114 protein-coding genes and 1 tRNA gene (1 of these 115 only partly in view) are annotated in these 111,876 nt (G+C 58.9%); 61 read left to right on the forward strand and 54 right to left on the reverse strand.

Going from position 1 to position 111,876, the window contains the following annotated elements; all coding sequences use genetic code 11:
* A partial coding sequence (locus PMI35_RS33425) for a peptide-methionine (R)-S-oxide reductase (protein WP_008057647.1) occupies positions 1 to 138 on the forward strand: 138 nt, incomplete at its 5' end.
* A gap of 20 nt (positions 139 to 158) precedes the next feature.
* The gene (msrA, locus tag PMI35_RS21300; RefSeq protein ID WP_008057648.1) at positions 159 to 866 is read left to right on the forward strand and encodes a peptide-methionine (S)-S-oxide reductase MsrA; all 708 of its coding nucleotides are present in this window, start codon (positions 159 to 161) and stop codon (positions 864 to 866) included.
* A gap of 6 nt (positions 867 to 872) precedes the next feature.
* Here the strand turns inward: msrA and PMI35_RS21295 are convergent, their stop codons facing one another.
* Positions 873 to 1,886: a sensor domain-containing diguanylate cyclase gene (locus PMI35_RS21295; protein WP_008057649.1), complete on the reverse strand. Its 1,014-nt coding sequence runs from the start codon at positions 1,884 to 1,886 to the stop codon at positions 873 to 875.
* A 78-nt stretch (positions 1,887 to 1,964) separates the two neighbouring features.
* On the reverse strand, positions 1,965 to 2,870 hold the full coding sequence (locus PMI35_RS21290; protein ID WP_008057651.1) for a LysR family transcriptional regulator: 906 nt from the start codon (positions 2,868 to 2,870) through the stop codon (positions 1,965 to 1,967).
* A gap of 102 nt (positions 2,871 to 2,972) precedes the next feature.
* On the opposite strand from PMI35_RS21290, the gene PMI35_RS21285 reads away from it, so the two are divergent.
* Positions 2,973 to 4,160: an aspartate aminotransferase family protein gene (locus PMI35_RS21285; protein WP_008057653.1), complete on the forward strand. Its 1,188-nt coding sequence runs from the start codon at positions 2,973 to 2,975 to the stop codon at positions 4,158 to 4,160.
* Here the strand turns inward: PMI35_RS21285 and PMI35_RS21280 are convergent.
* From PMI35_RS21280 to PMI35_RS21265, 4 genes are all read right to left on the reverse strand, one after another.
* Positions 4,128 to 4,382 carry a Txe/YoeB family addiction module toxin gene (locus PMI35_RS21280; RefSeq protein ID WP_008057655.1) on the reverse strand — a complete coding sequence of 85 codons (255 nt, stop codon included), beginning with the start codon at positions 4,380 to 4,382 and terminating at the stop codon, positions 4,128 to 4,130. The two genes, PMI35_RS21285 and PMI35_RS21280, sit on opposite strands and share 33 nt — an antisense overlap.
* Complete coding sequence (locus tag PMI35_RS21275; protein WP_008057656.1) at positions 4,379 to 4,633, reverse strand: type II toxin-antitoxin system Phd/YefM family antitoxin; 255 nt, start codon at positions 4,631 to 4,633, stop codon at positions 4,379 to 4,381. The genes PMI35_RS21280 and PMI35_RS21275 overlap by 4 nt, the downstream gene beginning before the upstream one ends.
* A 181-nt stretch (positions 4,634 to 4,814) precedes the next feature.
* Positions 4,815 to 5,309 (reverse strand): AAA family ATPase, encoded by a 495-nt coding sequence (locus PMI35_RS21270; protein WP_008057658.1) that lies wholly within the window; start codon positions 5,307 to 5,309, stop codon positions 4,815 to 4,817.
* Positions 5,310 to 5,434: 125 nt separating this feature from the next.
* On the reverse strand, positions 5,435 to 7,354 hold the full coding sequence (locus tag PMI35_RS21265; RefSeq protein WP_008057660.1) for an alkaline phosphatase D family protein: 1,920 nt from the start codon (positions 7,352 to 7,354) through the stop codon (positions 5,435 to 5,437).
* Between the two features lie 116 nt (positions 7,355 to 7,470).
* On the opposite strand from PMI35_RS21265, the gene PMI35_RS21260 reads away from it, so the two are divergent.
* From PMI35_RS21260 to PMI35_RS21250, 3 genes are all read left to right on the forward strand, one after another.
* On the forward strand, positions 7,471 to 7,734 hold the full coding sequence (locus PMI35_RS21260) for a hypothetical protein (RefSeq protein ID WP_008057662.1): 264 nt from the start codon (positions 7,471 to 7,473) through the stop codon (positions 7,732 to 7,734).
* Between the two features lie 36 nt (positions 7,735 to 7,770).
* On the forward strand, positions 7,771 to 8,112 hold the full coding sequence (locus PMI35_RS21255) for a potassium channel family protein (protein WP_008057663.1): 342 nt from the start codon (positions 7,771 to 7,773) through the stop codon (positions 8,110 to 8,112).
* A gap of 61 nt (positions 8,113 to 8,173) precedes the next feature.
* Positions 8,174 to 8,542: a PH domain-containing protein gene (locus PMI35_RS21250; protein WP_008057664.1), complete on the forward strand. Its 369-nt coding sequence runs from the start codon at positions 8,174 to 8,176 to the stop codon at positions 8,540 to 8,542.
* Between the two features lie 133 nt (positions 8,543 to 8,675).
* Here the strand turns inward: PMI35_RS21250 and PMI35_RS21245 are convergent, their stop codons facing one another.
* From PMI35_RS21245 to PMI35_RS21225, 5 genes are all read right to left on the reverse strand, one after another.
* A complete protein-coding gene (locus tag PMI35_RS21245) occupies positions 8,676 to 8,897 on the reverse strand; it encodes a formate dehydrogenase subunit delta (RefSeq protein WP_008057665.1) in 222 nt (73 codons plus the stop codon).
* Positions 8,894 to 11,776: a formate dehydrogenase subunit alpha gene (fdhF, locus tag PMI35_RS21240; protein ID WP_008057667.1), complete on the reverse strand. Its 2,883-nt coding sequence runs from the start codon at positions 11,774 to 11,776 to the stop codon at positions 8,894 to 8,896. The genes PMI35_RS21245 and fdhF overlap by 4 nt, the downstream gene beginning before the upstream one ends.
* Positions 11,773 to 13,329, reverse strand: a complete 1,557-nt coding sequence (locus tag PMI35_RS21235; RefSeq protein ID WP_008057669.1) for a formate dehydrogenase beta subunit — start codon at positions 13,327 to 13,329, stop codon at positions 11,773 to 11,775. Before PMI35_RS21235 ends, fdhF begins: the two co-directional genes overlap by 4 nt.
* Complete coding sequence (locus tag PMI35_RS21230) at positions 13,329 to 13,805, reverse strand: formate dehydrogenase subunit gamma (protein ID WP_008057671.1); 477 nt, start codon at positions 13,803 to 13,805, stop codon at positions 13,329 to 13,331. Before PMI35_RS21230 ends, PMI35_RS21235 begins: the two co-directional genes overlap by 1 nt.
* 887 nt (positions 13,806 to 14,692) lie before the next feature.
* Complete coding sequence (locus PMI35_RS21225; RefSeq protein WP_008057673.1) at positions 14,693 to 15,001, reverse strand: DUF3077 domain-containing protein; 309 nt, start codon at positions 14,999 to 15,001, stop codon at positions 14,693 to 14,695.
* 594 nt (positions 15,002 to 15,595) lie between these two features.
* Between PMI35_RS21225 and PMI35_RS21220 the strand changes: the two genes are divergently transcribed.
* Together PMI35_RS21220 and PMI35_RS21215 are read left to right on the forward strand one after the other, a co-directional pair.
* Positions 15,596 to 16,660: a nucleoid-associated protein gene (locus tag PMI35_RS21220; protein WP_008057674.1), complete on the forward strand. Its 1,065-nt coding sequence runs from the start codon at positions 15,596 to 15,598 to the stop codon at positions 16,658 to 16,660.
* Positions 16,632 to 17,987 carry a hypothetical protein gene (locus PMI35_RS21215; RefSeq protein WP_032831491.1) on the forward strand — a complete coding sequence of 452 codons (1,356 nt, stop codon included), beginning with the start codon at positions 16,632 to 16,634 and terminating at the stop codon, positions 17,985 to 17,987. Before PMI35_RS21220 ends, PMI35_RS21215 begins: the two co-directional genes overlap by 29 nt.
* 207 nt (positions 17,988 to 18,194) lie before the next feature.
* On the opposite strand, the gene PMI35_RS0132465 is transcribed toward PMI35_RS21215, so the two are convergent.
* From PMI35_RS0132465 to PMI35_RS21140, 20 genes are all read right to left on the reverse strand, one after another.
* Positions 18,195 to 18,446, reverse strand: a complete 252-nt coding sequence (locus tag PMI35_RS0132465; RefSeq protein ID WP_238543159.1) for a hypothetical protein — start codon at positions 18,444 to 18,446, stop codon at positions 18,195 to 18,197.
* 522 nt (positions 18,447 to 18,968) lie between these two features.
* Positions 18,969 to 19,661: a nucleotidyltransferase domain-containing protein gene (locus PMI35_RS33790; protein WP_008057676.1), complete on the reverse strand. Its 693-nt coding sequence runs from the start codon at positions 19,659 to 19,661 to the stop codon at positions 18,969 to 18,971.
* 8 nt (positions 19,662 to 19,669) lie between these two features.
* On the reverse strand, positions 19,670 to 20,506 hold the full coding sequence (locus tag PMI35_RS33795) for a pentapeptide repeat-containing protein (protein WP_008057678.1): 837 nt from the start codon (positions 20,504 to 20,506) through the stop codon (positions 19,670 to 19,672).
* 212 nt (positions 20,507 to 20,718) lie between these two features.
* Positions 20,719 to 21,048: a hypothetical protein gene (locus PMI35_RS21210; RefSeq protein WP_008057680.1), complete on the reverse strand. Its 330-nt coding sequence runs from the start codon at positions 21,046 to 21,048 to the stop codon at positions 20,719 to 20,721.
* A 777-nt stretch (positions 21,049 to 21,825) separates the two neighbouring features.
* Positions 21,826 to 24,180 (reverse strand): AAA family ATPase, encoded by a 2,355-nt coding sequence (locus tag PMI35_RS21205; RefSeq protein WP_008057683.1) that lies wholly within the window; start codon positions 24,178 to 24,180, stop codon positions 21,826 to 21,828.
* Positions 24,181 to 25,284: 1,104 nt separating this feature from the next.
* Positions 25,285 to 25,488, reverse strand: a complete 204-nt coding sequence (locus tag PMI35_RS21200; protein ID WP_008057685.1) for a hypothetical protein — start codon at positions 25,486 to 25,488, stop codon at positions 25,285 to 25,287.
* Between the two features lie 51 nt (positions 25,489 to 25,539).
* Positions 25,540 to 26,787, reverse strand: a complete 1,248-nt coding sequence (locus tag PMI35_RS21195) for a phage major capsid protein (RefSeq protein WP_008057687.1) — start codon at positions 26,785 to 26,787, stop codon at positions 25,540 to 25,542.
* Positions 26,788 to 26,927: 140 nt separating this feature from the next.
* Positions 26,928 to 27,161, reverse strand: a complete 234-nt coding sequence (locus PMI35_RS21190; protein WP_238543160.1) for a helix-turn-helix domain-containing protein — start codon at positions 27,159 to 27,161, stop codon at positions 26,928 to 26,930.
* Positions 27,162 to 27,272: 111 nt separating this feature from the next.
* On the reverse strand, positions 27,273 to 27,473 hold the full coding sequence (locus PMI35_RS21185) for a hypothetical protein (protein ID WP_008057692.1): 201 nt from the start codon (positions 27,471 to 27,473) through the stop codon (positions 27,273 to 27,275).
* 5 nt (positions 27,474 to 27,478) lie between these two features.
* Entirely contained in the window at positions 27,479 to 28,768 is a 1,290-nt protein-coding gene (locus PMI35_RS21180; RefSeq protein ID WP_008057694.1) for a tyrosine-type recombinase/integrase, read from the reverse strand.
* Positions 28,769 to 29,101: 333 nt separating this feature from the next.
* Positions 29,102 to 29,392, reverse strand: coding sequence for a hypothetical protein (locus tag PMI35_RS21175; RefSeq protein ID WP_008057696.1), 291 nt, complete (start codon positions 29,390 to 29,392; stop codon positions 29,102 to 29,104).
* Positions 29,392 to 30,690, reverse strand: a complete 1,299-nt coding sequence (locus tag PMI35_RS21170; protein WP_008057699.1) for an AAA family ATPase — start codon at positions 30,688 to 30,690, stop codon at positions 29,392 to 29,394. Before PMI35_RS21170 ends, PMI35_RS21175 begins: the two co-directional genes overlap by 1 nt.
* Positions 30,687 to 31,097, reverse strand: a complete 411-nt coding sequence (locus PMI35_RS21165; protein WP_008057701.1) for a hypothetical protein — start codon at positions 31,095 to 31,097, stop codon at positions 30,687 to 30,689. The genes PMI35_RS21170 and PMI35_RS21165 overlap by 4 nt, the downstream gene beginning before the upstream one ends.
* Before the next feature lie 2 nt (positions 31,098 to 31,099).
* Positions 31,100 to 31,351, reverse strand: coding sequence for a hypothetical protein (locus PMI35_RS21160; protein ID WP_008057703.1), 252 nt, complete (start codon positions 31,349 to 31,351; stop codon positions 31,100 to 31,102).
* On the reverse strand, positions 31,348 to 31,659 hold the full coding sequence (locus PMI35_RS21155) for a hypothetical protein (protein ID WP_008057705.1): 312 nt from the start codon (positions 31,657 to 31,659) through the stop codon (positions 31,348 to 31,350). The genes PMI35_RS21160 and PMI35_RS21155 overlap by 4 nt, the downstream gene beginning before the upstream one ends.
* Entirely contained in the window at positions 31,656 to 31,814 is a 159-nt protein-coding gene (locus PMI35_RS34930) for a hypothetical protein (protein WP_162831843.1), read from the reverse strand. Before PMI35_RS34930 ends, PMI35_RS21155 begins: the two co-directional genes overlap by 4 nt.
* A gap of 428 nt (positions 31,815 to 32,242) precedes the next feature.
* The gene (locus PMI35_RS21150; protein ID WP_008057709.1) at positions 32,243 to 32,452 is read right to left on the reverse strand and encodes a helix-turn-helix transcriptional regulator; all 210 of its coding nucleotides are present in this window, start codon (positions 32,450 to 32,452) and stop codon (positions 32,243 to 32,245) included.
* 122 nt (positions 32,453 to 32,574) lie between these two features.
* Complete coding sequence (locus PMI35_RS33300) at positions 32,575 to 33,162, reverse strand: hypothetical protein (protein ID WP_008057710.1); 588 nt, start codon at positions 33,160 to 33,162, stop codon at positions 32,575 to 32,577.
* Positions 33,162 to 34,370 carry a tyrosine-type recombinase/integrase gene (locus tag PMI35_RS21145; protein ID WP_008057712.1) on the reverse strand — a complete coding sequence of 403 codons (1,209 nt, stop codon included), beginning with the start codon at positions 34,368 to 34,370 and terminating at the stop codon, positions 33,162 to 33,164. Before PMI35_RS21145 ends, PMI35_RS33300 begins: the two co-directional genes overlap by 1 nt.
* Positions 34,371 to 34,557: 187 nt before the next feature.
* Positions 34,558 to 34,642, reverse strand: a tRNA-Leu gene (locus PMI35_RS21140).
* Between the two features lie 105 nt (positions 34,643 to 34,747).
* Between PMI35_RS21140 and queA the strand changes: the two genes are divergently transcribed.
* The 6 genes from queA to PMI35_RS21110 all read left to right on the forward strand — a co-directional run bounded on the left by queA (position 34,748) and on the right by PMI35_RS21110 (position 40,832).
* Complete coding sequence (queA, locus tag PMI35_RS21135) at positions 34,748 to 35,797, forward strand: tRNA preQ1(34) S-adenosylmethionine ribosyltransferase-isomerase QueA (RefSeq protein WP_008020244.1); 1,050 nt, start codon at positions 34,748 to 34,750, stop codon at positions 35,795 to 35,797.
* 14 nt (positions 35,798 to 35,811) lie between these two features.
* On the forward strand, positions 35,812 to 36,927 hold the full coding sequence (gene tgt / locus PMI35_RS21130; protein WP_162135911.1) for a tRNA guanosine(34) transglycosylase Tgt: 1,116 nt from the start codon (positions 35,812 to 35,814) through the stop codon (positions 36,925 to 36,927).
* Between the two features lie 43 nt (positions 36,928 to 36,970).
* Complete coding sequence (yajC, locus tag PMI35_RS21125) at positions 36,971 to 37,306, forward strand: preprotein translocase subunit YajC (RefSeq protein ID WP_007982729.1); 336 nt, start codon at positions 36,971 to 36,973, stop codon at positions 37,304 to 37,306.
* A 63-nt stretch (positions 37,307 to 37,369) separates the two neighbouring features.
* On the forward strand, positions 37,370 to 39,238 hold the full coding sequence (gene secD / locus PMI35_RS21120) for a protein translocase subunit SecD (RefSeq protein ID WP_008057717.1): 1,869 nt from the start codon (positions 37,370 to 37,372) through the stop codon (positions 39,236 to 39,238).
* A gap of 9 nt (positions 39,239 to 39,247) precedes the next feature.
* On the forward strand, positions 39,248 to 40,162 hold the full coding sequence (gene secF, locus PMI35_RS21115; protein ID WP_008057719.1) for a protein translocase subunit SecF: 915 nt from the start codon (positions 39,248 to 39,250) through the stop codon (positions 40,160 to 40,162).
* A 118-nt stretch (positions 40,163 to 40,280) separates the two neighbouring features.
* On the forward strand, positions 40,281 to 40,832 hold the full coding sequence (locus tag PMI35_RS21110; RefSeq protein WP_008057721.1) for a glycine zipper 2TM domain-containing protein: 552 nt from the start codon (positions 40,281 to 40,283) through the stop codon (positions 40,830 to 40,832).
* A gap of 239 nt (positions 40,833 to 41,071) precedes the next feature.
* Here the strand turns inward: PMI35_RS21110 and suhB are convergent, their stop codons facing one another.
* Positions 41,072 to 41,890: a type III secretion system regulator SuhB gene (gene suhB, locus PMI35_RS21105; protein ID WP_008057724.1), complete on the reverse strand. Its 819-nt coding sequence runs from the start codon at positions 41,888 to 41,890 to the stop codon at positions 41,072 to 41,074.
* Between the two features lie 145 nt (positions 41,891 to 42,035).
* Here suhB and trmJ point away from each other — a divergent pair, with 145 nt between their 5' ends.
* The 21 genes from trmJ (at position 42,036) to PMI35_RS21000 (ending at position 60,964) form a co-directional block, all read left to right on the forward strand.
* Entirely contained in the window at positions 42,036 to 42,806 is a 771-nt protein-coding gene (trmJ, locus tag PMI35_RS21100; protein ID WP_008057726.1) for a tRNA (cytosine(32)/uridine(32)-2'-O)-methyltransferase TrmJ, read from the forward strand.
* A 2-nt stretch (positions 42,807 to 42,808) separates the two neighbouring features.
* Positions 42,809 to 43,585: a serine O-acetyltransferase gene (gene cysE / locus PMI35_RS21095; RefSeq protein WP_008057728.1), complete on the forward strand. Its 777-nt coding sequence runs from the start codon at positions 42,809 to 42,811 to the stop codon at positions 43,583 to 43,585.
* 264 nt (positions 43,586 to 43,849) lie between these two features.
* Entirely contained in the window at positions 43,850 to 44,341 is a 492-nt protein-coding gene (iscR, locus tag PMI35_RS21090; RefSeq protein ID WP_007903581.1) for a Fe-S cluster assembly transcriptional regulator IscR, read from the forward strand.
* Between the two features lie 50 nt (positions 44,342 to 44,391).
* Entirely contained in the window at positions 44,392 to 45,606 is a 1,215-nt protein-coding gene (locus tag PMI35_RS21085) for an IscS subfamily cysteine desulfurase (protein WP_008057730.1), read from the forward strand.
* 101 nt (positions 45,607 to 45,707) lie between these two features.
* Positions 45,708 to 46,094, forward strand: a complete 387-nt coding sequence (gene iscU, locus PMI35_RS21080) for a Fe-S cluster assembly scaffold IscU (protein WP_007974006.1) — start codon at positions 45,708 to 45,710, stop codon at positions 46,092 to 46,094.
* Positions 46,095 to 46,128: 34 nt separating this feature from the next.
* Positions 46,129 to 46,452 (forward strand): iron-sulfur cluster assembly protein IscA, encoded by a 324-nt coding sequence (iscA, locus tag PMI35_RS21075; protein WP_003227904.1) that lies wholly within the window; start codon positions 46,129 to 46,131, stop codon positions 46,450 to 46,452.
* 8 nt (positions 46,453 to 46,460) lie between these two features.
* On the forward strand, positions 46,461 to 46,982 hold the full coding sequence (gene hscB, locus PMI35_RS21070) for a co-chaperone HscB (RefSeq protein ID WP_008025499.1): 522 nt from the start codon (positions 46,461 to 46,463) through the stop codon (positions 46,980 to 46,982).
* A 51-nt stretch (positions 46,983 to 47,033) separates the two neighbouring features.
* On the forward strand, positions 47,034 to 48,896 hold the full coding sequence (gene hscA, locus PMI35_RS21065) for a Fe-S protein assembly chaperone HscA (protein ID WP_008057734.1): 1,863 nt from the start codon (positions 47,034 to 47,036) through the stop codon (positions 48,894 to 48,896).
* A gap of 2 nt (positions 48,897 to 48,898) precedes the next feature.
* Positions 48,899 to 49,240, forward strand: a complete 342-nt coding sequence (gene fdx, locus PMI35_RS21060; RefSeq protein WP_007998670.1) for an ISC system 2Fe-2S type ferredoxin — start codon at positions 48,899 to 48,901, stop codon at positions 49,238 to 49,240.
* A 14-nt stretch (positions 49,241 to 49,254) separates the two neighbouring features.
* The gene (gene iscX, locus PMI35_RS21055; RefSeq protein ID WP_008025505.1) at positions 49,255 to 49,455 is read left to right on the forward strand and encodes a Fe-S cluster assembly protein IscX; all 201 of its coding nucleotides are present in this window, start codon (positions 49,255 to 49,257) and stop codon (positions 49,453 to 49,455) included.
* Positions 49,456 to 49,543: 88 nt separating this feature from the next.
* On the forward strand, positions 49,544 to 49,969 hold the full coding sequence (ndk, locus tag PMI35_RS21050; RefSeq protein WP_007903599.1) for a nucleoside-diphosphate kinase: 426 nt from the start codon (positions 49,544 to 49,546) through the stop codon (positions 49,967 to 49,969).
* A gap of 28 nt (positions 49,970 to 49,997) precedes the next feature.
* A complete protein-coding gene (rlmN, locus tag PMI35_RS21045) occupies positions 49,998 to 51,140 on the forward strand; it encodes a 23S rRNA (adenine(2503)-C(2))-methyltransferase RlmN (RefSeq protein ID WP_008057736.1) in 1,143 nt (380 codons plus the stop codon).
* A gap of 16 nt (positions 51,141 to 51,156) precedes the next feature.
* On the forward strand, positions 51,157 to 51,915 hold the full coding sequence (gene pilW / locus PMI35_RS21040) for a type IV pilus biogenesis/stability protein PilW (protein WP_008057738.1): 759 nt from the start codon (positions 51,157 to 51,159) through the stop codon (positions 51,913 to 51,915).
* Complete coding sequence (locus PMI35_RS21035; RefSeq protein ID WP_008057741.1) at positions 51,915 to 52,934, forward strand: RodZ domain-containing protein; 1,020 nt, start codon at positions 51,915 to 51,917, stop codon at positions 52,932 to 52,934. Before pilW ends, PMI35_RS21035 begins: the two co-directional genes overlap by 1 nt.
* 3 nt (positions 52,935 to 52,937) lie before the next feature.
* Complete coding sequence (ispG, locus tag PMI35_RS21030; RefSeq protein ID WP_008057743.1) at positions 52,938 to 54,047, forward strand: flavodoxin-dependent (E)-4-hydroxy-3-methylbut-2-enyl-diphosphate synthase; 1,110 nt, start codon at positions 52,938 to 52,940, stop codon at positions 54,045 to 54,047.
* Positions 54,048 to 54,083: 36 nt separating this feature from the next.
* Entirely contained in the window at positions 54,084 to 55,373 is a 1,290-nt protein-coding gene (gene hisS, locus PMI35_RS21025) for a histidine--tRNA ligase (RefSeq protein WP_008057744.1), read from the forward strand.
* Positions 55,374 to 55,414: 41 nt separating this feature from the next.
* Positions 55,415 to 56,056, forward strand: coding sequence for a tetratricopeptide repeat protein (locus PMI35_RS21020; protein WP_008057745.1), 642 nt, complete (start codon positions 55,415 to 55,417; stop codon positions 56,054 to 56,056).
* Complete coding sequence (bamB, locus tag PMI35_RS21015; protein WP_032831492.1) at positions 56,049 to 57,200, forward strand: outer membrane protein assembly factor BamB; 1,152 nt, start codon at positions 56,049 to 56,051, stop codon at positions 57,198 to 57,200. The genes PMI35_RS21020 and bamB overlap by 8 nt, the downstream gene beginning before the upstream one ends.
* A 139-nt stretch (positions 57,201 to 57,339) precedes the next feature.
* Complete coding sequence (gene der / locus PMI35_RS21010; protein WP_008057747.1) at positions 57,340 to 58,812, forward strand: ribosome biogenesis GTPase Der; 1,473 nt, start codon at positions 57,340 to 57,342, stop codon at positions 58,810 to 58,812.
* Positions 58,813 to 59,036: 224 nt separating this feature from the next.
* The gene (locus PMI35_RS21005; protein WP_008057748.1) at positions 59,037 to 60,185 is read left to right on the forward strand and encodes a pyridoxal phosphate-dependent aminotransferase; all 1,149 of its coding nucleotides are present in this window, start codon (positions 59,037 to 59,039) and stop codon (positions 60,183 to 60,185) included.
* A complete protein-coding gene (locus tag PMI35_RS21000) occupies positions 60,173 to 60,964 on the forward strand; it encodes an amidohydrolase (RefSeq protein ID WP_008057749.1) in 792 nt (263 codons plus the stop codon). Before PMI35_RS21005 ends, PMI35_RS21000 begins: the two co-directional genes overlap by 13 nt.
* 203 nt (positions 60,965 to 61,167) lie before the next feature.
* On the opposite strand, the gene leuA is transcribed toward PMI35_RS21000, so the two are convergent.
* A complete protein-coding gene (leuA, locus tag PMI35_RS20995) occupies positions 61,168 to 62,847 on the reverse strand; it encodes a 2-isopropylmalate synthase (RefSeq protein ID WP_008057750.1) in 1,680 nt (559 codons plus the stop codon).
* Between the two features lie 394 nt (positions 62,848 to 63,241).
* Between leuA and PMI35_RS20990 the strand changes: the two genes are divergently transcribed.
* On the forward strand, positions 63,242 to 63,598 hold the full coding sequence (locus PMI35_RS20990) for a hypothetical protein (RefSeq protein WP_008057752.1): 357 nt from the start codon (positions 63,242 to 63,244) through the stop codon (positions 63,596 to 63,598).
* Between the two features lie 134 nt (positions 63,599 to 63,732).
* On the opposite strand, the gene PMI35_RS20985 is transcribed toward PMI35_RS20990, so the two are convergent.
* Together PMI35_RS20985 and xseA are read right to left on the reverse strand one after the other, a co-directional pair.
* The gene (locus tag PMI35_RS20985) at positions 63,733 to 64,554 is read right to left on the reverse strand and encodes a M23 family metallopeptidase (protein WP_008057754.1); all 822 of its coding nucleotides are present in this window, start codon (positions 64,552 to 64,554) and stop codon (positions 63,733 to 63,735) included.
* Between the two features lie 3 nt (positions 64,555 to 64,557).
* Positions 64,558 to 65,937, reverse strand: coding sequence for an exodeoxyribonuclease VII large subunit (gene xseA / locus PMI35_RS20980; RefSeq protein WP_032831500.1), 1,380 nt, complete (start codon positions 65,935 to 65,937; stop codon positions 64,558 to 64,560).
* 183 nt (positions 65,938 to 66,120) lie between these two features.
* On the opposite strand from xseA, the gene PMI35_RS20975 reads away from it, so the two are divergent.
* The 4 genes from PMI35_RS20975 to guaA all read left to right on the forward strand — a co-directional run bounded on the left by PMI35_RS20975 (position 66,121) and on the right by guaA (position 70,863).
* Positions 66,121 to 66,888 (forward strand): sulfite exporter TauE/SafE family protein, encoded by a 768-nt coding sequence (locus PMI35_RS20975; protein ID WP_032831501.1) that lies wholly within the window; start codon positions 66,121 to 66,123, stop codon positions 66,886 to 66,888.
* 61 nt (positions 66,889 to 66,949) lie between these two features.
* Positions 66,950 to 67,498, forward strand: a complete 549-nt coding sequence (locus PMI35_RS20970; RefSeq protein WP_008057761.1) for a hypothetical protein — start codon at positions 66,950 to 66,952, stop codon at positions 67,496 to 67,498.
* Between the two features lie 218 nt (positions 67,499 to 67,716).
* Positions 67,717 to 69,186, forward strand: a complete 1,470-nt coding sequence (guaB, locus tag PMI35_RS20965) for an IMP dehydrogenase (RefSeq protein WP_008057763.1) — start codon at positions 67,717 to 67,719, stop codon at positions 69,184 to 69,186.
* 99 nt (positions 69,187 to 69,285) lie between these two features.
* Positions 69,286 to 70,863, forward strand: coding sequence for a glutamine-hydrolyzing GMP synthase (guaA, locus tag PMI35_RS20960; protein ID WP_008057764.1), 1,578 nt, complete (start codon positions 69,286 to 69,288; stop codon positions 70,861 to 70,863).
* A 71-nt stretch (positions 70,864 to 70,934) separates the two neighbouring features.
* Here guaA and PMI35_RS20955 read toward each other — a convergent pair whose 3' ends face one another.
* Positions 70,935 to 73,997 carry a membrane-targeted effector domain-containing toxin gene (locus PMI35_RS20955; RefSeq protein WP_008057766.1) on the reverse strand — a complete coding sequence of 1,021 codons (3,063 nt, stop codon included), beginning with the start codon at positions 73,995 to 73,997 and terminating at the stop codon, positions 70,935 to 70,937.
* 206 nt (positions 73,998 to 74,203) lie between these two features.
* On the opposite strand from PMI35_RS20955, the gene PMI35_RS20950 reads away from it, so the two are divergent.
* Complete coding sequence (locus PMI35_RS20950; protein WP_008057768.1) at positions 74,204 to 75,580, forward strand: multicopper oxidase family protein; 1,377 nt, start codon at positions 74,204 to 74,206, stop codon at positions 75,578 to 75,580.
* Complete coding sequence (gene tadA / locus PMI35_RS20945) at positions 75,580 to 76,077, forward strand: tRNA adenosine(34) deaminase TadA (RefSeq protein ID WP_008057771.1); 498 nt, start codon at positions 75,580 to 75,582, stop codon at positions 76,075 to 76,077. The genes PMI35_RS20950 and tadA overlap by 1 nt, the downstream gene beginning before the upstream one ends.
* Before the next feature lie 124 nt (positions 76,078 to 76,201).
* Here the strand turns inward: tadA and cmoB are convergent, their stop codons facing one another.
* The 8 genes from cmoB to PMI35_RS20905 all read right to left on the reverse strand — a co-directional run bounded on the left by cmoB (position 76,202) and on the right by PMI35_RS20905 (position 83,659).
* Positions 76,202 to 77,158 carry a tRNA 5-methoxyuridine(34)/uridine 5-oxyacetic acid(34) synthase CmoB gene (cmoB, locus tag PMI35_RS20940; RefSeq protein WP_008057773.1) on the reverse strand — a complete coding sequence of 319 codons (957 nt, stop codon included), beginning with the start codon at positions 77,156 to 77,158 and terminating at the stop codon, positions 76,202 to 76,204.
* Complete coding sequence (gene cmoA, locus PMI35_RS20935; protein WP_008057775.1) at positions 77,155 to 77,934, reverse strand: carboxy-S-adenosyl-L-methionine synthase CmoA; 780 nt, start codon at positions 77,932 to 77,934, stop codon at positions 77,155 to 77,157. Before cmoA ends, cmoB begins: the two co-directional genes overlap by 4 nt.
* A gap of 126 nt (positions 77,935 to 78,060) precedes the next feature.
* Positions 78,061 to 78,705: a lysoplasmalogenase gene (locus PMI35_RS20930; protein ID WP_008057777.1), complete on the reverse strand. Its 645-nt coding sequence runs from the start codon at positions 78,703 to 78,705 to the stop codon at positions 78,061 to 78,063.
* A gap of 2 nt (positions 78,706 to 78,707) precedes the next feature.
* Positions 78,708 to 79,100: a protease inhibitor I42 family protein gene (locus PMI35_RS20925; RefSeq protein ID WP_008057779.1), complete on the reverse strand. Its 393-nt coding sequence runs from the start codon at positions 79,098 to 79,100 to the stop codon at positions 78,708 to 78,710.
* A gap of 157 nt (positions 79,101 to 79,257) precedes the next feature.
* A complete protein-coding gene (locus tag PMI35_RS20920; RefSeq protein WP_008057781.1) occupies positions 79,258 to 79,716 on the reverse strand; it encodes a hypothetical protein in 459 nt (152 codons plus the stop codon).
* 179 nt (positions 79,717 to 79,895) lie between these two features.
* Positions 79,896 to 82,313, reverse strand: coding sequence for an endopeptidase La (gene lon / locus PMI35_RS20915; RefSeq protein WP_008057783.1), 2,418 nt, complete (start codon positions 82,311 to 82,313; stop codon positions 79,896 to 79,898).
* 165 nt (positions 82,314 to 82,478) lie between these two features.
* The gene (locus PMI35_RS20910; RefSeq protein WP_008057785.1) at positions 82,479 to 82,982 is read right to left on the reverse strand and encodes a L,D-transpeptidase family protein; all 504 of its coding nucleotides are present in this window, start codon (positions 82,980 to 82,982) and stop codon (positions 82,479 to 82,481) included.
* Positions 82,983 to 83,107: 125 nt separating this feature from the next.
* Positions 83,108 to 83,659 (reverse strand): NUDIX hydrolase, encoded by a 552-nt coding sequence (locus tag PMI35_RS20905; protein ID WP_008057786.1) that lies wholly within the window; start codon positions 83,657 to 83,659, stop codon positions 83,108 to 83,110.
* 147 nt (positions 83,660 to 83,806) lie between these two features.
* On the opposite strand from PMI35_RS20905, the gene PMI35_RS20900 reads away from it, so the two are divergent.
* From PMI35_RS20900 to purT, 5 genes are all read left to right on the forward strand, one after another.
* Positions 83,807 to 84,406, forward strand: coding sequence for a CoA pyrophosphatase (locus tag PMI35_RS20900; protein ID WP_008057788.1), 600 nt, complete (start codon positions 83,807 to 83,809; stop codon positions 84,404 to 84,406).
* 55 nt (positions 84,407 to 84,461) lie between these two features.
* Complete coding sequence (locus PMI35_RS20895; RefSeq protein ID WP_008057790.1) at positions 84,462 to 84,986, forward strand: gamma carbonic anhydrase family protein; 525 nt, start codon at positions 84,462 to 84,464, stop codon at positions 84,984 to 84,986.
* Positions 84,983 to 85,198: a DUF1289 domain-containing protein gene (locus tag PMI35_RS20890; protein WP_008057792.1), complete on the forward strand. Its 216-nt coding sequence runs from the start codon at positions 84,983 to 84,985 to the stop codon at positions 85,196 to 85,198. The genes PMI35_RS20895 and PMI35_RS20890 overlap by 4 nt, the downstream gene beginning before the upstream one ends.
* 126 nt (positions 85,199 to 85,324) lie before the next feature.
* Positions 85,325 to 85,792, forward strand: a complete 468-nt coding sequence (locus PMI35_RS20885; RefSeq protein ID WP_008057794.1) for a VUT family protein — start codon at positions 85,325 to 85,327, stop codon at positions 85,790 to 85,792.
* 99 nt (positions 85,793 to 85,891) lie between these two features.
* Complete coding sequence (purT, locus tag PMI35_RS20880) at positions 85,892 to 87,073, forward strand: formate-dependent phosphoribosylglycinamide formyltransferase (protein ID WP_008057795.1); 1,182 nt, start codon at positions 85,892 to 85,894, stop codon at positions 87,071 to 87,073.
* A 114-nt stretch (positions 87,074 to 87,187) separates the two neighbouring features.
* On the opposite strand, the gene PMI35_RS20875 is transcribed toward purT, so the two are convergent.
* The 3 genes from PMI35_RS20875 to PMI35_RS20865 form a co-directional block, all read right to left on the reverse strand.
* Positions 87,188 to 88,504: an MFS transporter gene (locus PMI35_RS20875; protein ID WP_008057797.1), complete on the reverse strand. Its 1,317-nt coding sequence runs from the start codon at positions 88,502 to 88,504 to the stop codon at positions 87,188 to 87,190.
* 234 nt (positions 88,505 to 88,738) lie between these two features.
* Complete coding sequence (locus tag PMI35_RS20870; RefSeq protein ID WP_008057799.1) at positions 88,739 to 89,992, reverse strand: transporter associated domain-containing protein; 1,254 nt, start codon at positions 89,990 to 89,992, stop codon at positions 88,739 to 88,741.
* 12 nt (positions 89,993 to 90,004) lie between these two features.
* Positions 90,005 to 90,817, reverse strand: a complete 813-nt coding sequence (locus PMI35_RS20865) for a cytochrome C assembly family protein (RefSeq protein WP_032831493.1) — start codon at positions 90,815 to 90,817, stop codon at positions 90,005 to 90,007.
* Between the two features lie 195 nt (positions 90,818 to 91,012).
* Between PMI35_RS20865 and ffh the strand changes: the two genes are divergently transcribed.
* The 5 genes from ffh (at position 91,013) to rplS (ending at position 94,584) form a co-directional block, all read left to right on the forward strand.
* Positions 91,013 to 92,389, forward strand: a complete 1,377-nt coding sequence (gene ffh / locus PMI35_RS20860; protein WP_008057801.1) for a signal recognition particle protein — start codon at positions 91,013 to 91,015, stop codon at positions 92,387 to 92,389.
* Positions 92,390 to 92,639: 250 nt separating this feature from the next.
* Positions 92,640 to 92,891 (forward strand): 30S ribosomal protein S16, encoded by a 252-nt coding sequence (gene rpsP, locus PMI35_RS20855; protein ID WP_003198088.1) that lies wholly within the window; start codon positions 92,640 to 92,642, stop codon positions 92,889 to 92,891.
* Positions 92,892 to 92,896: 5 nt separating this feature from the next.
* Positions 92,897 to 93,433, forward strand: coding sequence for a ribosome maturation factor RimM (gene rimM, locus PMI35_RS20850; protein WP_008057803.1), 537 nt, complete (start codon positions 92,897 to 92,899; stop codon positions 93,431 to 93,433).
* A 2-nt stretch (positions 93,434 to 93,435) separates the two neighbouring features.
* Positions 93,436 to 94,188 (forward strand): tRNA (guanosine(37)-N1)-methyltransferase TrmD, encoded by a 753-nt coding sequence (gene trmD / locus PMI35_RS20845; RefSeq protein WP_008057805.1) that lies wholly within the window; start codon positions 93,436 to 93,438, stop codon positions 94,186 to 94,188.
* 45 nt (positions 94,189 to 94,233) lie between these two features.
* Positions 94,234 to 94,584 (forward strand): 50S ribosomal protein L19, encoded by a 351-nt coding sequence (gene rplS / locus PMI35_RS20840; protein WP_003175895.1) that lies wholly within the window; start codon positions 94,234 to 94,236, stop codon positions 94,582 to 94,584.
* Positions 94,585 to 94,646: 62 nt separating this feature from the next.
* On the opposite strand, the gene PMI35_RS20835 is transcribed toward rplS, so the two are convergent.
* Positions 94,647 to 96,458 (reverse strand): cation:proton antiporter, encoded by a 1,812-nt coding sequence (locus tag PMI35_RS20835; protein WP_008057808.1) that lies wholly within the window; start codon positions 96,456 to 96,458, stop codon positions 94,647 to 94,649.
* A 105-nt stretch (positions 96,459 to 96,563) separates the two neighbouring features.
* On the opposite strand from PMI35_RS20835, the gene xerD reads away from it, so the two are divergent.
* From xerD to PMI35_RS20810, 5 genes are all read left to right on the forward strand, one after another.
* Positions 96,564 to 97,460 carry a site-specific tyrosine recombinase XerD gene (xerD, locus tag PMI35_RS20830; RefSeq protein WP_008057809.1) on the forward strand — a complete coding sequence of 299 codons (897 nt, stop codon included), beginning with the start codon at positions 96,564 to 96,566 and terminating at the stop codon, positions 97,458 to 97,460.
* A 251-nt stretch (positions 97,461 to 97,711) separates the two neighbouring features.
* Positions 97,712 to 98,443, forward strand: a complete 732-nt coding sequence (dsbC, locus tag PMI35_RS20825; RefSeq protein ID WP_008057812.1) for a bifunctional protein-disulfide isomerase/oxidoreductase DsbC — start codon at positions 97,712 to 97,714, stop codon at positions 98,441 to 98,443.
* 123 nt (positions 98,444 to 98,566) lie between these two features.
* Positions 98,567 to 99,871 (forward strand): homoserine dehydrogenase, encoded by a 1,305-nt coding sequence (locus PMI35_RS20820; protein ID WP_032831503.1) that lies wholly within the window; start codon positions 98,567 to 98,569, stop codon positions 99,869 to 99,871.
* Between the two features lie 69 nt (positions 99,872 to 99,940).
* Complete coding sequence (gene thrC / locus PMI35_RS20815) at positions 99,941 to 101,350, forward strand: threonine synthase (protein ID WP_008057816.1); 1,410 nt, start codon at positions 99,941 to 99,943, stop codon at positions 101,348 to 101,350.
* 271 nt (positions 101,351 to 101,621) lie between these two features.
* Positions 101,622 to 101,909, forward strand: coding sequence for a DUF3509 domain-containing protein (locus PMI35_RS20810; protein WP_008057818.1), 288 nt, complete (start codon positions 101,622 to 101,624; stop codon positions 101,907 to 101,909).
* A gap of 169 nt (positions 101,910 to 102,078) precedes the next feature.
* On the opposite strand, the gene PMI35_RS20805 is transcribed toward PMI35_RS20810, so the two are convergent.
* Entirely contained in the window at positions 102,079 to 103,068 is a 990-nt protein-coding gene (locus PMI35_RS20805) for a TIGR02285 family protein (protein WP_008057819.1), read from the reverse strand.
* Positions 103,022 to 104,221: a CaiB/BaiF CoA transferase family protein gene (locus tag PMI35_RS20800; RefSeq protein WP_008057821.1), complete on the reverse strand. Its 1,200-nt coding sequence runs from the start codon at positions 104,219 to 104,221 to the stop codon at positions 103,022 to 103,024. The genes PMI35_RS20805 and PMI35_RS20800 overlap by 47 nt, the downstream gene beginning before the upstream one ends.
* Before the next feature lie 147 nt (positions 104,222 to 104,368).
* Between PMI35_RS20800 and PMI35_RS20795 the strand changes: the two genes are divergently transcribed.
* The 3 genes from PMI35_RS20795 (at position 104,369) to PMI35_RS20785 (ending at position 108,080) form a co-directional block, all read left to right on the forward strand.
* Positions 104,369 to 104,911, forward strand: coding sequence for a YaeQ family protein (locus PMI35_RS20795; RefSeq protein WP_008057823.1), 543 nt, complete (start codon positions 104,369 to 104,371; stop codon positions 104,909 to 104,911).
* Between the two features lie 56 nt (positions 104,912 to 104,967).
* Positions 104,968 to 106,677, forward strand: coding sequence for a single-stranded-DNA-specific exonuclease RecJ (gene recJ, locus PMI35_RS20790; protein WP_008057825.1), 1,710 nt, complete (start codon positions 104,968 to 104,970; stop codon positions 106,675 to 106,677).
* Between the two features lie 296 nt (positions 106,678 to 106,973).
* A complete protein-coding gene (locus PMI35_RS20785; protein ID WP_008057827.1) occupies positions 106,974 to 108,080 on the forward strand; it encodes an NADH:flavin oxidoreductase/NADH oxidase in 1,107 nt (368 codons plus the stop codon).
* A gap of 103 nt (positions 108,081 to 108,183) precedes the next feature.
* Here the strand turns inward: PMI35_RS20785 and PMI35_RS20780 are convergent, their stop codons facing one another.
* Positions 108,184 to 109,809: a glucan biosynthesis protein D gene (locus PMI35_RS20780; RefSeq protein WP_008057828.1), complete on the reverse strand. Its 1,626-nt coding sequence runs from the start codon at positions 109,807 to 109,809 to the stop codon at positions 108,184 to 108,186.
* A gap of 414 nt (positions 109,810 to 110,223) precedes the next feature.
* Between PMI35_RS20780 and PMI35_RS20775 the strand changes: the two genes are divergently transcribed.
* The gene (locus PMI35_RS20775) at positions 110,224 to 110,409 is read left to right on the forward strand and encodes a hypothetical protein (protein ID WP_008057830.1); all 186 of its coding nucleotides are present in this window, start codon (positions 110,224 to 110,226) and stop codon (positions 110,407 to 110,409) included.
* A gap of 52 nt (positions 110,410 to 110,461) precedes the next feature.
* Here the strand turns inward: PMI35_RS20775 and PMI35_RS33805 are convergent, their stop codons facing one another.
* The 3 genes from PMI35_RS33805 to PMI35_RS20765 form a co-directional block, all read right to left on the reverse strand.
* Positions 110,462 to 110,752, reverse strand: coding sequence for a type II toxin-antitoxin system RelE/ParE family toxin (locus PMI35_RS33805; RefSeq protein ID WP_081504803.1), 291 nt, complete (start codon positions 110,750 to 110,752; stop codon positions 110,462 to 110,464).
* On the reverse strand, positions 110,730 to 110,978 hold the full coding sequence (locus tag PMI35_RS20770; RefSeq protein WP_008057832.1) for a CopG family ribbon-helix-helix protein: 249 nt from the start codon (positions 110,976 to 110,978) through the stop codon (positions 110,730 to 110,732). Before PMI35_RS20770 ends, PMI35_RS33805 begins: the two co-directional genes overlap by 23 nt.
* A gap of 203 nt (positions 110,979 to 111,181) precedes the next feature.
* Positions 111,182 to 111,876, reverse strand: partial view of an APC family permease gene (locus tag PMI35_RS20765; RefSeq protein WP_008057834.1) — the end only. 790 nt of this gene lie beyond the right edge of the window; only the last 695 of its 1,485 coding nucleotides appear in the window; the start codon falls outside the window, past its right edge; the stop codon is at positions 111,182 to 111,184.

Genomic DNA, 111,876 nt, shown 5'->3' on the forward strand with positions numbered 1-111,876 from the left:
GGCATGGTGCGCGAAGAGGTTTACTGCCGCCGTTGTGGCGGGCATTTGGGCCATGTCTTCGACGACGGGCCGAAACCGACCGGTTTGCGTTATTGCATGAACGGTCTGGCGCTCAAGTTCGAGCCCAGGGCCATCTGAATTTCCCAGGAGTCTGTGACATGAAAAATCTTTTCACCTGGCGCCGCACGCTGTTGGGGCTGGCCGCTGCCGGCATCATCAGCCAATGCTCGGCGTTTTCCTTTGGCGGCGCTGAAGAAGGCGTGCTTCTTCCGCCACCGGCCCTCGACGAAACCACCCAGGCCCGCAGCGAAACCGCGGTGTTCGCTGGTGGTTGCTTCTGGGGTGTGCAAGGGGTGTTCCAGCATGTCAAAGGCGTGAAAAATGCCGTCTCCGGTTACGCCGGTGGCAAAGCCGATACGGCGCAGTACGAGCGCGTCAGCAGCGGCAATACCGGCCATGCGGAATCCGTGGAAGTGACTTTCGACCCGAGCCAGGTCAGCTACGGCACCTTGCTGCAGATCTACTTTTCCGTGGCGCACAACCCGACCGAACTCAATCGCCAGGGGCCGGACACCGGCACCCAGTACCGCTCGGCGATCTTCACCAAGAGCAGCGAGCAGCAACGGGTCGCCCAAGCCTACATTGCCCAGCTCGACTCCGCGCATGCGTTCGATAAGCCGATTGTGACCAAGCTGGAAAGCTTCAACGGTTTTTACCCGGCTGAAGAAGAACACCAGGACTTCCTGACCGAGCACCCGACCTATCCCTACATCGTGATCAACGACTTGCCGAAGGTGGCGCAGCTCAAGCAACTGTACCCGGATCGCTACCAGGAAAAACCGGTGCTGGTGAAGGCGGGGATGTGACGGCGGTTATCCGCTGATCACATTCTTGCCGGCGACTTTCGACCGGTACAGTGCCTGATCGGCCCTGGCCATCAAACCGGTCTGTTGTTCTTCCTCGAAGCGCTGGACCACGCCGAAACTCATGGTCACGTGAAAGTCGCCCACGCACGGCATCTGCGACAGACCCTGGCGGATGGTTGCGGCCAGAGCCCTGGCCTCGGCCAGCGAGGTATCGGGAAGCACCGCGATGAATTCATCGCCGCCCCAACGGGCCAGCAGGTCACCCTCACGCAGGTAGCGCTGCACCCGTTCTACCACCTGTATCAGGGCGGCATCGCCCAAGGCATGGCCGTAGTGATCGTTGATGCTCTTGAAGTCGTCGATGTCCATGGCGATCAATGACAGCGGCTGTCGGAAGCGCTGGGCCCGCTCGCATTCCTGGCGCAGGGCCTGATCCAGGCGATAGCGATTGGCGGTTGACGTCAAGGCATCGGTTTGCGCCAGTTTGCGGTTTTCTTCCAGTTGCTGCTGCAGTTGCTGATTGACCCTGGACAATTCGCGGGTGCGTTCTTCGACGATGGCTTCAAGGGACTGATTGCGCCGTTCAAGCGCTTCGAGCAGGCGCTTCTTGTCTTCGATGCTGCGGTGGGCGCCGACCATCCGCGCCACCGAACCGTCGGCGTTGCGCGCCAGCACGTGGCCGCGGTCTTCGATCCAGATATAACTGCCGTCGTGGGTGCGGCAACGGTACTCGGCCTGATACACCGGCGTGCGCTGGCTCAGATAGTCGTCGAACAGGGCCATCACCTGCGGGAAATCATCGGGGTGGATGATGTTTTCCCAGGTCAATACGTTGTTGTCCAGGGAGTGCGGCGTGTAGCCGAGCATTTCGTACCAGCGGGCGTTGCGGTAGACGAAACCGGTGTTGGCGTTCCAGTCCCAGATACCGTCGCTGACCAGCTCCATGATGGTGTGCAGCATGCCTTCGTTCATGTCCGAGACATTGAACTTCAAGGGTTCGATACTCGAAGTCTCTCCCATTGCTGCTCTCCCTGGCGCTAGCCTGATAGCCAATGACCTGCTCAGTCAGGGAGATTAGTCCAAGGCCCGGCGAGCCTGCTAGTGCTTGCCCCAGATCTGCAGGGCGAAGTCGACGAAACGTCGCAATTTCGGCAGCCGGTAGCGGTCCTGGGCATACATCAGGTTCATCGGCCGGCTCGGCGGGGTGAACCCGGGCATCAGCCCCAACAGCTTGCCGTCCTGGATGTCTTGCTCAACCAGGACATCGGGCATCATCACGATGCCCATGCCGGTTCGTGCCGCTTGATGCAGCCCCGCCGAGCTGTTGATCAGCATCGGTCCGCTGACCGCCACCGTGACTTCGCCTTCGGGGCCGGCCAGGCGCCATTCCTTCTCCACCGAGTGCCAGTCATCGCCGGCGGGATAGGCGAAGGACAGGCAATCGTGGTGGCGCAGGTCTTCCGGTGTTTGCGGCGCGCCGCGACGGGCCACGTACGCCGGGGAGGCGCACATGGTCAGGGTGTAGTCGACCAGTGGGCGGGCAATCAGGTTGGACTCCTCGATGGCACCCAGCCGAAAGGCCACGTCCAGACCGTTTTCCAGCAGGTCCGGGCGCCGGTTGGTGAGCATCACGTCGAGTTTTACCCGGGGGTAGAGCAGGGCGAATTCGCTCAGGGCGGGCGCCAGTTTTTCCGTGCCGAAGGTCAAGGGCGCCGAGATGCGCAACGTGCCGCTGGGTTCATCCACCGCCTGCTCGGCCAGGCGTTCGGAATCCGCCACCAGCCCCAGCACTTCGAGGCAGCGCTGGTAATACGCAGCGCCGAATTCGGTCAGCCGCTGGCGCCGGGTCGTGCGGTTGAGCAAGCGCACACCCAGGCGCTGCTCAAGGGCCTTGAGGTGGTTGCCGACCATGGTCGTGGACATTTTGCACTGCGATGCAGCGCCGGTCATGCTGCCGGCTTCCACCACTTTGACGTAGACGGTCATTGCCTGGAACAGGTCCATTATCAAGCTCGACTTTAAAATGATTGAAGTATTGCAGTATTTATCCAGCTCAGGTGGCTAACCATACTGCAAAAACACCGACCCTTGATGGAGCCTGATGCCATGACCGCCGCCTGCCTGATGAGCACTTACCAACCCTTGGCCTTGAGTTTCAACAAGGGCCTGGGCACGCGCCTGTGGGACCAGGCCGGTCGTGAATACCTGGACGCGGTGGCCGGGGTGGCGGTGACCAACGTCGGGCACTCGCACCCGAAAATCGTCGCGGCCATCAGCGAACAGGCGGGGCTGTTGCTGCACACCTCCAACCTCTACAGCATCGACTGGCAGCAACGCCTGGCCCGCCGGTTGACTGGGCTTGCGGGAATGGACCGGGCGTTCTTCAACAACTCCGGGGCCGAGGCCAATGAAACAGCGCTGAAAATCGCCCGGCTGCACGCTTGGCACAAAGGCATCGAGCAACCCTTGGTGGTGGTCATGGAAAACGCTTTCCATGGCCGCACCCTCGGCACCCTGTCCGCCAGCGATGGCCCGGCGGTGCGCCTGGCTTTCAACAAGTTGCCGGGGGATTTCGTCAAAGTGCCCTTCGGCGACCTCAAGGCGCTGGACAAGGTGCGCCAGGATCACGGCTCACGCATCGTGGCAATCCTGATGGAGCCGATCCAGGGCGAAAGCGGTGTGCAACTGGCACCCCCCGGCTACCTGAAAGCCGTGCGCGAACTCTGCAACCAGCGATCCTGGTTGCTGATGCTCGACGAAATCCAGACCGGCATCGGCCGGACCGGACAGTGGTTCGCGTTCCAGCACGAAGGCATCGTCCCGGACGTCATGACCCTGGCCAAAGGCCTGGGTAACGGCGTCCCGATCGGCGCCTGCCTGGCCCGTGGCAAAGCCGCCGAACTCTTTACCCCGGGCAGCCACGGCAGCACGTTCGGCGGCAACCCGCTGGCCTGCCGGGTCGGCTGCACGGTGCTGGACATCATCGAGGAGCAAGGCCTGCTGGAAAATGCCCGGCTCCAGGGCGAACGCCTGATGAGCAGGCTGCGCATGGAATTGGCGAACCAGGCGAACGTCCTGGCGATCCGCGGCCAGGGCTTGATGATCGGCATCGAACTCAAGCAACCGATCCGCGACCTGAGCCTGATCGCTGCCCGGGATCATGGGTTGCTGATCAACGTGACACGGGGGCAAACCATTCGTTTGTTGCCGCCGCTGACGATTGATGAGCGGGAGGTGGAGATGATTGTCAGGGGGGTGAGTTCAGTAGTGGTATCTGCACATGACAACGCGTAACTCACCGTCTTCGATGGTGTAGACCAGGCGATGTTCAGCCGTTATCCGGCGCGACCAGAAACCGCTCAAGTTGTGTTTGAGCGGTTCCGGTTTTCCGAGCCCCTCGAACGGTTCACGCAGGATGGCTTTGATCAGCAGGTTGATGCGTTTGAGTCCTGCCTTATCGTTTTGCTGAAACCAAAGGTAGTCGTCCCAGCCTTCAGGAGTGAACTCGATATTCATTCTTCAATGAGTTGCCGAGACTTGGTTTTCCCGGCGCGCAGGTTGCCAATCGATTTGATCAGGCGCTCAGCATTGGCGGGGGAGCGAAGCAGGTAGGCGGTCTCTTCGAGGGCGTTGTATTCCGCCAGCGACATCATCACCACCGGCTCGCCTTTCTGGCGGGTGACCAGCAGCGGGGTGCGGTCTTCATTGACGCGATCCATGGTTTCAGCCAGGTGCGCGCGTGCGGTGGTGTAATTGATGGTCTGCATGGTGAAATCCTCGCTTGATGCAAGGAACGTACAGAAATCAGTACAGGTTGACAAGGCGATAGCTCCGAATGGTCGTTATGCAGTTGGCGCATCAACGCTTCTCCTGAGTATCGTCGAAATCTCCTCGGGACGTTTCCGAGAACGCTGTAGTCCTTATCTGATGAGAAGCCGTGAAGATAAATCAATCGGCGTAGTGCATTGCGCTGGCGAAATCGCTGATTTCAGTCCGGCCCATCAATTGAATTCTGCAACCGGCAAACCCTTCGAACAGCTGCCGATGGGCCGTATATCCGCTGGACCCATCACGCTGGCGATAGCTCCCCGCCCACTCAACCAGGGCGATCAGGCGTTCGTCGTCGTTGGCTTCACGCTGGCGGATATTGGCGACGCAAACCTCGTCGGCAACACACAACCAGATCAGCGCCGTCGTGCGGTGCAGAAGTTCGCTGGCGATCCAGCCATAAACGCCTTCGATCACCCAGCGCTCTTGCTCCGCCGCGACCCGCGCCAAGGCCAGGGCTTCGGCGCGGGGGCGGGCGATGCTGTGTTCGTCGGACAGCCAGTGAACGCGGTCGAGATCGGTCCATGGCACCTGCAATCGCTCGGCCAGGCGTTGCGCCAGCCAGCTTTTGCCGGAACCGGAGTTACCGATGATCAGGGTTCGGGTGAGGTCCATGAGCGACACCGATCAACTGTAGGAGTGAGCCTGCTCGCGATGGCTGCGTAACATTCAACTAATAGGCTGGCTGATATACCGCTATCGCGAGCAGGCTCACTCCTACAGGTTTTTAGTCCAGCCCATTAAGCATCATCTTCAGGCGCCACCATTCGCGTCTTCGGCGAGCCATTGGCGTTGTGCTGAAAAATATCCCGTGGCTGCCCTTGTTCATTGAAGTACACCTGGCCGATCCCCGCCGAATTCCACAGCCGTTCGCCCGCTTCAGCATGTTCGGGCACGTGCGGCACGATGCGCATGCGCCGGCGCTTGGTCAGCCAGTTCAACGGCGAACGCGGTGAATACAGCCAGCGATTGAGGCGGTCGAACCACTCCAGCAGGGTTGGCGGAAATTCGTTCTTGATCCCGCTGCTGGTGATCTGCCAGATGCGCGGGCCGGCCTTGCGGTGGCGGATCAGCACTTCGTAGACGAAGGAGTAATGCACATCGCCCGACAGCACCACGTAGTTACCCGGCGTGCGCGAGTGGCGGAAAATGTTCAGGATCACCTGGGCCGCGCCGCGATGGGCCATCCAGTTCTCGGCGTCTACCAGCAGTGGATAACCCAGCCAGCTGAACACCCGTTGTACGGTTTCGATCAGCTTGACGCCGAAGATCGGCGCCGGCGACACGATGATCGCCGAGGGGTGATCCAGCAGTTCCTGCTGCAGTTCGCTGAGGGCTTCCCAGTCCAGCAGGCCCGACGGTTGCTTGAGGGTCATCTCGCTGCGCCAGCGCCGGGTGCGGGTGTCGAGCACCACCATGGCCGGCGTGGTGGGCAGCACGTAGTGCCAGTGCTGGAAGCGCAGCAGCTCATTGATCAGGTCGTCCTGGACATCGCTGTCGAGGTAGCAATCGTCGCCGGTGGCGCTGAGCGAACGGGTTTTTTCCAGTACGGCGCCGAAGGCATCCGGGTTGTTGCCCCAGCCCTGGCACAGCATGTAGGCAAGCAGCGCATTGCCGATGATGCGCCGGGAAAACGGATGGCCGTAGGCCGTTTCCTCCCATTGAGCGGAAAGGTTCCAGTCGTCGGTAATGTCGTGGTCATCGAAAATCATCAACGTCGGCACGTGCGCCAGGGCTCGGGCGACCTTGTCCAGGCCGGCCTTGAACGCGTCGATGCGCGTCTGCTCCAGGGCATAACGCTCGCGCCGTTCCTTGATCAGTTTCGGCGGTTTTGGCGCGATCAGGGTCCAGGGCGTCGGTGACCAGACCAGCAGGTACATGGCCATCACTTCGGCGAAGGTCACCAGGTGATTGTCGGCACTGCTGCTGGTGAAAATCGGCTTGCGCGCGCCACCGAAAAAACGCTCGCGCAGGGTTTCGTTGCTTTGCAGCGCCGGCAACAGGTCCGCGCGGTGGTAGTAACAGGCGGCGTGCCCGTAAAGCTCGGCGCTGTCGCTGACCACGGCGCCCTCCAGATGCTCACCGAACAACCCCAGCCGTTCGATCAAGGCATGGATCGCCCGCAGGGTCGGCCCGGCGACATCGTCGGCGTAGACCTGATCGCCGCTCATCATCAACAACGCCGGACGGTCAGTGGCCGGGTGGTCTTGCGCCAACAGCTCATCGACGCACAGCAGCCCGTCGGTCGCCGGGTGATGGGGCTTGCGGCACGAGCCGTGCAGCAACTGCTCGATGCGGCTGCGCAGGACAAAATTCGGTGCAGTTGCATCGCCGTACAACAGATGCGGCGCCCAGGTGGCGATGCCGGTGCCGTCATCAATCAGCAGGTCGTACTCGATCAATTCATCGCAGGGCAGGGCAGCGTCCAGCGCTACATCGATCAGGTGCACGAACGCGTGGGTACCCACGGCGATCACCGTGCATTGCCTGGCATCGAGACGAATATCGCCCATGCCCTGCAAGCGCAGCGTCAGCTCCAGCGCTCGCGAACCCACCAGCCACAGCACCAGCCGCGTGGGTTCCAGGCGCCGTAATATCGGGCCGGCCAGCACAGGGGGCAGGGATTGAGGGTCGTCGGGTAATGGCAGCGCTTGGGACATCCGGGATAAAAACTCTTGGGGGCACAGAGGCGGGGGATGATAACGCAGCTGACGGCGACACAGGCTAAAGTGAAGCTGCCATGCAGATCGCTGGCGCCCAGCAGAAGAGAGGACCCATGAACAGAATCATCCTGCCGACACTGGCCATTTTGCTGCTCGCCCAGGCCCCGGCCCATGCCATCAACGACAAATACCGCAAACAGCTGGAGAAGTCCGGGTGCACCCAGGTCAGCGAGGCGCAGGGCTGCGATATCCACAAGACCAAGGCCGAAAACGCCAAGGCCGGTTTTGCCAATCCCTCAGTACCTGACGCCGGTGAAAAAACCAAAGACCAGACGATTGACGGAAAGGAAGCCGCCACCCCGCCGGTCAAAAAGTGAACAGCCAGGCTCTTCCGCCCCCAGGACACCCACGTCATGAAGCCCGCCCATACTTCGCAGATCCGTCGAGAGTTCTACAAAGCCGTCGGCTACTACCTTCGAATTGTCTGGCCGATCTTTTCCACCATGCTGGTCGTCATCGTCACGTGCGGCCTGATCATCAGCTACCTGGAAGGCTGGGACGCTTTTGACGGCATCTACTTCGGCTTCGTGACCGGGTTGACCATCGGCTATGGCGAACTCGTGCCGAAACTGGCGCTGTCGCGGATCCTTGCGATATTGCTGGGGTTCAACGGCGTGCTGCTCACGGCGATCTTCGCGGCGATCAGCGTGCGTGCGATCGAGAGTGCGGTACGCACGACCGGCGGAGAAAAGTAAGACAGGCCCAAGGGCATGAAGTCGTGCTTAGATGCGTGTTTTGACAATCAGGGAGAGACCAATGATCGACTTCAACAACAAGGGATTCTTCAAGCTCAAGCAAAACGAGGAATACGCCGAACGGGTTGCCGACCTTTTGCTCGACGGCGAAAAGGTCATCGACTCGTACAAATCCATGCGCGACGGCGTGGTGTTCACCAACAAGCGCATCATCGCGGTGAACGTACAGGGCATCACCGGCAGCAAGAAAGACTTCACCTCGTTGCCGTATAAAAACATCGTGGCGTATTCGGTGGAGACTTCGGGGACGTTCGATCTGGATTCTGAGCTGGAGATTTATTTTTCGTCGTTGGGCAAAGTGAAATTCGAATTCACCGGTAAGACCTCGATGGTCGAGGTCTCCAAGCTGATCTCCCAGCACCTGCTCTGACACTACACACACACCCTGTAGGAGCGAGCCTGCTCGCGATGGTCGTTAACGATAACGCGGGAAGCCTGGCACCCCGCAGTGTTCTCGAGTCCATCGCGAGCAGGCTCGCTCCTACAGGTTTTCGGTCAGCGGGCTAAGCCTCCCAGCCCGCCCCACTGACCGCCTCTTGCGCCAGCGGGTGCAAGTCCGCGCCCTGATGCGCCGTCTGCCAGGCCAGCAACTCCTTGCGCATACCCGGCGTCCAGTACATCTGCAGATGATTACGCACACCGAGTACCCCCAGTTGCCGGTCCGGCTCGCTGGCGAAGTACTGGGCGATCTGGTTGGCCATCTTGATCAGGTTTTCAGTACTCATCGGCGCACCTCCGCTTTATCGCCACGGGCCTGACGGCGTTCCTTGAGCAAACGGTGCTGTTCGTCGGTGAATTCCTGGAAGCGTTTTTGCCACTCCGAAGGGTGGTACACGCGGCTGACCTCCACGGCGGTGACCTTGTACTCCGGACAGTTGGTGGCCCAGTCGGAGTTGTCGGTGGTAATCACGTTGGCCCCCGATTCCGGGAAGTGGAAGGTGGTGTACACCACGCCCGGCGCAACCCGCTCGGTGACCCGCGCACGCAGCACGGTCTGCCCGGCGCGGCTGCCGATGCCGACCCAATCGCCTTCGTTGATGCCACGGCTCTCGGCGTCGGTCGGGTGGATTTCCAGGCGGTCTTCATCGTGCCAGGCGACGTTCTCGGTACGCCGGGTCTGGGCGCCGACGTTGTATTGGCTGAGGATGCGCCCGGTGGTCAGCAGCAGCGGATAGCGACTGTTGACCTTCTCCTCGGTGGGCACATAGCCGGTGAGCATGAAACGCCCCTTGCCGCGCACGAACTGCTCGATGTGCATGGTCGGCGTGCCGTCCGGTGCCTCGGCGTTGCACGGCCATTGCAGGCTGCCGTGGCGCTCCAGTTCGGCGTAGCTGACGTTGGTGAAGGTCGGCGTGAGGCTGGCGATTTCATCCATGATTTCCGATGGGTGCTTGTAGTTCATCGGGTAGCCCAAGGCGTTGGCCAGGGCCACCGTGCCTTCCCAGTCGGCCTTGCCGCCCAGAGGGTCCATGACCTTGCGTACCCGCGAGATGCGCCGCTCGGCGTTGGTGAAGGTGCCGTCCTTCTCCAGGAACGAAGCGCCCGGCAGGAACACGTGGGCGAACTTGGCGGTTTCGTTGAGGAAAATGTCCTGCACCACCACGCATTCCATGGCCGACAGGGCCGCGGTGACGTGCTGGGTATTCGGGTCGCTTTGGGCGATGTCTTCGCCCTGGCAGTACAGGCCCTTGAAACTGCCGGCCAGCGCCGACTCGAACATGTTGGGAATACGCAGGCCCGGGTCGGGTTGCAGGGTGACGTTCCACGCCTGTTCAAACTGCGTGCGCACCACTTCGTTGGAGATGTGCCGGTAGCCGGGCAACTCGTGGGGGAAGGAGCCCATGTCGCAGGAGCCCTGCACGTTGTTCTGCCCCCGCAGCGGGTTCACGCCCACGCCTTCGCGGCCGATGTTGCCGGTGGCCATGGCCAGGTTGGCGATGCCCATCACCGCGGTGCTGCCCTGGCTGTGCTCGGTGACGCCCAGGCCGTAGTAGATCGCGGCGTTGCCGCCGGTGGCGTACAGGCGAGCGGCGGCGCGGATGTCGGCAGGGTCTACCCCGCAGACAGGGGCAAGGGCTTCCGGCGAGTTTTCCGCACGGCTGACGAACTCGCTCCAGCGGGCGAAATCGTTGCCCTCGCAACGGGCGTCGATGAATGGCTGGTCTTGCAGGCCTTCGGTGATGATCACATGGGCCAGGGCGTTGAGCATGGCGACGTTGGTGCCGGGGCGCAGGGCCAGGTGATATTCGGCGCGGGCGTGCACCGAGTCCACCAGATCGATGCGTCGTGGGTCGATGACGATCAGCCGCGCGCCTTCACGCAGGCGGCGTTTGAGCTGCGAGGCGAACACCGGGTGCGCGTCGCTGGGGTTGGCGCCCATCACCAGGATCACGTCGGCCTGCATCACCGAGTCGAAACTCTGGGTGCCGGCGGACTCGCCCAGGGTTTGTTTCAAGCCATAACCGGTCGGCGAGTGGCAGACCCGCGCACAGGTGTCGACGTTGTTGTTACCGAACGCGGCGCGCACCAGTTTCTGCACCAGATAAGTTTCTTCGTTGGTGCAGCGACTGGAGGTGATGCCACCGATGGAGTCGCGGCCGTACTTTTGCTGCAAACGACGGAATTCGCTGGCGGCGTAGGTCACCGCTTCATCCCAGCTGACCTCCTGCCACGGGTCGTTGATGTGCTTGCGGATCATCGGCTTGGTGATGCGATCCGGGTGGGTGGCGTAGCCCCAGGCAAAGCGCCCCTTGACGCAGGAGTGGCCGTGGTTGGCCTGGCCGTTCTTGTCCGGAACCATGCGCACCAGTTGGTCGCCTTTCATCTCGGCGCGGAACGAGCAGCCCACGCCGCAATAGGCGCAAGTGGTGATTACGCTGCGTTCCGGCTGGCCCAGCTCGACCACGCTTTTTTCCATCAGCGTCGCGGTAGGGCAGGCCTGCACACAGGCGCCGCAGGACACGCATTCCGAGTCGAGGAAGTTATCACCGCCAGCCGCCGCCACCCGGGATTCAAAACCACGCCCGGTGATGGTCAGGGCAAAGGTGCCCTGGGTTTCTTCGCAGGCGCGCACGCAACGGTTGCAGACGATGCACTTGCTCGGGTCGTAGTCGAAATAAGGGTTGGAGGTGTCTTTCACATCCTCCAGATGGTTCTCGCCTTCATAGCCGTAGCGCACCTCGCGCAGGCCGACCTGGCCGGCGACAGTTTGCAGCTCGCAGTTGCCGTTGGCCGAGCAGGTCAGGCAGTCCAGCGGGTGATCGGAGATGTACAGCTCCATGACATTGCGGCGCAGGGTCGCGAGCTTCGGCGTCTGGGTGTGCACGCTCATGCCTTCGGTGACCGGCGTGGTGCAGGACGCGGGATAACCGCGCATGCCGTCGATCTCCACCAGGCACATGCGGCAGGAGCCAAAGGCTTCCAGGCTGTCGGTGGCACAGAGTTTCGGAATGGTGGTGCCCAGCAGCGCCGCGGCGCGCATCACCGAGGTGCCTTCGGGCACGCTGATGCTGCGACCGTCGATGTTCAGGGTGACTTGTACCTGGCTCTCGCGGGCCGGCGTGCCCAGATCGATATCGGTTTTCGGATCGAATACAGTGATCATTGCTCGGCCTCCGAGGCTTGCAGACCGAAGTCAGCGGGGAAGTACTTGAGGGCACTGGCGACCGGATAGGAGGTCATGCCGCCCAACGCGCACAGCGAACCGTATTGCAGCGTGTCGCACAGGTCCTTGAGGATGATCACCTGCTGATCACGAGCGGCCTGATCTGGCGCGGCCAGCAGACGGTCGATCACCTCCACGCCCCGGGTCGAACCGATGCGGCAGGGCGTACATTTGCCGCAGGATTCCTCGGCGCAGAACTGCATGGCGAAGCGCGCCATGTGGGCCATGTCCAATGTGTCATCCGCCACCACCACACCACCGTGACCGAGCATCGCGCCGATGGCAGCGAAGGCCTCGTAATCCAGCGGTGTGTCGAATTGCGACGGTGGCACCCAGGCGCCAAGCGGGCCGCCCACCTGCGCGGCCTTCAGCGGTCGGCCACTGGCGGTACCGCCGCCGTAGTCTTCTACCAGCTCGCGCAGGGTCAGGCCAAAGGCCCGCTCCACCAGACCGCCGTGACGAATATTGCCTGCCAGTTGGAAGGGCATGGTGCCCAGGGAGCGGCCCATGCCGTAGTCGCGATAGAACTGCGCGCCCTTGGCCAGAATCAGCGGCACCGAGGCCAGGGTCAGCACGTTGTGCACCAGGGTCGGCTGTCCGAACAGGCCTTGCAACGCGGGAATCGGCGGCTTGGCGCGAACGATTCCGCGCTTGCCTTCCAGCGAGTCCAGCAGCGCGGTTTCTTCACCGCAGATATACGCGCCGGCACCGACTCGCACTTCCATGTCGAAGGCCTGGCCGCTGCCGCCGACATTGGCGCCTAGATACCCTGCTTCACGGGCGATGTTCAGCGCCTGGCGCAGTGTGGCCACGGAGTCGGGGTATTCCGATCGTACATAGATGTAGCCGAAGCTGGCGCCGACGGTTATGCCGGCAATGGCCATGCCTTCGATCAACAGGAAGGGGTCGCCCTCCATCAACATGCGGTCGGCGAAGGTGCCAGAGTCGCCTTCGTCGGCGTTACACACAATGTACTTCTGCGCAGCCTGAGTGCCACGCACCGTGCGCCATTTGATCCCGGCGGGGAAAGCCGCGCCGCCGCGGCCACGCAGGCCCGAATCGAACACCGCCGTCGCGGTCTGCTCGCCACCAATGGCGACGGCCCTTGTCAGGCCTTCGAAACCGCCGTGTGCGCGGTAGTCGTCCAGCGACAACGGCCGGGTAATACCGGCGCGGGCGAACAGCAGGCGTTGTTGGGATTTGAGATAAGGCAGCTCTTCCACCAGGCCCAGGGCCAGGGGATGGCTGGCGTCTTTTTGCAGCGCATCGAGCACTGACGGCACATCGTCTGCGGTCAGCGGGCCGAAGCCGATCCGACCTTGCGGACTGTCCACTTCCAGCAGCGGCTCCAGCCAATACAACCCGCGCGAGCTCGTGCGTTGTAGCTCAAGCGCCAGATTAAGTGCTTTGGCCTGAGTGATCAGCGCGGTGGATACCTCATCGGCCCCCACAGCACGGGCAATCGAATCACAAGGCAGATAAAGAGTCGGCATCACGCGTCCTCCCGGCAAGCATCAAGCAGGGCATCCAGCCGCTCGGCACTGAGCCGCGCATGCACCCGACCATCCAGCTCCAGGGCCGGCGAACAAGCACAGGCTCCCAGGCAATAAACGGGGCGCAAACTGATGCTGCCATCGGCGCTGCTGCCGTGATCATCCAGTTGCAGGCGATCACGCAACTGCGCAGCCAACTGCTCGGCCCCACGGCTCTGGCACGACTCCGCGCGGCACAACCGCAGAATATGGCGGGCCGGCGGCGAGGTACGGAAATCATGGTAAAAACTGATCACCCCACGAACCTCCGCCTGACTCAGATTGAGCGCATGAGCAATCTCGGGGACGGCCGCATCGGGGATGTAGCCGATGCGTTCCTGAACATCATGAAGAATCGGCAACAGGGCGCCGGGAGTGCCCTTATGGCGCTCCAACAGGGTGTTGACCACAGACAGGTGCAACTCAACATCAGGCATTCAGCAATCCTCACGGTCACGGACAAACCAGAAGGTCGTCGGTCGTCCGAAAGTGTCGGCTGCGGCACTCACACCACGTCACGGTATCGTGGCATTTTCAGGCCGTTGGCCAGGGCACCCTGAGCGGGCATCTTGTGCGCCCGGCACGGTCTTCGCCGCACCTCTACTGGGCATAAAGGGCAGCTTGCCACGCGGCTGGTGATTGATCCGCACCAAAGCGACGTGCTCGGTTCTGCCTACGACTATGCATTAAGTCTAGATGAGTGCCGCAGGGGGCGTTCACACGCTGGCCTAATGCCAGAAGGGCTTGTCGATGGGTGATGTATAGCAAGCATTGCGGGCAAGAAACAGCATCAGAATAGCGGGTAAATCCAGGGAGCAGAACTCGGACCAACAATGCCCACCAGCGAACTACACCCCCTGTAGGAGCAAAGCTTGCTCGCGATAGCGCCAGCCCAACCACCATCGATGCTGCAGGTACACCGCAAACCCACTCAACCACTGGGCCAAACAATGCATGTCAGCTCACTGCAATCCCTGTGGGAGCGGGCTCGCCCGCGATAGCGCCAGCCCAGCCAACATCACTGCTAAAAACTACCCACCACCTCTCAACCTCCGCCGCCGCCCGCTCGGGCGAAGTTGACATGCTCATCAGGCTCCGACAGCATCAACCCCAATCGCGCCCGATCCTCTGGTGCTGGCTCAGTCCGGCATTACGTTCGAGCCTTCTTGTTTATGAAACACGGAAGTTGCCCAAACCAACCCCCCTGTAGGAGCGAGCATGCTCGCGAAAAACTCAAGGCAACCACCACGCCCGCTGAATGCTCAAGCCCCCGCAACCAAACCCGTCCCTACAAGCGTCCTGCCTGACGTCTAAAACGCAAAAGCTACCCTTCAGCCTCGGCCGCCCGCTTGGGCATCGGCGCAACAGCCCGATCCCGCGTAAGCACCTTCACCGCATCATCCACCAACGCCTTACTCATCGAAGTCAGATAATGTGCAGCCCAGGCATGCCGGTCGGTATCTCTGGCATAGGCAGCATCTTCAGTCAGCGTCTTGGCCAGGAACAAAAAATCAGAAGCCATCGACAACGCATCACCGAGCGGAACACCGCGAGTGACGTGGAACAGTGGTTGATCGGAGCAGTAGATGGCGGGGGTTAAGCCGATGGTTTTGAGTTCGGGTTGTTCAGTCATTGGCCACCTCCGAGGATGGAGAGGCAATGGGGGAGGGGATTACGCGATTGGGAATCGCATAGAGGGAAAAGCCAAATTTCAAACGGATTGATACTGCGCATTATCCAACTCCTTGATATGAGGAGCTGTCACGTTCGTTTCCACACGAATGGGTGACAGCTGTGCGCAGGGTGGAAAACCGGGAATCAAGGAAACCGGCACGCCCGAAGACGTCCCACGCACAGCCGCCATAACTCACGCCGCAGGCATAAAAAAAAGCGCCGGCAGACGTGATGGGGGCGCTGTTGCGCCTTGAATTACACGGGTTTCCACACCCGGTCGCTGAATTGGCAGCGACGGGTGGGAGGGTAACGCGCAGATTTTCGTCCTGCAAGCGTCATTCTTTCGATTTGTAGGCGAGTGAATAAGCAAAATTCGGGTTTGATCTGGGATGCATGGTGCAGTCGGTGTACTTCTAAAAACTTAAATGTGGACGGATCGACGACTTAATAGTAGCTTCGAGCCATTATTGCCCAGGTACGATACTCTGTTCGGGGCGATAATAGTGTTTTGACTTAACAAGACAGCTACATTCACTGAATTGATGGAGCAGAAATGCAGATAGAAAAAGGACTTGAGGTAGTTAGGGATTTTGAGTTTGCTGCTGATGCCAATCTTGAAAGGATAATATTTCATATTGTTGGTCCCGACTTCGTATCACCGAAGATATTGCTTGAAGTCGAAGACCCTGGGAGTTTTTCCGATTTCTTTATCGCGCGTTTGAAGGAGACGTTGAAAGGTACTGCGTATCACTTTAATGCGGATGCCTGGGTAAAGCAGCAAGTGATTCAAGCATTAACTAGTGAGCATGCCTTTGTAGACGTTTCAGAGCGGTTGGCAATTAAATTTCAAGAGTTATATGCCTCGGATAAACGGTTGGCTCCGGGTGTCCTAATGCTGCTTAAAGTGAAGAGTGGTAGCGATGTTTATGGCGCCATAATCAAATACGATGATATGAGTGTTGTTTCATATAAAACGGAAGAGATGTCGGGTGGAAAGGCTAAGCCAATACTGAGCCAGTTTTTGAATAATTTTGTTCAAGATAAAAAGGCTGTGCAAAAATCAGTTCTCATTAATACTATTGACTCGGAATTTTCAAAGGTAATATGTATAGATCGTAGTGGGGCACACGGTGATTTAACTGATAAATTTAAAGACTATCTAGAGGTGCATAGATCTTTTTCCACAGAAATGTTGACTGAGCGCCTAGTGGAAGCGTTGATTGAGGTAGGTAAAGCTCATGCTGGAATCATTCCAGCAGAAATAAGAAAAAAACTAACGGCTAGTGTTAATCAAGCAGTGAAGGATGTCGTAGATTTTGATCCAGAGAATCCTGAAAAACTCCTCGCTGCCGCTTTTGGAGAGGCACATGCTAATACAGAATTGCAAAAGGCTTTTGAGGGTGCATTAAAGAAAAAGAAAATTTCAAATGAAAAATTTTTGATATCTGTGGAAAGCCTAAAAATAGCGAAATCAAAGGTAAAGCAAACTTTTGAAGGCATTAGGGTTGTTTATAACAAAAAGCACGAGGATGAAAATTTTATTTCTTTTAGTACTGAGGGGGGAAGAAAGGTTATAAAGATTATCACGGATGACTACGTGGTTGATGATGATGAATAGTCTATTTTCTAAACTGAAATATAGAAGCGAGTCTATAGATTCCGCTGTATTCGAACCAGTGGATGTGAACGATGAATCTCTCTACTCAGATTTAAATTCTTTAACTAATACAGCTGAGTTGAGTTTTAGCTTGGTGGCAACCGACGAATTTGGTGATGAAATTTCTTTTCCCGTACTCACTATCTTGGAGCTTCCTAAGTTAAGTCGAGTGATGTTTGTTAAGAAAAAAATAAACGGGGTTGCGTTTTTCTTTTCGCCCACTGGTTTTTTGAGTTGTGCCCTGATTGCTGAGATTTCCCAGTTTGGTGAGGTTTATATTTTTGAACAGGATGTTTCATTTAGCTCTTTGCTTTGTGATTTTAAGAGTTGGAATTTTCCGGAGCCGCTGCATGCTTCTACCAAGAAACTGGTTGAAGAGGTTGATGCCCGAAAAATAGTTAGGGATACGACTGGTGAAGTGATACATGCCAGACATGGATTCTGGATTGCACCAGTTATTCCTGATGTTAAAAATAAGCTATATGAAGAGTGGTTGAGGCTTGCTACGTTCAAAGCGTCAGCATTATTGGCATCGGAAATATGGAGAAAAGATGGTCAATTATTTTTAACGCTTAAAGGGGGGCGAAGTCTAGAGATTGGCTATGTGAATCCGGGTACTTCGCATAGCAGCGTAGACTTGCATCGGGTGCATATGGCGCTAGATTGGATTTATAGCCAATCTCGGGATGCGGAGGTGCGGCATACTCTGATATGTCAGCGGATTTCAACGCAGCGCCATAGAAGTCGTGAAAGTTGGTTGGAGTTTTTGTTAAGGTCAGTGGCATGCGCTCACCAGTCGGCTAGAGAGGATTACCGAAGTCATATCCATGTTAAGACAGTTGATTTGCTAAAGGCTGTAACGGATATAAGAAAAACGGTTTCAGAAGAGGTAAATAAAATTGTCGATAGGACTCAGTCGTTAACTACTGGGCTTCTCCGGGATCTCAGTATTTCTTTCACTCTTGTTGCACTTCGACAGGTTTTGATGGCGAAAAATTTTCTATCGGCTGGAGAGACTAAGTTTTTGCTGTTGGCTAATATTTTTTGGTTGATTGTTAGTGTCTGTCTGTCTGGTTATCAAAATAAGTTGTACTTTAGATCGCAGATAAAGTTTCGCTACAATTGGAGTAAAAGGGTTATTGGGCTTATTTCTGCGGATGAGTTTTCAGCATTGTCTCGAAAGCCGTTCAAGGACTCTATAAAGGCGTATAAGAATATAAAAAATTTAGTTAATTTTATTTATGCTTGTTTGGTGATGATTTTGCTCTTCATGGTTTTTTTTAAGTGAGGGTGTTATTGCGTGGTTGTTGATGGTTGAGGTTTCTTCTTTTTATATATTGGTCGCTGCGTGCTATTGCTTTTAAGTTCGTTTGAGATGTTTCGGTGGGGAGTGATTCTTTTGAATGCCATTTTTCGATAATCATGTTTTTAGGGAAGGGTTAAGTTTGCGCTCGGTCGAGCTTATCTAGCGTTCCTGTTTTTAGGTTGTCTGCTTTTATTTATTGAATATTTTTAAAGTAATTTTTTGCGCAATTAGTGGAGTATCAAGCTGCTCCATATATTGAGTCCTAGAAAATTCACCCACCAACCTCCCCAGCTCCCGCCCCAAAGACTTATCCATACCCCCGACAACGCCCAACCCCACACGCTCACCAACCCTCACCTGAATCCCCTCAGCATCCCTCCAGCGCACCAGCAATTCAAACACATCCCGCTGGTAATCCTCTATGATCAAATCATCACGCAAATTTTCGGACTCAGACCTTCGGAGAAAAGGTGACCAGTTTATTTTTCAATACAGCCAGTTAAGTCGCAGGAGGTTTGTAGCGGGGTTCAGTCTAGGAGCTGTTTGTCGCGGCTATTTGCAGCCCAAGGTAAAGTGAAAGAATGTGTAGATTTACTATTGGATTACTATAAAAATATTTTCTCGTCGTTTTGCGCCTTTTTTTACCAGGTGCGATATTATAAGCAAGCATCACGAAGTTGAATTAGTAACCCAGATATAGGAAGGCGTTGCGTTGGCTCATCGTCAAAGATTATTCGGCTCTGATCAGCTTCAGACTTGCACCTTGCGGAAATTCGATGAAGAAGAAAACAAATAGAGTCGAGGTTGTCCACCGATCTTTCTAACTCAGTGAGCCGTTTTTGCCATTGCTGGATCGCTTCAGTGGTCAAACCATGCAGTTCTGACACACTTGAAAATCTATCGTTGACTATAGCGAGCACGTTGCGTTCAGTTTGGACTCGCGAAAAGAAAGAGCCAAAACGGTTAGCTACAGGAGTTTTCACGTGTCACCTCAATAATGTTTTGTGCCCATTTGCATGCTGATTGAAGACCATCCCTTAGCCTCTCTGTAGCAATAGGAGGTGCAGGTAATCCACGTTGTGATGCATGTCGAGCGGCGATAAGTGTTTGGTAGAGTTCCTTGCTGCAGGGAGGTGCGAGTTGAAGATGCGCCGACACGTAAAACGGTGCATATCGGTTAAAACAGGGGCGCCCAAGGATCGAGGAGCTCAACGCCATTCCAATATTGCGAAGAGCAACATAGGCAATTCCCGCTTCATACACCGGAGATTTACTGCCCAGCATGACGGATTGCATTACAGATTTGAGCAAGGTATTGAAGTTTGCCGAGTCAACTAAACCTCCAGTATAGGGAGCAGGAAATGGAAAGGTGTGCAGGTCGTCTTCACAAATTTCCAATCTAGGTAACGGAAGTGCCTCTAGATGTAAATGCCATGCGAATAAATGACCTTCTTTGAACATGCGCTTTAAGTGATCACTAGAATACTCAGCGAATGCGCAATTCACTAACATTGCGGACAAGACTTGCGCTTTTGCATAAGCCTGTATCTGGATGTCTGGTACTTTGTCGTAAACCAGAAGCACATCAGTGTCGCTCATAGGGTCGTGGTCACCTCGCGCAACTGAGCCGAAAAGATATGCTTTAAAATTACTCATCTCTCAAGCTACCTTCTGGATATAAATTTATACAATACAGGTACAGCTAAACCTATAGATGCGTAGCGCAATATAACCGCGAGTACAGAGGTGAATGGACTGGCTGAAACCTCGGCAGCACTTACATTGGGTAGGTCAACATACAATGATGCAAGATAAGATAAGCTCTTAAAATACTGGTGAAGTAATCCGCCAATCGATGCGGTTTCCAGGTTTGTAACCTGTCCAATAGTGTGGAAAAATCCCAATACCATAAGAAAGAAAATAGTCGATAATGCTAGCCTGCATAGCGACTCACCGTGCCCCCATATATACCGCTCCGCTAATAGACGAACATGATGGAGGCGCGCAGCTAGCCGTTGCTGTAGGGAGTACTTCTGATAATATCCAGCGCCTGCATTCGCTATGCCACGCCAATGCTCTATCTCCGTACGAGCCTCATGGTATACGATATCTGCATCCCACGTTGTATCGCCGATGCTGTGCGTATTTGCTCTTAAGTTATGTAGTAGTTCCCAGCGAACGTTCGGATATGTTGGGAGGTTGGCCAGAATTTGAGGAACAGGTAATACGCATCGATGGAAATCAACATAGCTGAAGTCGCAGTTCTCGAATGTCGCGGAGCGAAAAATCGATTCGCGAATTCGTGCTCCAATGAACTTGCAGTTGGTAAAAACTGCTTTATGGAAATAGCCGCGCTCAATGATGCTATACGAGAAATTGCAGTCACTATAGATGACTTTCTTACCCTCTATGTCAGGTAAGTAGCGTCCAGAAAAGTCCAGATGCGAGAGTGTGCGTGCCGTACCGGCACCGAGATCGTCTCGAGTTATAAGGCTTTCCATGGCTTCGCCGTAGGTAAATGGTCGAGGATAACACAGTAGGTTCAATATAGCAGTGCATCAAGCGGTAATGATCGAAAAATTGGCTGTACCTGACTTTTGTCAATGAAAAAAAGATGAGTGAAAAAGGGGGCGGATTAATTATTGGATAAGGCGTGGCGGCCAACGTCTGTCCGGCTAATGGACTTTCCCGCCTTTTAGGTCGCACGCCTTTTTCACTGAATGTCTTTTAGATAATCTTTAAGCGCGATGAGCGGAGCATCAAGCTCTTCCATCGCCTGAATCCCGGCAAATTCCCCCCCCAACCTCCCCAACTCCCGCCCCAACGGCTTATCCACACTCCCAACAGCCTCCAGCGCCAACCCCACACACTCACCCACCTTCACCTGAATCCCCTCAACATCCCCCCGCCGCACCAGCAACTCAAACACATCCCGCTGGTAATCACCCATCACCAGGTCATCCCGCAAAATCGGGCTTGAATCTTCCGATTCGTAAGCCAGCTTGAGGGAGAAGAGGGCGACGGTTTCCAGGTGCAATTCCATGGGGGGAGTCCTTGTGAAATGTTCCGGCGGTGCGGGTGGTGTGGAGGAGGAGGGTCAAAAGCTTCGCCGGCAAGCCGGCTCCTACAGGTCGGCGGCGTACCGGTCACTTTTTGACAGGCGAAAAAAAAGGCCTTGCTAAGCAAGACCTTTCTTAATTTTGGTGCCCGAGGGAGACTCGAACTGTGCCTTGCAGAGCTTATGGATAGAGGCTATCAAGTTTTTGTTACGGCTGACTACTCACATTTCTACTCACATTTGAATTTGTGACCGTTTTCGATCAGTTCGTAAAGGCCCAGCAGTGTAATTCCCGACACACTGTGTAGATATCAACATAGTGGCGTTTCCACCACACCATGTAGTTTTCCACAGTGGCGTTTTCCCCACGCTGTGGCAAAAAACATTTCCTGCGGCGGTGTGCGTGAAAGGCGGGGGCCAACCCTTTTTTTCCGTTGCCAGGGATCTTTTACGTTCAGAAAAAAGGTTCAATTTTCGGTTTTTGTGAGAAGGGTTTTGACACCATCTGAAATCAATCAGTGGGGCCAGGGGCGGAATGGAACCTTAGCCTTTAGGCCTACTCCTGTATGGGTCTGGCCGGTGTTATTCGCTCGCGTGCCCCAAATACACCCCAAAGCTGGAAAGCGCTATCAGCCATCGGCTGGCATTTGGTTTCCCAAGAGGATCCGGTTTTTGCGTCTAAGCCCTTCCGGTCAGGTGTCTGATTTGAGGCCGCTTTCGTCTATAAACGTTAGTAGGGATGACTAAGACTGATCCTCCTTGCTACTGGTTTGGTAAAAACTCAGCGTAGATAAAGGATATTAGCTTGCGCGCTATGTTTCGTTGATCTTCAATGTTGTTACTTTGCCAAATATGATGAGTGGGATTCAAAACTATTCTGAATTGATGTGCTGTGTTCGCTACCGTATCTGAAATTATCTTGCATGATCGTAATTTATCAATGCGGTCTGAGAGGTTGAATTCGGTAATTTTGTTCTTGGCTATTTGTTCCGCAAATCTGAGTGATAACTCTATTTCAAAAAATACACGTAAATCCGCAGCGCTATGGTTGTCGGTTCCGCCCGCGATGAACTCGAAAATCTTGGTCCTACGCTTTTCATGTTCTGTTGAAATGAAAGTGTCAACGTCCGGCAATTCAAGGTCTGACGATCGCTCGGTCTTAGTTATAGCGATGAGTTTTATTGGAAGTTGATTTCTGTAGACATTAAGGAACGCAGCAATGCCATATTCGAAATGACTTAATATTAATATTTGGCGGACACTTTTTGACAGCTCTACTATTTCCATGTGTGCTGAAGTCATCCGATTACAGTCGAAGGATGTAATGGGGTCATCTAGTATCACGATAGAGTTCTCCATTTTCCCTGGCTCGCTCTCGATTACTCCGGCCCAAAATACCGATAGAGCTAGTGCCCTTCTATCTGATTCGCTAAATACCTGTTCAAGGTTTCTTTCTGAAATATCATGGCCCCGATATTTAACCTTTAGATAAAATATCGGCGTATGTCCTTTGTTGTCTTCGCCCTTGGCTAACTCAAAATCCTCGCTGCCGAATTTTTCAAAATACTCATTTATTTTTCGAAAGTAACGAGTTAGAAAATCACTTTGCTCTGCCACCAATTCTAAATTAAGAGTTGGTATTTCTTTCGAAAGAAACTTGAGTCTAGTTAAAATTGAGCTGTACTCTTTGCATTGTGGCTCGAGTTTGATTCTAGAGATTTTCGTGTTTATTGTTTTGCCCAAATCGACAATTTCGTTCATTCCGCGTTCAAGGTCGTCAATGTTGACTGTCGCTTTAAACTGCGCGATGGCGGTATTAGCATGTTCGACAAAGCTGTCGTAGTTGTGGCACAGCGTAGAAAGCCGTTGCTCAATCTGAATCAACCCAAGGTCATCTGCGGCAGGTAGCTCTAGGTTGGGGGTCTCTCTCTTTCTAGCCACTGTAGCGGATAATGAATCAAAGAAAATTGGCCACTGAGAGTCCCACTCCTTTATGGCGGCTGTGATTTCATCCTCCACGCCCTCGATAAACTTTATCACGTTTGAAAAATAATCTGAGTTTTCTAATTCAGGGTAGCTCGCGAGTGGCTCTTTGTTGCGGGTTATTAATGATGCTAATTGGGCAGTGTTTGGCTTTTTGATTGCGGAAATGCTGGTATTTAAGGAGTCATTTATTCTTCTGGAATTTGTCTCAAAGGAAGTATCAAAGCTGTGCTCGTAGATGTCTATAAGTTCAAGTGCGTCTAGGGATAGGTGCTGTCCACAAAACAGGCAATCATCACCTTTACGGAAATATAAACCTTGCCGTATCCAGGCCTCGGCGCCTCGATCACCTTTAAAAGTATGGGCTATATGATCTGCTACAGCTTTCCGGGCGGTTTCTTGATGCGACTTCATTGATTCATTTAGCGTCGCGTTTATCGCCTTTAGACCCTGGCTAAAATCTTTTTGCCAGTTTGTCGTCTCTAGCTCTTTTCGAGTGCTGATTTTCTGAATGCTTCCTCGCTGTTTCTTCAGTGCATCGTAATCCGAGCGCAAAATTGCTACTTTTTCTTCCAGCGTCTCGATGGGCTCTAAAATTTCAAGTTCTAAAAAAGAGGGAAGGTCAGTTATCTCTCTGAAAGCATGAGCTGTAATCTTCCCAAGGTCACGTGTGAGCTCGTTTTTTAATTTGTTTTTCTCGGTAATGATTTTGGTTTTGGCTACGCCTTGTTCGCCTAGGATGAAGGCGCTAAATGCTTCTTTTGTCGCTCGCGTAAATTGGCGAGAGGAGAATAAATTCTTGTGGTAAAAGCCATCATCAAAAACATGAAGACTGAGTTCGCTAGGAAAATTTCTGCTCCACTCGCCATTCGCATATCTGACAATTGTTTCGGGTTGCGACTCTCCTGCGAAACTCAGCTCGATTTTCTGAGGTGTAGAATCCGAGGGTATGGTTGTCCTGGCTTTGATAATCGATGTGTCAGAGGTGCGTAGGCTCGAGAATATGTCGCCCAGAGTGGATTTGCCGTAGGTATTCAGGCCGTAGATAAAAGTAATGGGGCCAAACTCGATCTTTGGAGGCGCGCACTCTCGGAATCGTCCTACATTTTGAATTAATCGAATTCGTTTTAACATAACGAGCGTCCGTTCTCTGGTGGGGGCTTGAAGCGCTTACTATGCGCATCTCCTCGCCCTCACGGCAATCCTTAGCCCAGAAATTTCGACTCGGTTGAGCCTGACGGAATGTTGTTACGCAAGCAGCGTTCAGATGGGAGGTGCAGAACCAACCCGCTCCCACCTCCCCACTCGCAGCTCCAAGCTGAAATAATTGCCGCAAATACTAAGGCGAGACCAATGGCCGTCCGCAGGCTGTCAGCGCATTTGCTGCCTAAAATCACCGGCGCTATTCACATCCAAGTAGGGCAAGGTGGATCACCCAATTAATCCGTGATTATGTTGCGCTCGCTGTGGATTATGGCGAAAACAATGGTCCGGTCTTTGGAGTCATGCATGCACTGCTCGAAGCCGGGAAATAGCACCGAGAGCCCGCGGCCTGCTCAACGGCCTATCTACTTCCATCAAAAGCTTACGTCCGAACCTGGTGACCAGGTCGACCTTGAGGTCGGACCGTGCGCAGCCGCTCATTGGGTGCGTAATTCATACGCTGTCCTGCGCAGATAGAGGCACTGATGATCGAACGCCCACATTCCCGCTGATCGATACAGATGGGAACTGGGTTGCCACTTACATTGGTCTTACGGGCGGTGGATTCCAGGCTGCGAATTGTGATGAATTTGTGGCGCGGGTAAATGGGTAGATCGCTTTCATAAGATCGGCAGCGATGCGAGCCTCCTCTGTGAATTGAGGTCCGTCAATTCCTTCTCTCCCACCCTTGACGATGGTGGTGACGTACCAGACGTGATTTCCGATGACATGAGGTTTAGCGATTAAGTCCGTCACTTGGCAAGCTGCCTGGAAGCGTTCTTGCTGACCGAGAATGGAGGGGGCTCCGTTAACATCGCCTTTAACAAAATCTGAAATTTTTAACAGCCAAAATACTGTTGAAAAGCAGGCACAGCCCTTGTTCTTGGTGCGTCTGGCAATGGTTGAGGTTTGCAGAGCTTTAACAGACTGTTAACAAAAATCCTGAGAGGGGAAAAAAATCTCCACGTGCGGTCGGGGGCGGTGTCCTGTGCGCAAGCTTCTACGGTTTCGACCCGCCCCCACCGACTAGCCAGATCAGTAGATCGGATCGATCGTAGGCGGATTGGTCCGAAGCGCTTCGATTGCCTCCTGGTGGCTCATGCCACTGGCCAGCAGCTCGTCAATCTCCTTGCGGATCTTGTCGCGGCACGCAGCTTGATAGAGCAGAGCGCGGCTGTGCGCGATCTGATTGAGCGCTTGCTGGATTGGCTTGGGTAGGGGTTCAGGTTGCTGATACATAGCTAGCCCTCGGCGATGGCGCAGAGTTGCGCCATCACTCTCAATGATTGGTTACGGGGTTGGGGTCAGGCTGACCAGGCGCATCGATGTCGGGGCATACACCGCCAGACCTGCCCGCATCTCGGCCAAGATCGTGACCAGGTTGCGCCGGAAGTTATTGCCATCGTGTCGGCTGGCTTCCACTGTGACTTCCTGCCGATCGAGCAGAGCAGTAGTCGAAGTATCCAGCACCAGGGCGCCGAGCTCCGGCATCCCCATCGTCACCACGACGGGAGTACCCCACAAGCTTGGCGGCGCCGGGTCTCGCGGGGTACCGATCACGTACTGGCCATCACCACCATCAGCGGTATCAGCCCGCTCACTCTCGATGGCGAACCAATCGCGTGGATTCATCACGATCACATTGGGGTTCCAGCCAAGAGCTTTGAGATCAGTGAGGGCCAGCCCAACGCGATCGACTGGCTTGCCGGTGGTGATGCCGGCGGCTGGGGCCTGGGCGATGAAGCCCAAGATCTCGCCATCACCGCCGTCGCCCGCGAGCAGCTCTTGCTCGAGCTTCTGCCGTACACCGACGCTCATCAGCAGGCCGACCTGTTGCTCGAGCTGGCTGTTGTCGTTGAGGACTTGCAGGCTCGCCGGGATCCAGGTGGCGATGGTTGCGATCTCTGCTCGGGAAAGCTTGGTAGGCAATTGGCCCTCTGACTTCTCGTCGCCTTCCTTTGTCTGGTAAGCGGCTCCGCTCAGATAGCCATCGAGCTGCACATACTCGTAAGTAGAACCTTCGACGGGCACGATCGGCAGTACGTCCAGGAGGCTGAGTCGAGGTTGTGGAATCCCTTGGATACCAGGTGCCCGAACCGGCGCCGTAGGATAGCTGGTAGAGCCTGCGGTCCCCTTGCCCGGGTTTGTCACCGCAGCACGGACGCCGGCCGTGACAGTAATGCGCCCGGTGGACTTTTGGCCCGCTCTGATGTTGCCGAGCCCTTCAGTCTCGGTTATTGCAGCGCTGACGACGTTGATTTCTTTTGCGTGCGGATCGGTGACTTGCTTCAGTCCGCCGGCAACGGCACGTTGTTCCAGCTCCAGCAGACGGGCGTGGAATTCGCCCTGCTTCTCGCCGTGGCCCTCGATGGTTTCCTTGTGTGCTTTGAGCGCGGTTACCACTTGGCCGATGTCGTGATCCATTTCTGTAATCTCTTGGGTGATTGTTTGCAGCACCTGCCGACTCTCCGTCGGTTGCTGATTCGCGGCCAGGGAAGCTCGCAGCTTGTCCCAGCTTTTCTGGTGTGTGGTGGTCATCGGGCGATCCCATTGGATGTTATGGGCGCCTCAACAGCGCAGGGCGTGAAGAGGCGTTTCATTCCCCCAGCGCATGGCGTGAGTTCATGCCGACTACGTTATGCGCGCACGCCAATACCAGTCTTCGGCTAACTTAGGCGTTATGCGGCGGTATCCGTCGCGAAGCGTGCGATATCGGTGATTTTGTAGAACCTTCGGTTGCCTCGGCGCACGAAGGGAATGGGTGCTAGGCCGTCGGCGGCTAGCCTACGCAGATAGCTCGGGGCGTATCCCAGCAGATCGGCCGTAGCCGGTTCCGGCACCAGGCCCCCGATCAGTGGAACGACGCCGGCGGCGGCCAGGCGTGTGGCAATTTCGTCTTCAATGCTGCTCATCATTCCACCTCCTACTGGGTTCCATCTTTCGCATGAGCGTGAACAACGCCAAGCGACTCTTCAGCAGGTTGCAGATCGTGGCTTTGCATGCCTCGGATAGTTTCTGTGGCATTACCTCAACTCCATCTCACGGGCTATCTGATCCACATCGATGCCGCGATCCAGCGCACGCTGTGCGTCGCGTACCATTGAGCGAATGGCTTGCTGTTCAAGGTGCTCAGCCATGATCGACGCCTTGCGCGCAATCATGGTGGCCAACGTGGTAGGGAACGGTTCGCGGCGCGGTCGGCTGTAGTCGGTGTTGTCGTTCATGGCATTTACATACTCCCCTGTAGTGGAATGCTAATTTCGCTGAGCGCCGTGTTTTCTATGGTCTGTAGCGGTTCTCTCGAATTTTTCTGTCTCACGTTTGTCTCGGCGCCAACGGCACTCAGGCCGTAGTCATCGAGACGGTCATGCCACTTCTCCAATGCCTGGCGCTTTAGGGTTTCGGCGGTGGTGTGGATGTAAGTCGCGTCCATGTTCTTCAGGGCGTGGTTCACCAGCATCTCGCCCACCAGGTAATCAATGCCCAGATCCATCCACGCGGTTCGAGCCACCTTGCGCAGGTCATGGCTTGTCCACTGGTGATGACTTAGGGAGGCGAACACGGCGGTGGCTGTGGTGGCCGTCATGGCGCTGCGGCGAATGCCGGGGAACACGTACGCGCCTTGGTAGCCGCTCGCTTGTTGGCGAGCCCGGTACCGCTGCAGCAGGGCGCAGACTTGCCCAGTCAACGGCAGCAGGTGTTCCGCTTTGGTCTTCGTATCGGCCTGCGGTATGAACCACTGACCGGTGCCTAGGTTGACGTTGCGCCACAGCGCCATACGGGTTTCTCCGAGCCGCGTGCCGTGGCACAGCATCATCAGTGCCAACATGGCCTCTGTGGGCCGGGAGTCGAATGCCTCTGACACCTTGGCCAGTACTTCCGGAAGATCGTCACCGCGCAAGCGTGAGGGCTTGGGCCTGATGCGCGCGGAAACGAAGTCGCTGAATTTCAGCCCTGTCATCGGATTGAGGCGAAGCAGTCCGAGGCGGTGGGCCTGGCGCATTGCTACGGCCAGCACGTTGTAGACCAGGCGTACGAACGACAGCGCATACCGCTCCTGCAGTGGCCACATCAGCAGGTTATCGAGTGACGATTTATTCAGATCGGCGAGTGGCAGATTGGCAAGCCTCGGCACCAGGTGACAGGACAGCGCCGACTTTGCCCCGGCCTTTCGCTTGGCGGAAAGACTACGGTCGCGCAGCATCCGGTCGGTGTACCAGAGCAGCAGGTCGCCCGTCGTCACCCAGGCGTTTTCGGTTGAGGACGCGTCCGGATCGACAGCCCTGCGCACTAGGATCGCGGGAAGTGCCGACTGCATCAGCTTGGCGTTGATTCCGGGATAGTTGCCGGCCTTGCCCCACTTGCCGCGCACCACCACATGCCAGGAGCCCTTGGTACGATCGGACGTGGAATAGCGAAAGCGCAGCTCAGGAAACCGTGGGTCGCGCAACTGGCGCACCTGGCCAGCTGCCTGCTTGCGGATCTCGGCATCGGTAAGTGTGACGTGCAGCGTGGTCATGATTCCAGCCTCAAGATAATTCCTCAAATTGATGTGAGAAGATGCGCTCACATCAGAGCGCATCCCTCAAACCCACAGCGGGGTGTCGTTTCGCGCAACGACACCCATCGATAATTACGCAAGCAAATGAGTATTAGAGTGAGCAATCGCTAACGACCAGGTAACGGTGCGAGCGTTAGTGGTCTTTCTCATTGGTGGTTGATGGCGGGTGTCCTCTAAAAAGGCCGCCGCCCTCGATGCAACCAAATCTGGATGCATCTCTTCACCCTCAATCTGAGATCGGCGCCGTTGGTGGATGGCGCGGATCTGCGCCATCCAACAATGGTATTTGGCCTATACAAGGTCGGCCTGCGGCCAGCGCCAACGGATTGCATCAATGGCTTCTGCTCGCGTCATGGGTTCCCCGATCATCGTGCAGAGCGGCTTGCCGTTGCTCATGACCTGCCAATGACAGCGGCGCTCAATCCCATCATTCGATGCCAACTCAGCCAGCAGTTCGAGCCGGTGGTTTTTGATGTAGGCGCGCACCTGGTCATTGAGCTTGCTTGCGGGCGAGACCCGAACGCGCTTTCCGCTCAATTTTGCCGCGAACCCGAGATTGAGCAGGTAAGCGAGGGCGGCCATCAAATCTCCTCCGAATCGGCATCGTCCAAGGTCGGGAGGTGCGTGCCATCAGGGAGTGGACCTTTGAGGTATTGGCTCCATTCGTGCCCTTTTTCCTCGTTCGTGCCCACGTTATTTACTGGGCACGAATGAGATTCCGAGGGCACGAATGGAGGAAACGGCACGAATGGGCCTTCTGCTTGGGGCAGTGACCAGAAGGACTTCACTTCCTTTTTGTTGCCCGTCCTGATCGCCACCACAGACAACTTTTCCCGCGCCCGCCGAATCTGCTTTTCGGTGTAGCCGTTGCGCTTCATCAAGGCTTTGGCTTCGTTACTTTCGAGCGGGTTGTCTTTCAATATTCGGTGCAGGCAATCGGCAGGGTCATCCGGGTCTGCCGTCTCGTCGTCACCCGCTGTTTCAACTTCCCCCAGAATTTCGCGGGCACTCCCTTGGATAGCAGCACCCCACAGCACACGGGTGGTTTCGATTCCGCCACTGATATCGACTGGCTCGATGGTGTAGGTCACGCCGCCTTCATCGGTACCGATGTTGGATTTAGCCCGCGCCAATACACGCTGGTCTGAGTCTTCTTGCTTAGCGGCCACCAGCACTGTCCGGGCCAGCGCGGAGAAAGCTTGCGAACCAATGACGCGATCAGTCGGAGAGGAACCCGCACCGCCCTTGGCGAAGTGACTGATACCGACCACGGCGCAGAGATTGGCCTCGGCGAAGTCCACCACACCTTGCAAGCCGCGGCGCACGTCATTGGCTTTGTGCATGTCCCCCTTCACAGCACTGACCACCGGATCGAGCATCAGCAATGACACACCGCCCAGCTCGCGCACGGTGTCGCGTAGTAAACCGATGTCGTTCGATGGATCGAAGGGGTCAGCTTCACCCTGAGCGTTGAGGCGCCCTTGAATGACGTGCACCCGCGATAAGTCAGCACCGGCAGCGATCAGGCGCGGCACCAGCGTGTCGGCTGGGTCATCCTCACTCGACCAAATGAGCGCGTTGCCGCGCTCTGGGCAAATCTCACCATCTGGCCAGCGTCCGCCTGTGGTTATGGTCGCGATCAAGCTAATGAGCAGCGTGGTCTTCCCGGTACCACCAGCGCCAGCAAGGATGTGCAACTTGCCCTTGGCCAACCAGCCAGGCCACAGCCAGCGAATAGCCACCGGTTTGATATTGACGGCGCTGACTGCGTTTACTTTCCATACGGTAGGCGCGATGGGCACTGCTTTGAGACTGGTTCCCTGTGGGGGCGGGCTGATCGGATCTTTCCACTGATCTGCAAATCGATCTTTATTGTTCATTGGACCCCCAGACGCTGTTTGGCGAGGTTGAAGCGTTGCAGATCGTCCTCGGACAATTTCCCTGTATCGAGCAGCGATTTGCCGATTAGGTAAACTGCGCGCTCATGTTCAATGGCCTGCTTACTTGGCCCGCGACGTGGTTGCTTTGAGCCAGGAAACAAATCGCGTAACTCCAGACCGATAGCCGAAACGATATTTTGAGCGGTACACCCGGCCCAGCACTTGAGTAAAACAGTACCGTCCGAAGTTTCGCTAATAGCCAAACTTGGATTTTTGTCATCATGTGCAGGGCAGCAGGCCTTCCACTTTTGCGCACCAGCAGGTTTAACTTTATCGAGACAACTAAGGACTTTATCCAGACAAGCCGATCCCGTCAGCGCAACTGGGCGCTGTTGATAATTCGTCATTGTTAGGTCCTTAGACTAAGAGTGTTAAGTTTTTCACTCAGGCTTTTAACATCACAATCAATCATGTTGTGATAGTCGTGGGCCAAGTATTGAGCAACGCCTGCTAGACGCACGGCATGATCTTCATGGCATTGTTTGAGTGAACTGCTGATCGCCCAAGCAAGGGAATCAAACCACCCGATGTATTCACGGGCACATTCCAACTGATTGATGGCGTCGTTTGCGATAGTAGCGACGGTCGCTTGCTTGTTCATCGCGCATCCCCACCGTTTACTTCGCTCCGGTTACCAATCACGCCAAAGGAGGCGCCTAGGTGACGATGCCGCCAGCAGAAATTGCCACTGAAAGTGCGTATCTGTTCGATGTGCCGTGCGATATCGCAGGCCAGTTCGTTGTTGTAACCACCCATAGCCGGTATCACGAACGTCAGTAGGATTTTTTCCAGCTTTCCGTGCTCCTCCCTGGCGAAGTTCATGGAGGCCATGTCATGCGCATCTAGCGTCGCGTCAGAGAGGATTACACCTTCGATTGCCACGACGGCCGGTAAGGTCTGCAGCTTCATTGCTCACCCCCTTGGGATTTCAGGGCGCGGACTTGATCCATATGGTGGTTATAGCGTTTCAAGCGAACGGAAAGGGACGAGTTTGCTCGGAGGGCGCTCAGAGCCATGCGGCGGTGAGCCAGTGCGCGGATTTTGGACGGAATGAAGGTGGTCATGGATGTAGCTCCGTTTACTTCACTGGAGCCACCGCGTTCTGCCGCCAAGCAGATAAGGGTGGCGAGTTGCATAGGATTGGCGGACCGGGGTAAACGGAGCCCGGCGCACCCTAAGGTGCTCCTACACAACCCGCCATAACGCAATGATGCGGGCACAAAAAAAGCGCCTGCAATCGTGATGGGGGCGCTGATGCGCCGTCTACTGATCGACCCGCCAAGGTCGGTCGCTGATTTGGCAGCGACAGGGGGACGATACAGTGGGTAATTTTTCGGTGCAAGTCTTACTCGTGCCCTTTTTTTCCACTCGTGCCCACGCATAAGGGTGGGCACGAGAGAGAAAAGTGGGCACGAGTAAGAAAAAAGGGCATGAGTGGAGGTCTGCAAAATCATTGCATACCAACTTCGTGGCGACCTTGAAAGGGCATCCATTACGCCACCTCGCCACGGCATTCGGCGATGCGCTCAGCTACCCAAGTATCGACCTCGGATTGCACCCAAACGACATGGCCTGGTGCCAGTTTCACCTGAGCAGGAAACGTACCGGCCTTGATGCGGCGATACAGTTCCGACTGACTCAGGGATGTGATCGACAGGACTTCTTTGATGCGGATAAAGCGGCGGGGTTCTTGAGTAGTCATTCCTAGCGCCTCCTTGGGCGTTCTGGGGATGACCAATATTGTTCCGGCTTGGCTGTATAAAAAATCAGTAAATCGCGACGTTAAAATAGTTTTCCATCACGTCAAATACCATTTCCGATGCGCTAGCCAGGTTTTTTGGAGCGACCTGGCTTCATGGCATGACTTGGCGCAACTGGCCTGATCCACTTTCTTACGGCATCCGGGTCTTTAGGTAGGAAGCGTTCGAGGCCGTTGGCATGCAGCTCCGCGTAAACAAGTTGGGCCATATCTCCGATCCTGATTCCTCCCTCGAGATCATCAGCCCATTTCCGTTGTGCGACTTCTCTAGCTTGCGCCGCCGCTTCGGCTAGAGCCTTGTTTCTCGCATTGATCCCCTTGAATGAAGCCATTTCTCGGTTAATCGCTTGGGAGCTGGTCTGGATGACTGTTTCAAGAAGTGCAGTTGCCAGGGTCATCATTGCGATGTTAATTCCTTTGGCAATTTCGTCACTTTCAGCAGAAATTGTTTCCAGAAGCTCAAACGCACAATCAATATTCCGGTGAAACTCAGGTGATACGGGGCTGCCTTGTTTTCCGTGTAACCTGAATATGTCAATTATTTCGCTCATAGGAATTAAACCCTTGCTCTCTAGAGAGCTGGAGAGTTTTGAAATAACTTCATCAATGTGAATACCAATTCTGCGCTGAGTCGGAGTGTCAAGCTCTTCCATTAATTCGCTCTCCTGATGGAAGCCACATTCGCGCCAGTGCAGATCGCGTCTATGGCGTCGGCCCACTCCTGCATCATCTTGCGTCGCTGTGGTAAGTAATGGGCATGGTTGTATGTGTCGCGGATTTCGTCTTGGTCGCCGTGGGCAAGTTGGCGCTCGATCCAGTCCCGGTTATAGCCTCGGCTGTTCAGTTCGGTACTTAGCAGGTGGCGGAATCCGTGGCCGGTCTGCCGACCCTCATAGCCGATCTGGTGTAGGGCCTTGTTCACTGTGTTCTCCGACTGGGGGCGTTCGCGGTTATTGCGCCCAGGGAAGGCGATGGGATAACTGCCGGTAATTTCCTTGAGCTCCAGCAGCGTGGCCACAGCTTGGCGGGGCAAGGGCACGATGTGCGGTCGACGGGCTTTCATCCGGGCGGCGGGGATTGTCCAGGTGGCTGACTCAAGGTCGAACTCCTCCCACGGCGCAAGCCGCAACTCACCAGGGCGCACGCCAGTGAGCAGTAGCAAGCGCACGGCCATACGGGTCATCACGTCGCACTTGGCGGCATCCAGCTTGCTCAGCAAGGTAGGGATCTCCGATAGCGGGACGTGCGGGTGGTTTTTCGTCCTCGGTGCGATAGCGGCGACTACGTCCAGGTCTGTGGCTGGATTGGAGTCCACCGACCCCTTGGCCAGGCCATAGCGGAATATCTGGCTCAGCCACTGGCGAACCTTTCCGGCGACGTTGAGTGCGCCGCGCTTTTCCACCTGGCGCACTAGGGCGACCAGGTCGGGCCGAGTGATCTCTTGCAGTGGACGCTGGCCAATGGCCGAGAGAATGTCAGCCTCAAGGTATTGCAGCGCCTTGGCGGCAGTGGAGGGCGCCCAACGGGGAGAGTTGTAGGAGTACCACTCGCGGGCCAGCTCTTCGAAGATGTGGACGTGAGCGGCCTGGGCGCGCTTCTCGTCTTGCTTGTGCGTGGTGGGGTCGATGCCATCGGCCAGCAGGCGGCGGGCATCTTCGCGGCGCTCCCTGGCCTTGGCCAAGGTGACGGCGGGGTAAGCCCCCAATCCCATCATTTTCGCTTTACCGCCGAAACGGTAGCGGAATCGCCAGAGTTTCGAACCGTTGGGGGTGACTTCCAGGCACAGGCCCGCGGCGTCGGTCAGTCGGTAGAGTTTTTCGCGGGGCTTGGCAGTGCGAGCCGCTGTATCGGTGAGAGCCACGGCGGTAGCCTCTTGGCGGTGAAAATGTGAGTAGAGATTTTGACCGAACTCGATCTACTCACAAATCTACTCACATAAAACCGGGCTTACAAGGGAACCGCTGGGAATCGTAGGCACAAAAAAACCGGCTCAAGGGCCGGTTTCTCTGATGTTCAGGGTCTGGTAGGGACCGCTGGACATATATACATGGTGCCCCGAGGGAGACTCGAACTCCCACTCCTTTCGAAAACGGATTTTGAATCCGCCGCGTCTACCAATTCCGCCATCAGGGCAATGGCGGCGGAGTATAGAGATGAGATAACCGTCGGTCAATCAGGTACATGGAGAATTTTTGATATTTCCGCTAGACTTCCCGGCCCTGCTAGACGAACCCCATCATGCGCGTTGCTGACTTTACTTTCGAGCTTCCTGATTCGCTGATCGCCCGCCACCCTTTGGCCGAGCGTCGCGGTAGTCGCCTGTTGACCCTGGATGGGGTCAGCGGCGCCCTGGCACACCGTCAATTCACTGATTTGCTGGAGCATTTGCGCCCTGGCGACTTGATGGTGTTCAACAATACCCGGGTGATTCCGGCGCGGCTGTTTGGCCAGAAGGCTTCCGGCGGCAAGCTGGAAATCCTGGTGGAGCGGGTGCTGGACAGTCATCGCGTGCTGGCCCATGTGCGTTCCAGCAAGTCGCCCAAGCCCGGGTCGAAGATTTTGATCGACGGCGGTGGCGAGGCCGAGATGCTGGCGCGGCACGATGCGTTGTTCGAGCTGGGCTTTGCCGAAGAGGTGTTGCCGCTGCTCGACCGCGTCGGGCACATGCCGCTGCCTCCTTATATAGACCGCCCGGACGAAGGCGCGGACCGCGAGCGTTACCAGACCGTCTATGCCGAGCGTTTGGGCGCGGTGGCGGCGCCGACGGCGGGGCTGCATTTCGATCAGGTGCTGATGGAGGCGATTGCCGCCAAGGGCGTCGAGACGGCGTTCGTGACCTTGCACGTGGGCGCAGGCACGTTCCAGCCGGTGCGCGTCGAGAAGATCGAAGACCACCACATGCACAGCGAATGGCTGGAAGTCGGCCAGGATGTGGTGGATGCGGTTGCCGCCTGTCGCGCTCGCGGCGGTCGTGTGGTGGCGGTGGGGACCACCAGCGTGCGTTCCCTGGAAAGCGCTGCCCGCGATGGCGTGCTCAAGCCGTTCAGCGGCGATACCGACATTTTCATCTACCCGGGCCGGCCGTTTCATGTGGTCGATGCCCTGGTCACCAATTTCCATTTGCCTGAATCCACGTTGTTGATGCTGGTCTCGGCGTTTGCCGGTTATCCGGAAACCATGGCCGCCTATAAAGCCGCCGTCGACAACGAATACCGCTTTTTCAGCTACGGTGATGCGATGTTTATCACCCGTAACCCCGCACCACGTGGCCCTGAGGACAAAGAATGAGTCGCCAATGTCGTATGTCGTTTGAGTTACTTGCTACTGACGGCAAGGCTCGTCGCGGTCGTTTGACCTTCCCGCGCGGTACCGTCGAGACCCCGGCTTTCATGCCGGTGGGCACCTACGGCACGGTCAAGGGCATGTTGCCGCGGGATATCGAGGCCACTGGCGCTGAAATCATTCTGGGCAACACGTTCCACCTGTGGCTGCGCCCGGGCATGGAAGTGATCAAGAAGCACGGCGACCTGCACGATTTCATGCAGTGGAAAGGCCCGATTTTGACCGACTCCGGTGGTTTCCAGGTGTTCAGCCTAGGCGCCATGCGCAAGATCAAGGAGGAGGGCGTGACCTTCGCCTCCCCGGTCGACGGCGCCAAGGTGTTCATGGGGCCGGAAGAGTCGATGCAGGTCCAGCGTGACCTGGGCTCGGACATCGTGATGATTTTCGACGAATGCACGCCGTATCCGGCCGACGAAGACGTCGCTCGCGTGTCCATGGAGTTGTCGCTGCGTTGGGCCCAGCGCTCGAAAAACGCCCATGCCGACAACACGGCGGCGCTGTTCGGTATCGTTCAGGGCGGGATGCACCAGGATTTGCGCATGCGCTCCCTGGAAGGCCTCGACAAGATCGGCTTCGACGGCCTGGCCATCGGCGGTCTGTCGGTGGGCGAGCCCAAGCATGAAATGATCAAGGTGCTGGATTATCTGCCAGCCCAGATGCCGGCTGACAAACCTCGTTACCTTATGGGCGTTGGCAAACCGGAAGATCTGGTGGAGGGTGTGCGCCGCGGTGTGGACATGTTCGATTGCGTGATGCCAACCCGTAATGCCCGCAATGGGCATCTGTTCATCGATACCGGCGTGATCAAGATCCGTAACGCGTTCCATCGCCATGATGATTCGCCGCTGGATCCGACCTGCGATTGCTATACCTGCCAGAACTTCTCCCGCGCTTATCTGCATCACCTGGACAAGTGCGGCGAAATGCTCGGGAGCATGCTCAATACCATCCATAACTTGCGTCATTATCAAGTGCTTATGGCTGGTTTGCGCGAGGCTATTCAACAGGGTACATTGGCCGCCTTTGTCGATGCCTTCTACGCCAAACGCGGGCTACCCGTGCCGCCTTTGGACTGAGTTTTCTGACCCCAAGATTCAACATTTGCAACTGGAGTGCTAAATGAGCTTTTTTATCTCGAATGCCATGGCAGACGCTGCTGCACCTGCGGCAGGCCCAATGGGTGGCGGTTTTGAGTGGATTTTCCTGGTCGGCTTCCTGGTCATCTTCTATCTGATGATCTGGCGTCCACAGGCCAAGCGCGCCAAAGAGCAGAAGAACCTGCTGAGCAGCCTGCAGAAAGGCGACGAAGTCGTGACCACCGGCGGCATCGCCGGCAAGATCACCAAAGTGGCCGACGATTTCGTGGTCCTGGAAGTTTCCGACACCGTCGAAATGAAATTCCAGAAAGGCGCCATCGCCGCCACGCTGCCAAAAGGCACGCTCAAAGCGATCTAAGTTTCAACTTCTACTCAATCGACGGGGCGCGCAAGGCGCCCCGCGTCATAAGCGGGCGGCGTGATGCTGAACAAATACCCTCTGTGGAAATACATTCTGATCCTGGCGGTGCTGGCGATCGGTCTGATTTATTCCGCTCCCAATCTTTATCCTGATGACCCGGCCATTCAGGTCAGCGGTGCAAGCACTGCACTGCAGGTCAATCAGGCTGATCTGGACCGTGTGAGCGCTGCGCTCAAGGAATCCGGGATCAACGTCAAGGCTGCCACCCTGGCTGCCAACGGCAAGGGCGGCTTGATTCGCCTGACCAAGGCTGAAGACCAGCTGCCGGCCAAAGACGTAGTGCGCAAGGCATTGGGTGATGACTACGTCGTTGCACTGAACCTGGCACAAACCACCCCGCAATGGCTGCGCAGCCTGGGCGCGCACCCGATGAAGCTGGGCCTGGACTTGTCCGGTGGTGTGCACTTCCTGCTGGAAGTGGACATGGACAAAGCCCTCGATGCACGCTTGAAAGTGTACGAAGGCGATGTAAAGAGCCTGTTGCGTAAAGAGAAACTGCGCTATCGCAGCCTGCCGCAACTGGGTGGTGCCATTCAGCTGGGTTTCAGTGATGAAGCGTCCCGCGAACAGGCCCGCACCATCATCCGCAAGAACTTCAACGATTTCGACATTGTTCCGGCCGACCTCAATGGCCAACCGGTGCTGCGTCTGGCGATGACCCCGGCCAAGCTGGCGGAAATCCGCGAATACTCCATCAAGCAGAACTTGACCACGGTACGTAACCGCGTCAACGAGCTGGGTGTTGCCGAACCTATCGTCCAGCGTCAGGGCGCCAACCGCATCGTGGTTGAGCTGCCGGGCGTGCAGGACACTGCCGAAGCCAAGCGTATCCTCGGCAAGACGGCCAACCTGGAATTCCGTCTGGCCGCTGAGCCGGGTGCTTCGAAAGCCACTTCCGAATCCTTCGAGTTCCGTGAGGGCAATCGTCCTGCTGCGCTGATCGAGCGTGGCCTGATCATCACTGGTGACCAGGTAACTGACGCCAAGGCCGGTTTCGGCGAGCACGGTACGCCAGAAGTGAACATCCGCCTGGATGGCCATGGTGGCGAGTTGATGAGCCGCGCGACCCGTTCGAACGTCGGTCGCAGCATGGCGGTGATCTTCATTGAGCAGCGTCCGGTCACCACTTACACCAAGCAAGTGGTTGATGGCGTCGAGAAAGACGTAGCGGTGCAGTCGTTCAAGGAAGAGAAGAAAATCATCAGCCTGGCGACCATCCAGTCGCCGCTGGGTGCGCAATTCCGTATCACCGGCCTGAACGGCCAGGGCGAGTCGTCCGAACTGGCGCTGCTGCTGCGTGCCGGTGGCCTGGCCGCGCCGATGTACTTCGCTGAAGAACGCACCATTGGCCCGAGCCTGGGTGCGGACAACATCACCAAGGGTATCGATGCATCGCTGTGGGGCATGCTGTTCGTCTCGCTGTTCATCATCGCCATCTACCGCTTCTTCGGCATCATCGCCACCGTCGCGCTGGCGGTGAACATGGTGATGCTGCTGGCCCTGATGTCGCTGCTGGGTGCAACGCTGACCCTGCCGGGTATCGCCGGTATCGTGTTGACCATGGGCATGGCGGTCGACGCCAACGTGCTGATCTTCTCGCGGATTCGTGAAGAGATCGCCGCGGGCATGAGCGTGCAGCGCGCAATCAACGAAGGCTTCGGCCGGGCATTTACTGCGATTCTCGACGCCAACCTGACCACGTTGCTGGTCGGCGGCATCCTGTTTGCCATGGGCACCGGCCCAGTCAAGGGCTTCGCAGTGACCATGTCCCTCGGGATCTTTACCTCGATGTTCACGGCCATCATGGTGACCCGCGCGATGGTCAACCTGATCTTCGGCGGACGTGACTTCAAGAAGTTGTGGATTTAAGGGGCTGCCATGTTACGTACAATCAACTTCATGGGCGTTCGCAACTTTGCGTTCGGCGTCACATTGTTCCTTACCGTGCTGGCCTTGTTCAGCGTCGCCACCAAGGGCATGAACTGGGGCCTGGACTTCACCGGCGGTACGCTCATCGAGCTGACCTACGAGCGTCCGGCCGATGTCACCAAGGTGCGTGAACAACTGGTTACCGCCGGTTATCACGAAGCCATCGTGCAGAACTTCGGTGCCACTACCGACCTGCTGGTGCGTATGCCAGGTGAAGACCCGCAACTGGGTCACCAGGTGGCTGAAGCGCTGCAGAAAGTCGGCGGCGAAAACCCGGCGACGGTCAAGCGCGTCGAGTTCGTCGGCCCGCAGGTGGGTGAAGAGCTGCGCGACCAGGGCGGCCTCGGCATGCTGATGGCGCTGGGCGGCATCCTGATCTACCTGGCGTTCCGCTTTCAGTGGAAGTTTGCGGTCGGTGCGATCGTTTCCCTGATCCACGACGTGATCGTGACCATCGGTATCCTGTCGTTCTTCCAGATCACCTTCGACCTGACGGTGCTGGCGGCGGTACTGGCGATCATCGGTTACTCGCTCAACGACACCATCGTGGTATTCGACCGGGTTCGTGAGAACTTCCGGGTACTGCGCAAGGCCAGCCTGATCGAGAACATCAACATCTCGACCACGCAAACCCTGCTGCGCACCATGGCCACCTCGATCTCCACCTTGCTGGCGATCGCGGCCCTGTTGTTCTTCGGTGGCGACAACCTGTTCGGCTTCTCCATCGCCCTGTTCATCGGTGTTCTGGCGGGTACCTACTCGTCGATCTACATCGCCAACGTGGTGCTGATCTGGCTGAACCTGAGTTCTGAAGACCTGATTCCTGCGGCCAACACCGAGAAGGAAATCGACGACCGTCCTTGAGTGAAGCTTCTTCCAGGGATGTAGTCCAAAAAGGCGCGAGTTGAACTCGCGCCTTTTTTTATGCTCCAAGGCTAGGAGAAGAGCGGTTAATCCCGCCTGTGATGGTAAGGAGGTTCATGTGAACAAGTCGATGCTGGTTGGTGCTGTACTGGGTGCTGTCGGTGTGACTGCCGGTGGTGCTGTGGCCACCTACAGTCTGGTTAAAGATAACGGCCCTGAGTATGCGCAAGTGCTCGCCGTTGAACCGATCAAGACACAAATCAAGACTCCACGTGAAGTGTGCAAGGATGTAGCGGTCACCCGGCAGGCGCCGGTCAAAGATCAACACCAGATCGCCGGTACCGTGGTAGGTGCGCTGGCGGGTGGTTTGCTGGGTAACCAGATCGGCGGCGGCACCGGCAAGAAGATTGCCACGGTTGCAGGCGCTGTCGGTGGTGGTTATGCCGGAAACAAGGTTCAGGAAGGCATGCAGGAGCGTGACACCTACACCACGACCCAGACCCGTTGTAATACGGTGCATGACATCAGCGACAAGGTTGTAGGTTACGACGTGCGTTATTCGCTGGATGGCAAGGAAGGCAAGGTGCGCATGGATCGCGATCCGGGGAACCAGATCCCTGTGGATAAAGAGGGCAAGTTGATCTTGTCGGAGAATCAGCAGGCGCATTGATCCGCTGAAGTGAGATTGAAAAAGAAGCACCCTGCGGGGTGCTTTTTTATGCCCGCGATTTCCGCATCACCACCAACCCCTGTAGGAGTGAGCCTGCTCGCGATAGCGGTCTGTCATCCAAAATAAATGCTGGCTGATACACCGCTATCGCGAGCAGGCTCACTCCTACAGGGGGCTGTGGTGAATTCCAGGCATAAAAAAAGCACCCCGAAGGGTGCTTTTTCTGTCGCTTGGGGCGCTTAGCGCTTCAGCGAGGCCGGCAGGTGCGGCTGGATGGCCGTCAGGACTGCCTTGAAGCATTTGGTGTTGCCGGCAACGACGTGGCCTTTTTCAAGGAAGTCGTGACCGCCGGTGAAGTCGCTCACCAGGCCGCCTGCTTCCTGGATCAGCAGGGCGCCTGCCGCCATGTCCCACTCGGACAGGCCCGACTCCCAGAAGGCGTCGAAGCGGCCGGCAGCCACGTAGGCCAGGTCCAGGCTCGCCGAGCCAGCGCGACGGATGCCGGCAGTCTGGCCTACCAGGGCGCGGAACATGCCCAGGTAGTTGTCGAGGTTGTCCATCTGGTCGTCACGGAACGGGAAGCCGGTACCCAGCAGGGCGCCGTCCAGGCTGGTACGGCCGCTGACGCGCAGGCGACGGCCGTTCAGTTGGGCGCCGCGACCACGGCTGGCGGTGAATTCTTCCTGGCGAACCGGGTCCAGGACAACGGCGTGTTCCAGGCGACCGCGGTATTTGCAGGCGATGCTGACAGCGAAGTGAGGAATGCCGCGCAGGAAGTTGGTGGTGCCGTCCAGCGGATCGATGATCCACAGGTACTCTTCGCCTTCGATGCCGGAGCCGGCGTGCATCCCGGTTTCTTCACCAAGGATCGAGTGATTCGGGTACGCCTTGCGCAGCGCGTCGATGATTTTCTGTTCAGCGGCGCGGTCCACCTCGGATACGTAATCCTTGGCGTCTTTTTCGTCGACCTTGATGGTATCCAGGCGCTCGATGGAGCGGAAGATCAATTCACTGGCGCTGCGGGCGGCGCGCAGCGCGATATTCAGCATGGGCTGCATGGATGTGTCACCTAAGGTTGTTAAAGAAAGCCGGGCATTCTATCAGAAAGTTTCTACAGGAGAAGGACGACGTTCGCTTTCATGGCTTAACGGTAGTGAGCGCTGTAAGATTCTGCTCCCGATAATGTGTTCGAGAGCGCCTCCCTTGCTGCAAAACATTCGTGTCGTCCTGGTCAATACCAGCCATCCGGGCAATATCGGCGGGACCGCGCGCGCCATGAAAAACATGGGGCTGTCGCGCCTGGTGCTGGTCGAACCACGCCTGTTCCCGCACCACGAGGCCGATGCCCGCGCTTCCGGTGCCGGTGACATCCTTGAAAAGGCGCAAGTCGTCGCCACCTTGGAAGATGCCCTGGTCGGTTGCAATCTGGTGCTGGGCACCAGCGCTCGCGACCGGCGGATTCCCTGGCCGCTGCTCGATCCGCGCGAATGCGGGACCAAAGTGGTCGAGGAAGCCGGGCAGGGCGCCGAGATCGCCCTGGTGTTCGGTCGTGAAGATTCCGGCCTGACCAATGACGAGCTGCAGCGATGTCACTATCACGTGCACATCCCATCCGACCCTGAGTTCAGTTCGCTGAACCTTGGGGCGGCGGTGCAGGTGTTGAGTTATGAGGTGCGCATGGCCTGGCTGGCCGCCCAAGGTCAGCCAACCAAGGTCGAGAAGGAAGAAGTGGCATCGGTCAAAAGCGCTGAGCTGGCGACCATGGATGAGCTGGAGCGATTCTATGAGCACCTGGAACAAACCCTGGTGGCCATCGAATTCCTCGACCCGGAAAAGCCACGGCACTTGATGGCGCGCCTGCGCCGGTTGTACGGACGCAGCTCGGTCAGCCGGGCGGAAATGAATATTTTGCGTGGCATCCTCACGGAAACCCAGAAAGCGGCCCGTGGTGAGCTTCTTAAGCGGAAGGATTAATGATGTTTGAGCGTTTGCGTGAAGATATCCAGAGCGTATTCCATCGAGACCCGGCGGCGCGTAACGCTTTTGAAGTCCTGACTTGCTACCCAGGTATGCATGCCATCTGGGTTCACCGCCTGTCGGCAATGTTGTGGCGCGCGGACCTGAAATGGCTGGCTCGGCTGGTGTCGAACTTCGGCCGCTGGCTGACCGGGATCGAGATTCATCCGGGGGCCAAGGTCGGTCGGCGTTTCTTCATTGACCATGGCATGGGCATCGTCATTGGCGAGACCGCTGAAATCGGCGACGACGTGACCATTTACCAGGGCGTGACCCTGGGCGGCACTAGCTGGAACAAGGGCAAGCGTCACCCGACCCTGGGTGATGGCGTGGTGGTCGGGGCGGGCGCCAAGGTGCTCGGTCCGTTCACTGTCGGTGCGGGTGCCAAGGTCGGCTCCAACGCCGTGGTGACCAAGGAGGTGCCTCCGGGTGCCACGGTGGTGGGTATTCCGGGGCGGATCATCGTCAAGCCCGACCAGGAACTGGACGCCAAGCGCAAGGCCATGGCCGAGAAGATCGGCTTCGATGCCTATGGTGTGACTGAAGACATGCCAGACCCGGTGGCGCGTGCCATCAACCAGTTGCTCGACCACCTGCAGGCGGTCGACGGGCGCCTGGAGGGGATGTGCGGGGCGTTGAAGGATCTGGGCAGTAATTACTGTGCCAAGGATCTGCCTGAACTGCGCGAAGAAGATTTCGCCTGTGTGAAGGACAAGGATCAGAGTCAGGCCAGCTAGACCGAGTCGACTTCATCGCGGGCAAGCCCGCTCCCACAGGGATTTTCGGTATTCACACAATTTGTGCTTCACCCGAAACCTTGTGGGAGCGGGCTTGCCCGCGATGAACGATAACGCGGTACTGCTGGCTGTTTGGGGTCAGCCTTTGCTATGATGCGGCCGCTCTTTTGCGGGTAAACCTGACTAAAGTACTAGGTCTTATAGTTGACTTAAATACTCGGGAATTGCATACTCGCCTCATTCCGAACTCCGTGGTAATTGTCCATGCGACTGACTACAAAAGGCCGATACGCCGTGACCGCCATGCTCGACCTGGCGTTGCACGCGCAGCACGGGCCCGTGTCCCTGGCCGATATCTCCGAGCGCCAAGGCATCTCCCTGTCCTACCTCGAGCAGCTGTTTGCCAAATTGCGCCGCAGCAATCTGGTGTCCAGCGTTCGCGGTCCAGGCGGTGGCTACCAGCTGTCACGCGACATGCAAGGTATCCAGGTCGCCCAGGTGATCGATGCGGTGAACGAATCGGTCGATGCAACCAAATGCCAGGGCCAGGGTGATTGCCATCAAGGCGACACCTGCCTGACCCACCACTTGTGGTGCGATCTGAGCCTGCAGATTCACGAATTTCTGAGCGGTATCAGCTTGGCTGACCTTGTGACTCGCCGTGAGGTGCAAGAAGTAGCCCAGCGTCAGGATCAACGCCGTTGCAACAGCAAGGCGCCACGCCTGGACAAGATTGAAGCGTCCGCCGTCGAATGACAGCCAGAGAGCTAGCGGCACGCCAGCCAGCCTGATTTAGGAGATAGTCCATGAAATTGCCGATTTACCTTGATTACTCTGCGACTACCCCGGTTGATCCGCGTGTCGCGCAAAAGATGAGTGAATGCCTGCTGGTCGACGGAAACTTCGGTAACCCGGCGTCCCGTTCCCACGTGTTTGGCTGGAAAGCCGAAGAGTCCGTCGAAAACGCCCGTCGTCAGGTGGCCGACCTGGTCAATGCCGACCCACGCGAAATCGTCTGGACTTCCGGTGCCACCGAATCCGACAACCTGGCAATCAAGGGTGCGGCACATTTCTATGCCACCAAAGGCAAGCACCTGATCACCACCAAGATCGAGCACAAGGCTGTCCTGGACACCATGCGCCAGCTGGAGCGTGAAGGTTTCGAAGTGACCTACATCGAGCCTCGCACCGACGGTCTGGTTACACCTGAGATGATCGAAGCCGAACTGCGCGACGACACCATCCTGGTGTCGGTGATGCACGTGAACAACGAAATCGGCACCATCAACGACATCGCGGCGATTGGCGAACTGCTTCGTTCCAAGGGCATCCTGTTCCACGTCGACGCCGCTCAGTCCACCGGCAAGGTCGAGATTGACCTGCAGAAGCTGAAAGTCGACATGATGTCGTTCTCCGCCCACAAGACCTACGGTCCTAAAGGCATCGGCGCCCTGTACGTCAGCCGCAAGCCGCGCGTACGTATCGAAGCGACCATGCACGGCGGCGGTCACGAGCGCGGCATGCGTTCGGGTACCCTGGCGACCCACCAGATCGTCGGCATGGGCGAAGCTTTCCGTGTGGCCAAGGAAGACATGGCTGCCGAGAACGTGCGCATCAAGGCCTTGAGCGACCGTTTCTACAAGCAGGTCGAGCACCTGGAAGAGCTGTACGTCAACGGCAGCCTGACTGCCCGCGTACCGCACAACCTGAACCTGAGCTTCAACTACGTCGAAGGCGAGTCGCTGATCATGGCGCTCAAGGACCTGGCGGTATCGTCCGGTTCGGCCTGCACCTCGGCGTCGCTTGAGCCTTCGTACGTACTGCGCGCCCTGGGCCGCAACGACGAACTGGCACACAGCTCGATCCGCTTCACCTTCGGCCGTTTCACCACCGAAGAAGAAATCGATTATGCCGCGCAGAAAGTCTGCGAGGCCGTTACCAAGCTGCGCGCTTTGTCGCCGCTGTGGGACATGTACAAAGACGGCGTCGATATCTCGAAGATCGAGTGGGCGGCACACTAAACAAAGAAGCCGCCGGATACAGCTCCTGTAGCGACGCGGCGACTGACGCAGCGCAGCTACAGGGTCTCAAGAGCGGCCCTGATGAGTGAGGATTGAGAATCATGGCTTACAGCGAAAAGGTCATCGACCACTACGAAAACCCGCGCAACGTCGGCAAGATGGACGCGGAAGATCCTGATGTCGGCACCGGCATGGTCGGCGCTCCGGCGTGCGGCGACGTGATGCGCCTGCAGATCAAGGTCAACGACGCCGGCATCATCGAAGATGCCAAGTTCAAGACCTACGGCTGCGGTTCGGCTATTGCTTCCAGCTCCCTCGCCACCGAGTGGATGAAGGGCAAGACCCTGGATGAAGCGGAAACCATCAAGAACACCCAGCTGGCTGAAGAGCTGGCTCTGCCGCCAGTGAAAATTCACTGCTCGGTACTCGCCGAAGACGCCATCAAGGCGGCCGTTCGCGATTACAAGCAGAAGAAAGGCTTGATCTGAATTTCAGTTTTTGGCGACGAGTAAGGAGTCACCGATGGCTATCAGCATGACAGAAGCGGCTGCTCGGCACGTGCGACGCTCCCTTGACGGGCGCGGCAAAGGTGAGGGGATTCGCCTGGGTGTTCGCACCACGGGCTGCTCCGGCCTTGCCTACGTGCTGGAGTTTGTCGACGAGGTGGTTGCAGAGGACCAGGTGTTCGAGAGTCACGGCGAGAAAGTGATCATCGACCCGAAAAGCCTGGCCTACCTGGACGGCACCGAGCTCGATTTCGTCAAGGAAGGGTTGAACGAAGGCTTCAAGTTCAACAACCCCAACGTGCGCGGTGAATGTGGCTGCGGCGAAAGCTTCAACATCTGAGGCTTGTCGTGGGTACTCCTTGTCATTTCGCTTTATTCGAGCTGCAACCGAGCTTCAACCTGGATCTCGACCAGCTGGCTACGCGCTACCGTGAGTTGGCGCGCAGTGTTCACCCAGACCGCTTTGCCGACGCTTCCGAGCGGGAGCAGCGGCTGGCGCTAGAGCAATCCGCGAGCCTCAACGAGGCCTACCAGACGCTCAAGAGTCCACCCAAGCGCGCGCGTTACCTGCTCGCCTTGAATGGTGGCGAGTTGCCGCTGGAGGTCACGGTGCATGATCCGGAGTTTCTTCTGCAACAGATGGAGTTGCGCGAAGAGCTCGAAGACCTGCAGGACAGCGCCGACCTCAATGGCGTTGCCGTCTTCAAGCGCCGCCTGAAAGTGGCCCAGGAAAAACTGAACGACAGTTTCGCAGCCTGCTGGAATGATGCAGCGCAACGTGAACAGGCCGAACGCCTGATGCGGCGCATGCAGTTCCTCGACAAGCTGACCTACGAAGTGCGCCAGTTAGAAGAGCGCCTCGACGATTAACCCAGTGCCGCTCCGGTCGCACGCCTGATATACAGATAAGTCCTGATAACGATGGCCCTACTGCAGATCGCCGAACCCGGCCAAAGTCCTCAACCGCACCAGCGTCGCCTGGCTGTGGGGATCGACTTGGGCACTACCAATTCGCTGGTCGCTGCGTTGCGCAGTGGTCTTTCCGAGCCTCTGGCTGACGCGCAAGGGCAGGTCATCCTGCCGTCTGCCGTGCGCTACCACGCCGATCGCGTCGAGGTTGGCGAATCCGCCAAGCTGGCTGCCGCCACCGATCCCTTGAACACCGTGCTGTCGGTCAAGCGCTTGATGGGTCGTGGTCTGTCCGACGTCAAGCAGCTTGGCGATCAGTTGCCGTACCGCTTTGTCGGTGGCGAGTCGCACATGCCGTTCATCGACACGGTCCAGGGCCCGAAAAGCCCGGTCGAAGTGTCGGCCGATATCCTCAAGGTCCTGCGCCAGCGCGCGGAAGCGACCCTGGGCGGTGAACTGGTAGGGGCGGTGATCACCGTACCGGCCTATTTCGACGACGCCCAGCGCCAAGCCACCAAGGACGCGGCCAAGCTGGCCGGCCTGAACGTGCTGCGCTTGCTCAACGAGCCGACCGCAGCGGCGGTGGCTTACGGTCTGGACCAGCATGCCGAAGGCCTGGTGGCGATTTATGACCTGGGCGGCGGTACCTTCGATATTTCGATTCTGCGCCTGACTGGCGGTGTGTTCGAAGTTTTGGCTACCGGTGGCGACAGCGCCCTGGGCGGCGATGACTTCGACCACGCGATCGCTGGCTGGATCATCGAGAGCGCCGGCCTGTCCGCCAATCTCGATCCGGGTGCGCAGCGTCAACTGCTGCAAACGGCCTGCGCTGCCAAAGAAGCCCTGACCAACGCCTCGTCGGTCGAAGTGGCTCATGGCGACTGGAAAGCCGAGCTGACCCGCGAAGCCTTTGATGCCTTGATCGAGCCGATGGTCGCGCGCAGCCTGAAAGCCTGCCGCCGTGCGGTGCGCGATTCCGGTGTCGAACTGGAAGACGTGCATGCGGTGGTCATGGTCGGCGGTTCGACGCGCGTGCCGCGCGTTCGCGAAGCCGTCGCTGAAGCCTTCGGGCGTCAGCCATTGACTGAAATCGACCCGGATCAAGTGGTGGCCATCGGTGCCGCGATCCAGGCCGATACCCTGGCCGGCAACAAGCGCGATGGCGATGAATTGCTGTTGCTGGACGTGATTCCGTTGTCCCTGGGCCTGGAAACCATGGGCGGCCTGATGGAGAAGGTGATTCCACGCAACACCACCATCCCCGTCGCTCGCGCCCAGGACTTCACCACATACAAAGATGGCCAGTCGGCCATGGCGATCCACGTGTTGCAGGGCGAGCGCGAGCTGATCAGCGACTGCCGCTCCCTGGCGCGCTTCGAACTGCGCGGTATTCCGGCGATGGTGGCGGGCGCGGCGAAGATTCGCGTGACCTTCCAGGTCGATGCCGATGGCTTGCTCAGTGTTTCCGCTCGCGAATTGGGTTCGGGCGTCGAAGCCAGCATCCAGGTCAAGCCGTCCTACGGCCTGACCGACGGCGAAATCGCCAAGATGCTCAAGGATTCGTTCCAGCACGCCAATGACGACAAGGTTGCCCGCGTTCTGCGTGAGCAGCAGGTCGATGCCCAGCGCTTGATCGAAGCGGTGCAGGGCGCCCTCGAAGCCGACGGCGACCGCCTGCTCGATGCCGAAGAGCGCATGGTCATTGAATTGCAGATGCAGGAACTGACCGAACTGATGAAAGGTTCCGATGGTTTTGCCATCGAGCAGCAGACCAAGCGTCTGTCGCAAGTGACCGACGCTTTTGCCGCCCGTCGCATGGACTTGACCGTGAAAGCCGCGCTGTCGGGGCGCAACCTGAATGAGATTGAGGAATAACGATGCCGCAGGTCATTTTTCTGCCACATGAGAAGTTTTGCCCGGAAGGCATGGTTGTTGAGGCTGAGACCGGTATTTCCATCCTCGAGCTGGCTCACGAACACCATATCGAGATGGAAAGTGCCTGTGGCGGCGTCTGCGCCTGCACCACCTGCCACTGCATCATCCGCGAGGGTTTCGACTCGCTGGAAGAGGCTGATGAGCTGGAAGAAGACTACCTTGATAAGGCTTGGGGCCTTGAGCGTGAGTCGCGCCTGGGCTGTCAGGCCAAGGTCGGCACCGAAGACCTGACCGTCGAAATTCCGAAGTACTCGCTCAACCACGCAGCCGAAGCGCCGCACTGATTCAAGGAACTGTCATGAGTCTCAAGTGGACTGATGTGCTGGAAATCGCGATCCAGCTGGCTGAAAGCAAGCCCGATGTTGACCCTTTGTCGGTCAACTTCGTCGATCTGCGCAAATGGGTGATGGAATTGCCCGAGTTCGACGATTTGCCTGAGCATTGTGGCGAAAAGATCCTGGAGGCCATTCAGGCCCACTGGATCGAAGAACGCGACTGAGCCACGCTGCAGGTTAGGCAATACCCAAGAACCCGCGTATAATTCGCGGGTTTAATTTTTCGCAAATTACCGTTTCTGGAGTTACACCATGGCTGTTCAACGTACTTTCTCCATCATCAAGCCTGACGCCGTTGCTAAAAACGTGATCGGCGAGATCACCACTCGTTTCGAAAAAGCTGGCCTGCGCGTTGTAGCTTCGAAACTGAAGCAACTGTCCAAAGCAGAAGCCGAAGGCTTCTACGCTGAGCACAGCGCTCGTGGTTTCTTCAACGACCTGGTTGCTTTCATGATCTCCGGTCCAGTTGTTGTTCAGGTTCTGGAAGGCGAAAACGCTATCGCTCTGAACCGTGAGCTGATGGGCGCTACCAACCCTAAAGAAGCAGCTGCTGGCACCATCCGTGCTGACTTCGCTGACTCGATCGACGCCAACGCCGTACACGGTTCGGACTCCGAAGCCGCTGCCGCTCGCGAAATCTCGTACTTCTTCGCAGCTACTGAAGTAACCACTCGCTAAGCATTGGCTTAAGAGTGAAGGTGAATCCATGACTACATCGACTGTAAAAACTAACCTGCTGGGTCTGACTCAACAGGAAATGGAAAAATTCTTCGACTCAATCGGGGAGAAGCGTTTCCGTGCCGGTCAGGTAATGAAATGGATTCACCACTTTGGCGTCGATGATTTCGACGCCATGACGAACGTCAGCAAGGCCTTGCGCGAGAAGCTCAAGGCTGTTGCTGAGGTCCGTGGTCCGGAAGTGGTCAGCGAGGACATCTCCAGCGACGGCACCCGCAAATGGGTGGTGCGCGTGGCGTCCGGCAGCTGCGTCGAGACCGTGTACATTCCCCAGGGCAAACGCGGCACCTTGTGCGTTTCGTCCCAGGCAGGCTGTGCCCTGGATTGCAGTTTCTGCTCCACCGGCAAGCAAGGTTTCAACAGCAACCTCACCGCCGCCGAAGTCATCGGCCAGGTGTGGATTGCCAACAAATCCTTTGGCAGCGTCCCGGCAACCGTCGACCGTGCCATCACCAACGTGGTGATGATGGGCATGGGTGAGCCGCTGCTGAACTTCGACAACGTCATCGCCGCCATGCACCTGATGATGGACGACCTGGGCTACGGCATTTCCAAGCGCCGCGTGACCCTGTCGACCTCAGGCGTAGTGCCGATGATCGATGAGCTGTCCAAGCACATCGACGTCTCCCTGGCGTTGTCCCTGCACGCACCGAATGACGCATTGCGTAACCAATTGGTGCCGATCAACAAGAAGTATCCGCTTAAGATGCTCCTCGAGTCGTGCCAGCGCTACATGTCGTCCCTGGGCGAAAAGCGCGTGCTGACCATCGAGTACACCTTGCTCAAAGACGTCAATGACAAGGTTGAGCACGCTGTGGAAATGATCGAGCTGCTCAAGAACATCCCGTGCAAGATCAACCTGATCCCGTTCAACCCGTTCCCGCATTCCGGGTACGAGCGGCCGAGCAACAACGCCATCCGCCGGTTCCAGGATCAGCTTCATCATGCCGGTTTCAACGTCACCGTCCGCACCACCCGTGGTGAAGACATCGACGCGGCCTGTGGTCAATTGGTAGGGCAGGTGCTGGATCGCACCCGTCGCAGCGAACGTTATATCGCCGTGCGTGAACTGAACGCCGACAACGATATGGCTTCGAACGCTGCGAAGTAATCAAGAGAGGATCTCCATGTCCCTGCGCTTTGCGCTGCTTTTGCTAATGGCCAGCCTGTGCGCTGGCTGTGTGCTTTCGGGCGACTACAACCCGATGAAGACCAGCAAAGGCCGTGACGAGGCGCGCGAGGCCTACGTGCAACTGGGCATCGGTTATTTGCAACAGGGCATGACCGAGCGCGCAAAAGTGCCGCTGAAGAAGGCGCTGGATCTGGACGCCGCAGACCCGGACGCCAATGCGGCGCTGGGGTTGGTGTTCCAGGCCGAGATGGAGCCGGAGCTGGCTGACCAGCATTTTCGCAAGGCGCTGTCTTCCCGTCCCGCCGATGCGCGAATCCTCAACAACTACGGCAGCTTTCTCTTCGAGCAGAAACGTTACAAGGAAGCCTACGAGCGCTTCGAACAGGCCGCTGCCGATACCCTGTATCCTGAGCGTTCGCGGGTGTTCGAGAACCTCGGCATGACCGCGTCGATGCTCGGCCAGCGTGAGTTGGCCCAGCAACAACTGGAAAAAGCCCTGCGTTTGAATCGACAACAGCCTCGGGCATTGTTGGAAATGGCTGAGTTGTCTTACGAAGACAGGCATTATGTGCCCGCGCGTGACTATTACGACCGTTTTAGCCTGCTTACCGAGCAAAATGCACGTAGTCTATTGCTCGGCATTCGCCTGGCAAAAGTGTTTGATGATCGCGACAAGGCCGCCAGTGCGGGCCTGCAATTAAAACGACTCTATCCCGGTACACCGGAATATCAGCAATACCTGTCGGAGCAATGATGAAAGCGGCGCATCCCGAAGTTGTAGCAGCGAATCGCGTTAACCCCGGTGAGACCTTGCGCCAGGCCCGCGAAAGCAATGGCTGGTCGCTGGCCGAAGTGGCCCTCAAGCTCAACCTTACCGTCAATTCACTGAGCAATCTGGAAGCCGGTGAGTTCGACAAGCTGCCAGGGCATACCTTCGCCCGCGGCTATATTCGCGCCTATGCCAAATTGTTCGGCATGGACCAGGCCGTCCTGGTCCAGCAGTTCGACCAATCCACCGGTACCGACTCCAAGGGCAGCAGTGTTCACAGCCTGGGCCGTATCGAAGAGCCAGTGCGCGTGTCCCACACCATTCTGCGCATTGTCAGCCTGTTGTTGCTGGTGGCCGTAGTAGGTGGCGGTTTTGTCTGGTGGCAGGACCAGACGTCGCTGCGTACCAAGGACCTGATCAGCCTGACCCCGGAACACGTGGAAGTCGAAGGCGCCGACGGCACCACCCAGATTCATCCGCTGGACGAGCCGGAAGACCAGGCTGTTGCCGAGGGCCAGGCTGAAACCACAACGGCCCTGGCATTGCCGCAGGCCGACACCGCGACCCAGGCACCGACTGAAACGCCAGCGCCGGCACCTGTAGCATCGGCCGTGACCGCTCCGCTCGTTGCCACACCTGTGACGCCAGCGCCGGCTGCTCCTGCTGTTGCAGCGCCAGTGGTGGCTGTACCGGTTGCTCCAAGTGCTCCAGCGCCAACCGCTGCGGCTCCAGCACTAGCACCAGCAGCACCTGCGGTAGCTGGCCAGGGCCAGGTCCAACTGCAGTTCACCGCCGACTGCTGGACCCAGGTGACCGACGGAAACGGCAAGGTGCTGTTGAGCGGTCTGAAGCGTAAAGGCGAAAGCGTTTCCCTCAATGGCAAGCCGCCGTTTTCCGTGCGCCTGGGTTATGCCCGCGGCGCGCAGGTCAGCTACAACGGTCAGGCGGTCAATGTCGCTCCGTTCACCAGTGGCGAGACTGCTCGCCTGAAGTTGGGTCAATAAGTCATGCACGGCGAATCTCCAATCAAACGTCGCGAATCGCGCAAGATCTGGGTCGGTAATGTACCTGTTGGCGGCGATGCGCCCATCGCTGTGCAAAGCATGACCAACAGCGACACCAACGACGTCGCTGCGACTGTTGCGCAAATCAATCGCCTGGAAGCAGCCGGTGTCGATATCGTGCGGGTATCCGTGCCGGATATGGACGCCGCCGAGGCCTTCGGCAAGATCAAGCAGCTGGTCAAGGTGCCCTTGGTCGCCGACATTCACTTCGACTACCGCATTGCCTTGCGCGTGGCCGAACTGGGTGTTGACTGCCTGCGGATCAACCCGGGCAACATCGGTCGCGAAGACCGTGTGCGCGCGGTGGTCGATGCTGCCCGCGATCGCGGCATTCCGATCCGTATCGGCGTGAACGCCGGCTCCCTGGAAAAAGACCTGCAGAAAAAATACGGCGAGCCGACCCCGGCTGCGCTGGTCGAATCGGCGTTGCGCCACGTCGAACACCTCGAGCGCCTGAACTTCCAGGACTTCAAGGTGAGCGTGAAAGCCTCCGACGTGTTCATGGCCGTCGAAGCCTACCGCTTGCTGGCCAAGGAAATCGTCCAGCCGCTGCACCTGGGGATCACCGAAGCCGGTGGTTTGCGTTCAGGCACAGTGAAATCTGCCGTGGGCCTCGGTATGCTGCTCGCCGAAGGGATTGGCGATACCATTCGCATCTCGTTGGCGGCTGACCCGGTCGAGGAAGTGAAAGTCGGCTACGACATTCTCAAGTCCCTGCATCTGCGTTCCCGTGGCATCAACTTCATCGCCTGCCCGAGCTGCTCGCGGCAGAACTTCGATGTGGTCAAGACCATGAACGAGCTGGAAGGGCGCCTTGAAGACCTGCTGGTGCCGCTGGATGTCGCGGTCATCGGTTGCGTGGTCAACGGGCCGGGCGAAGCCAAGGAAGCCCATATCGGCTTGACCGGCGGCACGCCAAACCTGATTTACATCGACGGCAAGCCGTCGCAGAAACTGACGAATGACAATCTGGTGGATGAGCTTGAACGCTTGATCCGCCAGAAAGCGGCCGAGAAGGTCGAGGCTGAAGCAGCGGTTATCGCTCGCGGCTAAGCCCGACGACGCGCCGAACGAATTTAAGGATTTAATGTGAGCAAGTCTCTGCAAGCCATTCGTGGCATGAACGACATCCTGCCCGAACAGACCCCCCTGTGGCGTCATTTCGAAGGCACCGTTTCGCGCCTGCTGGATAACTACGGTTACAAGCAGATCCGCATGCCGATCGTCGAGTTCACCGAGCTGTTCAAGCGCTCCATCGGTGAAGTGACCGACATCGTCGAAAAAGAGATGTACACCTTCGACGACCGTAACGGCGATTCCCTGACCCTGCGCCCTGAAGGGACCGCAGCCTGCGTGCGTGCCGTGCTCGAACACGGCATCACCGGCGGTGGCCAGGTGCAGAAACTCTGGTACATCGGCCCGATGTTCCGCCACGAACGTCCGCAGAAAGGCCGTTATCGCCAGTTCCACCAGATCGGCGTCGAAGTGTTCAACCTCGACGGTCCGGACATCGATGCCGAGCTGATCGTGCTGACCTGGCGCCTGTGGGGCGAGCTGGGCATCCGCGATGCGGTCAAGCTCGAACTCAACAGCCTGGGTACCAGCGAGTCCCGTGGCCGTTATCGTGAAGCGCTGGTCGAGTTCCTGTCCGGTCACCTGGACAAGCTGGACGAAGACAGCCAGCGCCGCCTGAAGACCAACCCGTTGCGGGTCCTGGACACCAAGAACGCCGACACACAGGCGATTCTGGTCGATGCGCCGAAGATGGCCGATTACCTCGACGAAGAATCCCGCGTGCACTTCGAGGGCCTCAAGGCTCGGCTGGACGCCGCCGGCATTCCTTATGTGATCAACCCGAAGCTGGTTCGCGGGCTGGACTACTACAGCAAGACCGTTTTCGAATGGGTCACCGACAAGCTCGGCGCCCAGGGCACCGTGTGTGCCGGTGGTCGTTACGACGGCCTGGTCGAGCAGATGGGCGGCAAGCCTACTGCCGGCGTCGGTTTCGCCATGGGCATCGAGCGCCTGGTATTGCTGCTCGAAACCCTGGAGCAGATCCCGGAAGAAATCTCCCGTCAGGTCGACGTCTACCTCTGCGCCTTTGGTGAAGAAGCCGAGCTGGCTGGCCTGGCCCTGGCCGAGCGCGTGCGCGACCAGTTGCCCAACCTGCGCCTGCAAGTGAATGCCGGTGCCGGCAGCTTCAAAAGCCAGTTCAAGAAAGCCGACAAGAGCGGTGCGCTGTACGCACTGATCCTCGGTGACGACGAGATGGCCCAGCAAGTGGTAGGTTTCAAACCCCTGCGTGGCCAGGGCGAACAACAAAGCATTGCCTGGGATGCGCTTGCTGCACACCTGGCCACCTGCGTCGTGCAGGGTTGAAGCTGTCTTAACAGCCGAATTAGCGATTAAGGAGTATTGGGGTGTCGAGTACCGAAGACGAACAGCTGGCGGATTTTAAGGAATGGTGGTCACGCAACGGCAAGCCCCTGGTCACTGGCGGCCTGTTGGCGCTGGTCATCGTGTTCGGTTGGCAGGCGTTCCAGAAGTATCAGAGCAACCAGTCGCAAGGCGCCTCGATGCTCTATCAGCAATTGCTCGAAACCACGCTGACGCCTGACGGCAAGCCGGATGCGGCGCGTGTTTCGGACCTGGCCGGCAAGCTCAACAGCGAGTTCGGCGGCAGTGCCTATGCGCAGTACGGCAGCCTGTTCGTGGCGAAAGTCGCGGTCGACAGTGGCAAGCTCGATGACGCAGCCACTGAGCTCAAAGCCATCGTCGCCAAGCCAGCCAACCCGGCACTGGGCGAAATCGCCCGTCAGCGCCTGGCGCAGGTGCTGGCCGCGCAGACCAAGGTCGATGAAGCCCTGAAGCTGCTGGAAGGCGATGCCGACAAGGCCTTCCTGGCCACTCGCGAAGAACTCAAGGGCGACCTGCTGGTGCAGCTGGGTCGTACCGACGAAGCGCACGCGGCGTATCAAAAAGCCAAGGCGGCACTGTCGGATGAAGCGGCGGTCGGTGGCCTGCAAATCAAGCTGGACGACCTGGCCAAAGGGGATGCGTGACGTGATCCGTTGGAAGCATGCAGCATTGCTGGCCCTGGCCATTTTGGCCGCGGGTTGCAGCAGCAACAGCAAGAAAGAATTGCCACCGGCCGAGTTGACCGACTTCAAGGAAGAAGTGGTCCTGCAAAAGCAGTGGAGTCGTTCGATCGGTGACGGTCAGGGCGAAACCTACAACATGCTCGTTCCGGCCATCGATGGCGATACCATCTATGCCGCCGATGTCACCGGTGTGGTGATGGCGCTGGATCGCAGCAACGGCGACGTCAAATGGAAGAAAGATCTCGAACTGCCTGTTTCCGGCGCCGTTGGCGTGGGTTACGGTCTGCTGACGATCGGTACGATCAAGGGTGAAATCGTTGCCCTGGACGCCATCAACGGCGAAGAGAAATGGCGCGCTCGCGTGTCCAGTGAAGTCCTCGCACCACCCGCCAACAATGGCGATGTGGTCGTGGTGCAGACCCAGGACGACCGTTTGATCGGTCTGGATGCCGCCACCGGCAACCAACGCTGGTTGTATGACAGCACGCCTGCGGTACTGACCCTGCGCGGCACCAGCGCACCGATCGTGACCAACCGCCTCGCGGTGGCTGGCTTCTCGACCGGTAAAGTGGTCGCTCTCGACATCTCCAACGGCGTGCCGGTGTGGGAACAGCGTGTAGCGATCCCGCAAGGTCGTTCGGAACTGGAACGCGTTGTCGACATCGACGGTGGCTTGCTGCTGTCCGGCGAGACAATTTATGTCGCCAGCTACCAGGGTCGCGTAGCGGCACTGGACCTGCAAAGCGGTCGGCAACTCTGGCAGCGTGATGCTTCCAGCTACGCCGGTGTCGCCCAGGGTTTCGGCAGCGTCTATGTGAGCCTGTCCTCGGGCACTGTTGAAGGCGTCGACGAGCGTTCCACCACAGCCTTGTGGAGCAACGATTCGCTGGCTCGCCGTCAACTGTCGGCTCCGGAAGTGTTCTCCAGCTACGTTGCAGTCGGTGACCTGGAAGGTTACCTGCACCTGTTGAGTCAGGTGGACGGCCGATTCGTCGGCCGTGAGCGCATCGACAGCGACGGCCTGCGTGCGCGTCCGCTGGTGGTGGGTGACACGATTTATGTCTATGGCAACAGCGGCAAACTGGAAGCCCTGACCATTAAGTAAAGGTTTGACTATGCTTGGGGTTAATCCCCAAGCGGCCCCGTTCTTCGGGGCTCGCAGCGCTTACAGGCGCTGCCCCGAGCACCAGCCGCTGCCTCGCAGCGGCTTTTGTATTTTCTGAAATAACGAAGTGGAGAGCCGCATGGTTCCCGTAATCGCCCTGGTGGGCCGACCGAACGTCGGCAAGTCCACCTTGTTCAACCGCCTGACCAGGACTCGCGACGCCATCGTCGGCGACTTGTCCGGTCTGACCCGTGATCGCCAGTACGGTGAGGCCAAGTGGCAAGGGCGTTCCTACATTCTGGTCGACACCGGCGGTATCTCCGGTGACGAGCACGGTATGGACGAAAAAATGGCCGAGCAGTCGCTGCTGGCCATTGAAGAAGCGGATGTTGTTCTGTTCCTGGTAGATGCCAAGGCCGGTTTCACCGCCGCCGACCAGATGATCGCCGAGCATTTGCGTAAACGTAACAAGCGTTCCCACGTGGTCGCCAACAAGGTCGACAACATCGACCCGGAAATGGCCCGCGCTGAATTCGCCCCGCTGGGCATGGGCCACGCGATCCCGATCGCCGGTGCTCACGGACGTGGCATCACCCAGCTGCTGGAAATTGCCCTGGGCGACTTCCCGAAAGACGAAGACGAGCCGCAAGAAGGCGAAGAAGAAGAGGACGTCGCTGAAGGCGAGGAAGCCAAGCGCATTCCTGGCCCGAGCGAAAAAGACGGGATCAAGATCGCCATCATCGGTCGCCCGAACGTCGGCAAGTCGACCCTGGTCAACCGCATGCTCGGTGAAGACCGGGTAATCGTGTATGACCAACCCGGCACCACCCGCGACAGCATCTACATCCCGTTCGAACGTAACGAGGAGAAGTACACGCTGATCGACACCGCCGGTGTGCGCAAGCGCGGCAAGATCCACGAAGAAGTCGAAAAGTTCTCCGTGGTCAAAACCCTGCAAGCGATCAAAGACGCCAACGTGGTGATCTTCGTGATGGACGCCCGCGAAGGCGTGGTGGACCACGACCTCAACCTGCTGGGCTTTGCCATCGAGTCGGGTCGTGCGCTGGTTATCGCGATCAACAAGTGGGACGGCATGACGCCGAGCGAGCGCGACTTCGTGAAGGTCGAGCTGCAACGTCGACTGTTCTTCGTTGACTACGCCGACATCCACTTCATCTCGGCCCTGCACGGCACTGGCGTGGGCAACCTCTACGCCTCGGTGCAGAACTCGTTCAAGTCCGCGGTCACCCGCTGGCCGACCAACCGTCTGACCCAGATTCTGGAAGACGCGGTTGGCGAGCACGCACCGCCCATGGTCAACAACCGCCGGATCAAGCTGCGTTACGCCCACTTGGGTGGTGCGAACCCGCCGATCATCGTGATCCACGGTAACCAGATCGAGAAGGTGCCGAAGTCTTACGTTCGTTACCTGGAAAACACTTATCGCCGTGTGCTCAAGCTGGTCGGTACGCCGATCCGCATCGAGTTCAAGGGCGGTGAGAACCCGTACGAAGGCAACAAGAACTCGCTGACAGACCGCCAGGTCAACAAGAAGCGTCGCTTGATGTCGCACCACAAGAAAGCCGACAAGAAGCGCCGCGACAAGCGCTGATTCAAGGCTTTCCCGGCTCCTGTGGGAGCGGGCTTGCCCGCGATGGCAGCGCTGCGGTGCATCAGGCGCACCGTGTTGTCGTTCATCGCGGGCAAGCCACGCTCCCACAGGATCGGGGTTGAACAAAGGGCGCTGCTGGCGCCCTTTTTCATGCCTGCCGTTTGGGCTATCCTCGGGCTCTCCCGCGCCGCCGTTAGAGCCGGGTGTAGAGCAGGGAGTCCTCGATGATCACCAGTAAGCTGCCAAATGTCGGCATCACCATCTTCACGCAGATGTCTCAGCTCGCGGCGCAAACCGGGGCGCTCAACCTGTCCCAGGGTTTTCCCGATTTCGCCGCGCCGCAGGCCCTGTGCGATGCGGTCGGTCGGCATATTGCCAATGGCCACAACCAATACTCGCCAATGACCGGCCTGCCGGTACTGCGTCAGCAGATCGTGGCGAAAATCGCCCGCAGCTACGGCGTCACTGTCGATGTGGACAGCGAAGTGACCGTGACGCCTGGTGCGACCGAGGCGATTTTCTGCGCCATTCAGGCCGTTATCCACAGCGGTGACGAAGTCATCTTGTTCGATCCGGCTTACGACAGTTACGAACCCTCGGTTGAACTGGCCGGTGGCCGTTGTGTTCACGTGCAACTGGGACTGGGCGACTTCAGCATCGATTTCCAGAAACTCGCCGAGGCACTGAGCCCGCGTACGCGGATGATCATCCTCAATACCCCGCACAATCCCAGCGGCGCACTGATCAACCGTGCCGAGCTGGACCAACTGGCGGCGTTGATCCGCGATCGCGATATCTACGTGATCAGCGATGAGGTCTACGAACACCTGGTCTACGACGGTGTGCCCCACGTCAGTGTGCTGGCCCATGAAGAGCTGTATCAGCGCGCCTTCGTGGTCAGTTCCTTCGGCAAGACCTACCACGTCACCGGCTGGAAAACCGGCTACGTGGTCGCGCCGCCGGCCCTGACGTCAGAGCTGCGCAAGGTGCACCAGTATGTGAATTTCTGCGGCGTCACTCCGCTGCAGTATGCGTTGGCCGACTTCATGGCCGAACACCCGGAGCACGTGGAAGAGTTGCCGGCGTTCTATCAGGCCAAGCGCGACCTGTTCTGCGATCTGTTGGTGCCCTCGCGCTTCAGTTTCACCCGGGTAAGCGGTACTTATTTCCAGTTGGTCGATTACTCGCAGATCCGTCCTGACCTCAATGACGTCGAGATGGCGCTGTGGATGACCCGTGAACATGGCGTTGCGAGCATCCCGATCTCGGTGTTCTACCAGACGCCACCGGTCGGCCAGCGCCTGGTGCGTCTGTGCTTTGCCAAACGTGAGGAGACCCTGCGTGAAGCAGCGGAAAAACTATGCGTGATCTGAGTGCGCTGCCGAACCTGACCGTTGCACTGATCCAGACCACCCTGGCCTGGCACGATCGCCAGGCCAACCTGGAGCATTTCGAACCGTTGCTGGAACAGGCTCGCGGCGCGGACCTGATCATTCTGCCGGAGATGTTCACCACCGGTTTCTCGATGGAGTCCGAGACCCTCGCCGAAGCGGAAAACGGGCCGACCAGTAAATGGCTGCGGGCCCAGGCGGCAAAATTGGATGCGGTGATCACCGGTAGCGTGATCGTACAGGCCGCTGATGGCAGCCATCGCAACCGCCTGTTGTGGGCGCGGCCGGACGGCGAAGTGTGGCACTACGACAAGCGTCACCTGTTCCGCATGGCCGGCGAGCACAATCACTACACCCCGGGCGAGCGCCAGGTGCAGTTCGAGCTCAAGGGCTGGCGGGTGCGGCCGCTGATTTGCTACGACTTGCGCTTCCCGGTGTGGAGCCGTGACCCGCAGGACACGGACTTGCTGCTGTACACGGCGAACTGGCCGGGCGCACGGCGTCAGCACTGGAATAGATTGCTGCCGGCACGGGCGATCGAGAACCTGTGCTACGTGGCGGCGGTTAACCGCGTCGGCACCGATGGCAAAGGCTTTGCCTATACCGGGGACAGCCAGGTGCTGGATTTCCAGGGCGAGACCTTGCTCAGCGCGGGGGAGGCGGACGGGGTGTTCAAGGTGGTGCTGGAGGCGGCGGAACTGGCGGCTTATCGCACGCGTTTTCCGGCGAATCTGGATGCCGATACCTTCGAGTTCACCTGAGATTGCTGCTGCCTGAGCCGGCCCCTTCGCGGGCAAGCCCGCTCCCACAGGTTATTCTGGTGTACATGACATCGAATACACATCGATCACTGTGGGAGCGGGCTTGCCCGCGAAGGGGCCGGGACAGGCAACACAAAAAACTACAGGCAAACAAAAAGGCCCCGAGGTTCGCACCCCGGGGCCTTTTGCATTGCGGTGAAGACTTACGCCGCTTTCGCTTCCGGCTGGCTCAACGAGCGGTTCAGCGCGCTGAACAGGGCCTTGAAGCTGGCGGTGGTGATGTTTTCATCGATACCCACGCCGTGCACCGCACGCTCGCCATTCACGCGCAGTTCAATGTAGGCCGCCGCCTTGGCATTGGTGCCCGCGCCGATGGCGTGTTCGTTGTAGTCCATGATTTCCACCGGGATCGGCAGGCCGGCCACCAGTGCTTCCAGGGCGCCGTTGCCCTTGCCGCGCCAGTGCAGGTTGGTTTCGCCCTGGCCTTTGCTGGCCACTTCCACTTCGACGGCGCTGTGGCCGTTTTCTTCCTGCAGGCGATGGCTGACCAGCGCGTACGGGGTGTTGGCCTGCAAGTACTCGCTGTGCAACAGCGCGTGGATTTGCTGGGCGGTCATTTCCAGGCCCAGGCGATCGGTTTCACGCTGCACGACCTGGCTGAACTCGATCTGCATGCGGCGAGGCAGGCTGATGCCGTATTCCTGTTCCAACAGGTAGGCGATGCCGCCCTTGCCCGACTGGCTGTTGACGCGGATGACCGCCTCGTAGCTGCGGCCGATGTCGGCCGGGTCGATCGGCAGGTAAGGCACTTCCCACAGGGCATCGGATTTCTGCTGGGCGAAGCCCTTGCGGATCGCGTCCTGGTGCGAGCCGGAGAATGCGGTGTGCACCAGGTCGCCAACGTATGGGTGGCGCGGGTGAACCTGGATCTGGTTGCACTCTTCGACGACTTTGCGCACGCCGTCGATGTCAGAGAAGTCCAGCTCAGGGTTCAGGCCTTGGGTGTACATGTTCAGGGCCACGGTCACCAGGTCGACGTTACCGGTGCGCTCGCCGTTGCCGAACAGGCAGCCTTCGACGCGATCGGCGCCAGCCATCAGGCCCAGCTCGGTGGCGGCCACGCCAGTGCCACGGTCGTTGTGGGTGTGCAGGCTGATGATCACGCTGTCACGACGGTTGATGTGACGGCCGAACCATTCGATCTGGTCGGCATAGATGTTCGGGGTCGCGCATTCGACGGTGGCCGGCAGGTTGAGGATCATCTTGTGCTCGGGCGTCGGGTTCCAGACTTCGATCACCGCGTCGCAGACTTCCTTGGCGAACTCCAGTTCGGTGGCGCTGAAGGTTTCCGGGGAGTACTGGAAGGTCCACTCGGTTTCCGGCTGCTGGGCGGCATATTTGACGAACAGCTTGGCCGCGTTTACAGCGATTTCCTTGACCCCTTCCAGGTCCTGGTTGAAGACGATGCGGCGGAAAGAAGGAGAAGTGGCGTTGTACAGGTGAACGATGGCTTTTTTCGCGCCACGCAGGGATTCGAAAGTACGCGCGATCAAATCTTCACGTGCCTGGGTCAATACCTGGATGGTGGTGTCGTCCGGGATATGACCGTCTTCGATCAGGGTGCGTACGAAGTCGAAATCGGTCTGCGAGGCGGACGGGAACGACGCTTCGATTTCCTTCACGCCGACCTGCACCAGGGTTTTCCAGAAGCGCAGCTTCTTGACGGCGTCCATCGGTTCGATCAGCGACTGGTTGCCATCGCGCAGATCGGAGCTGCACCAGATTGGCGCGGCAGTGATGGTCTTCGACGGCCAGGTGCGGTCCGGGAGATCGATGGTCGGGAACGCGCGGTATTTCGAAGACGGGTCTTTGAGCATGCTCATCGGGAAATCCTTATTGTGTTGGCCGAAAAAAGGCGGCCTGCCGGTGGATCAAAATGTTCTTGGAGTAACGCTTGGGATGAGGCGCCGCGATTCAGCCCGGCAGTCGTGCACTGACAAGGCACAGACTGCGGTGCTGACGAAGCTGAATGAGGGTGTGAGAGGTTTTCATGCCTTCAACCCTAACCGCGGGGGGGAAGGATGGCAAGCGGTCGAAAAAAATTGAGAGGAATCCTCTTTAGGGCTTATTTATCGAGATTTTATTGCTCGGCATAAGCCTGATCTTCAGGTTGTTTGCGCGAGGTTTGAGTGATGCGCAATCGACGGATTGAGCGACCGCGTCCTCGCAGTGGGGCTATTCTTCTTTAAAGCCCCGACGGGCAAGCGGGAGTCGGCGATGAACGAGTCCGATTGGAAACAGTATTGCGTATTGCGTCCGGTGGCCCATGAGCGGATGTGCACCCGGATCATGACCGACGTTGAAAAGATCGTGCTGGACAAGAGTATTGCGCCCTATGAGCGGATAGACGCCAGCGAAGAATTGCTCAAGGCCGGTCAAAAAGAGCTGTATTGGGCGTTTGGCGTGTTCAGGTTTTCACGCCATGAAGCGCGTTCGCATTTGCTTGGGTTGTGTGCGCGGGAGTTGATTACGGCGGAGGAGTTGAGCTGGTTTTCAGTGGAGACCCAGGAGTGGGTCAGGCATTGTCTGGCGGACCGGGAAGTCCATGGGATCGAGGATCTGGAGGCTGAGTAAATGGTCGCCTGTGATGCCGCCTTCGCGGGCAAGCCCGCTCCCACAGTGACCGAGGTGAACATGATTTTTGTGTACACCGCCAATCCCTGTGGGAGCGGGCTTGCCCGCGAAGGGGCCATCAGCCATACACAGGATCAGGGTTGGAATGCCCCGATAAATATCGCCGGATCCACTCGCGCATCATTCAGGCTGACATTCCAGTGCATATGCGGCCCCGTCGCCCGTCCCGTCGCACCGACTTTGCCAACCACCCCACCACGCGCCAGCTGCTGCCCAACCTTCACATCGATCTTCGACATATGACAGAACATGCTGATAAAGCCCTGGCCATGATCGACAAACACCGTGTTGCCATTGAAAAAGTAGTTACCAATCAAGATCACCTTGCCCGCGGCCGGGGTCTTGATCGGCGTCCCGGCAGGCACGGCAAAATCCAGGCCTGAGTGAGGATTACGCTCTTCACCGTTGAAGAACCGGCGCACACCGAACTTGCTCGACAGCGGGCCGTTCACCGGTTTGTCCAGCAGCACGTTACTCGGCGTGTTCGGGCTGAAGGTGCGGTAGGCGGCAATCTGCTCGGCTAGCTCACGCTCGATGCGCTTCAGGTTGTCCTGATCGGGGTTGACCTGCTGGGTATTCTTCAGGGTGATGCGCTGTTCCGGGTATTTCTTGTTACCGACGGTGAAACCCAGGCTACGCCCACCGCTGCTGATGGACTGGGCGCCCGGCTTGACCGTCAGCGGCACGCCAACGATCGCCAGCCAGTTGTTCTGCTCCTTGATCACCAATACGGGCTTGCCCTGATAGCTGGCTTTCGGCGCTTGCGCGGCAGCGCCCAGGTCGACCACTGCTACGCCGCCCGGCACCGGCTTGTTCAACAGGCGGGTGATGTAACTGTCGGCGTTGGCATTGAAGGTCAGGCACAGCAACAGCAGCGGAGCTAAAAAACGCGGCATGGATCAGTCCAGTAAAGAAAGGGTGACGGGCGTCAGGTGATTGTCTTCGACCCGCACCTGCAGTTCGCCTTCACCCAATTTGGCCTTCAGGCGTTGGCCGGTGTGGGTCTGAGCGGCGTTGCGGATCGCATTGCCACGCTCGTCGAGCAAGATGCTGTACCCACGGCCGAGGGTCGCCAGGGGGCTGACCACGTGCAGTGTTTGCATCTGGCTCTGCAGTTGCAGGCGACGGTTTTTCAGGCCCTCGCGGATGGCGCGGGGCAAGCGTTCGGCAAGGCTGTCGAGACGTTGGCGCAGCATCGCCAATTGACGGCCCGGATGTTGCCCGGCCAGGCGGGTTTCCAGGCGGATCAACCGTTCGCGACGGGTGTTGAGGCTGCGTTCGAACGCGCGGCGCATGCGCATGTCCAGGTCATCCAGGCGTTGCGCTTGCTGGCGCAGGCGTTCGCCGGGATGGCGCAGGCGACGAGAGATGCCTTCCAGGCGCAACCGGTCACGCATCAGACGATCGCGCATGCGCATCACCAGGCGCCGATGCAGACTTTCGACCCGCCGTACCAGGTCGCTGGAATCCGGTGCCAGCAGTTCGGCGGCGGCCGATGGCGTGGGCGCGCGGACGTCGGCGACGAAGTCACTGATGGAGACATCGGTTTCATGGCCGACGGCGCTGACGATCGGCGTCACGCAGGCATCCACCGCGCGCGCCACGGCTTCTTCGTTGAAGCACCAGAGGTCTTCCAGCGAACCGCCACCGCGGGCCAGGATCAGCGCGTCGAAGCCGCGGGCGTCCGCCAGTTTCAACGCGCGGACAATCTGCGCGGTGGCTTCACGGCCCTGTACGGCGGTGGGGATCAGGGTCAGTTGCACTTGCGGCGCACGGCGGCGGAACACGCTGATGATGTCGCGGATGACCGCGCCGGTGGGCGAGCTGATGATGCCGATGCGCTGCGGATGCGCCGGCAGCGGCACCTTGCGTTCGGCGCTGAACAGGCCTTCGGCGCTGAGTTTTTCCTTCAGGGCATCGAAAGCCAGGCGCAACGCGCCATCGCCGGCCGGCTCCACGGTATCGAGGATCAGCTGGTAATCGCCGCGCCCCTCGAACAACGAGACTTTGCCGCGAACCTTGACGGCCAGGCCATCCTTCAACGCCTGGCGTACGCGCGCGGCGTTTTGCCGGAACAGCGCGCAACGCACCTGGGCGCCGCTGTCCTTGAGGGTGAAATACACGTGGCCCGACGCCGGTCGGGCGAGGTTGGAGATTTCGCCTTCGACCCAGATATTGCTGAAAACGTCTTCAAGCAACACCCGCGCGCGGCCGTTGAGCTGGCTGACGGTCAGGACTTCGCGGTCCAGGCCGAGTCTTGCAAAGGGATCTTTAATCATGGGGCGCATGATAAAGGCAATCTCCACGGGAATGCACGATCCCCTGTAGGAGCGAGCCTGCTCGCGATGGATGTTAACGGTAACGCGTTGTGTCTGGATGAACGCATCGCCCTCAGGTCCATCGCGAGCAGGCTCGCTCCTACAGGAGTAGAGTCTGCTTCGCGTTTCATGGATGAGTGGGGAATTAATGTGTTTGAACTGTTGAACCAATGGCCCTTCGGCACAACGGACTGGCTGGTAATCGCGCTGGGCATCGCCCTGGCCTACATCGTGTTCGGCATTGCCGGTTTCGGCACGGCGCTGGTGGCCGGGCCGATCCTGATCCTGTTCATGCCGCTGTCGAAGATCGTGCCATTGCTGGTGTTGCTGGATTTTGTCGCGGCATTCGGCAATCTGTTGCCCTCGCGGCGTGATGTCGCCAAGCCTGAGCTGCTGCGATTACTGCCCTGCATGGCCGTGGGTTGTACGCTGGGCGTGATCTTCCTGTTGAACCTCAAGTCCGATCTGTTGCTGCTGTTGATGGGGCTGTTCATCAGTGCCTATGCCATCTACAGCCTGTGGATCAAAACCCGTCCGGCGCAGTTGTCTGCCGCCTGGGCATTGCCGATGGGTACCGTGGGCGGGATGTTCGGGGCGTTGTTTGGCAGTGGCGGCTTTCTGTATGCGATCTATTTGAACAGCCGCTTGCCCAAGGAGGCGGCCCGGGCGACCCAGAGTGCACTGATCAGTTGCAGCACTGTGGTGCGCCTGAGCCTGTTCATTGTCGCAGGCGTCTATGCCGAGCTACCCTTGTTGGTGCTGGCGTTGTGTTTGCTGCCGGCCATGGCAATGGGCCTGTGGATCGGTCGCCGGTTGACCATGAAATTGTCACGCGAGGCGTTCGTGCGGCTGGTGACCTGGCTGGTCTTGGCCAGCGGTATCGCCTTGATCGGGCGTTACTTGAGTACTTGACCTCTGAAGCCTTGGGCTTAAGCTGCCGGGATTCTTTCAAAGCGTTACAGCAGGCCGCCCCATGAATTCCCAAAGCATCATTGTCCCGAAAATTTCCACGCTGCCGGTGCATGAGCCACGGGCCCGGGCGATCGTGCGTTGGCTGGTGCGCAAGAACATCATCAACGAAGAGCTGACCACCTGTGGCCGCACCGGCAATCGCATGGGCCACGCCATCGCCGACGGTGCCAGGGCCGTGGTCCTGCATCCGCAAGCCTTGCCGTTCGGTGAGCCCGTCAATGGCCTTGAGATCGTCACCAAACGCTGCATCTATACGCCGGCCAAGGGGTTTCTTGGCGAGGCTGGTTGTGCCGAGTGCCGCAAGGAAGTCGGAGAAGCGCTGTTCGAAAGCCTCGAAGACTGGATGCCCGGGCGTACCGATAACTTCACCTGCCCCGAATGCGGGCATGAAGATGACATCAACGGCTTTCTGTTCCTGCAGGAGTGCGGCTTTTCCAACCTGGGGTTCATTTTCAACAATTGGGCCGAGGCGGGGTTCAAGCAGAGCTTTCTCGACGAATTTGCCGATTGGCTGGATCAACCCGTTAGCTGGGTGAAAGTCGAACTCTGATCGTTGCATCCCCCCTGTAGGAGCTGCCGCAGGCTGCGATCTTTTGATCTTGCTTTTGAAGATCAAAGTCAAAAGATCGCAGCCTGCGGCAGCTCCTACAGGGGGCGATATGTTCCGTATATCCATAAGGTCGATAATAGACAGAGTTTTACATTGAACCCGAGGGGGTGTCTGACTATAATGGCGCGCTTCCATTTTCCCGCTCGGGAGCCCCCGCGATGCTGCGTATCAGCCAAGAAGCTCTGACATTCGACGACATTCTCCTAGTGCCCGGTTATTCCGAGGTGCTTCCTAACGAAGTCAGTCTCAAGACCCGCCTTACCCGTGGCATCGAGCTGAATATTCCACTGGTTTCCGCCGCCATGGACACCGTCACTGAAGCCCGTCTGGCAATCGCCATGGCTCAGGAAGGTGGTATCGGCATTATCCACAAGAACATGACCATCGAGCAGCAAGCTGCCGAAGTCCGCAAGGTCAAGAAGTTCGAAGCCGGCGTCGTAAAAGACCCGATCACCATCGAGGCTGATGCCACGGTGCGTGACCTGTTCGAACTGACCCGCATGCACAACATTTCCGGCGTTCCGGTACTGCACGATGGCGACCTGGTCGGCATCGTCACTTCCCGTGACGTGCGTTTCGAAAACCGCCTGGACGCCAGTGTCCGTGAAGTGATGACGCCTAAAGAGCGCCTGGTCACGGTCAAGGAAGGCGCCGACAAGAACGACGTTCGCGAGCTGCTGCACAAGCACCGCATCGAACGCGTGCTGATTGTCGACGACAAGTTCGCCCTCAAGGGCATGATGACCGTCAACGACATCGAAAAAGCCAAGGCCTACCCGCTGGCCAGCAAGGACGATCAAGGTCGTCTGCGCGTTGGTGCTGCCGTCGGTACCGGTAAAGACACCGGTGACCGCGTTGCCGCCCTGGTCAATGCCGGCGTTGACGTGGTGGTGGTCGACACCGCCCACGGTCACTCCAAAGGCGTGATCGACCGCGTTCGCTGGGTCAAAGAGAATTTCCCTGAAGTGCAGGTGATCGGCGGCAACATCGCCACCGGCGCTGCCGCCAAGGCCCTGGCCGAAGCTGGCGCTGATGCGGTCAAGGTCGGTATCGGCCCTGGCTCGATCTGCACCACGCGTATCGTCGCCGGTGTTGGCGTGCCGCAAATCAGTGCCATCGCCAACGTCGCCGCTGCCCTCGAAGGCACTGGCGTTCCGTTGATCGCCGACGGCGGCATCCGTTTCTCCGGTGACCTGTCCAAGGCCATCGTAGCCGGTGCTTCCTGCGTGATGATGGGCTCGATGTTCGCCGGTACCGAAGAAGCGCCGGGCGAGATCGAACTGTTCCAGGGCCGTTCGTACAAGGCTTACCGTGGCATGGGTTCGCTGGGCGCCATGTCTCAGGCTCAAGGTTCCTCCGACCGTTACTTCCAGGACTCCTCGGCCGGCGCCGAGAAGCTGGTTCCGGAAGGCATCGAAGGGCGTGTTCCGTACAAGGGCACCCTGAGCGCCATCATCCATCAACTGATGGGCGGCCTGCGTTCTTCCATGGGCTACACCGGTAGCGCCAACATCGAAGAGATGCGCACCAAGCCTGAGTTCGTGCGGATCACCGGTGCTGGCATGGCCGAGTCCCACGTCCACGACGTGCAGATCACCAAGGAAGCGCCAAACTACCGCGTAGGTTGAGCCTTCAAGTAAAAAGTTAAGCAACCGGGGCTGTTTTATTCAGCCCCGAGTTGTTTCTGAATCACGACTGTTTCTGAATGACTTAGACGAGACTGAATCATGGCCCTCGATATTCACGCCCACCGCATCCTGATCCTCGACTTCGGTTCCCAGTACACCCAGCTGATCGCCCGCCGCGTGCGTGAAATCGGCGTGTACTGCGAATTGCACCCGTTCGACATGGATGACGAAGCGATTCGCGAATTCGCGCCAAAAGGGATCATCCTCGCCGGCGGCCCCGAGTCCGTACACGTCGCCGACAGCCCTCGCGCACCGCAAGCGGTGTGGGACCTGGGCGTGCCGGTCTTCGGCATCTGCTACGGCATGCAGACCATGGCCGAGCAACTGGGCGGCAAGGTTGAAGGTTCCGAACTGCGTGAGTTCGGTTACGCCCGTGTCGACGTGGTTGGCAAGAGCCGCCTGCTCGATGGCATCGAAGACCACATCGACGCCGACGGCCTGTTCGGCCTCGACGTGTGGATGAGCCACGGTGACAAGGTCACCCGCATGCCGGAAGACTTCCACATCCTGGCCAGCACCCCGAGCTGCCCGATCGCTGGCATGTTCAGCGACGAGCGTCGCTACTACGGCGTGCAGTTCCACCCGGAAGTGACCCACACCAAGCAGGGCGGTCGCATCCTGTCGCGCTTCATCCTCGACATCTGCGAGTGCGAAGCGCTGTGGACCCCGTCGAAGATCGCTGAAGACGCCATCGCCCAGGTTCGCGCCCAGGTCGGCACCGACAACGTGCTGCTCGGCCTGTCCGGCGGCGTTGACTCCTCCGTGGTTGCTGCGCTGCTGCACAAGGCCATCGGCGACCAACTGACCTGCGTCTTCGTCGACAACGGCCTGCTGCGCCTGCACGAAGGCGAGCAAGTGATGGCCATGTTCGCCGAGAACATGGGCGTCAAGGTGATCCGCGCCAACGCCGAGGACCAGTTCCTCGACAACCTGGCTGGCGAGTCGGACCCTGAAAAGAAGCGCAAGATCATCGGCCGTACCTTCATCGACGTGTTCGATGCCCAGTCCAACAAACTGGAAAACATCAAGTACCTGGCCCAGGGCACCATCTACCCGGACGTGATCGAGTCGGCTGGCGCGAAAAGCGGCAAGGCCCACGTGATCAAGTCGCACCACAACGTGGGCGGCTTGCCGGAAGAAATGAACCTCAAGCTGGTTGAACCGCTGCGAGAGCTGTTCAAGGACGAAGTCCGTCGTCTGGGCCTGGAACTGGGCCTGCCGTACGACATGGTCTACCGTCACCCGTTCCCGGGCCCGGGCCTGGGCGTGCGCATCCTGGGTGAAGTGAAGAAGGAATACGCCGACTTGCTGCGTCGCGCCGACCACATCTTCATCGAAGAGCTGCGCAAGGCCGACTGGTACCACAAGGTCAGCCAGGCGTTCGTGGTGTTCCAGCCGGTGAAATCGGTGGGCGTGGTTGGCGATGGCCGTCGTTACGCCTGGGTCGTGGCCCTGCGTGCCGTGGAAACCATCGACTTCATGACCGCGCGTTGGGCTCACTTGCCTTACGAACTGCTGGAAACCGTCAGCGGCCGCATCATCAATGAAATCGAAGGCATCTCCCGCGTCACCTACGACGTGTCGAGCAAGCCGCCAGCGACGATCGAGTGGGAATGATCCCTGTCTGACTGATCGCCTGTAACACCGCAAAGGCCCCGTGAATGTGAATTCACGGGGCCTTTTGCGTATCAGGCTGCTACAGAGGGCAGCCGCCCTTCCAGCGTCAGGCCCATGCGGTTGAGTGCGTGGGCAAGGCTGATCAGATTTGCGTAGGTGACCTGATGCACGCCGGCCCAGGCAGGGCGGTCGACCCGAAAGCCGCTATCCATCGTTCGCTCGATTGTCGTTCGCACAATCTGGTTGGTGCGGCTGCGATGAATCAGCGTGAAGGAATCCTGCGACCGTTCAATGGTGAACATGCCCTGACGAAACAGCAGGTGATCGATCTGCTCGGGCGTTCGTTGGGTGAACGGCGTCGGCATCTGCAGGCTGATGTCGGCATACAGGGTGTCGGTATTACCGCGCATCGGGCCAAGTCCCCCCGCAATCTCATGGCCGACTTCGATGCCTTGGTCGATGTCCAGGTGCAGGCTCTGCTCGGGTTGCACTTCTTCGATGCGCAAACCGACACCTCCCTCGGTTTCGCTGATGCCGGCCATTCCCCTGAACGTGTTGGTACTTTCCTGGTCGGTGAGTACCAGCCATTTTGCGCCGCCGTTGCGTGCTTGAGTGGCTTGCATGATGCTGTGGGTGAGGTAGGTCTTGATGGATTGCCGTGATCTGAGGCCCATGGTCGTGTCTGTATAGCGATAACTTGCCAGGCAGTCGGTGGCCTGGATTCGAATGCCGTTCTGTTGGGCCGTTTTGACGACCTCCAGCGGCGTGAACTGTCCCGCAGGATCGCCTGGCAGCTTTTTCAGGTATATCTCCAGCATGCCATGCATCTCCCCGGTCTCGGCGAAGTTGTTCAGGTCGACTTGGCTGAAGTCGTTGAGCAGACGATGCATGTAGAGTGTCTTGACGCCTTGCCGGGCAAACGTCGGCATGTTTTCGATCAGGAAGCGCATGCTGGCAATGCGATCCTGACTTTCTCCAACCACCAGGCCGGGCGCTGCGTCGAATATCTTCTCGATGAGTTCGGTAACGGTTGTGGATGGCGTGATCACGGGCTGGACCGGCCGGGGCGGCAGCGAGGCGAAAAAGTCCTTGGGCGTCTGGAATGCGGTTGCATCCCTGACCAGCATTGTGCGACGCCCGGCAACATATTGTTCATAGGAGGAGACCCCTCTGATTTGCCCTCCATGCATGCTGACGATTTTTATATGGGTTTCCGGTTCTCCCAACGCCATGGAGTTCAGTGAGCGGCCGTTGGGGGCATCGTATCGGGTCAAGTGAGTGAGATCCTTCACTTTGGGCAGCACCGGAGCCGTGGGCTGCGATGGTCCGGGAACAGGCTCGCTGGGGCCAGGCTTGCCAGAGGCGTGCTTGCTGGGGCCTTTACCGCCGGCGGTCAAACGAAGTTTCGGTGCCAGCTCCCATTCACCCTCGGCATTCAGGCGTACAGGAATCGAGCCCGTAAAAGCGTTGGGGTTTTGCGGGTCGATGATGGCCCAGGTGCCGCCGCCGTTGACGTCAGCCTCGTAACGCACGTAGTAAGCCTGTTCGTTGATCAGGATGGCGTTGGGAGGGTTTGATTCCAGGGTGTAGATACCCTGGTATTTCCCGCTGGTGGCCATGGGGTAGCTTTCGAGGAGTTCATTGCTTTGCCAATGCTCTGGCACTTCAATGGCATCCCCGGTCTCGTCGGGCAGGGTCGGTAATACATCAGGTTGCAGAGGACCCTCCTCTGATTCATCGGTCGCGCGCGGTTCCGCGGGCTCCTCCGGGTCGAGCGTCTTGTCCAGGTCCGCCGCTTCAGCTTCAGCCGCAACCCCGGCTTCGTCCAACACACTCGCTTCCCTGAGCAGCGGAACATTGAACAGCACATTGATGCCAGCGAGCACCGCGCCAATCACGCCAGCCTTGCGCTCCGCCGCCGTTCTGCCATTGACCGCCTTGTCGATGTTCAAACCCATCGCGGCGATGCTGGCCCCGATCACGGGCAAGGCGATGGGCCAGCCGAGAACCGCCAGCGGGCCGAAGACCTTCAGGCCGACAGTCAGATAACCCAGCCACAGGTGTTCGCGCATTTGCCCATTGGTCACCAGGGTCAGAGTGGCTTCTTCCAGCATCGCGCCTTGCACGGCCCGGCTCTGCCAGGTGAACACGTCGCCGCTGACGGTGATGTTTTTCTGATTGATCAGATGGTGATCGTATTTGCCCCAGGTGCCGACCAGCTGGTTCATCAACGGGGTGATGTCGTCGTGGATCGCCTTGCGCACCGACAGCGGGAAATGGGTCATGAATTCGGTTCGGGCCTGCTCTTCGTTCATCTGCAGCAGCATCCACCAGTGCATGTCGGTGGGCGTCGGGTGCACGTGGAAAGGTGTGGTTGCGCCAGGTACGTAGGTGATCTGCCGACCGTTGCGGTCGACGATGCGCAGGATGTCGGTGGCGACATGGCCTGCGACATCCAGCGCACAGACTTGCAGATCCGCAGGCACGGTGTTTTGCGCCTGCAGGGACGCCAGGGTGATAGGCCAGGGCGTGTCGCCAACGGCGGCCCTGACGACGGTCTGGAAATCGTCTTCCCCCAGTTGCCCGCTCTCGCACGCCTCAATGGCTTTACTGAGGTAGTTACACTTGGCCAGGGCCCGGTAGTCATCGAAATGCGTGGCCCAGAATGCATTGAATCGGGTCAGGTAGCGGTCGCTGAGGTTCAGCTCCCACAGGTCGGCGAGTACCTTGCTGGGGTACATCCGCACTTCATTGGTTTCGTTGTAGATACTGGCATTGGCATCGGCGGTGTAGAACCCGCCATTGCTGTTCAGTTCGAGGGCGTCGTCCTGGTCGGTCACGCGAAACCGATGCATGACCAGTTCCGTCAGTGTGAATGACTCACAGGGTTTGGGCGCATGTTCCCAGCCCAGGAACGTCTTGTTGCTGCTGGCCGTGACGTTGTCGAACCGATGCCACCAGACCTGGTCGGGGTCGTGGCCGGTGATGCCGTGTTTTTTCAGGATTTCACTGGCGACGGCGTGGGCTTCTTCCAGCAAACCGGGGCAGGCCGTCACGACGACGGGCGCTATGAGCCTGAGTGTTTCCTGGTCGGCGGCATTGCTTGATGCGGGGGTGTTTTGTTCGCTGGACATGCTCTCGCTCCTTGAGAAATGGGCAGTGATGATTGCCCGCTTCTCTGCAGGAGGTGCACTACATAGTTATGCATGGATAAACGGTCAGCGTCGATCAAGCTGTGACCAGTCGCCGCGCCACCCTTACTGTTTCCCAACCGCAGGTGTATCGTATTCGCCTTTTGCAGGCCATAGGCCTGTCGCTGATACGTGAGGTAGTTGAGTTCATGTCTTTCACCCGTCGCCAAATCCTCGGTGGCCTGGCCGGTCTTGTTGTCGTTGGCGTGGGAGCGGGCGGCGCATCGCGTTACTGGCTGGGCAAGATGGCCGACGCCGATGCGGGTCACGACTATGAGCTGATTGCGGCGCCGCTGGACATCGAGTTGGTGGCGGGGCACAAGACCGAAGCCTGGGCGTTCGGCCCGTCGGCGCCTGGCACCGAGTTGCGCGTGCGCCAGGGTGAATGGCTGCGGTTACGCTTCATCAACCACTTGCCGGTGGCGACCACCATCCACTGGCATGGCATTCGCCTGCCGCTGGAGATGGACGGTGTGCCTTACGTGTCGCAGTTGCCGGTATTGCCCGGTGAATACTTCGACTACAAATTTCGCGTGCCCGATGCCGGCAGCTACTGGTATCACCCGCACGTGAGCAGCAGTGAAGAGCTCGGTCGCGGGCTGGTCGGCCCGCTGATCGTCGAGGAGCGCGAACCGACCGGTTTCAAGTACGAGAAAACCTTGAGCTTGAAGAACTGGCATGTCGATGAGCAGGGCGCTTTCGTCGACTTCAGCATTCCTCGCGAAGCCGCCCGCGGCGGTACGGCGGGGCGCCTGTCGACCATCAACGGTGTGCCGCAAGCGGTCATCGACTTGCCTGCCGGGCAGATCACCCGAGTGCGCCTGCTCAACCTCGATAACACCCTCACCTATCGCCTGAACATCCCCGGTGTCGAAGCGCAGATCTACGCACTGGACGGCAACCCCATCGAACCGCGACCGCTCGGCAAGGAGTACTGGCTCGGCCCGGGGATGCGTATTTGTCTGGCGATAAAGGCGCCACCTGCCGGTGAAGAGTTATCGTTGCGCAACGGGCCTGTACGCCTGGGTACATTGCGTTCGGTGGCTAACAGTGACGCCCCGACCCAATGGCCGCCCGCGCTGCCCGCCAACCCGGTGGCCGAACCGGACCTGGCCAATGCCGAGAAACTCAACTTCAATTTCGAATGGGTGGGGTCGGTGTCAGTCAACGTCGACAACGGCAAGCCGCCAAGCCTGTGGCAGATCAACGGCAAAGCCTGGGACATCACGGATAAAACCTGCGCCGACCGTCCGATTGCCAAGCTGGAAAAGGGCAAGAGCTACATTTTTGAATTGAAGAACATGACTCAATACCAGCATCCGATTCACCTGCACGGCATGAGCTTCAAAGTCATTGCTTCGAACCGCCATAAGGTCATCCCGTACTTCACCGACACCTATTTGTTGGGCAAGAACGAGCGTGCGCAGGTGGCGCTGGTGGCGGATAACCCTGGGGTGTGGATGTTCCATTGCCATGTGATCGATCACATGGAAACCGGCCTGATGGCCGCCATCGAGGTGGCGTGATGCGTCAGATTCGTCCCGCTGCAATCATCGACCGCAGCCGAGATCGTGACTTCATGCGCGAAGCCCTGGCCCTCGCGGCACAAGGCGCGGCACTGGGCGAAGTGCCGGTGGGCGCGGTGCTGGTGCAGGATGGTGAAATCATCGGTCGTGGCTTCAATTGCCCGATCAGCGGCAACGATCCGAGTGCCCATGCCGAGATGGTCGCGATCCGTGATGCCGCCCAAGCCGTCAGCAACTATCGCCTGCCAGGCAGCACGCTGTATGTGACGCTGGAGCCGTGCAGCATGTGCGCCGGGTTGATCGTGCATTCGCGGATTACGCGGGTGGTGTATGGCGCGCTGGAGCCCAAGGCCGGGATTGTGCAGAGCCAGGGGCAGTTCTTTACCCAGGGCTTTTTGAATCACCGGGTGTTGTATGAGGGTGGGGTGTTGGCGGAGGAGTGTGGGGCGGTACTCAGCGAGTTCTTCAAGGCCCGACGTGCGAAACCTTCAGACTAAACACCAACCCCTGTAGGAGCGAGCCTGCTCGCGATGGTGTGTCAGTCGACATCAACGTATCTGACACTCCATCGCGAGCAGGCTCACTCCTACAGGGGATCTCCATTGACAGCGAGATTGGGGATTATTTGCGGGCGACGATCACCGCCCGCATCGGCGCCGGCAGCCCTTCAATGGTCTTGCTGTGGTCTTCGGGATCAAGGAAGTCGCTCAACGACTGATACTTCATCCATTCCGTACCGCGCTGTTCTTCAACCGTGGTCACGCTCACGTCCACGCATTTCACATCGGTAAACCCGGCCCGACGCAGCCACAACTCCAGCGCCGGCACTGACGGCAGGAACCACACGTTGCGCATCTGCGCATAGCGATCCTCCGGTACCAGCACTTGATGTTTGTCGCCTTCGACCACCAGGGTTTCGAGCACCAGTTCGCCGCCCTTGACCAGGCAATCCTTCAACGCCAGCAAGTGCTCGATCGGTGAGCGACGGTGGTAGAACACGCCCATGGAAAACACCGTGTCGAAGCCCTCGAGGTTCGGCGGCAGGTCTTCGAAAGGGAATGGCAGGTGCCAGGCATTCGGCTCGGACAGGTAACGCTGCACCGCCTGGAACTGGCAGAAGAACAACCAGTTCGGATCGACGCCGATCACGCTGTCCGCACCGGCACCCAGCATGCGCCACATGTAGTAACCGTTGCCGCAGCCGACATCGAGGATGCGCTTGCCCTTGAGGTCCAGGTGCGGAGCGACGCGCGACCATTTCCAGTCCGAACGCCATTCGGTGTCGACGTGCACGCCGAACAGATCGAACGGGCCTTTGCGCCACGGCGACAAACCCATCAATGCCGTGCGCATCTGCGCACGGGTTTTATCGTCGCAATCGGTGTCCAGCGTCAAACCGTTCAACAAGTCGACTTCGCTCGGCTGGATCTTCGGCAGAGCGTCCAGCGCACTTTGCCAGCGCTCCAGGTCGCCGTGACCCTTTTCCATTTTCTTGTCGAGTTGATGCTGCAGGGTGTTGGCCCAATCGGCCAGCGGTGTGCCAGCCAGGCGGCGGGCCAGGGGAGACAGATCAATCATGGCAAGGCAATCAACGAGGCAAAGTTAAGACACTGGAACCACGGCACGACTTTCGAGAACCCGGCGGCCAACAGGCGTTCGCGATGTTCTTCGAGGCTGTCGGGCTTCATGACATTTTCGATGGCGCTGCGCTTCTGGGCAATTTCCAGTTCGCTATAGCCGTTGGCGCGCTTGAAGGCGACGTGCAGGTCGGTGAGCAGCGCGTGCTCCTGCTCGTCTTCAAAGCGCAGTTTTTCCGAGAGGATCAGTGCACCACCGGGCAGCAGGGACTGGTGGATGCGCGACAGCAACGCGCTACGTTGGTCCGGGGCGATGAATTGCAGGGTGAAGTTCAGCGCCACCACCGAGGCGGGTTTGAATTCGAGGGCGAGGATGTCGCCTTCGACCACTTCCACCGGCAGCAACTCCTGGAACATCGAGTCCTGGCCGTTCAGATACTCACGGCATCGCTCGACCATCGCCGCGGAGTTATCCACAGCGATGACGCGGCAGCCGTCGGTGCGCACATGTCGACGTAGCGCCTGGGTCACTGCGCCCAGGGACGAGCCGAGGTCGTAGAGCACGCTGTTGGGCTGGGCGAATTGCGCGGCGAGCACGCCGAGGTTTTCGACAATGGTCGGATAACCCGGCACCGAGCGCTTGATCATGTCCGGGAACACTCGCACCACGTCCTCATTGAAGGCGAAGTCAGGCACCTGGGCCAAAGGCTGGGCGAAAAGGCGATCGGATTCTTTGCTCACGGCGGTTCCGGCGGTGTCGGTGGAAAAGGCCGGCATTTTAGCCAAGTTGGCGCGGGGATGCGCGGGTTGTCTGATAAACCGCCAAATCAAAAGATCGCAGCCTGCGGCAGCTCCTACATTGGAACGCGATCCCCTGTAGGAGCTGCCGCAGGCTGCGATCTTTTAAGCGGCTGAATGCGGTTTCTGATCGAACGCCGATGCGGTGATGCCCCATTGCCCCAGCCAGTAACTGAGGATGATCACGTACGGCGCGGCATCAAAGGGCACGACAAAGCGGCTGATACCAATCACGCTATCGGAAAACACAAACGCCACCGCCCCGGCTGCCGCAAGCAGCGCCGAACGCTTGGGCACATCGGTGCCGAGTCGCGCCAGCGCACGCCAGAGCATGGCGCTGATCGCCAGGCCATAGACGATCACCGGAATCAGCAATGGCCCCAGTCCGTGGGTAATCAGTATCCCCAGCAACACTGCGCCGACGCCGAGGGCCAGGATCAGTGGCAACACGGCCAAGCGCCTGCAGTCAGTCAAATAAGCTTTCAGATAGGCCAGATGGGCGACGAGGAATGCGCCGAGGCCGAACACGAACAAATCCCCCGGCCATGCCAGCAACACGTCGCCGAGCAGGGAAAAGATCAAGCCCAGACTGATCCAGCGGCGATACTCACTAGGTGGTGCGTCGTGCAGCCAGCCGAGCAGGGCCAGTACAGGCAGCGGCTTGACCAACAGGCAAAGCAGCGCTGCGTGCACGCTCAGGCCATAGAGAAACGTCACTGCGCCCATCAGCGCCAGAATCAGCCAGCCCACGGTCAGTTCACCGAAATGGCGCAGTCGAAGGCATCCGCCGGCAGCACTTCCGGTGCCCAAGGTTGTTGCGAGGTCAGGCGTAAACGCCCGGTGCCAGGGGCGAACGCCTGGAAGCGCCAGGTCGAAACACCGGCAGCACCCACGACGCCGGCATCTTCCGGGTTGCTGTAGACCTCAGGGCTGAGCGCGCGCAATACGCCGCCGGCCGAATCCTGGATCGACCAGCGATAACCCGTGGTCGGATTGCTCGGCAGGGTCAGGATCAGGTTTTGCCCGCTGGTGAGTTTTATCGGGCATTCGCTTTGTTTTTCCACGGTCACATTGTGCGCAGGTTGCGTGGCGCAAGCGGCCAGCAAGGTGAGAGCGAGAGGGACAAACAGGCGAGTGGGGGACATAGGCTCAGCGGCTCCGGCATTCACGACGAACGGCGAGCATAACTGAAGATGAGACAAAGTGTGACAGCGCTGGGAGTGGTGGTTGCCAGTGCCGACGCCATCGCCGGCAAACCGGCTCCTACGGGAACGGTCCTGCCGGCGATAGCGCTGGTGCAGGTCAGGCTTGCAGCGAGAACGCAAACTTGCCTTCGGATACAAACTCACGCTGTCCGTTGTCCTTGAAGCTGACTTTGAATGTGCCGGAGTAGTCTTGCTTGCCGGCGTCCACAATCAGGTTCATGACGCCCTTGAATGCCGGGTAACTGGTATAGGCCGGGAAGCTTTCAGTCAGAAGAATTTCTATCGAATGCTCCGGCGAGTTTAATTCGTAGGTGCCGGATTCGATATTTTTAGGTAGATAAAGATCAAAAGCACGATCTTCAGGGGTGTTTTTTTCACCGGCTTTGAAAATAGCCAGGATTTCCCGGGAACCGACGCTGGTGTAAAACTCTTCGGAGTTAAAATCATTGCGGTCTTGAATGGTGGCACTCAAGCAGTTTTTCTGACAGCACTGGCGGAATTTCATTTTAGTATTAATGCGACTGTCGACAAGACTTCTTCGTTGCTGGATATCCATGGAACCTGTTTCTTCAAGGATTGTTGGAGCCTTGAATGTACGGCCTGTGGGTGGCCTGGACTACTATTCGAATTAGCAGGTTCTAATCAGTCTTGATGACAAAGTGTGTATGTTGTCAGGCATGAAAATGACATGGCCAGACAACTCGTCTGGCCATTTCAGTGTTGCAATCGATCAGCTTAGAACAAAACTTTTGCCACATCCGCAAAGCGCTTGGCAAAGTGCACGGTAATCCCTTCCTTCAGATAATCCGGCAATTCTTCGAAGCTTCCACGGTTAGGCTCCGGCAAGATCAATTCGAAAATCTTCTGCCTCCGCGCCGCAATCACCTTCTCACGCACCCCGCCAATCGGCAGTACATGCCCGGTCAACGTCAGCTCGCCCGTCATGGCCACGCCTTTTTTCGGCGGCTGGTTGCGGGCCAGGGACAGCAGTGCGCTGGCCATGGTCACGCCGGCGCTCGGGCCGTCTTTCGGGGTGGCGCCTTCCGGTACGTGCAAGTGCACGAACGCTTCGTCGAAGAATTTCGGATCACCGCCAAACGACTTCAGGTTGGAGCTGACGTAGCTGTAGGCAATTTCCGCGGATTCTTTCATCACGTCGCCCAATTGCCCGGTGAGCTTGAAGCCGCGATTGAGGGTATGAATGCGCGTGGCTTCGATCGGCAGGGTTGCACCGCCCATGCTGGTCCAGGCCAGGCCTGTAATCACACCCGTTCCCGACAGCACTTGTTCATTTCGGAACACAGGTTTGCCCAACGACGCTTCAAGGTCTTTCGGGCCAATCTTGATCACGGCATTCGGGTCGTCGAGCAGTTTCACTACCGCTTTGCGCACCAATTTGCCGAGGTTTTTCTCCAGCTGGCGCACCCCGGCTTCACGGGCGTAACCGTCGATCAGCGTCTTCAACGCGCTGTCGCTGATGCTCAGGCTGCCTTTTGACACGCCGGCCTTTTCGAGTTGCTTGGGCCACAGGTGGCGTTTGGCGATGGCGACTTTTTCTTCGGTGATGTAACCCGACAGTCGGATCACTTCCATCCGGTCCAGCAAGGGGCCGGGAATCGAATCCAGGGTGTTGGCGGTGCAGACGAACAGCACTTTCGACAGGTCCAGGCGCAGGTCCAGGTAATGGTCGAGGAATTCGACGTTCTGCTCCGGATCTAGGGTTTCCAGCAGCGCCGAGGCCGGGTCGCCCTGGTAGCTTTGGCCCATCTTGTCGATTTCGTCGAGCATGATCACCGGGTTCATCACTTCGACGTCTTTGAGCGCTTGCACGAGTTTGCCCGGCATCGCACCGATGTAGGTACGGCGGTGGCCCTTGATTTCGGCTTCGTCACGCATGCCGCCGAGGCTGAAGCGGTAGAACGGTCGGCCGAGGGATTCGGCGATGGATTTGCCGACGCTGGTTTTACCCACGCCCGGCGGCCCTACCAGCAGCACGATGGAACCGCTGATTTCGCCCTTGTAGGCACCCACCGCGAGGAACTCGAGGATGCGGTCCTTGATGTCGTCGAGGCCGGCATGGTGGTTGTCCAGCACCTTGCGCGCGTGCTTGAGGTCGAGTTTGTCCTCGCCGTACACGCCCCACGGCACCGATGTCGCCCAGTCGAGGTAGTTACGCGTGACCGCGTACTCCGGCGAGCCGGTCTCGAGGATCGACAGCTTGTTCATCTCTTCTTCGATGCGCTTCTGCGCCTGCGACGGCAGCACTTTGCCGGTCAGCCGTTGCTCGAATTGTTCGATGTCGGCGCTGCGGTCGTCCTTGGTCAGCCCCAGCTCCTGCTGGATGACCTTGAGCTGCTCCTTGAGGAAAAATTCGCGCTGATGCTCGCCGATCTTGCGGTTAACTTCGGCGGAAATTTCTTTTTGCAGGCGCGCGACCTCGACCTCCTTGCGCAGCATCGGCAGGACTTTTTCCATGCGCTTGAGCATGGGCACGCAGTCGAGCACTTCCTGCAGTTCGCTGCCGGTCGCCGACGTCAGCGCGGCGGCGAAGTCAGTCAACGGCGATGGATCGTTGGGGCTGAAGCGGTTGAGGTAGTTCTTCAGCTCTTCGCTGTACAGCGGATTGAGCGGCAGCAGTTCCTTGATCGCATTGATCAGCGCCATCCCGTAGGCCTTGACCTCGTCGGTCGGCTCGGTGGGCTGGTGCGGGTATTCGACTTCCACCAGGTACGGCGGGCGATGGTGCTTGAGCCAGGTCTTGAGGCGCACACGGGTCAGGCCCTGGGCGACGAATTGCAATTTGCCGTTTTCGCGACTGGCGTGGTGCACCTTGACCAGGGTGCCGTACAACGGCAGGGCCGAGGTATCAAAATGGCGCGGGTCTTCCTGGGGCGTGTCCATGTAGAACAGGGCCAGGGAGTGGTGTTCGGATTTGGCAACCAGGTCGAGGGTTTCCGCCCAGGGTTCTTCATTGACGATCACCGGTAGGACCTGGGCCGGGAAGAAGGGGCGGTTGTGAATCGGGATGATGTAGACCTTGTCCGGCAGGTTCTGGCCGGGGAGGGCAAGCCCCTTGCCTGGGGTGTGGTGTTCGGCGTTTTCCGGGTCGGCGTATTCGCTGGGGTCTTCGGGGAATGCTTGCTGGTCGCTCATGGGGCACCTGCGCAATGGGGTATGGGTCTTAGATGGGGCAGGCCTCTGGTGGTTTCAATGGGGGAGGGGATATTCGGGGGGTGTTCAGGATCGGTACAGGTAGTGTGCATCTGCCTGTTGCAGGCAGCCAGCGTTCCCAGGGCATGGGAACGCTCAACGGTCATATTAGGGACGAATCTCGATCATCGTGCCGTCCGGCACCAGGTTCCAGATTTCGCGCATGTCCATGTTGCGCATGGCAATGCAGCCGTCGGTCCAGTCCAGGGTGTGGAACAGGTGCTCGGGGTTTTCTTCGGTGTCCGGGGTGCCGTGGATCATGATCATGCCGCCGGGATCGACACCTTCACGCCGTGAGCGGGCGGAATCGGTGATGTTCGGGTAGGAAATGTGCATCGCCAGGTTGAATTTATCGCTGACCTTGCGCCAGTCGATCCAGTAGAAACCTTCAGGCGTGCGTTTGTCGCCTTCCATCAGCTTTGGCCCTAGGGGCCGTTTGCCCAGGGAAATGCGATAGGTCTTGACCGGTTTGCCGTCATTGATCAACTGCAATTGATGGGCAGACTTGAGAACCAGGATTTTCTCGATGACCTTGCCGTCCAAGGGCTCCATGGCAGTAGCCTGGGACACCGTGACGAACGACAAGCAGAACAGGGCAAGCAACCAGCGCATTGAAACGATTCCCCAGGAGGTGTCGCGACCATATATCTATTTATAGGTGTTTTTGCAGGCGCTGCCGAAGGTCCGGGCCGAGTTCGGACGATCTGTGCGCGCCTGGCGATGATACCAAGATGACATCAAGTGATGACAGGCTGAACCAGCGGCGGGATCGATTCGGACCGCACGGGGTAGACCTCGGTCCGCCGGTCAGCGAAGAAGCATTCTAAGGTACGGCCCACCGTGCGGAAAGCCAGCTCGTCCCAAGGAATGTCGGCTTCGTCGAATAGTTGCACTTCCAGGCTCTCTATACCGGCGGCAAAATCCAGGTCCGCCAGCTCGGCGCGGAAGAACACATGCACCTGGCTGATGTGCGGTACATCGATCAGCGTATAGATGCTCAGGTTGCGCACTCGCGCACAGGCTTCCTCGGCAGTCTCGCGAATGGCCGCCTGCTCGATGGTCTCACCGTTTTCCATGAAACCGGCGGGCAGGGTCCAATAGCCACGGCGCGGCTCGATGGCGCGGCGGCACAACAGCACCTGGGTGCCCCAGGTCGCCACGCAGCCGGCGACGATGTTGGGGTTCTGGTAGTGAATGGTGTGACAGCTGTCGCAGACAAAACGCAGGCGCGAATCGCCCTCGGGAATGCGTTGGGTCACCGGGTTGCCGCACTGACTGCAAAATTTCATGCTTGGGTTCCTGAATGCTGCGCCTATCTTGGCGTGCGGCGGTGGCTGTCGGCAAGTTGTCGTTTCGCGACATGCCACTGTGCGGGGGGTTGGGCGGCCGAAGCGATTGGTGCATGATGCAGGGTAAGGCACTGATCGAGAACACTCATGCTGGACGAGCTACTGCATCGGGTAAGTCACCACACACCACGCACGTTGGAGACCGACCGACGTTTCCCAGAGGCTGCCGTCCTGGTACCGATCACTCGCAGTGACGAGCCGGAGCTGGTATTGACCTTGCGCGCCAGCGGGCTGTCGACCCATGGTGGCGAAGTCGCCTTCCCCGGTGGCCGCCGCGATCCCGAAGACCCCGACCTGGTGTTTACCGCCCTGCGCGAAGCCGAAGAAGAGATCGGCCTGCCACCGGGCCTGGTCGAAGTGATCGGTCCGCTGAGCCCTTTGATCTCCCTGCACGGCATCAAGGTCACGCCTTATGTCGGGGTGATTCCGGACTTTGTCCAGTACCGGGCCAACGATGCCGAGATCGCCGCCGTGTTCAGTGTGCCCCTGGAGTTCTTCCGCAAAGACCCGCGCGAGCATACCCATCGTATCGATTACCAGGGGCGCAGTTGGTACGTGCCGAGCTATCGCTATGGCGAATTCAAGATCTGGGGCCTGACGGCGATCATGATCGTGGAGTTGATCAATCTGCTCTATGACGCGAAAATCAGCCTGCACTTACCGCCTAAAAGCTTTATCAATACCTGAAGCCATCACTCGAATGGCCTGAACACGCCGCAGCCTGAGCCTTGAGGACAACAAGATGAAATACCGCCTGGGCGACGCCCGTGTCGAGACCCATCCACAGAGCTGGGTCGCTCCCAATGCCGTGCTGGTGGGCAGGGTCAAACTGGAAGAGGGCGCCAACGTCTGGTTCAACGCCGTGCTGCGGGGCGACAACGAGCTGATCCTGATCGGCAAGAACAGCAACGTCCAGGATGGCACCGTGATGCATACCGACATGGGTTACCCGCTCACCATCGGTACCGGCGTGACCATCGGCCACAACGCCATGCTGCACGGCTGCACCGTGGGTGACTACAGCCTGATCGGTATCAATGCGGTGATCCTCAACGGCGCGAAAATCGGCAAGAACTGCATCATCGGCGCCAATTCGTTGATCGGCGAAGGCAAGGAAATTCCGGATGGTTCGCTGGTCATGGGTTCACCCGGCAAGGTAGTACGCGAGCTGACCGAACAGCAGAAAAAGATGCTGGAGGCCAGCGCCGCCCACTATGTGCATAACTCACAGCGCTATGCCCGCGACCTGGCTGAGCAGGAACAATGAACACTCCCGAGCGCCCGGTTGCATCGCCTTGCGTGAATATTTGCGCGCTGGACGACGATGACATTTGCACGGGCTGTCAGCGCACGGTGGAAGAAATCACCCGCTGGAGCCGCATGAGCAACGATGAGCGCCGCACGGTGTTGGGGTTGTGCCATGAGCGGGCCAAGGCCAGTGGGTTGGTGTGGATGATCGGAACAAAGCCGCAGTTGTAGGAGCGAGCCTGCTCGCGATGGACTCAAGAACACCGCGGGGAACCAGATTCCCCGCGTTATCGTTAACGACCATCGCGAGCAGGCTCGCTCCTACAGTATCCTGTGCGAAATTTGACAGGTACTTCCATGCTCTTTCTGATCGCCTATATCAGCAGCGTCGTGCTGATCAACTACGCCTTCTCCACCGCCCCGGATCTGGACATCATCTGGTCAGCCTGGGGCGGCCTGGTGTTCGTGTTGCGCGACATGGTGCAGACCCGCTTCGGCCACGGCGCGATCGCGGCGATGCTGGCGGCGCTGGTGTTGTCCTATATCACCTCCGATCCCTCCATCGCCCTGGCCAGTGCCACGGCATTCGCCGTGTCGGAGTGCATCGACTGGCTGGTGTTCAGCATCACCCGACGTCCGTTGCACGACCGCCTGTGGATAAGTTCGGCCCTGAGCATCCCGCTCGATACGTTTATCTTCTTTGGCATGATCGACGCGCTGACCCCGGGCGTGATTCTCACTGCCCTGGGTTCCAAGTTCGCCGGCGTCACGGCCGTCTGGCTGATCATGGCCTGGCGCTTGCGCAAGCTGGCGGTCGCCAGCTGAAGCCAAACCCCGCGGTTCATGTAAAATGCCGCGCTTTCTCCCCATGGGAAGCGCGCCAGGCGCCGCATCCCTCGATGATCCGCTGCTTGAGGACTTGAGATGACCCGTATCGGAACTCCATTGTCGCCCACCGCGACCCGCGTATTGATGTGTGGCTGTGGCGAACTGGGCAAGGAAGTGGTGATCGAGCTGCAACGCCTGGGCGTTGAAGTGATTGCCGTGGATCGCTACGCCTATGCGCCTGCCATGCAGGTGGCGCATCGCAGCCACGTGATCAACATGCTCGACGGCGCGGCCCTGCGCGCGGTCATCGAAGCCGAGCAGCCGCACTTCATCGTGCCGGAAATCGAAGCCATCGCCACCGCGACCCTGGTGGAGCTGGAGTCCGAAGGCTTCACCGTGATCCCCACCGCGCGGGCCGCACAGCTGACCATGAACCGCGAAGGCATCCGTCGCCTGGCCGCCGAAGAGCTGGACCTGCCGACCTCGCCTTACCACTTCGCCGACACCTTCGAGGACTACAGCAAGGCCGTCGAAGACCTCGGTTTCCCGTGCGTGGTCAAGCCGGTCATGAGTTCGTCGGGCAAGGGCCAGAGCCTGCTACGCAGCGTCGATGACGTGAAGACGGCCTGGGATTACGCCCAGGAAGGCGGGCGTGCCGGTAAAGGCCGGGTGATTATCGAAGGTTTTATCGATTTCGATTATGAAATTACCCTGCTGACCGTGCGTCACGTTGGCGGCACGACCTTTTGCGCGCCGGTCGGCCATCGCCAGGAGAAGGGCGACTACCAGGAAAGCTGGCAGCCTCAGGCCATGAGCCCGGTAGCCTTGGCTGAATCGGAGCGTGTGGCCAAGGCGGTGACCGAGGCCTTGGGTGGCCGTGGCCTGTTTGGCGTCGAGCTGTTCATCAAGGGTGATCAGGTGTGGTTCAGCGAAGTGTCGCCGCGTCCGCACGACACCGGTCTGGTGACCTTGATTTCACAGGACCTGTCGCAATTCGCCCTGCATGCGCGGGCGATCCTTGGTTTGCCGATTCCGTTGATCCGTCAGTTCGGCCCATCGGCTTCGGCGGTGATCCTGGTGGAAGGCCAGTCGACCCAGACTGCATTCGCCAACCTGGGCGCGGCGTTGAGCGAGCCGGATACGGCGTTGCGTCTGTTCGGCAAGCCTGAAGTCAATGGCCAGCGTCGGATGGGTGTGGCATTGGCGCGGGATGAGTCGATCGAAGCGGCTCGCGCCAAAGCGACCCGTGCTGCCCAGGCTGTTGCTGTAGAGCTCTAAACCGAGGCGCGGCAATCGCCAGCAGGCTGGCTCCCACATGGGAATTTGGTGTACACAAAATTTGTGACCAACCAATAACCCTGTGGGAGCCAGCCTGCTGGCGATGCTCCTGCTTCAGGCAACCCGATTCAGGTCGTTATTGCGCGTCTCTTTCAGGCACAGCACGGCAATCAAACTCAGCACCGCAGCCCCCGACACATACCCGCCGACATAACCCAATCCCCCCATCGCCACCAGCTTCTGCGCGAAGAACGGTGCCGCCGATGCACCGACGATCCCGCCCAAGTTGTAGGCCGCCGAAGCGCCGGTGTATCGCACGTGGGTCGGAAACAGCTCTGGCAGCAGCGCGCCCATCGGCGCGAAGGTCACGCCCATCAGAAACAGTTCGATACACAGGAACAGCGCCACGCCCCAGGTCGAACCCTGGGTCAGCAGCGGCTCCATCAGAAAGCCCGACAGGATCGCCAGGACGCCGCCGACGATCAGCACCGGTTTGCGCCCGTAACGGTCACTGGCCAAGGCTGAGAGTGGCGTGGCAGCGGCCATGAACAGCACCGCGAAACACAGCAGGCCGAGGAAGGTTTCGCGGCTGTAGCCGAGCGTCGCCACGCCGTAACTCAACGAAAACACGGTCGAGATGTAGAACAGCGCATAGCACACCACCATCGAGCCGGCCCCCAGCAATACCGGCATCCAGTATTGGCTGAACAGCTCCACCAGCGGGATCTTCACCCGTTCCTGGCGAGCCATGGCGTTGGCGAACACCGGTGTTTCGTGGAGTTTGAGGCGCACGTACAGGCCAACCATCACCAGCGCGGCGCTGAGCAGGAAAGGAATCCGCCAGCCCCATGCACGGAACTGTTCATCGTCCAGGGCCATGGCCAAGGTCAGGAACAGGCCGTTGGCCGCGAGAAAACCGATGGAAGGGCCCAGTTGCGGGAACATGCCGAACCAGGCGCGCTTGCCCTTGGGCGCGTTTTCCGTGGCGAGCAAGGCGGCACCGCCCCATTCGCCGCCCAGTCCCAGGCCTTGGCCGAAGCGCAGCACGCACAGCAGGATCGGTGCCCAGGCGCCGATGCTGTCGTAACCCGGCAGTACGCCGATCAGCGTGGTGCACACGCCCATCAGCAGCAGGGAGGCGACCAGGGTCGATTTGCGGCCGATGCGGTCGCCGAAGTGGCCGAACAACGCCGAACCCAGCGGTCGTGCAAGAAAGGCGATGCCGAACGTGAGGAACGCCGAGAGCATCTGCGCCGTGCCGGAGGTCTGGGGAAAGAACACCGGGCCAATCACCAGCGCGGCGGCGGTGGCGTACACATAGAAGTCGTAGAACTCGATGGCCGTGCCGATGAAGCTCGCGGTGGCCACGCGGGTGGCGGAGTTCACCGGTTGTGCGGGGGTGGAGTCGTTATAAGTCGTGCTGGTCGTCATGCGGTAATCCCTGACAGTCATGTGCCCCAGTGGAGCGAATTATTATGGTCGATTACCCAGGGATGTGGGTGCAGGCGCGGGTCGCCGCTCCAGGTAGGAGCAGGCGTCGGTTTGTAGCGGACGTTTCTGATGGTCAGGCCGGAACTTGCGGTGTGCGGGGTAAGCACGGGGCGGCGAGGCTTGGGTAAGCGCCTCGATTATAGGAAGGTGGCTAACGATTCAACAAGTGCAAATCTAGCGGGTGGGCAACGCAGCGGGCGACGGGTTGGTATGCCAGATCAACACCCGGGTGACCCGATTGTCCTCGGTCTCGAGAATTTCCAGCCGATAGCGGCCGATTTTCAGGCAGACCGGACAGTCCGGGATGGTTTCCAGCGCTTCGGTCACCAGGCCGTTCAGGGTTTTCGGGCCGTCGCTGGGCAGGTGCCAGCCCAGGCTCTTGTTCAGGTCGCGGATCGAGGCGGCGCCGTCGATCACCAGGCGGCCATCGGCCTGTGGGTGGATGTGCGGGTTGTCCTGGCTTTGCTGGCTTTCGAATTCGCCGACGATTTCTTCGAGAATATCTTCCAGGGTGACGATGCCCAGCACCTCGCCGTATTCGTCGACCACCATGCCCAGGCGCCGCTGTTGCTTGTGGAAGTTCAGCAGTTGCAATTGAAGCGGGGTGCTTTCAGGGACGAAATAGGGTTCGCGACAGGCCGCCAGCAATGCTTCCAGGGTCAGGCTGCCGTCGGGGAGCAAATGGGCGATTTGCCGGGTATTGAGCACCGCTTCAACCTGGTTGATATCGCTGTGGAACACCGGAAGGCGCGTGCGCTTGTTGTAGCGCAGTTGCTCGATGATCTCTTCGATCGGGTCGTCGAGGTTGATCCCGTCGACTTCGCTGCGCGGTACCAGGATGTCGTTAACCGTGATGTTGTCCAGAGCATGGATGCCCGGCAGCGCGTGCGGGCGGCTGACGGCATGCTCGTGATGGCCGTGAGGGTCGTGCCGCAGCGGCACTGGCTCGTCTTCGCTCTGTTGCACGACGTTGGCTTTGCGGGCAAACGGGCGCATCAGCAATTGGCTGATGGCGTTGAGCAGCCATGCCGCCGGGTAAATAAGCTTCAGGGGTATGGGCAACAAGTTGTTGCCCAAGGCGAGGATCGCGTCCGGATGACGAACTGCGAGGGCGCGGGGCAGGTAGTCGGCCAGGATCAACAGCAGGGCACCCGCGCCCAGGCACGCCAGCCACGGGCCGTTTTCGGCCCAGGTGAAAATCGCCAGCAAGGTGCAGATCACCAGTACCAGGGCGCGGCACAGGGTATTGCAGAAAATCAGGCTGACCAGGGGGAAGCTCAGCCTGGCCAGCGGTTTGTCGCTGGCGCGCGAGGCTGTGCGCTGGGCCAGCAAGTGCTGCTGCGCGGCTTCAATGGCAGTGAACAGGCCCGACCACAAGATCAGCAAGGCCACTACTGCAAGCATCGGCCCTATGGGCAAGTCGTCCATTATTGCCGCCCGTCAGATGTGCAGGATGTATTCACGAACCAGCTTGCTGCCGAAATACGCCAGCATCAACAGGCAGAAACCGGCCAGGGTCCAGCGGATGGCCTTGTGACCGCGCCAGCCAAGGCGGTTGCGGCCCCAGAGCAGCACGCTGAAGACGATCCAGGCCAGGCAGGCCAGCAAGGTCTTGTGCACCAGGTGCTGGGCGAACAGGTTGTCGACGAACAGCCAGCCGGAGATTAGCGACAGCGACAGAAGGGTCCAGCCGGCCCAGAGGAAGCCGAACAGCAGGCTTTCCATGGTTTGCAGCGGCGGGAAGTTCTTGATCAGCCCCGACGGGTGCTTGTGCTTGAGTTGATGATCCTGGAGCAGCAGCAGCAACGACTGGAACACGGCGATGGTGAACATGCCGTAGGCGAGGATCGACAACAGGATGTGGGCGAGAATGCCGGGCGCTTCGTCGATGATCTGCACGGTGCCGGCGGGGGCGAACTGCGCCAGCAGCGCGGTCAACGCACCCAAGGGGAACAGCAGGAGCAGCAGGTTCTCCACCGGTATTCGTGAGCAGGCCAGCAGCGTCAGGGCGATGACCGCGGCGGCAATCAGGCTGGCGGCGCTGAAAAAGTCCAGGCCCAGGCCAATCGGCGTCAGCAGGTGAGTGACAAGGCTGGCACTGTGGGCCAGCACCGCAAGCACGCCGAGCGTAACCAGCAGGCGCTTGTTGGCCTTGGCGCCGGTGGCCAGGCGAGTGCCTTGATAGAAAGTCGCAGCGGCGTATAAGCAGGCGGCGGCGAGGGTAGCAAGCAAACTGGGTGACAAGGGGAGCATAAGTCCTGTTAGGCAAGCCCGAAAGGCGCTGAGTTTGGCATAGAACCCACGCGACACGAAAGTGCGAGGTGTCCGCCAGACGCAGTCTTCGCTATAATCCGCGACCTGCCCACGCCGCAGGCTCGCCGAGCACATGTTTAGTCCGGTCTGGGCCGCCATTATCCCGGTCTACACAGGGCCTGAAAGGATCGCGCAATGTTTGAAAACTTAACCGACCGTCTCTCGCAGACGCTGCGCCACGTCACCGGCAAGGCCAAGCTGACCGAGGACAACATCAAAGACACGCTGCGCGAAGTGCGCATGGCGTTGCTCGAAGCCGACGTCGCCCTGCCGGTGGTCAAGGACTTCGTCAATTCGGTCAAGGAACGCGCTGTCGGCACCGAGGTGTCGCGCAGCCTGACGCCGGGCCAGGCCTTCGTGAAGATCGTCCAGGCCGAACTCGAAAGCCTGATGGGCGCGGCCAACGAAGACCTGAACCTGAGCGCCGTACCGCCAGCGGTCATCCTCATGGCCGGTTTGCAGGGTGCTGGTAAAACCACCACCGCCGGCAAACTGGCGCGCTTCCTTAAAGAGCGCAAGAAAAAGTCGGTGATGGTCGTTTCCGCGGACGTTTATCGTCCAGCGGCGATCAAGCAGCTGGAAATGCTCGCCGGTGAAGTCGGCGTGACCTTCTTTCCGTCCGACCTGAGCCAGAAGCCGGTCGCGATCGCGCAAGCGGCTATTAAGGAAGCAAAACTCAAATTCATCGACGTGGTTATCGTCGATACCGCCGGTCGCCTGCACATCGATGAAGAGATGATGGGCGAGATCAAGGCGCTGCATGCCGCGATCAACCCGGTCGAAACATTGTTCGTGGTCGACGCCATGACCGGCCAGGACGCCGCCAACACGGCCAAGGCCTTTGGCGATGCGTTGCCACTGACCGGTGTGATCCTGACCAAGGTCGACGGCGATGCCCGTGGCGGTGCCGCCCTGTCGGTACGTGCCATCACCGGCAAGCCGATCAAGTTCATCGGTATGGGCGAGAAGAGCGAAGCGCTCGACCCGTTCCACCCTGAGCGTATCGCCTCGCGCATCCTCGGCATGGGTGACGTGCTCAGCCTCATCGAGCAGGCGGAAGCGACCCTCGACAAGGACAAGGCCGACAAGCTGGCCAAGAAGCTGAAGAAGGGCAAGGGCTTCGACCTCGAAGACTTCCGTGACCAGCTGCAACAGATGAAGAACATGGGCGGCCTCGGCGGCCTCATGGACAAGCTGCCGAACATGGGCGGTGTGAACCTGGCGCAGATGGGCAACGCCCAGAGCGCGGCAGAGAAACAGTTCAAGCAGATGGAAGCCATCATCAACTCCATGACCCCGGCCGAGCGCCGTGACCCTGAGCTGATCAGCGGTTCGCGCAAGCGTCGTATCGCCATGGGCTCCGGTACCCAGGTGCAGGACATCGGTCGCTTGATCAAGCAGCACAAGCAGATGCAGAAGATGATGAAGAAATTCTCCGCCAAAGGCGGAATGGCCAAGATGATGCGCGGCATGGGCGGTATGTTGCCCGGCGGCGGCATGCCCAAAATGTAAAGAATCCGCACCGGTCATCGCACCGGCGCAGACCCGCAAGGAAGCGGGATCTCCAGCAAACCCGCACTTGGCGGGAGCTGACAGGCCGTTTTCACCGACGGCTCTATAGCAAATCTGGATGGCAGCCGAAAGGCAGCCGGAAAAAGTCATTTGCAAAAGTCCGGATATTCCTTAGAATATGCGGCCTTTCGGGCACCTATGCCCGCTGTGCCTTTAGATTTGCAGCACCGACTACAGGAACGATGTTCACATGCTAACAATCCGTCTTGCCCTTGGCGGCTCCAAAAAGCGCCCGTTTTACCACCTGACCGTAACCGACTCCCGCAACCCGCGTGACGGTTCCCACAAAGAACAGGTTGGTTTCTTCAACCCTGTTGCTCGTGGTCAGGAAGTTCGTCTGTCCGTGAACCAAGAGCGCGTAGCCTACTGGCTGAGCGTTGGTGCACAACCTTCTGAGCGCGTTGCTCAGTTGTTGAAGGAATCTGCTAAGGCTGCGGCCTGAGCAATATGAACGCGACGCCAGCTGCTGCTGATGATTTGATCGTTATCGGCAAGATTTACTCTGTTCACGGCGTTCGCGGCGAAGTGAAGGTGTATTCCTTTACTGATCCGATTAAGAACCTGCTGGATTACAAAACCTGGACGCTCAAGCGTGACGGCAATGTAAAGCAGGTAGAGCTGGTCAGCGGACGCGGGAACGACAAGTTCCTGGTCGCAAAGCTCAAGGGTCTCGATGATCGTGAAGAAGCTCGTCTTCTGGCCGGTTATGAGATCTGCGTGCCGCGCAACCTGTTCCCTGAACTGACCGACGGCGAGTACTACTGGTACCAGCTGGAAGGTCTCAAGGTCATCGACACCCTCGGACAACTGTTCGGGAAGATCGATCACCTGCTGGAGACCGGCTCGAATGATGTAATGGTGGTCAAGCCTTGCGCTGGCAGCCTGGATGATCGCGAACGCCTGTTGCCCTATACCGAGCAATGCGTGTTGGCCATCGACCTGGTCGCGGGCGAGATGAAGGTGGATTGGGATGCGGATTTCTAAGCGTGGCTAACTTGCGCGTAGAAGTGATCAGTTTGTTTCCCGAGATGTTCTCCGCCATCAGCGAGTACGGCATCACCAGTCGGGCGGTGAAACAGGGGCTGTTGCAGCTCACCTGTTGGAATCCGCGAGACTACACGACGGATCGACATCACACTGTGGATGATCGCCCTTTTGGCGGTGGTCCGGGCATGGTGATGAAGATCAAGCCCCTGGAAGATGCTCTGGTTGAGGCCAAGGCAGTCGCCGGGGAGGGAGCGAAGGTGATTTACCTGTCCCCCCAAGGCCGTCAACTGACTCAGTCGGCGGTGCGCGAGTTGGCGAATCTGGATGCATTGATCCTGATTGCCGGCCGCTATGAAGGCATTGACGAGCGTTTTATTGATGCTCATGTCGATGAAGAGTGGTCGATTGGCGACTATGTACTGTCTGGCGGCGAGCTGCCGGCGATGGTCCTGATCGATGCGGTTACACGACTGCTGCCTGGAGCTTTAGGGCATGCGGACTCCGCCGAGGAAGATTCCTTTACGGATGGTTTGCTGGATTGCCCGCACTACACCCGACCGGAGGTGTATGCGGATCAGCGTGTTCCCGACGTATTGCTAAGTGGCAATCACGCGCACATCCGGCGTTGGCGTTTAAAGCAGTCCCTTGGTCGGACCTTTGAACGACGCGTCGATCTTCTGGAAAGCCGCTCGCTTTCTGGAGAAGAGAAGAAGCTGCTCGAGGAATACATCCGCGAGCGGGACGATAGTTAACAACGTATCGATGGTAGATCCGACGATTTACCTTAGGAGCACAGCATGACTAACAAAATCATCCTTGCACTCGAAGCAGAGCAGATGACCAAAGAGATCCCTACCTTTGCCCCGGGCGACACCATTGTCGTTCAGGTGAAAGTGAAGGAAGGCGACCGTTCGCGTCTGCAAGCGTTCGAAGGCGTTGTAATCGCCAAGCGTAACCGCGGCGTAAACAGTGCATTCACCGTGCGTAAGATCTCCAACGGTGTTGGCGTAGAGCGTACTTTCCAGACCTACTCCCCGCAAATCGACAGCATGGCTGTCAAGCGTCGCGGTGACGTACGTAAAGCCAAGCTGTACTACCTGCGTGACCTGTCGGGTAAAGCAGCTCGCATCAAGGAAAAACTGGCTTAAGTCCAGCTTCCGATGCAGAAAAAAGCAGCCTACGGGCTGCTTTTTTGTTGCCTGCGATTCGCTCATGCCGCTTCGCTGACCTGCGGCTGAATCAACGCCAGCAACGTCCACCCCGCCGCAGGCTTGACCGCACTGTCCGGCGTCACCACATGTACCCAGCCACTGTCATCACGGGCAAACAGCAGCGTCGCTCGTTCGCCATGCAACGCCTGATAATCCTCCCAGCCAAAGCCCTCGGTCAGGTGCGTGCTGTACAACTCAGCCCCCTGATGCAGCTGGTTGGCCAGCTTGATGTAGGTTAATTCCTCGTTGCCCAGCAAACGTCCTCGATGCTCATGGCTGGCGCGATGCTTGTCGGTGCGTCGGCTCTCCTGGCCACTGGCCAGTCCGAACAGGCGTTGATGCCCAAAGTCATGCCGAAAGCGCATCGACGCCAGCGTGTTGAGCTCGCCGGACGGCGACAGTGTCAGTAAATGCCCCAACCCGACCAGGTCCAGGTGCGCGTCAGCATGCTGCGAAGCCGGATTGCCGAAGTACGTCGGTAAACCCTCCATGCGCGCCGCCCGAATGTTTTCCCAGCTCGAGTCTGTCAGGAGCACGCGACTGCCCAATTGCTGCAAGGCCTTGCCCAGGCTTCGCGCCGGACCGTTGGCACCGACGATCAGGAAGCCGCTGGGCGCCGGTTCAGCCACCTTGAGCAAGCGCGCCAGTGGCCGCGCCGTGGCACTTTGCAGCACCACGGTGCCAATGATCACCGCGAAGGTCAGGGGCACCAATAGCAAGGCCCCTTGGTGGCCGGCCTCATCCAGGCGAATTGCGAAAATTGCCGACACGGCCGCCGCGACGATCCCGCGAGGGGCAATCCATGACAGCAGCGCCCGTTCGCGCCAGCTCAAATTCGAGCCGGCGGTAGAGAGCATCACGTTCAAGGGGCGGGCGATGAACTGGATGATCAGCAGCAGAATCAGCACCAGCGGCCCGAGGCCGATCATGGCGTTCAGGTCCAGGCGTGCCGCCAACAAGATGAACAAGCCCGAAATGAGTAGTACGCTGAGGTTTTCCTTGAAATGCAGGATGTGCCGTACATCCACGCCCTTCATGTTGGCCAGCCACATGCCCATCAAGGTCACGGCCAGCAGGCCGGATTCGTGCATCACGGCGTTGGCGCTGATGAAAATTCCCAGCACCGAGGCCAGCGCGGCCAAATTGTGCAGGTATTCTGGCAGCCATTGACGCCGGATGATCATGCCGAGCACCCAGCCACCGGCTATGCCGAACACGCTGCCACACACAATCACACCGCCGAAGGTCAGCAGGCTGTGGCTCAGGCCTTCGCCCGCCGCGCTGGCGATGATGAAGCTGTAGACCACCACGGCGAGCAGAGCGCCAATCGGGTCGATGACAATGCCTTCCCAGCGCAGGATGTTGGCAATCGAGGCCTTTGGCCGCACCACGCGCAGCATCGGCACGATCACCGTGGGGCCGGTGACCAGCGTCAGGCTGCCGAAGAGAATGGCGAGCAGCCAGTCAAAATCCAGCAGGTAATGGGTCGCGACCGCGATGACCACCCAGGTCGCGATCGCGCCGATAGTGACCAATCGATGCACCACGCTGCCGATCTCGCGCCATTCCGACAAATGCAGCGTCAGGCTGCCTTCAAACAGAATCAGCGCCACCGCCAGCGACACCAGCGGCATCAGCAGCGGTCCGAACATCAGCTGCGGGTCGAGCCATCCCAGGATCGGCCCGACCAGAATCCCGGTCAGCAACAGGAAAAGAATCGCCGGCAATTTCAGGCGCCACGCCAGCCATTGGCAACCCAGCGCGGCCGCTCCGATTCCGCCAATCGCCACCAGAATTTGCTGTTCGTTCATTGAAGCTCCTGTTCCTTGAAGTAGCCGGCTATGAAAGACTAGCGGCCATTTTTCCGTTCACCCTTTTTTCGCACGCCGTCCCGGGACAGCGTGTCTAGAGCGACCATGCCTGCTATCGATCATCCACTGATAGACCAATTCCTCGACGCGCTGTGGCTGGAAAAAGGTCTTTCCGACAACACCCGGGATGCTTATCGCAGCGACCTGGCCCTGTTCAATGGCTGGCTGCAGGAGAAGGGCCTGGAACTGGTCAATGCTGGTCGCGAATTGATCCTCGATCACCTGGCCTGGCGTCTGGAGCAGAACTACAAACCCCGCTCCACGGCGCGTTTTCTCTCGGGTGTACGCGGCTTTTATCGCTATCTGCTGCGGGAAAAGCTGATCGCCGTCGACCCGACCTTGCGCGTGGACATGCCACAGTTGGGCAGGCCCTTGCCTAAATCCCTGTCGGAAGCTGACGTCGAAGCCTTGCTCAAAGCACCGGATTTAAGCGAGGCCATCGGCCAGCGCGACCGGGCCATGCTCGAAGTGCTCTATGCCTGTGGCCTGCGGGTGACGGAGTTGATCAGCCTGACGCTGGAGCAGGTCAACCTGCGCCAGGGCGTGTTGCGGGTGATGGGCAAGGGCAGCAAGGAGCGGCTGGTGCCGATGGGCGAGGAGGCGATTGTGTGGGTCGAACGCTATCTGCGCGATGGTCGTGGCGAGTTGCTTGGCGGGCGGCCCAGCGATGTGTTGTTCCCCAGTCTGCGCGGCGAGCAGATGACTCGCCAGACGTTCTGGCACCGGATCAAGCACCAGGCCAAGGTCGCCGGCATCGGCAAGTCGCTGTCGCCGCACACCTTGCGCCATGCCTTTGCCACGCATTTGCTCAACCATGGCGCTGACTTGCGGGTGGTTCAGATGCTGCTCGGCCACAGCGACCTGTCGACCACCCAGATCTACACCCACGTCGCGCGGGCGCGTTTGCAGGACCTGCACGCCAAGCACCACCCCCGCGGCTAATGGAAACTCCTGTGGGAGCGAGCCTGCTCGCGATAGGGCCAGCACATCCAACATGGATGGCGCCTGAAAAACCGCAATCGCGAGCAGGCTCGCTCCCACAGAAAAGCGCTCTGCAATGCCTTGCATCACCGGGAGTCGGCCACACGGACCTTATGTGGTAGGCTTTGCCGGTTTGCACGATGGGCGTTTATGACCCGGTGTTTCGACACGGGCGTTCTGAGCGTCCCATTTGTCCGCCTTCAGGAGTTCTCATGCGTCTGACCCAGATTTTCGCCGCCGCCGCCATTGCGTTGGTCAGCACCTTTGCCGTCGCCGATGACGCGGCTGATAAAGCCATTCGTAAAAGCCTGGAAAACCTCCAGCTCGAAGTACCGGTAGAAAGCATCTCCGCCAGCCCGCTGCCGGGCCTGTATGAAGTCAAGCTCCAGGGCAGCCGCGTGCTGTACGCCAGCGCCGACGGCCAGTACGTGGTCCAGGGCTACATGTTCCAGCTCAAGGACGGCAAGCCGGTCAACCTGACCGAGAAGACCGAACGCCTGGGCGTTTCCAAACTGGTCAACGCCATCCCTGTCGCGGAAACCGTGGTGTACCCGGCCATTGGTGAAACCAAGTCGCACATCACCGTGTTCACCGACACCACCTGCCCGTACTGCCATAAACTGCACGCCGAAGTGCCTGAGCTGAACAAGCGCGGCATCGAAGTGCGCTACGTTGCGTTCCCGCGCCAGGGCCTGGGTTCGCCGGGTGACGAGCAGCTGCAGGCGGTCTGGTGCTCCAAGGACAAGAAAGCGGCCATGGACAAGATGGTCGACGGCAAGGAAATCAAGGCCGCCAAGTGCGATAACCCGGTGTCCAAGCAGTTCGCCCTCGGCCAGTCGATTGGCGTGAATGGCACACCGGCCATCGTTTTGGCGGACGGCCAGGTCATTCCGGGCTACCAGCCGGCGCCACAAGTCGCCAAACTGGCGCTGAGCGCAAAGTAATACGAGTCAGCCTTTGACGAGTGTGGTCCGACGGCAGCTCAGTCGGGCCATCAATAGTGAGCCGCGAGCATGCGGCTGTTTTCACGGCCGGCCTCGAGTCGGCCGTTTTATGGGGAGTTCACAGTGAAACCGGTCAAAGTAGGCATCTGTGGGTTAGGGACCGTCGGTGGCGGTACCTTCAACGTACTTCAGCGCAACGCCGAGGAAATTGCTCGTCGTGCCGGGCGTGGAATCGAAGTGGCACAAATTGCCATGCGCACGCCAAAGCCTCAGTTCCAAACGACCGGTATTGCGATTACCACCGATGTCTTCGAAGTGGCCACGAACCCTGAGATCGACATCGTCATAGAGCTGATGGGCGGCTACACCGTTGCCCGCGAGCTGGTACTCAAGGCCATCGAGAATGGCAAGCATGTGGTCACCGCGAACAAGGCGCTTATCGCCGTTCACGGTAATGAAATTTTCGCCAAGGCACGCGAGAAGGGCGTGATTGTCGCGTTCGAAGCGGCCGTGGCTGGCGGCATCCCTGTGATCAAGGCGATCCGTGAAGGCCTGTCCGCCAACCGCATCAACTGGGTGGCCGGCATCATCAACGGCACCGGCAACTTCATTCTCACCGAGATGCGCGAGAAAGGCCGGACCTTCGAAGACGTGCTGGCCGAAGCGCAATCCCTGGGCTACGCCGAAGCCGACCCGACCTTCGACGTCGAAGGCATCGATGCGGCGCACAAGCTGACGATCCTGGCGTCGATTGCCTTCGGCATCCCGCTGCAGTTCGACAAGGCCTACACCGAAGGCATCACCAAGCTGACCACCGCTGACGTGAACTACGCCGAAGCGCTGGGTTACCGCATCAAGCACCTGGGCGTGGCGCGCAGCACCGCGGCCGGTATCGAGTTGCGCGTGCACCCGACGCTGATCCCGGCCGATCGCCTGATCGCCAACGTCAACGGCGTGATGAACGCGGTGATGGTCAACGGCGACGCCGCCGGTTCGACCTTGTTCTACGGTGCGGGTGCCGGCATGGAGCCGACCGCTTCGTCGGTGATCGCCGACCTGGTCGACGTGGTTCGCGCCATGACCTCGGACCCGGAAAACCGCGTACCGCACCTGGCCTTCCAGCCGGATTCGCTGTCGGCGCACCCGATCCTGCCGATCGAAGCCTGCGAAAGCGCGTACTACCTGCGGATCCAGGCCAAGGATCATCCGGGCGTCCTGGCCCAGGTGGGCAGCATCTTGTCCGAGCGTGGCATCAACATCGAGTCGATCATGCAGAAGGAAGCCGAGGAGCACGATGGCCTGGTACCGATGATCCTGCTGACCCACCGTGTGGTGGAGCAGCGTATCAACGACGCCATCGCCGCTTTGGAAGCCTTGGCGGGTGTGGTCGGTCCGGTTGTACGAATCCGCGTCGAGCACCTGAACTAAGCCGTTATCGATTACCGGGCGCCGTGAGCGGCGCCCGGCATTGCGAACACTGTCCCAATGGAGTCAGTCATGCGTTACATCAGTACCCGCGGCCAGGCACCGGCCCTGAATTTCGAAGACGTCCTGCTGGCAGGTCTTGCCACCGACGGCGGTCTGTACGTCCCGGAAAACCTGCCTCGTTTCACCCAGGAAGAAATCGCTTCCTGGGCAGGCCTGCCGTATCACGAGCTGGCGTTTCGCGTTATGCGCCCGTTCGTCACCGGCAGCATTCCGGATGCCGATTTCAAAAAAATCCTTGAAGAAACCTACGGTGTGTTTGCCCACAGCGCCGTCGCGCCGCTGCGACAGCTGAACGGCAACGAATGGGTGCTGGAGCTGTTCCACGGCCCGACCCTGGCGTTCAAGGACTTCGCCCTGCAACTGCTCGGTCGCCTGCTCGACTACGTGCTGGAAAAGCGCGGCGAGCGCGTGGTGATCGTCGGCGCCACTTCCGGCGATACCGGCTCGGCGGCCATCGAAGGCTGCAAGCACTGCGAAAACGTCGACATCTTCATCCTGCACCCGCACAACCGTGTGTCCGAAGTGCAGCGTCGCCAGATGACGACCATTTTCGGCGAGAACATCCACAACATCGCCATCGAAGGCAACTTCGATGACTGCCAGGAAATGGTCAAGGCGAGCTTCGCCGACCAGGGCTTCCTCAAGGGCACACGCCTGGTGGCGGTAAACTCGATCAACTGGGCGCGGATCATGGCCCAGATCGTCTACTACTTCCACGCGGCCCTGCAGCTGGGCGGTCCGGCGCGTTCGGTGGCGTTCTCGGTGCCGACCGGTAACTTCGGCGACATCTTCGCCGGTTACCTGGCACGCAACATGGGTCTGCCGATCAACCAGTTGATCGTCGCCACCAACCGCAACGACATCCTGCACCGCTTCATGAGCGGCAACCAGTACGTCAAGGAAACCCTGCACGCGACCCTGTCGCCGTCGATGGACATCATGGTGTCCTCGAACTTCGAACGCCTGCTGTTCGACCTGCACGGTCGCAATGGCGCGGCGATTGCCGGGCTGATGGACAGCTTCAAGCAGGGCGGCGGTTTCAGCGTCGAGCAAGAGCGCTGGACCGAAGCACGCAAACTGTTCGACTCGCTGGCCGTGGACGATGCGCAAACCTGCGAAACCATCGCCGAAGTCTTCGAACAGACCGGCGAAGTGCTGGACCCGCACACCGCGATCGGCGTCAAGGCCGCACGGGAATGCCGTCGCAGCCTGGATATCCCGATGGTGATCCTGGGCACGGCCCATCCGGTCAAATTCCCGGACGCCGTGGAAAAAGCCGGTGTAGGAAAAGCCCTCGAGCTCCCTGCACATCTTTCTGATTTGTTTGAAAGAGACGAGCGTTGCACAGTGTTGCCGAATGACCTCAAGGCCGTACAGGCCTTTGTCAGCCAGCATGGCAACCGCGGTAAGCCTTTGTAACGGGCAAACCCTGTCACACAACGAAGCCCGTCTCCTGACGGGCTTCGTTGTTTTTGCAGGCCACATTTGCCAATAGCGATCCCCATGGCTATCTACCGGTCGACGAACCGGACAGACGTGATGCCGTTGTTTTTTCCCTGTCATCTTCGCCGTGCATGCTCTATCGACCAGAGACGCAGGTTCATCCCCAGAACTTTCTACTCGGGCCAGCGGTCATTTACTGTACACACGCCCCAGGCACTTTGTTTTCGGACTATTGAGTGGTGATCGGATGGAAAGTATCAGTCTCTTGCTCGGTGAGGCTCTGAGCCCGTACCAGGTGACGTTGACCCCGTCAGGCATGCATGGCGAATGCCGGGTGACCTTGAAGAATGAAATCGGCGCCATCGTGGTCGATCGCGCGTTCAATCAGGCGCAGTTGACCGACAAGCGTCAGCTGACGGATGTCGTCGACGGCTTGCACCGCGACGTACTGATTGCCGAGGGACGCCTGGAGCCCTGTGTAATCGCCGCGTTGCGCAATGCGGCACAGGATAAGTTGCTGGCCAGCCGAAATTGAATTGCAGGTTGTGGGAACCTTCCTGCCTCCCAGTCAGTCAGACCCATTAACAGCAGGAGCAAGCATTGTGCTCCGGTGATTGTCGCTTGCTGTTACGGGTCTTAGAAAGACCACGTTTAACCCCGAGATGTCTCCCCACTTCTCGGGGTTTCTTTTTGCCCGGCCATTGTCAGTAGCCGTCCTGGTGCTCGAAAAATTCTTTGGCCGCTTGCAGGTAGTCGCTGCGGCTTTGCGGATCGAGCCACCCGGCGTATGCCTCGCTCAAATGCTCTCGGGGCAGGGCACGCAGCAGTTGGTTGATCTCGATGATCGCCTGGCGGCCCTGGGGCGTATTGGTGCAGCCGATGTAGCCGGACAGGTATTTGCCGGTGCCGCGAATCGGGTAGAACTGCAGTTCATCTTCGGCGATCCCCTGTTGCCGGGCCTGATAGCGAATTTCCGGGCGATAGCCCAACAGCAATTGCAGGCGCCCCAGGCGTTGCATTTGCAGCAGGCTGCCCAAGGCGTCATTGCCGTAATGGAGCGTCAGGGCTTTGCCCGGCGCCTGTTTGAGCAGGGCGTCGAGGTATTCGCCATAGTTGCGTTCGGCAACAATGCCCAGTGTCACGTTGCTGGTGGCCAACAAGGCGGCCAGGTCCACCTCCCCATCCTTGAGGAACGGCGTCAGCACTTCGCGATCTTTGCTCTGCACTGCCAGGCCATTGCTCATGGCACGAAAGACCGGCAAGGAAAATGCGATCCAGCTTTCGCGCTCCTTGCTCCAGTTCAGTGCCGCATCGCAGGTGAGGGACGGTTCGTGAAGCTTTTGCAGGCCACGGGCACGATTGACCTTCAACACACTGTGCCGGTACTGCGGCATGCCAGCGATCAGTTGCCGGAGCAATTGATCGATGACCCCCTGGCCCTTTTCCGGACCGTCGAAAATGAACAGCGGCGGTAGATCGCGTTTCAGCCAGACCAGGGTTTCCTTGGGCTGCGCCGACACCGGCGAGGCCAACGTAAGGATCAGGGCCAGGCTCGCCAACGCGCCCAAGCGCTGCCCGGCAAACAACAGTCGCCGTCCGGCCAGCAACAGGCACGGCGTGATGAGTCGCGCAAACAGACGCTTGGGCTCAGATGGCCCCGTCTTTGCGCAGCTGTGTGATCTGCGACGCGTCATAGCCAAGTTCCTGGAGTACCTGGGCGTTGTGCTCACCCAGTTGCGGCCCGACCCATTCGCAATCACCGGGTGTCTCTGAGAGTTTCGGCACGATCCCCGGCATCTTGAAGTCCTTGCCATCGGGCAGTTTGGCCTGCAGGAACATTTCCCGGGCCAGGTACTGAGGATCGCTGAACATGTCTTCGGCGCTGAAGATCCGGCTGGCCGGTACGTCAGCCTGGTTCAAGCGCTCGATGACGGTGTCCAGGGGCAGCGAATTGACCCAGCGATCGATGACCCCGTAGATTTCGTCGCGACGGCTGTCCCGACCGTCATTGCTGGCCAGCAGCGGATCGTTGGCCAGGTCCTCCCGGCCGATGATCAGCATGAAACGCTTGAAGATCGCATCGCCATTGGCGCCGATCTGCACATGCTTGCCATCGGCACTGGTGTGGATCGAGGAGGGCGTGATGCCCGGCATGATGTTGCCGGAACGTTCGCGGATGAAGCCGAACACGTCGAACTCCGGCACCATGCTTTCCATCATGGCGAAGATCGCCTCGTACAGCGCCACGTCCACCACTTGCCCCTCACCGCCATTGACCTCGCGGTGACGCAGGGCCATCAGGGCACCGATCACGCCCCACAGCGCGGCAATCGAGTCGCCGATGGAGATCCCGGTGCGCACCGGTGGCCGGTCCTCAAACCCGGTGATGTAGCGCAGGCCGCCCATGGATTCGCCGACCGCGCCAAACCCGGGCTGATCCTTCATCGGGCCGGTCTGGCCGAAGCCCGAGAGCCGCACCATGACCAGCTTGGGGTTCAAGGCATGCAGGACATCCCAGCCCAGGCCAAGCTTTTCCAGCACGCCGGGGCGGAAGTTCTCGATCAGGATGTCTGCTTCACTGAGCAGTTTCTTCAGGATCGCCAGGCCGTCCGGATGCTTGAGGTTCAGCGTCAGCGACTTTTTATTGCGTGCCTGGACGAACCACCACAGCGAGGTGCCTTCGTACAACTTGCGCCATTTGCGCAAAGGATCGCCACCGTCCGGCGACTCGACCTTGACCACATCGGCACCGAATTCAGCGCAAATGCGCGAGGCGAACGGGCCGGCGATCAAGGTACCCAGTTCGATGACTTTCAGACCTGAGAGCGGTTTGGCAGAAGACGGCATGCGGGTTCCTGTAGGACAAAGGTTGAGCGAGTACAGAGTTTTAACATAGCCGACTGTCAGGCGCCCAAGGGACTTCTCCTTCTATTCGTTGATTGGTGGCTGCATCGGTTAGACTTGCCGCCTTTCCACGTATCAAGAAGCCCGTTCATGGCCCAGCCGTCCACGACCTACAAGTTTGAACTGAACCTCACCGACCTCGATCGCAGCGTCTACGAGTCCGTCAAGCAGACCATCGCCCGCCACCCTTCGGAAACCGAAGAGCGCATGACCGTGCGCCTGTTGGCCTACGCCCTCTGGTACAACGAGCAATTGTCGTTCGGCCGTGGCCTGTCGGACGTGGATGAACCAGCATTGTGGGAAAAGAGCCTGGATGACCGTGTCCTGCACTGGATCGAAGTCGGCCAGCCGGACGCCGATCGCCTGACCTGGTGCTCGCGCCGCACCGAACGCACCAGCCTGCTGGCCTACGGCAGCCTGCGCGTGTGGGAAGGCAAGGTGATCCCGGCGATCAAGAACCTGAAAAACGTCAACATCGCGGCGGTCCCCCAGGAAGTCCTGGAGACCCTGGCCAAGGACATGCCCCGGGTGATCAAGTGGGACGTGATGATCAGCGAAGGGACGATTTTCGTCACCGACGACCGCGGCCAGCATGAAGTCCAGTTGCAGTGGCTGTTGGGCGAACGCGGCTGATCAGTCGCTGCCTCACCGTTTAATCCTACGTATTGAAGAGAAGCCCCTGTCACCCCATGCGCATCGAACCTCGCCTGCTGCCCGACACCCTGCCATTTCTCGGTGATATTCCACCGCTGTTGACCCGGCTGTACGCAGCGCGTGGCGTGCAATCCGAAGCCGAACTGGACAAAAGCCTGGCGCGGCTGATTCCGTTCCAGCAGCTCAAGGGCATCGAGGCGGCGGTGGATTTGCTGGTGACTGCGCTCGAGCAGCGCCAGCGGATCCTGATCGTGGGCGACTTCGATGCCGACGGCGCCACAGCCAGTACCGTGGGCACACTGGGCTTGCGCCTGCTGGGTGCGGCGCATGTCGACTATCTGGTGCCCAACCGATTCGACTACGGTTACGGCCTGACCCCGGAAATCGTTGCGGTGGCCCTGGAGCGCCAGCCTCAATTGTTGATTACCGTGGACAACGGCATTTCCAGTGTCGAAGGCGTGGCCGCGGCGAAAAAGGCCGGGCTCAACGTGCTGGTCACCGACCACCATTTGCCCGGCGACGAATTGCCGCTAGCCGATGCCATCGTCAATCCGAACCAGCCCGGTTGCACGTTCCCGAGCAAGGCGCTGGCCGGCGTCGGGGTGATTTTTTATGTGCTGATGGCCTTGCGCGCGCGGTTGCGCGAACTCGGCTGGTACGCCAGCAAGCCGCAACCGAACATCGGCGAACTGCTCGACCTGGTGGCGTTGGGCAGCGTGGCCGACGTGGTGCCGCTGGATGCCAATAACCGCATCCTGGTGCATCAGGGCCTGGAACGGATACGCGCCGGACGTGCCCGGCCGGGGATCAAGGCGATTCTCGAAGTGGCCAAGCGTGACCATGCGCGCATCACCTCCACCGACCTGGGGTTCATTGTCGGCCCACGCCTCAACGCCGCCGGGCGACTGGATGACATGAGCCTGGGCATCGAATGCCTGCTGACCGAAGACGCGGCGCTCGCGCGGGAGATGGCGGCGCAACTGGACGGGATGAACCAGGACCGCAAATCCATCGAGCAGGGCATGCAGCGTGAAGCGCTGGCCCAGCTCAAGGATTTGCCGGTGGAATCGATGCCGTTTGGTTTGTGCCTGTTCGATCCCGAATGGCACCAGGGGGTCATCGGCATCCTGGCCTCGCGCATGAAAGAGCGTTATTTCCGTCCGACCATCGCCTTTGCCGATGCCGGCGACGGCTTGCTCAAGGGTTCGGGGCGTTCGGTCCAGGGATTTCACATTCGCGACGCCCTGAGCGTGGTGGCGGCACAGCATCCGAACCTGATCACCAAGTACGGTGGCCACGCCATGGCCGCTGGCCTGACGCTGCCGGAGGCGAATTTTCCCTTGTTCGCCGAAGCTTTCGACGCTGAAGTGCGTAGGCAATTGCGCGAAGAAGACCTGACCGGGCGGTTGTTGTCGGACGGTACCCTGGCTGTCGAGGAGTTTCACCTGGAACTGGCGCGTGCCTTGCGCCATGCCGGCCCTTGGGGGCAACACTTCCCGGAGCCGCTGTTTCATGGGGTGTTCCAGTTGGTCGAGCAGCGTGTCGTGGGTGAACGGCACCTTAAAGTGGTGCTAAGAAGTGAATGCGGCTCGGTCAAACTCGATGGCATTGCCTTTGGCATTGACCGTGATATCTGGCCGAACCCGACCATCAAGTGGGTGGAATTGGCCTACAAACTCGACGTTAACGAGTTTCGTGGCAACGAGACGGTTCAACTGATGATTGCCCACATCGAACCCCGTTGACCCCATCGTCGGAACGCCGCCCGGAGCAGGCTCGCTCCCACAGGATTGCGCAATCCCCTGTGGGAGCGAGCCGGCTCCGGGCGGCGTTCCGACGATGGCGATCTCCCTGGCACCGAATTCGTCAGAACCCTCCCTCATCCCCCGATGTCGACTAGGCTCTAAAGCACTGCTTGATTATCCTTGTGACGTCTTGTCAATTTTTTGCCCGCGGGGGCGGGTGCTGCATCCCTTTCATGTCACTCGTCGACTATTCAAACAGAACCCTGGAGCCTGCCCACTGATTTGAGAGGTGCCCCATGAGTCTGCTGCTTGAACCCTACACCCTTCGTCAATTGACCCTGCTCAACCGCATTGCGGTATCGCCCATGTGCCAGTATTCGAGCGTCGATGGCCTGGCCAATGACTGGCACCTGGTCCATCTCGGTAGTCGCGCCGTCGGCGGTGCGGGACTGGTCTTTACCGAAGCCACGGCGGTCACGGCCGACGGGCGTATCACCGACCAGGACCTTGGCCTGTGGAATGATGATCAGATAGAACCCCTGCAGCGCATCACCCGTTTCATTGCCGCTCAAGGCGCCGTCGCCGGCATCCAGCTGGCCCACGCCGGACGCAAGGCCAGTACCTATCGACCCTGGCTCGGCAAACATGGCAGCGTAAAGATCGACGAGGGCGGCTGGCAGCCGGTCGGCCCGTCACCGATCGCGTTCGACCCGCAGCACACACAACCCAGGCAGCTCGACGACGGTGACATCGCCAAGATCATCCAGGCCTTTGTTGACGCCGCGCAGCGCGCGCTCACGGCCGGTTTCAAGGTGGTCGAAGTGCACGCAGCCCATGGTTACCTGCTGCACCAGTTTCTTTCGCCCCTGAGTAATCAGCGGCGTGATCAGTACGGCGGTTCCTTCGAAAACCGCATTCGCCTGGTGTTGCAAGTCACCGAAGCGGTGCGCAAGGTCTGGCCGGAAGAGTTACCGCTGTTCGTGCGGGTGTCCGCCACCGACTGGGTGGAAGATGGCTGGAACCCGGATGAAACCGTCGAGCTGGCGCGACGCCTGAAAGACCTGGGCGTGGACCTGATCGACGTTTCGTCAGGCGGCACGGCAGTCAACGCGGAAATCCCCACAGGCCCGGGTTATCAGACCCGCTTCGCCGAGCGTGTGCGCAAGGAGTCAGGCATCGCCACCGGCACCGTAGGCATGATCACCGAGCCGGCTCAGGCCGAGCATATCCTGCGCACCTGTCAGGCCGACATCATCTTCCTCGCTCGCGAACTGTTGCGTGATCCTTATTGGGCGCTGCATGCCGACGATGACCTGGGCGGACGTAAAGCCATATGGCCAGCGCAGTATCACCGCGCAACCCACCGTGACCAGCCCATTCATGAGTCGGATTTGCGCGACTAAGGGAAGCTTTTTAACATCAAAAGATCGCAGCCTGCGGCAGCTCCTACATGGGATCGTATTCCACTGTAGGAGCTGCCGCAGGCTGCGATCTTTTGACTTTCCGTCAGGTGTACTTGCGCTTGTCCGGCGCCGGCGGGAAGTACTGGTACAGCCAGGTTTCACTCAGTGTGCGGTCATTGGTGCGGATGAACAGGCGCAGCTCTACCGGCTCGACACTGTCGTTGGTCGGGTACCAGTCAAAGATGATGCGGTAGCCCTTGATGTCATCGAGCACCAGCACGTTGAAATCCTTCACCTGGCCATTTGAACAGGTGACCACCGGTTCGATACCGGTACCCTGCGGCAGGCGATCCAGGCCGCCGCCGTTGAAGTCCACGGCGAAGCGACGGGCCCAGACTTGCGGGTAATGCTCGCCCGGTGCCCAGCCTTCTGTGAAACCGCCCATACCCGAACGAGTCGCGTTGACCCGTGCCAGCGGCGTGCCGACGGGCGGCAGGGCGCTCCAGTAGAGTTTGTAGCCGTAGTTCAGCGAGTCGCCGGCCGCGACCGGTTTTTTCGGGGTCCAGAAGGCAACGATGTTGTCGAGGGTCTCGCCGGTGGTAGGAATTTCCAGCAGGTCGATAGAGCCTTCGCCCCACGGGGTCGTCGGTTCCACCCACAGGCTGGGGCGTCGGCTGTACCAGTCGACGGTGTCCTGGTAGTTGGCGAACTCGTGATCGGTCTGCACCAGGCCGAAACCTTTCGGGTCCTTGTCGGCGAAGGCGTTGAACTGCAGGGTGGCCGGGTTGTTCAGCGGGCGGCAGATCCATTCGCCGTTGCCACGCCACATCGCCAGGCGATCGGAGTCGTGGATCTGCGGGTGAATGGTGTCGCACATGCGGCGCTCGTGGGTGCCGCAGCTGAACATGCTGGTCATCGGCGCGATGCCCAGTTGTTCGATGGCGGTGCGCGCGTTGACATGGGCGTCGACCTCCATGACCACGCGCTCGGCCTGGCAATCGATGTCAAAACGGTAGGCGCCGGTGGCACTCGGCGAGTCGAGCAAGGCGTAGACCACGAAGCGGGTGCTGTCCTTGTCGGGCGTTTCGAACCAGAACTTGGTGAAGTCGGGGAATTCTTCGCGCTTCTTCGCATAGGTGTCGATCGCCAGCCCGCGGGCCGACAAGCCGTACTGGCCGGTGGCATCTACCGCGCGGAAGTAGCTGGCGCCGAGGAACGACACCACGTCGTGTTTGTCCAGTTCCGGCGCCTTGAACAGCTTGAACCCGGAAAAGCCCAGGTCGCCCTTGAGCTGCTGGGTGTCGACGGAGGTATTTTCATAGTTGAACAACGAAGGGCGGAAATGCACTTCGCGGGCCATGTGGGTCTTGGGATCGACGCTGTACATGCGCACCGGCTGGCGGAACCCCATGCCGACATGGAAAAACTGCACATCCAGCTGACCATTCAAGTCATTCCACAACGAATGTTTGCCGTCATAGCGGATCGCGTTGAAATTCTGCGGGGTCATGGTCGCCAGGGTGGGCGGCAGCACCTGCTTGGTATCCTGATAGCTCTTGCTGGCCAGTTGCTTGGCCTGGGTCTTCAGTGCGTCGAAGTCGAACGCCTGAGCCTCGCCATCCGCCGTGCCATTGCTTGCCCAGGCTCGGGCAGCGAGCAGGCCGGTGGCCGACAAACCGGTGTAGGCCGCGATGGCCATGGAGGCCTTGAGCAAATTCCTGCGATGCATAAATTCAACCTGTCGTGAACGATCCCGCGCCGGCCCTGGCACTGCTGGATCAAAAATATCGGTTCGGACATGCCTTCGGCCAAACGCAACTGCCTTTTAAACAGATAACGAATAGCTTAAACCGTTCGGTTGCGCAGAAAAAATGATTGATGGCGTGACGATGGCGCGGCAATGAAACAAGAGATGTCGGTTAACGTTTCCGACAGCGAGTTCTGATTTATAGGGCATTTCTGCTTTTTTCGACTAATTACTCTAAAAAGTACTTTTCAGCGCCCGGATAGTTTCTATTCTATGGGCATGACCGGTTTCTGCCCTTCGGGCCGGTGGCTTCAGTGGGCACAGGGTGGCTGCTGAAAAAGGGGTAGGGCGATGCGGTTTCTGAAGTTTTCTTTGACGTAGAGAAGGACATCGTCCATGTCGAAAGTACAAGGCATCACCGAAATCCTGGGAATCTTTGCGTGCCTATCTACTGGCCGGCGAAGACGTCGGCTCAATAGCGAGGAGATGAAGCTGGTGGAGCGCTATCGGGAATTGTCGGAGAGTGACCGCATTGCGATGCGTTATCTGGTGGATGCGATGCGCAGTGTTTCGCGGTTTTGAAGAAATGGAACATTCAGTCGCGGCAATCCTGTCGCGGCTGGACGTTCTCCCCTTACCAATCCTGAGAACGTTCCGAACGCTGATGCAGCACCCTCAACACCTGTATATGGCCATTGGCAAATCGATACGGGGCAATGAAGGGATAGCGGCCAAGTACCAACTCTCGTACATCGGGCATGACAGAAGGCCTGCCTGAGCCGGGAAACTGTTCCAACTGCCGGAAACATTGCAGCATGGTGGAAATGATTTCGATGGCAGTACTCGCGCCTACGACCTCTCGGTAATGTTCATGGATGGCATCCAGGTCGCTTTCAGCTTTCTCAGTCAGTACTACGCTCGGCACGTTTTTCCCACTTAGCCTTCACGGCGTCCAGATCGGTCAGTTTTCCAGCATCGGCATCGGCTATGCCGTCGCTTATGGCTTGCAGATGCCATGACTCGGCTTCCACGTATCGAACCAATGCACGCTTGAGATGGTACTGACGGTCGCGGTCGGTGGCAGCCGCTAGCTGATCCAGCTGTTGAGCCAGAAGTTCTTCGACACGGAACGATAAAACGGGCGAGGCCATAGTGGCTCTCCTAAAGATGTATACGTTGTAAACGACGTAAACACCCTAGGCCTTGCTGCGACTATCGTCAACCACTACCACGTGCGTGGTAGGGAAACTCTAGCTGGGGATGCATCCGCGGGACGCCAGGAACTGTTTCGAAATGCTTGCCTGCTGAAAGCGTTTGGTTGCCCCGATGCCTACTGGCACCGGGGCAACTTCCATTACCGACTAACCTTCCACGCATCCCCCGCAGGCGCCGTGCCGTGGTCATACGGCTTGGCGATCCACATGTAGAGCAACCCCAAGCCAATGACAATCGCAGTGCTCAGCACCATGGCGTAGTTGATGTACCACGCTGCATCTGGTGTCCGTGGCCAGGCCATGTTGATGATTGCGCCGACGCCGTAGACCAGCGCGCCGATGTTCACTGCCCAGCCCCAGGCGCCGAGGGTGAATTTGCCGCTGGGTTTCCAGCCTTTGAGGCGGGCGTACAGCGCAGCGAGCACGATCATCTGGAAGGCCAGGTAGATACCGATGGCGGCGAAGCTGACGATGGTGGCGACCGCATCCTGCAGGAAGAAGCCGAGGATGATGATCAACGCCGGTAGGACGCCGGACACGAACAGTGCCGCAACCGGAATCTGGGTTGTCGGAGAAATCTTCTTCAGCAGTCGGCTGCCGATGACCATTTCATCCCGGGCGTAGGAGTACAGCAGGCGACTCGCCGCCGCTTGCAGGCTGATGACGCAGGAGATGAAGGAAATCATCACCACGCCCATCACCATCTTCGAGCCCACCGGGCCGAAGGCGTTGTTGAGGATGGTGCCGACCGGATCCTTGTCGGTTCCATCGATCACCGCTTGCATGTCCGGCACGGCGAGGATCAGCGCCAGGCAGGCGAACATCGCCGCAACGC

Origin of the sequence: Pseudomonas sp. GM78 (assembly GCF_000282475.1) — a bacterium.
In the GTDB taxonomy this organism is placed as follows: domain Bacteria; phylum Pseudomonadota; class Gammaproteobacteria; order Pseudomonadales; family Pseudomonadaceae; genus Aquipseudomonas.

Bases quoted from the DNA above. Each gene is read 5' to 3' on its own strand.
- iscR (WP_007903581.1), top strand. From the start codon at position 43,850: ATGCGACTGACTACAAAAGGCCGATACGCCGTGACCGCCATGCTCGAC.
- PMI35_RS20970 (WP_008057761.1), top strand. From the start codon at position 66,950: ATGAATTCCCAAAGCATCATTGTCCCGAAAATTTCCACGCTGCCGGTG.
- PMI35_RS21285 (WP_008057653.1), top strand. From the start codon at position 2,973: ATGACCGCCGCCTGCCTGATGAGCACTTACCAACCCTTGGCCTTGAGT.
- PMI35_RS21250 (WP_008057664.1), top strand. From the start codon at position 8,174: ATGATCGACTTCAACAACAAGGGATTCTTCAAGCTCAAGCAAAACGAG.
- secD (WP_008057717.1), top strand. From the start codon at position 37,370: ATGCTGAACAAATACCCTCTGTGGAAATACATTCTGATCCTGGCGGTG.
- PMI35_RS20780 (WP_008057828.1), bottom strand. From the start codon at position 109,809: ATGCATCGCAGGAATTTGCTCAAGGCCTCCATGGCCATCGCGGCCTAC.
- bamB (WP_032831492.1), top strand. From the start codon at position 56,049: ATGCGTGACGTGATCCGTTGGAAGCATGCAGCATTGCTGGCCCTGGCC.
- PMI35_RS21170 (WP_008057699.1), bottom strand. From the start codon at position 30,690: ATGAACAATAAAGATCGATTTGCAGATCAGTGGAAAGATCCGATCAGC.
- PMI35_RS21235 (WP_008057669.1), bottom strand. From the start codon at position 13,329: ATGCCGACTCTTTATCTGCCTTGTGATTCGATTGCCCGTGCTGTGGGG.
- cmoA (WP_008057775.1), bottom strand. From the start codon at position 77,934: ATGCCGGCCTTTTCCACCGACACCGCCGGAACCGCCGTGAGCAAAGAA.
- tgt (WP_162135911.1), top strand. From the start codon at position 35,812: ATGTCGTTTGAGTTACTTGCTACTGACGGCAAGGCTCGTCGCGGTCGT.
- leuA (WP_008057750.1), bottom strand. From the start codon at position 62,847: ATGAGCATGCTCAAAGACCCGTCTTCGAAATACCGCGCGTTCCCGACC.
- iscA (WP_003227904.1), top strand. From the start codon at position 46,129: ATGGCTATCAGCATGACAGAAGCGGCTGCTCGGCACGTGCGACGCTCC.
- PMI35_RS21265 (WP_008057660.1), bottom strand. From the start codon at position 7,354: ATGTCCCAAGCGCTGCCATTACCCGACGACCCTCAATCCCTGCCCCCT.
- recJ (WP_008057825.1), top strand. From the start codon at position 104,968: ATGCGCATCGAACCTCGCCTGCTGCCCGACACCCTGCCATTTCTCGGT.
- thrC (WP_008057816.1), top strand. From the start codon at position 99,941: ATGCGTTACATCAGTACCCGCGGCCAGGCACCGGCCCTGAATTTCGAA.
- suhB (WP_008057724.1), bottom strand. From the start codon at position 41,890: ATGCAGCCCATGCTGAATATCGCGCTGCGCGCCGCCCGCAGCGCCAGT.
- PMI35_RS21200 (WP_008057685.1), bottom strand. From the start codon at position 25,488: ATGTATCAGCAACCTGAACCCCTACCCAAGCCAATCCAGCAAGCGCTC.
- PMI35_RS21190 (WP_238543160.1), bottom strand. From the start codon at position 27,161: ATGAGCAGCATTGAAGACGAAATTGCCACACGCCTGGCCGCCGCCGGC.
- PMI35_RS21000 (WP_008057749.1), top strand. From the start codon at position 60,173: ATGCGTGATCTGAGTGCGCTGCCGAACCTGACCGTTGCACTGATCCAG.
- PMI35_RS21085 (WP_008057730.1), top strand. From the start codon at position 44,392: ATGAAATTGCCGATTTACCTTGATTACTCTGCGACTACCCCGGTTGAT.
- PMI35_RS20920 (WP_008057781.1), bottom strand. From the start codon at position 79,716: ATGGATATCCAGCAACGAAGAAGTCTTGTCGACAGTCGCATTAATACT.
- xseA (WP_032831500.1), bottom strand. From the start codon at position 65,937: ATGATTAAAGATCCCTTTGCAAGACTCGGCCTGGACCGCGAAGTCCTG.
- ffh (WP_008057801.1), top strand. From the start codon at position 91,013: ATGTTTGAAAACTTAACCGACCGTCTCTCGCAGACGCTGCGCCACGTC.
- PMI35_RS21270 (WP_008057658.1), bottom strand. From the start codon at position 5,309: ATGGACCTCACCCGAACCCTGATCATCGGTAACTCCGGTTCCGGCAAA.
- msrA (WP_008057648.1), top strand. From the start codon at position 159: ATGAAAAATCTTTTCACCTGGCGCCGCACGCTGTTGGGGCTGGCCGCT.
- queA (WP_008020244.1), top strand. From the start codon at position 34,748: ATGCGCGTTGCTGACTTTACTTTCGAGCTTCCTGATTCGCTGATCGCC.
- iscX (WP_008025505.1), top strand. From the start codon at position 49,255: ATGAGTCTCAAGTGGACTGATGTGCTGGAAATCGCGATCCAGCTGGCT.
- PMI35_RS34930 (WP_162831843.1), bottom strand. From the start codon at position 31,814: ATGACCACCTTCATTCCGTCCAAAATCCGCGCACTGGCTCACCGCCGC.
- PMI35_RS20835 (WP_008057808.1), bottom strand. From the start codon at position 96,458: ATGAACGAACAGCAAATTCTGGTGGCGATTGGCGGAATCGGAGCGGCC.
- PMI35_RS20870 (WP_008057799.1), bottom strand. From the start codon at position 89,992: ATGGACGACTTGCCCATAGGGCCGATGCTTGCAGTAGTGGCCTTGCTG.
- rpsP (WP_003198088.1), top strand. From the start codon at position 92,640: ATGCTAACAATCCGTCTTGCCCTTGGCGGCTCCAAAAAGCGCCCGTTT.
- PMI35_RS21290 (WP_008057651.1), bottom strand. From the start codon at position 2,870: ATGGACCTGTTCCAGGCAATGACCGTCTACGTCAAAGTGGTGGAAGCC.
- cmoB (WP_008057773.1), bottom strand. From the start codon at position 77,158: ATGATTGATCTGTCTCCCCTGGCCCGCCGCCTGGCTGGCACACCGCTG.
- PMI35_RS21035 (WP_008057741.1), top strand. From the start codon at position 51,915: ATGAAAGCGGCGCATCCCGAAGTTGTAGCAGCGAATCGCGTTAACCCC.
- fdhF (WP_008057667.1), bottom strand. From the start codon at position 11,776: ATGATCACTGTATTCGATCCGAAAACCGATATCGATCTGGGCACGCCG.
- fdx (WP_007998670.1), top strand. From the start codon at position 48,899: ATGCCGCAGGTCATTTTTCTGCCACATGAGAAGTTTTGCCCGGAAGGC.
- PMI35_RS20890 (WP_008057792.1), top strand. From the start codon at position 84,983: ATGAACACTCCCGAGCGCCCGGTTGCATCGCCTTGCGTGAATATTTGC.
- PMI35_RS21185 (WP_008057692.1), bottom strand. From the start codon at position 27,473: ATGAACGACAACACCGACTACAGCCGACCGCGCCGCGAACCGTTCCCT.
- PMI35_RS21205 (WP_008057683.1), bottom strand. From the start codon at position 24,180: ATGTTAAAACGAATTCGATTAATTCAAAATGTAGGACGATTCCGAGAG.
- PMI35_RS20910 (WP_008057785.1), bottom strand. From the start codon at position 82,982: ATGCGCTGGTTGCTTGCCCTGTTCTGCTTGTCGTTCGTCACGGTGTCC.
- PMI35_RS20875 (WP_008057797.1), bottom strand. From the start codon at position 88,504: ATGACGACCAGCACGACTTATAACGACTCCACCCCCGCACAACCGGTG.
- PMI35_RS20795 (WP_008057823.1), top strand. From the start codon at position 104,369: ATGGCCCAGCCGTCCACGACCTACAAGTTTGAACTGAACCTCACCGAC.
- dsbC (WP_008057812.1), top strand. From the start codon at position 97,712: ATGCGTCTGACCCAGATTTTCGCCGCCGCCGCCATTGCGTTGGTCAGC.
- PMI35_RS20885 (WP_008057794.1), top strand. From the start codon at position 85,325: ATGCTCTTTCTGATCGCCTATATCAGCAGCGTCGTGCTGATCAACTAC.
- PMI35_RS21275 (WP_008057656.1), bottom strand. From the start codon at position 4,633: ATGCAGACCATCAATTACACCACCGCACGCGCGCACCTGGCTGAAACC.
- guaA (WP_008057764.1), top strand. From the start codon at position 69,286: ATGGCCCTCGATATTCACGCCCACCGCATCCTGATCCTCGACTTCGGT.
- ispG (WP_008057743.1), top strand. From the start codon at position 52,938: ATGCACGGCGAATCTCCAATCAAACGTCGCGAATCGCGCAAGATCTGG.
- tadA (WP_008057771.1), top strand. From the start codon at position 75,580: ATGCGTCAGATTCGTCCCGCTGCAATCATCGACCGCAGCCGAGATCGT.
- rlmN (WP_008057736.1), top strand. From the start codon at position 49,998: ATGACTACATCGACTGTAAAAACTAACCTGCTGGGTCTGACTCAACAG.
- PMI35_RS20805 (WP_008057819.1), bottom strand. From the start codon at position 103,068: ATGACGCGTCGCAGATCACACAGCTGCGCAAAGACGGGGCCATCTGAG.
- PMI35_RS20985 (WP_008057754.1), bottom strand. From the start codon at position 64,554: ATGCCGCGTTTTTTAGCTCCGCTGCTGTTGCTGTGCCTGACCTTCAAT.
- PMI35_RS21230 (WP_008057671.1), bottom strand. From the start codon at position 13,805: ATGCCTGATGTTGAGTTGCACCTGTCTGTGGTCAACACCCTGTTGGAG.
- PMI35_RS21195 (WP_008057687.1), bottom strand. From the start codon at position 26,787: ATGACCACCACACACCAGAAAAGCTGGGACAAGCTGCGAGCTTCCCTG.
- PMI35_RS20785 (WP_008057827.1), top strand. From the start codon at position 106,974: ATGAGTCTGCTGCTTGAACCCTACACCCTTCGTCAATTGACCCTGCTC.
- secF (WP_008057719.1), top strand. From the start codon at position 39,248: ATGTTACGTACAATCAACTTCATGGGCGTTCGCAACTTTGCGTTCGGC.
- PMI35_RS21215 (WP_032831491.1), top strand. From the start codon at position 16,632: ATGACTACGTGGTTGATGATGATGAATAGTCTATTTTCTAAACTGAAA.
- PMI35_RS20955 (WP_008057766.1), bottom strand. From the start codon at position 73,997: ATGTCCAGCGAACAAAACACCCCCGCATCAAGCAATGCCGCCGACCAG.
- PMI35_RS20905 (WP_008057786.1), bottom strand. From the start codon at position 83,659: ATGAAATTTTGCAGTCAGTGCGGCAACCCGGTGACCCAACGCATTCCC.
- pilW (WP_008057738.1), top strand. From the start codon at position 51,157: ATGTCCCTGCGCTTTGCGCTGCTTTTGCTAATGGCCAGCCTGTGCGCT.
- PMI35_RS21225 (WP_008057673.1), bottom strand. From the start codon at position 15,001: ATGACTGAACAACCCGAACTCAAAACCATCGGCTTAACCCCCGCCATC.
- PMI35_RS33300 (WP_008057710.1), bottom strand. From the start codon at position 33,162: ATGGAAGAGCTTGACACTCCGACTCAGCGCAGAATTGGTATTCACATT.
- purT (WP_008057795.1), top strand. From the start codon at position 85,892: ATGACCCGTATCGGAACTCCATTGTCGCCCACCGCGACCCGCGTATTG.
- guaB (WP_008057763.1), top strand. From the start codon at position 67,717: ATGCTGCGTATCAGCCAAGAAGCTCTGACATTCGACGACATTCTCCTA.
- PMI35_RS20895 (WP_008057790.1), top strand. From the start codon at position 84,462: ATGAAATACCGCCTGGGCGACGCCCGTGTCGAGACCCATCCACAGAGC.
- xerD (WP_008057809.1), top strand. From the start codon at position 96,564: ATGCCTGCTATCGATCATCCACTGATAGACCAATTCCTCGACGCGCTG.
- PMI35_RS20800 (WP_008057821.1), bottom strand. From the start codon at position 104,221: ATGCCGTCTTCTGCCAAACCGCTCTCAGGTCTGAAAGTCATCGAACTG.
- PMI35_RS33790 (WP_008057676.1), bottom strand. From the start codon at position 19,661: ATGAGTAATTTTAAAGCATATCTTTTCGGCTCAGTTGCGCGAGGTGAC.
- iscU (WP_007974006.1), top strand. From the start codon at position 45,708: ATGGCTTACAGCGAAAAGGTCATCGACCACTACGAAAACCCGCGCAAC.
- PMI35_RS21260 (WP_008057662.1), top strand. From the start codon at position 7,471: ATGAACAGAATCATCCTGCCGACACTGGCCATTTTGCTGCTCGCCCAG.
- rplS (WP_003175895.1), top strand. From the start codon at position 94,234: ATGACTAACAAAATCATCCTTGCACTCGAAGCAGAGCAGATGACCAAA.
- PMI35_RS20900 (WP_008057788.1), top strand. From the start codon at position 83,807: ATGCTGGACGAGCTACTGCATCGGGTAAGTCACCACACACCACGCACG.
- PMI35_RS21165 (WP_008057701.1), bottom strand. From the start codon at position 31,097: ATGACGAATTATCAACAGCGCCCAGTTGCGCTGACGGGATCGGCTTGT.
- PMI35_RS20770 (WP_008057832.1), bottom strand. From the start codon at position 110,978: ATGGCCTCGCCCGTTTTATCGTTCCGTGTCGAAGAACTTCTGGCTCAA.
- rimM (WP_008057803.1), top strand. From the start codon at position 92,897: ATGAACGCGACGCCAGCTGCTGCTGATGATTTGATCGTTATCGGCAAG.
- PMI35_RS20950 (WP_008057768.1), top strand. From the start codon at position 74,204: ATGTCTTTCACCCGTCGCCAAATCCTCGGTGGCCTGGCCGGTCTTGTT.
- PMI35_RS20990 (WP_008057752.1), top strand. From the start codon at position 63,242: ATGAACGAGTCCGATTGGAAACAGTATTGCGTATTGCGTCCGGTGGCC.
- hscA (WP_008057734.1), top strand. From the start codon at position 47,034: ATGGCCCTACTGCAGATCGCCGAACCCGGCCAAAGTCCTCAACCGCAC.
- yajC (WP_007982729.1), top strand. From the start codon at position 36,971: ATGAGCTTTTTTATCTCGAATGCCATGGCAGACGCTGCTGCACCTGCG.
- PMI35_RS21155 (WP_008057705.1), bottom strand. From the start codon at position 31,659: ATGAAGCTGCAGACCTTACCGGCCGTCGTGGCAATCGAAGGTGTAATC.
- PMI35_RS21255 (WP_008057663.1), top strand. From the start codon at position 7,771: ATGAAGCCCGCCCATACTTCGCAGATCCGTCGAGAGTTCTACAAAGCC.
- cysE (WP_008057728.1), top strand. From the start codon at position 42,809: ATGTTTGAGCGTTTGCGTGAAGATATCCAGAGCGTATTCCATCGAGAC.
- PMI35_RS21150 (WP_008057709.1), bottom strand. From the start codon at position 32,452: ATGACTACTCAAGAACCCCGCCGCTTTATCCGCATCAAAGAAGTCCTG.
- PMI35_RS21175 (WP_008057696.1), bottom strand. From the start codon at position 29,392: ATGGCCGCCCTCGCTTACCTGCTCAATCTCGGGTTCGCGGCAAAATTG.
- PMI35_RS21180 (WP_008057694.1), bottom strand. From the start codon at position 28,768: ATGACCACGCTGCACGTCACACTTACCGATGCCGAGATCCGCAAGCAG.
- PMI35_RS20810 (WP_008057818.1), top strand. From the start codon at position 101,622: ATGGAAAGTATCAGTCTCTTGCTCGGTGAGGCTCTGAGCCCGTACCAG.
- PMI35_RS21005 (WP_008057748.1), top strand. From the start codon at position 59,037: ATGATCACCAGTAAGCTGCCAAATGTCGGCATCACCATCTTCACGCAG.
- PMI35_RS21210 (WP_008057680.1), bottom strand. From the start codon at position 21,048: ATGGAATTGCACCTGGAAACCGTCGCCCTCTTCTCCCTCAAGCTGGCT.
- PMI35_RS21160 (WP_008057703.1), bottom strand. From the start codon at position 31,351: ATGAACAAGCAAGCGACCGTCGCTACTATCGCAAACGACGCCATCAAT.
- PMI35_RS20775 (WP_008057830.1), top strand. From the start codon at position 110,224: ATGTCGAAAGTACAAGGCATCACCGAAATCCTGGGAATCTTTGCGTGC.
- PMI35_RS21245 (WP_008057665.1), bottom strand. From the start codon at position 8,897: ATGAGTACTGAAAACCTGATCAAGATGGCCAACCAGATCGCCCAGTAC.
- PMI35_RS21220 (WP_008057674.1), top strand. From the start codon at position 15,596: ATGCAGATAGAAAAAGGACTTGAGGTAGTTAGGGATTTTGAGTTTGCT.
- PMI35_RS21280 (WP_008057655.1), bottom strand. From the start codon at position 4,382: ATGAATATCGAGTTCACTCCTGAAGGCTGGGACGACTACCTTTGGTTT.
- der (WP_008057747.1), top strand. From the start codon at position 57,340: ATGGTTCCCGTAATCGCCCTGGTGGGCCGACCGAACGTCGGCAAGTCC.
- PMI35_RS33795 (WP_008057678.1), bottom strand. From the start codon at position 20,506: ATGGAAAGCCTTATAACTCGAGACGATCTCGGTGCCGGTACGGCACGC.
- PMI35_RS20925 (WP_008057779.1), bottom strand. From the start codon at position 79,100: ATGTCCCCCACTCGCCTGTTTGTCCCTCTCGCTCTCACCTTGCTGGCC.
- ndk (WP_007903599.1), top strand. From the start codon at position 49,544: ATGGCTGTTCAACGTACTTTCTCCATCATCAAGCCTGACGCCGTTGCT.
- PMI35_RS21295 (WP_008057649.1), bottom strand. From the start codon at position 1,886: ATGGGAGAGACTTCGAGTATCGAACCCTTGAAGTTCAATGTCTCGGAC.
- PMI35_RS20865 (WP_032831493.1), bottom strand. From the start codon at position 90,817: ATGCTCCCCTTGTCACCCAGTTTGCTTGCTACCCTCGCCGCCGCCTGC.
- lon (WP_008057783.1), bottom strand. From the start codon at position 82,313: ATGAGCGACCAGCAAGCATTCCCCGAAGACCCCAGCGAATACGCCGAC.